This window comes from Aeromonas sp. 600774 (genome assembly GCF_049175075.1).
Lineage (GTDB): Bacteria > Pseudomonadota > Gammaproteobacteria > Enterobacterales > Aeromonadaceae > Aeromonas > Aeromonas veronii_A.
On record NZ_JAAKUJ010000005.1, the window covers coordinates 115,343 to 229,899 of the forward strand.

The 114,557-nt window shown below is 57.5% G+C and carries 106 protein-coding genes, 8 tRNA genes, 3 pseudogenes and 1 riboswitch (2 of these 118 running past the window's edge); of the genes and pseudogenes, 52 read left to right on the plus strand and 65 right to left on the minus strand.

All coding sequences use genetic code 11. The annotated features are described in order from the left end of the window. A protein-coding gene (locus G5171_RS07260) for an alpha-glucosidase (protein WP_421260012.1) crosses the window boundary here: on the minus strand, window positions 1-727 show its beginning. Its footprint begins 1,295 nt before the window's first position; 727 of the gene's 2,022 nt are visible here — the first part of the coding sequence; its start codon is at window positions 725-727; the stop codon falls past the left edge of the window. Between the two features lie 103 nt (window positions 728-830). After that, window positions 831-1,034, minus strand: coding sequence for a hypothetical protein (locus G5171_RS07265; protein ID WP_421251253.1), 204 nt, complete (start codon window positions 1,032-1,034; stop codon window positions 831-833). Between G5171_RS07265 and G5171_RS07270 the strand changes: the two genes are divergently transcribed. From G5171_RS07270 to G5171_RS07315, 10 genes and pseudogenes are all read left to right on the plus strand, one after another. Then, window positions 1,017-2,405, plus strand: coding sequence for a glycoside-pentoside-hexuronide (GPH):cation symporter (locus G5171_RS07270; protein WP_041234289.1), 1,389 nt, complete (start codon window positions 1,017-1,019; stop codon window positions 2,403-2,405). The two genes, G5171_RS07265 and G5171_RS07270, sit on opposite strands and share 18 nt — an antisense overlap. 62 nt (window positions 2,406-2,467) lie before the next feature. Beyond that, window positions 2,468-3,931, plus strand: coding sequence for a glycoside-pentoside-hexuronide (GPH):cation symporter (locus G5171_RS07275; protein ID WP_421244292.1), 1,464 nt, complete (start codon window positions 2,468-2,470; stop codon window positions 3,929-3,931). 58 nt (window positions 3,932-3,989) lie between these two features. After that, complete coding sequence (gene araD, locus G5171_RS07280; RefSeq protein ID WP_337072917.1) at window positions 3,990-5,744, plus strand: L-arabinonate dehydratase; 1,755 nt, start codon at window positions 3,990-3,992, stop codon at window positions 5,742-5,744. An 11-nt stretch (window positions 5,745-5,755) separates the two neighbouring features. Next, the gene (locus G5171_RS07285) at window positions 5,756-6,544 is read left to right on the plus strand and encodes an HpcH/HpaI aldolase family protein (RefSeq protein WP_069556388.1); all 789 of its coding nucleotides are present in this window, start codon (window positions 5,756-5,758) and stop codon (window positions 6,542-6,544) included. After that, on the plus strand, window positions 6,544-7,437 hold the full coding sequence (locus G5171_RS07290; RefSeq protein WP_005346308.1) for an aldose 1-epimerase: 894 nt from the start codon (window positions 6,544-6,546) through the stop codon (window positions 7,435-7,437). Before G5171_RS07285 ends, G5171_RS07290 begins: the two co-directional genes overlap by 1 nt. Continuing rightward, window positions 7,430-8,317 (plus strand): SMP-30/gluconolactonase/LRE family protein, encoded by an 888-nt coding sequence (locus G5171_RS07295; RefSeq protein WP_421260013.1) that lies wholly within the window; start codon window positions 7,430-7,432, stop codon window positions 8,315-8,317. The genes G5171_RS07290 and G5171_RS07295 overlap by 8 nt, the downstream gene beginning before the upstream one ends. Next, window positions 8,314-9,180: an NAD(P)-dependent oxidoreductase gene (locus G5171_RS07300; RefSeq protein WP_337072919.1), complete on the plus strand. Its 867-nt coding sequence runs from the start codon at window positions 8,314-8,316 to the stop codon at window positions 9,178-9,180. The genes G5171_RS07295 and G5171_RS07300 overlap by 4 nt, the downstream gene beginning before the upstream one ends. A 95-nt stretch (window positions 9,181-9,275) precedes the next feature. Continuing rightward, window positions 9,276-9,965, plus strand: a complete 690-nt coding sequence (gene ompL, locus G5171_RS07305; protein WP_421260014.1) for a porin OmpL — start codon at window positions 9,276-9,278, stop codon at window positions 9,963-9,965. A gap of 42 nt (window positions 9,966-10,007) precedes the next feature. Continuing rightward, a complete protein-coding gene (locus tag G5171_RS07310) occupies window positions 10,008-10,775 on the plus strand; it encodes an SDR family NAD(P)-dependent oxidoreductase (protein ID WP_421251251.1) in 768 nt (255 codons plus the stop codon). 191 nt (window positions 10,776-10,966) lie between these two features. Further along, a pseudogene (locus G5171_RS07315) lies at window positions 10,967-11,095 on the plus strand (IS481 family transposase); the annotation flags it as partial. Between the two features lie 126 nt (window positions 11,096-11,221). Here G5171_RS07315 and G5171_RS07320 read toward each other — a convergent pair. The 10 genes from G5171_RS07320 to dauA form a co-directional block, all read right to left on the minus strand. Next, window positions 11,222-11,920 carry a DUF2931 family protein gene (locus G5171_RS07320; protein WP_421251250.1) on the minus strand — a complete coding sequence of 233 codons (699 nt, stop codon included), beginning with the start codon at window positions 11,918-11,920 and terminating at the stop codon, window positions 11,222-11,224. Between the two features lie 8 nt (window positions 11,921-11,928). Beyond that, a complete protein-coding gene (locus tag G5171_RS07325) occupies window positions 11,929-12,627 on the minus strand; it encodes a DUF2931 family protein (protein ID WP_421251249.1) in 699 nt (232 codons plus the stop codon). Window positions 12,628-12,802: 175 nt separating this feature from the next. Further along, on the minus strand, window positions 12,803-13,501 hold the full coding sequence (locus G5171_RS07330; protein ID WP_216978952.1) for a DUF2931 family protein: 699 nt from the start codon (window positions 13,499-13,501) through the stop codon (window positions 12,803-12,805). Beyond that, entirely contained in the window at window positions 13,501-15,453 is a 1,953-nt protein-coding gene (locus tag G5171_RS07335; protein WP_421260015.1) for a phospholipase effector Tle1 domain-containing protein, read from the minus strand. The genes G5171_RS07330 and G5171_RS07335 overlap by 1 nt, the downstream gene beginning before the upstream one ends. Beyond that, window positions 15,453-16,247, minus strand: coding sequence for a DUF4123 domain-containing protein (locus tag G5171_RS07340; RefSeq protein WP_337072924.1), 795 nt, complete (start codon window positions 16,245-16,247; stop codon window positions 15,453-15,455). Before G5171_RS07340 ends, G5171_RS07335 begins: the two co-directional genes overlap by 1 nt. After that, window positions 16,244-18,286, minus strand: a complete 2,043-nt coding sequence (locus tag G5171_RS07345; protein ID WP_337072925.1) for a type VI secretion system tip protein VgrG — start codon at window positions 18,284-18,286, stop codon at window positions 16,244-16,246. Before G5171_RS07345 ends, G5171_RS07340 begins: the two co-directional genes overlap by 4 nt. Before the next feature lie 11 nt (window positions 18,287-18,297). Then, complete coding sequence (locus tag G5171_RS07350) at window positions 18,298-18,519, minus strand: hypothetical protein (RefSeq protein WP_421260016.1); 222 nt, start codon at window positions 18,517-18,519, stop codon at window positions 18,298-18,300. A 182-nt stretch (window positions 18,520-18,701) separates the two neighbouring features. Next, window positions 18,702-19,220 (minus strand): type VI secretion system effector Hcp1, encoded by a 519-nt coding sequence (hcp1, locus tag G5171_RS07355; protein WP_005332563.1) that lies wholly within the window; start codon window positions 19,218-19,220, stop codon window positions 18,702-18,704. A 398-nt stretch (window positions 19,221-19,618) separates the two neighbouring features. Then, window positions 19,619-19,706: transfer RNA gene (locus tag G5171_RS07360), tRNA-Ser, on the minus strand. Window positions 19,707-19,889: 183 nt separating this feature from the next. Beyond that, window positions 19,890-21,626, minus strand: a complete 1,737-nt coding sequence (gene dauA / locus G5171_RS07365) for a C4-dicarboxylic acid transporter DauA (protein WP_421260017.1) — start codon at window positions 21,624-21,626, stop codon at window positions 19,890-19,892. A 487-nt stretch (window positions 21,627-22,113) separates the two neighbouring features. Between dauA and G5171_RS07370 the strand changes: the two genes are divergently transcribed. Next, window positions 22,114-22,189 (plus strand) — tRNA-Asn (locus G5171_RS07370). 4 nt (window positions 22,190-22,193) lie between these two features. Continuing rightward, window positions 22,194-22,269, plus strand: a tRNA-Asn gene (locus tag G5171_RS07375). 234 nt (window positions 22,270-22,503) lie between these two features. On the opposite strand, the gene G5171_RS07380 is transcribed toward G5171_RS07375, so the two are convergent. Then, window positions 22,504-23,223: a hypothetical protein gene (locus G5171_RS07380; RefSeq protein WP_394374037.1), complete on the minus strand. Its 720-nt coding sequence runs from the start codon at window positions 23,221-23,223 to the stop codon at window positions 22,504-22,506. 281 nt (window positions 23,224-23,504) lie between these two features. Here G5171_RS07380 and G5171_RS07385 point away from each other — a divergent pair, with 281 nt between their 5' ends. After that, window positions 23,505-24,056, plus strand: a complete 552-nt coding sequence (locus tag G5171_RS07385; RefSeq protein ID WP_005337065.1) for a lipoprotein — start codon at window positions 23,505-23,507, stop codon at window positions 24,054-24,056. A 195-nt stretch (window positions 24,057-24,251) separates the two neighbouring features. Next, window positions 24,252-26,249: a hypothetical protein gene (locus G5171_RS07390; RefSeq protein ID WP_421260018.1), complete on the plus strand. Its 1,998-nt coding sequence runs from the start codon at window positions 24,252-24,254 to the stop codon at window positions 26,247-26,249. An 84-nt stretch (window positions 26,250-26,333) separates the two neighbouring features. Here the strand turns inward: G5171_RS07390 and glgC are convergent, their stop codons facing one another. Continuing rightward, the gene (glgC, locus tag G5171_RS07395; protein ID WP_005337070.1) at window positions 26,334-27,608 is read right to left on the minus strand and encodes a glucose-1-phosphate adenylyltransferase; all 1,275 of its coding nucleotides are present in this window, start codon (window positions 27,606-27,608) and stop codon (window positions 26,334-26,336) included. 189 nt (window positions 27,609-27,797) lie between these two features. On the opposite strand from glgC, the gene G5171_RS07400 reads away from it, so the two are divergent. Next, on the plus strand, window positions 27,798-29,438 hold the full coding sequence (locus tag G5171_RS07400) for an EAL domain-containing protein (protein ID WP_376902831.1): 1,641 nt from the start codon (window positions 27,798-27,800) through the stop codon (window positions 29,436-29,438). Here G5171_RS07400 and G5171_RS07405 read toward each other — a convergent pair. The 14 genes from G5171_RS07405 to lrp all read right to left on the minus strand — a co-directional run bounded on the left by G5171_RS07405 (window position 29,401) and on the right by lrp (window position 44,554). After that, the gene (locus G5171_RS07405) at window positions 29,401-29,895 is read right to left on the minus strand and encodes a hypothetical protein (RefSeq protein WP_265783649.1); all 495 of its coding nucleotides are present in this window, start codon (window positions 29,893-29,895) and stop codon (window positions 29,401-29,403) included. The two genes, G5171_RS07400 and G5171_RS07405, sit on opposite strands and share 38 nt — an antisense overlap. A gap of 175 nt (window positions 29,896-30,070) precedes the next feature. Continuing rightward, window positions 30,071-30,433 carry a DUF2750 domain-containing protein gene (locus G5171_RS07410; protein WP_005337077.1) on the minus strand — a complete coding sequence of 121 codons (363 nt, stop codon included), beginning with the start codon at window positions 30,431-30,433 and terminating at the stop codon, window positions 30,071-30,073. Between the two features lie 180 nt (window positions 30,434-30,613). Further along, a complete protein-coding gene (locus tag G5171_RS07415) occupies window positions 30,614-31,918 on the minus strand; it encodes an inosine/guanosine kinase (protein WP_005337079.1) in 1,305 nt (434 codons plus the stop codon). A 186-nt stretch (window positions 31,919-32,104) separates the two neighbouring features. Continuing rightward, window positions 32,105-32,497, minus strand: coding sequence for an MAPEG family protein (locus G5171_RS07420; RefSeq protein ID WP_108542670.1), 393 nt, complete (start codon window positions 32,495-32,497; stop codon window positions 32,105-32,107). Between the two features lie 34 nt (window positions 32,498-32,531). Further along, window positions 32,532-33,506, minus strand: a complete 975-nt coding sequence (gene hemH, locus G5171_RS07425; RefSeq protein WP_076494673.1) for a ferrochelatase — start codon at window positions 33,504-33,506, stop codon at window positions 32,532-32,534. Between the two features lie 98 nt (window positions 33,507-33,604). Then, complete coding sequence (gene adk / locus G5171_RS07430; RefSeq protein WP_005337083.1) at window positions 33,605-34,249, minus strand: adenylate kinase; 645 nt, start codon at window positions 34,247-34,249, stop codon at window positions 33,605-33,607. Between the two features lie 303 nt (window positions 34,250-34,552). Then, window positions 34,553-35,311, minus strand: coding sequence for a tRNA isopentenyl-2-thiomethyl-A-37 hydroxylase MiaE (gene miaE, locus G5171_RS07435; RefSeq protein WP_005346385.1), 759 nt, complete (start codon window positions 35,309-35,311; stop codon window positions 34,553-34,555). A gap of 205 nt (window positions 35,312-35,516) precedes the next feature. Further along, window positions 35,517-37,037 (minus strand): amidophosphoribosyltransferase, encoded by a 1,521-nt coding sequence (gene purF / locus G5171_RS07440; RefSeq protein WP_158113146.1) that lies wholly within the window; start codon window positions 37,035-37,037, stop codon window positions 35,517-35,519. A gap of 21 nt (window positions 37,038-37,058) precedes the next feature. After that, on the minus strand, window positions 37,059-37,547 hold the full coding sequence (locus tag G5171_RS07445; RefSeq protein WP_033115174.1) for a CvpA family protein: 489 nt from the start codon (window positions 37,545-37,547) through the stop codon (window positions 37,059-37,061). 187 nt (window positions 37,548-37,734) lie between these two features. Next, window positions 37,735-39,030, minus strand: a complete 1,296-nt coding sequence (gene serS / locus G5171_RS07450) for a serine--tRNA ligase (protein ID WP_216978961.1) — start codon at window positions 39,028-39,030, stop codon at window positions 37,735-37,737. 287 nt (window positions 39,031-39,317) lie between these two features. After that, window positions 39,318-40,655: a replication-associated recombination protein A gene (locus G5171_RS07455; RefSeq protein WP_421212135.1), complete on the minus strand. Its 1,338-nt coding sequence runs from the start codon at window positions 40,653-40,655 to the stop codon at window positions 39,318-39,320. After that, the gene (gene lolA, locus G5171_RS07460) at window positions 40,655-41,263 is read right to left on the minus strand and encodes an outer membrane lipoprotein chaperone LolA (protein WP_421212136.1); all 609 of its coding nucleotides are present in this window, start codon (window positions 41,261-41,263) and stop codon (window positions 40,655-40,657) included. Before lolA ends, G5171_RS07455 begins: the two co-directional genes overlap by 1 nt. A gap of 80 nt (window positions 41,264-41,343) precedes the next feature. Next, on the minus strand, window positions 41,344-43,860 hold the full coding sequence (locus G5171_RS07465) for a DNA translocase FtsK 4TM domain-containing protein (protein WP_421212137.1): 2,517 nt from the start codon (window positions 43,858-43,860) through the stop codon (window positions 41,344-41,346). 202 nt (window positions 43,861-44,062) lie between these two features. Further along, entirely contained in the window at window positions 44,063-44,554 is a 492-nt protein-coding gene (gene lrp, locus G5171_RS07470) for a leucine-responsive transcriptional regulator Lrp (RefSeq protein WP_005300047.1), read from the minus strand. A 150-nt stretch (window positions 44,555-44,704) separates the two neighbouring features. Between lrp and ald the strand changes: the two genes are divergently transcribed. From ald to G5171_RS07485, 3 genes are all read left to right on the plus strand, one after another. Beyond that, window positions 44,705-45,820: an alanine dehydrogenase gene (ald, locus tag G5171_RS07475; protein ID WP_216978964.1), complete on the plus strand. Its 1,116-nt coding sequence runs from the start codon at window positions 44,705-44,707 to the stop codon at window positions 45,818-45,820. Between the two features lie 186 nt (window positions 45,821-46,006). Beyond that, complete coding sequence (gene trxB, locus G5171_RS07480; RefSeq protein ID WP_005346409.1) at window positions 46,007-46,957, plus strand: thioredoxin-disulfide reductase; 951 nt, start codon at window positions 46,007-46,009, stop codon at window positions 46,955-46,957. Between the two features lie 62 nt (window positions 46,958-47,019). Further along, complete coding sequence (locus G5171_RS07485; protein WP_216978965.1) at window positions 47,020-48,267, plus strand: diguanylate cyclase domain-containing protein; 1,248 nt, start codon at window positions 47,020-47,022, stop codon at window positions 48,265-48,267. A gap of 107 nt (window positions 48,268-48,374) precedes the next feature. On the opposite strand, the gene G5171_RS07490 is transcribed toward G5171_RS07485, so the two are convergent. Next, window positions 48,375-48,845 (minus strand): glycine zipper 2TM domain-containing protein, encoded by a 471-nt coding sequence (locus G5171_RS07490; RefSeq protein WP_005337104.1) that lies wholly within the window; start codon window positions 48,843-48,845, stop codon window positions 48,375-48,377. Between the two features lie 19 nt (window positions 48,846-48,864). Here G5171_RS07490 and aat point away from each other — a divergent pair, with 19 nt between their 5' ends. The 3 genes from aat to infA all read left to right on the plus strand — a co-directional run bounded on the left by aat (window position 48,865) and on the right by infA (window position 50,572). Further along, window positions 48,865-49,572, plus strand: coding sequence for a leucyl/phenylalanyl-tRNA--protein transferase (gene aat / locus G5171_RS07495; protein ID WP_019445527.1), 708 nt, complete (start codon window positions 48,865-48,867; stop codon window positions 49,570-49,572). Next, the gene (locus G5171_RS07500; protein WP_421251417.1) at window positions 49,569-50,285 is read left to right on the plus strand and encodes an arginyltransferase; all 717 of its coding nucleotides are present in this window, start codon (window positions 49,569-49,571) and stop codon (window positions 50,283-50,285) included. The genes aat and G5171_RS07500 overlap by 4 nt, the downstream gene beginning before the upstream one ends. Before the next feature lie 68 nt (window positions 50,286-50,353). Continuing rightward, window positions 50,354-50,572 (plus strand): translation initiation factor IF-1, encoded by a 219-nt coding sequence (infA, locus tag G5171_RS07505; RefSeq protein ID WP_005300033.1) that lies wholly within the window; start codon window positions 50,354-50,356, stop codon window positions 50,570-50,572. A gap of 68 nt (window positions 50,573-50,640) precedes the next feature. Here infA and clpA read toward each other — a convergent pair whose 3' ends face one another. Then, a complete protein-coding gene (clpA, locus tag G5171_RS07510) occupies window positions 50,641-52,896 on the minus strand; it encodes an ATP-dependent Clp protease ATP-binding subunit ClpA (protein WP_216978969.1) in 2,256 nt (751 codons plus the stop codon). Between the two features lie 59 nt (window positions 52,897-52,955). Next, entirely contained in the window at window positions 52,956-53,273 is a 318-nt protein-coding gene (gene clpS / locus G5171_RS07515; protein ID WP_005337111.1) for an ATP-dependent Clp protease adapter ClpS, read from the minus strand. 229 nt (window positions 53,274-53,502) lie between these two features. Here clpS and cspD point away from each other — a divergent pair, with 229 nt between their 5' ends. Then, entirely contained in the window at window positions 53,503-53,721 is a 219-nt protein-coding gene (gene cspD / locus G5171_RS07520; RefSeq protein ID WP_005300025.1) for a cold shock-like protein CspD, read from the plus strand. Window positions 53,722-53,838: 117 nt separating this feature from the next. On the opposite strand, the gene folD is transcribed toward cspD, so the two are convergent. Further along, window positions 53,839-54,693: a bifunctional methylenetetrahydrofolate dehydrogenase/methenyltetrahydrofolate cyclohydrolase FolD gene (folD, locus tag G5171_RS07525; protein WP_064338144.1), complete on the minus strand. Its 855-nt coding sequence runs from the start codon at window positions 54,691-54,693 to the stop codon at window positions 53,839-53,841. 213 nt (window positions 54,694-54,906) lie between these two features. Between folD and G5171_RS07530 the strand changes: the two genes are divergently transcribed. The 8 genes from G5171_RS07530 (at window position 54,907) to G5171_RS07565 (ending at window position 61,270) form a co-directional block, all read left to right on the plus strand. Further along, window positions 54,907-54,983, plus strand: a tRNA-Pro gene (locus G5171_RS07530). A gap of 37 nt (window positions 54,984-55,020) precedes the next feature. Then, window positions 55,021-55,097 (plus strand) — tRNA-Arg (locus tag G5171_RS07535). Window positions 55,098-55,150: 53 nt separating this feature from the next. Next, a tRNA-His gene (locus tag G5171_RS07540) sits at window positions 55,151-55,226 on the plus strand. Between the two features lie 312 nt (window positions 55,227-55,538). Beyond that, window positions 55,539-56,249, plus strand: a complete 711-nt coding sequence (rstA, locus tag G5171_RS07545; protein WP_421251418.1) for a two-component system response regulator RstA — start codon at window positions 55,539-55,541, stop codon at window positions 56,247-56,249. A gap of 21 nt (window positions 56,250-56,270) precedes the next feature. Beyond that, window positions 56,271-57,596 (plus strand): two-component system sensor histidine kinase RstB, encoded by a 1,326-nt coding sequence (gene rstB / locus G5171_RS07550; protein ID WP_421251419.1) that lies wholly within the window; start codon window positions 56,271-56,273, stop codon window positions 57,594-57,596. 54 nt (window positions 57,597-57,650) lie between these two features. Further along, window positions 57,651-57,833, plus strand: a complete 183-nt coding sequence (locus tag G5171_RS07555) for a hypothetical protein (RefSeq protein WP_005337116.1) — start codon at window positions 57,651-57,653, stop codon at window positions 57,831-57,833. 153 nt (window positions 57,834-57,986) lie between these two features. Continuing rightward, entirely contained in the window at window positions 57,987-60,536 is a 2,550-nt protein-coding gene (mprF, locus tag G5171_RS07560) for a bifunctional lysylphosphatidylglycerol flippase/synthetase MprF (RefSeq protein ID WP_421251420.1), read from the plus strand. A gap of 11 nt (window positions 60,537-60,547) precedes the next feature. Continuing rightward, on the plus strand, window positions 60,548-61,270 hold the full coding sequence (locus G5171_RS07565; protein WP_421251421.1) for an AcvB/VirJ family lysyl-phosphatidylglycerol hydrolase: 723 nt from the start codon (window positions 60,548-60,550) through the stop codon (window positions 61,268-61,270). 270 nt (window positions 61,271-61,540) lie between these two features. Here G5171_RS07565 and G5171_RS07570 read toward each other — a convergent pair. Both G5171_RS07570 and G5171_RS07575 read right to left on the minus strand, forming a co-directional pair. Beyond that, window positions 61,541-61,628: transfer RNA gene (locus G5171_RS07570), tRNA-Ser, on the minus strand. 134 nt (window positions 61,629-61,762) lie between these two features. Then, window positions 61,763-62,218, minus strand: coding sequence for a YbjN domain-containing protein (locus G5171_RS07575; RefSeq protein ID WP_005337119.1), 456 nt, complete (start codon window positions 62,216-62,218; stop codon window positions 61,763-61,765). A gap of 158 nt (window positions 62,219-62,376) precedes the next feature. Here G5171_RS07575 and G5171_RS07580 point away from each other — a divergent pair, with 158 nt between their 5' ends. Continuing rightward, window positions 62,377-63,714, plus strand: a complete 1,338-nt coding sequence (locus G5171_RS07580; RefSeq protein ID WP_005337120.1) for a flavohemoglobin expression-modulating QEGLA motif protein — start codon at window positions 62,377-62,379, stop codon at window positions 63,712-63,714. A gap of 80 nt (window positions 63,715-63,794) precedes the next feature. On the opposite strand, the gene G5171_RS07585 is transcribed toward G5171_RS07580, so the two are convergent. Then, complete coding sequence (locus G5171_RS07585) at window positions 63,795-64,376, minus strand: thymidine kinase (protein ID WP_005337121.1); 582 nt, start codon at window positions 64,374-64,376, stop codon at window positions 63,795-63,797. 91 nt (window positions 64,377-64,467) lie between these two features. Continuing rightward, window positions 64,468-66,048, minus strand: a complete 1,581-nt coding sequence (locus G5171_RS07590; protein ID WP_069555733.1) for a Na+/H+ antiporter NhaC family protein — start codon at window positions 66,046-66,048, stop codon at window positions 64,468-64,470. 88 nt (window positions 66,049-66,136) lie between these two features. Continuing rightward, window positions 66,137-66,308: riboswitch (Lysine riboswitch) on the minus strand. 302 nt (window positions 66,309-66,610) lie between these two features. Between G5171_RS07590 and G5171_RS07595 the strand changes: the two genes are divergently transcribed. Beyond that, window positions 66,611-67,015, plus strand: a complete 405-nt coding sequence (locus G5171_RS07595) for an H-NS family nucleoid-associated regulatory protein (RefSeq protein WP_005346461.1) — start codon at window positions 66,611-66,613, stop codon at window positions 67,013-67,015. Window positions 67,016-67,084: 69 nt separating this feature from the next. Here G5171_RS07595 and G5171_RS07600 read toward each other — a convergent pair whose 3' ends face one another. The 5 genes from G5171_RS07600 to G5171_RS07620 form a co-directional block, all read right to left on the minus strand. Then, on the minus strand, window positions 67,085-67,660 hold the full coding sequence (locus G5171_RS07600; RefSeq protein WP_421251422.1) for a cob(I)yrinic acid a,c-diamide adenosyltransferase: 576 nt from the start codon (window positions 67,658-67,660) through the stop codon (window positions 67,085-67,087). Then, window positions 67,657-67,887 carry a DUF3820 family protein gene (locus G5171_RS07605; protein ID WP_005337126.1) on the minus strand — a complete coding sequence of 77 codons (231 nt, stop codon included), beginning with the start codon at window positions 67,885-67,887 and terminating at the stop codon, window positions 67,657-67,659. The genes G5171_RS07600 and G5171_RS07605 overlap by 4 nt, the downstream gene beginning before the upstream one ends. Before the next feature lies 1 nt (window position 67,888). Beyond that, the gene (queE, locus tag G5171_RS07610; RefSeq protein ID WP_021231395.1) at window positions 67,889-68,560 is read right to left on the minus strand and encodes a 7-carboxy-7-deazaguanine synthase QueE; all 672 of its coding nucleotides are present in this window, start codon (window positions 68,558-68,560) and stop codon (window positions 67,889-67,891) included. A gap of 61 nt (window positions 68,561-68,621) precedes the next feature. Beyond that, complete coding sequence (gene queC / locus G5171_RS07615) at window positions 68,622-69,329, minus strand: 7-cyano-7-deazaguanine synthase QueC (protein WP_421251423.1); 708 nt, start codon at window positions 69,327-69,329, stop codon at window positions 68,622-68,624. A 20-nt stretch (window positions 69,330-69,349) separates the two neighbouring features. Next, window positions 69,350-69,973, minus strand: a complete 624-nt coding sequence (locus G5171_RS07620; RefSeq protein WP_337072935.1) for a tRNA-uridine aminocarboxypropyltransferase — start codon at window positions 69,971-69,973, stop codon at window positions 69,350-69,352. On the opposite strand from G5171_RS07620, the gene rrtA reads away from it, so the two are divergent. Next, window positions 69,972-70,565, plus strand: coding sequence for a rhombosortase (rrtA, locus tag G5171_RS07625; RefSeq protein WP_421251425.1), 594 nt, complete (start codon window positions 69,972-69,974; stop codon window positions 70,563-70,565). The genes G5171_RS07620 and rrtA overlap by 2 nt on opposite strands. Here the strand turns inward: rrtA and pyrF are convergent. The 6 genes from pyrF to cmk all read right to left on the minus strand — a co-directional run bounded on the left by pyrF (window position 70,540) and on the right by cmk (window position 75,713). Then, on the minus strand, window positions 70,540-71,241 hold the full coding sequence (pyrF, locus tag G5171_RS07630) for an orotidine-5'-phosphate decarboxylase (RefSeq protein ID WP_421260019.1): 702 nt from the start codon (window positions 71,239-71,241) through the stop codon (window positions 70,540-70,542). The two genes, rrtA and pyrF, sit on opposite strands and share 26 nt — an antisense overlap. An 18-nt stretch (window positions 71,242-71,259) precedes the next feature. Then, the gene (gene lapB / locus G5171_RS07635) at window positions 71,260-72,426 is read right to left on the minus strand and encodes a lipopolysaccharide assembly protein LapB (RefSeq protein ID WP_337072938.1); all 1,167 of its coding nucleotides are present in this window, start codon (window positions 72,424-72,426) and stop codon (window positions 71,260-71,262) included. 9 nt (window positions 72,427-72,435) lie between these two features. After that, the gene (locus G5171_RS07640; protein WP_337072939.1) at window positions 72,436-72,720 is read right to left on the minus strand and encodes a LapA family protein; all 285 of its coding nucleotides are present in this window, start codon (window positions 72,718-72,720) and stop codon (window positions 72,436-72,438) included. 158 nt (window positions 72,721-72,878) lie between these two features. After that, on the minus strand, window positions 72,879-73,163 hold the full coding sequence (gene ihfB / locus G5171_RS07645) for an integration host factor subunit beta (protein ID WP_005299934.1): 285 nt from the start codon (window positions 73,161-73,163) through the stop codon (window positions 72,879-72,881). Window positions 73,164-73,255: 92 nt separating this feature from the next. Continuing rightward, entirely contained in the window at window positions 73,256-74,926 is a 1,671-nt protein-coding gene (gene rpsA / locus G5171_RS07650) for a 30S ribosomal protein S1 (protein WP_005346482.1), read from the minus strand. 94 nt (window positions 74,927-75,020) lie between these two features. Next, a complete protein-coding gene (gene cmk, locus G5171_RS07655; RefSeq protein WP_005351160.1) occupies window positions 75,021-75,713 on the minus strand; it encodes a (d)CMP kinase in 693 nt (230 codons plus the stop codon). 248 nt (window positions 75,714-75,961) lie between these two features. Between cmk and ribA the strand changes: the two genes are divergently transcribed. After that, window positions 75,962-76,555, plus strand: coding sequence for a GTP cyclohydrolase II (ribA, locus tag G5171_RS07660; protein WP_005337152.1), 594 nt, complete (start codon window positions 75,962-75,964; stop codon window positions 76,553-76,555). 81 nt (window positions 76,556-76,636) lie between these two features. Here the strand turns inward: ribA and G5171_RS07665 are convergent, their stop codons facing one another. Beyond that, a complete protein-coding gene (locus G5171_RS07665) occupies window positions 76,637-77,593 on the minus strand; it encodes a LysR substrate-binding domain-containing protein (RefSeq protein ID WP_421251427.1) in 957 nt (318 codons plus the stop codon). 63 nt (window positions 77,594-77,656) lie between these two features. Continuing rightward, a complete protein-coding gene (locus G5171_RS07670) occupies window positions 77,657-78,532 on the minus strand; it encodes a LysR family transcriptional regulator (protein WP_421260020.1) in 876 nt (291 codons plus the stop codon). Between the two features lie 95 nt (window positions 78,533-78,627). Between G5171_RS07670 and G5171_RS07675 the strand changes: the two genes are divergently transcribed. Then, window positions 78,628-79,851, plus strand: a complete 1,224-nt coding sequence (locus tag G5171_RS07675; RefSeq protein WP_421260021.1) for an MFS transporter — start codon at window positions 78,628-78,630, stop codon at window positions 79,849-79,851. A 106-nt stretch (window positions 79,852-79,957) separates the two neighbouring features. On the opposite strand, the gene G5171_RS07680 is transcribed toward G5171_RS07675, so the two are convergent. The 5 genes from G5171_RS07680 to G5171_RS07700 all read right to left on the minus strand — a co-directional run bounded on the left by G5171_RS07680 (window position 79,958) and on the right by G5171_RS07700 (window position 85,959). Further along, window positions 79,958-80,551, minus strand: coding sequence for a VOC family protein (locus G5171_RS07680; protein ID WP_421251429.1), 594 nt, complete (start codon window positions 80,549-80,551; stop codon window positions 79,958-79,960). After that, window positions 80,545-81,309, minus strand: coding sequence for a hypothetical protein (locus tag G5171_RS07685; RefSeq protein WP_005346503.1), 765 nt, complete (start codon window positions 81,307-81,309; stop codon window positions 80,545-80,547). Before G5171_RS07685 ends, G5171_RS07680 begins: the two co-directional genes overlap by 7 nt. A 191-nt stretch (window positions 81,310-81,500) precedes the next feature. Beyond that, on the minus strand, window positions 81,501-82,226 hold the full coding sequence (gene nfsA, locus G5171_RS07690) for an oxygen-insensitive NADPH nitroreductase (protein ID WP_421244262.1): 726 nt from the start codon (window positions 82,224-82,226) through the stop codon (window positions 81,501-81,503). A gap of 71 nt (window positions 82,227-82,297) precedes the next feature. Further along, window positions 82,298-83,863: an AbgT family transporter gene (locus G5171_RS07695; protein ID WP_337072944.1), complete on the minus strand. Its 1,566-nt coding sequence runs from the start codon at window positions 83,861-83,863 to the stop codon at window positions 82,298-82,300. A 143-nt stretch (window positions 83,864-84,006) separates the two neighbouring features. After that, window positions 84,007-85,959, minus strand: coding sequence for a putative bifunctional diguanylate cyclase/phosphodiesterase (locus tag G5171_RS07700; protein ID WP_337072963.1), 1,953 nt, complete (start codon window positions 85,957-85,959; stop codon window positions 84,007-84,009). A gap of 825 nt (window positions 85,960-86,784) precedes the next feature. Here G5171_RS07700 and G5171_RS07705 point away from each other — a divergent pair. From G5171_RS07705 to G5171_RS07715, 3 genes are read left to right on the plus strand one after another with little or no spacing between them, the layout of a single operon-like run. After that, complete coding sequence (locus G5171_RS07705) at window positions 86,785-87,723, plus strand: LysR family transcriptional regulator (RefSeq protein ID WP_337072945.1); 939 nt, start codon at window positions 86,785-86,787, stop codon at window positions 87,721-87,723. 54 nt (window positions 87,724-87,777) lie between these two features. Continuing rightward, window positions 87,778-88,800: a response regulator gene (locus G5171_RS07710; protein ID WP_216978987.1), complete on the plus strand. Its 1,023-nt coding sequence runs from the start codon at window positions 87,778-87,780 to the stop codon at window positions 88,798-88,800. A gap of 8 nt (window positions 88,801-88,808) precedes the next feature. Continuing rightward, window positions 88,809-89,240, plus strand: a complete 432-nt coding sequence (locus tag G5171_RS07715) for a PAS domain-containing protein (RefSeq protein WP_421251432.1) — start codon at window positions 88,809-88,811, stop codon at window positions 89,238-89,240. A gap of 90 nt (window positions 89,241-89,330) precedes the next feature. Here G5171_RS07715 and ltaE read toward each other — a convergent pair whose 3' ends face one another. The 3 genes from ltaE to G5171_RS07730 form a co-directional block, all read right to left on the minus strand. Further along, a complete protein-coding gene (gene ltaE / locus G5171_RS07720; RefSeq protein ID WP_304520826.1) occupies window positions 89,331-90,350 on the minus strand; it encodes a low-specificity L-threonine aldolase in 1,020 nt (339 codons plus the stop codon). A 112-nt stretch (window positions 90,351-90,462) separates the two neighbouring features. Then, complete coding sequence (locus G5171_RS07725) at window positions 90,463-91,164, minus strand: short-chain dehydrogenase (RefSeq protein WP_304520825.1); 702 nt, start codon at window positions 91,162-91,164, stop codon at window positions 90,463-90,465. A gap of 88 nt (window positions 91,165-91,252) precedes the next feature. Next, window positions 91,253-91,660: a helix-turn-helix domain-containing protein gene (locus G5171_RS07730; RefSeq protein ID WP_005351138.1), complete on the minus strand. Its 408-nt coding sequence runs from the start codon at window positions 91,658-91,660 to the stop codon at window positions 91,253-91,255. A gap of 147 nt (window positions 91,661-91,807) precedes the next feature. On the opposite strand from G5171_RS07730, the gene G5171_RS07735 reads away from it, so the two are divergent. Continuing rightward, window positions 91,808-92,707 carry an aldo/keto reductase gene (locus G5171_RS07735; protein WP_304520824.1) on the plus strand — a complete coding sequence of 300 codons (900 nt, stop codon included), beginning with the start codon at window positions 91,808-91,810 and terminating at the stop codon, window positions 92,705-92,707. Between the two features lie 71 nt (window positions 92,708-92,778). Here G5171_RS07735 and G5171_RS07740 read toward each other — a convergent pair whose 3' ends face one another. Then, window positions 92,779-93,060, minus strand: a complete 282-nt coding sequence (locus tag G5171_RS07740) for an RNA recognition motif domain-containing protein (protein WP_005337180.1) — start codon at window positions 93,058-93,060, stop codon at window positions 92,779-92,781. Window positions 93,061-93,276: 216 nt separating this feature from the next. Continuing rightward, the gene (locus G5171_RS07745) at window positions 93,277-93,819 is read right to left on the minus strand and encodes a hypothetical protein (protein WP_304520823.1); all 543 of its coding nucleotides are present in this window, start codon (window positions 93,817-93,819) and stop codon (window positions 93,277-93,279) included. A gap of 106 nt (window positions 93,820-93,925) precedes the next feature. Between G5171_RS07745 and G5171_RS07750 the strand changes: the two genes are divergently transcribed. The 10 genes and pseudogenes from G5171_RS07750 (at window position 93,926) to G5171_RS07795 (ending at window position 102,061) form a co-directional block, all read left to right on the plus strand. Next, on the plus strand, window positions 93,926-94,696 hold the full coding sequence (locus G5171_RS07750; protein ID WP_127006476.1) for an amino acid ABC transporter ATP-binding protein: 771 nt from the start codon (window positions 93,926-93,928) through the stop codon (window positions 94,694-94,696). Continuing rightward, entirely contained in the window at window positions 94,689-95,486 is a 798-nt protein-coding gene (locus G5171_RS07755) for an amino acid ABC transporter permease (protein WP_421260022.1), read from the plus strand. The genes G5171_RS07750 and G5171_RS07755 overlap by 8 nt, the downstream gene beginning before the upstream one ends. Window positions 95,487-95,488: 2 nt before the next feature. Further along, window positions 95,489-96,310, plus strand: a complete 822-nt coding sequence (locus G5171_RS07760) for a transporter substrate-binding domain-containing protein (RefSeq protein ID WP_421260023.1) — start codon at window positions 95,489-95,491, stop codon at window positions 96,308-96,310. Beyond that, the gene (locus G5171_RS07765; protein ID WP_164537054.1) at window positions 96,310-97,215 is read left to right on the plus strand and encodes an amino acid ABC transporter permease; all 906 of its coding nucleotides are present in this window, start codon (window positions 96,310-96,312) and stop codon (window positions 97,213-97,215) included. Before G5171_RS07760 ends, G5171_RS07765 begins: the two co-directional genes overlap by 1 nt. Next, window positions 97,209-97,946, plus strand: a complete 738-nt coding sequence (gene mepA / locus G5171_RS07770; RefSeq protein WP_005346561.1) for a penicillin-insensitive murein endopeptidase — start codon at window positions 97,209-97,211, stop codon at window positions 97,944-97,946. Before G5171_RS07765 ends, mepA begins: the two co-directional genes overlap by 7 nt. Before the next feature lie 76 nt (window positions 97,947-98,022). Beyond that, on the plus strand, window positions 98,023-98,613 hold the full coding sequence (locus G5171_RS07775) for a LemA family protein (RefSeq protein WP_164537055.1): 591 nt from the start codon (window positions 98,023-98,025) through the stop codon (window positions 98,611-98,613). After that, window positions 98,610-99,335, plus strand: a complete 726-nt coding sequence (locus G5171_RS07780; RefSeq protein WP_421260024.1) for a TPM domain-containing protein — start codon at window positions 98,610-98,612, stop codon at window positions 99,333-99,335. The genes G5171_RS07775 and G5171_RS07780 overlap by 4 nt, the downstream gene beginning before the upstream one ends. Before the next feature lie 20 nt (window positions 99,336-99,355). Next, window positions 99,356-99,973 carry a TPM domain-containing protein gene (locus tag G5171_RS07785; RefSeq protein ID WP_164537057.1) on the plus strand — a complete coding sequence of 206 codons (618 nt, stop codon included), beginning with the start codon at window positions 99,356-99,358 and terminating at the stop codon, window positions 99,971-99,973. A gap of 145 nt (window positions 99,974-100,118) precedes the next feature. Then, window positions 100,119-100,206, plus strand: a tRNA-Ser gene (locus G5171_RS07790). A gap of 565 nt (window positions 100,207-100,771) precedes the next feature. After that, a pseudogene (locus G5171_RS07795) lies at window positions 100,772-102,061 on the plus strand (IS4 family transposase). A 98-nt stretch (window positions 102,062-102,159) separates the two neighbouring features. On the opposite strand, the pseudogene G5171_RS07800 reads toward G5171_RS07795, so the two are convergent. The 6 genes and pseudogenes from G5171_RS07800 to G5171_RS07825 all read right to left on the minus strand — a co-directional run bounded on the left by G5171_RS07800 (window position 102,160) and on the right by G5171_RS07825 (window position 111,164). After that, window positions 102,160-104,076, minus strand: a pseudogene (locus tag G5171_RS07800) (putative bifunctional diguanylate cyclase/phosphodiesterase). Window position 104,077: 1 nt separating this feature from the next. Then, entirely contained in the window at window positions 104,078-104,560 is a 483-nt protein-coding gene (locus tag G5171_RS07805) for a molybdopterin-dependent oxidoreductase (protein WP_115520969.1), read from the minus strand. A gap of 332 nt (window positions 104,561-104,892) precedes the next feature. Continuing rightward, window positions 104,893-106,794, minus strand: coding sequence for a DEAD/DEAH box helicase (locus G5171_RS07810; protein WP_042080464.1), 1,902 nt, complete (start codon window positions 106,792-106,794; stop codon window positions 104,893-104,895). 180 nt (window positions 106,795-106,974) lie between these two features. Next, window positions 106,975-107,436: a hotdog fold thioesterase gene (locus tag G5171_RS07815; protein ID WP_421212157.1), complete on the minus strand. Its 462-nt coding sequence runs from the start codon at window positions 107,434-107,436 to the stop codon at window positions 106,975-106,977. A 168-nt stretch (window positions 107,437-107,604) separates the two neighbouring features. After that, window positions 107,605-108,093 (minus strand): hypothetical protein, encoded by a 489-nt coding sequence (locus G5171_RS07820; RefSeq protein WP_421260025.1) that lies wholly within the window; start codon window positions 108,091-108,093, stop codon window positions 107,605-107,607. Next, the gene (locus G5171_RS07825; protein WP_421260026.1) at window positions 108,093-111,164 is read right to left on the minus strand and encodes an FAD-binding and (Fe-S)-binding domain-containing protein; all 3,072 of its coding nucleotides are present in this window, start codon (window positions 111,162-111,164) and stop codon (window positions 108,093-108,095) included. Before G5171_RS07825 ends, G5171_RS07820 begins: the two co-directional genes overlap by 1 nt. Before the next feature lie 167 nt (window positions 111,165-111,331). Between G5171_RS07825 and G5171_RS07830 the strand changes: the two genes are divergently transcribed. From G5171_RS07830 to G5171_RS07840, 3 genes are all read left to right on the plus strand, one after another. Then, a complete protein-coding gene (locus tag G5171_RS07830; RefSeq protein ID WP_216979000.1) occupies window positions 111,332-112,258 on the plus strand; it encodes a cation diffusion facilitator family transporter in 927 nt (308 codons plus the stop codon). 301 nt (window positions 112,259-112,559) lie between these two features. After that, entirely contained in the window at window positions 112,560-114,095 is a 1,536-nt protein-coding gene (locus tag G5171_RS07835) for a TerC family protein (protein ID WP_421260027.1), read from the plus strand. A 196-nt stretch (window positions 114,096-114,291) separates the two neighbouring features. Then, window positions 114,292-114,557: the 5' end (the start) of an alkene reductase gene (locus G5171_RS07840; protein ID WP_421260028.1), read on the plus strand. The gene runs 856 nt beyond the window's last position; only the first 266 of its 1,122 coding nucleotides appear in the window; it begins with the start codon at window positions 114,292-114,294; its stop codon lies beyond the right edge, outside the window.

Below are 114,557 nucleotides of genomic sequence, written 5' to 3' on the forward strand. Positions count from 1 at the left end.
TGTAAACCCACTCCGGCAACCTGGGCTGGCGGCCAAACCGGGCGGACAGTTTTTCGATAATGCCCAGATAGCTCTCTGCGGTGCGCAACTCGATGGCCTGCGGGATCGCCCACACTTGCAGCTCATGAAACCCTTCGTGACGAAAATCGAAATCGGCATAAGCGGTGGTGTCGATATGGCAGCTGTATTTGCGAGAGGAGACAAACGTGGGTTGCGGATAGTTGGTGTGGTAGTAATCCCCACCGGCTTTGCCCATCACATCGGCTTTCCATTTGATCTCGCTGTGGGGATGGCGACCAACACCGGGCTCTGACGTCCACAACGGAAAGTGACGACCACGCAAATCGAAATAGGACATCTGCTCGCCACAACCCCAGACATGCTCTTTACGTTCGGCCGGCAATCTGACCCAAAAGCGGTTATATGCCTCGTCCAGTATGGTCGGATAAAGCATCACATCATCGCCATCACACACCACTGCCACCTGTAGCAAAGCAGGAGTAAAGGCATTCGGGGCAAAAACAAACAGGTTGTTGTCAACCTGTTCGATATGAGCCAATGCAACGCGAGACTCGATGTAGTCTTCGATGTCAAAGTTGCCGCGATAAATTTCCATTTTTTCCCGGCCCTTGCCTATATAAAACGCCGGGGCATCCGCTTGATGAGAAAATAACAACTGCTGCTGGTGCTGAATCGTTAACGCCTGTGACGAAAATTCGAGTTGCATTGCATAAGCTCCTGTTTAGTCGGGCCATCCCCGTTTGCTCGCCAACACAATAATAGCGCTACGATTTCATTTCAATCGCGTAAAACCCAAACAGCGATCTCGATCACCAATCAACACCCGCCACACGAAAACGCTTGGCCCGCTTGCAAACACCATTTGTAAGAGAATCCTTAACCACCAGCGCAATCTCTCGATCTGGATCCCACTTTTCAACAATCACCCTTGCGCCAGCAATCGCATCGCTACGATTATTGAGCTGCCGGATGGATTCCACACTATGGAGAATAAAATGGTTGTTCAGGCGCATATCGAAAGCAGACTGCCTTTTAGGGAAAAACTTGCCTATGGCGTCGGCGATTTTGGTTACAACTTTGTATTGAATATCACTACCCTCTACCTGCTTAAATTTCTGACCGATGTAGCAGGTATCAATGCGGCGTGGGCAGGCGTCATCTTTTTGGTGGCGAAAGTGTTCACCGGCTTCACCGACCTGGGCACCGGCATTTTCCTCGACACCCGCAAGAGCTTCGGACCTCGCGGCAAGTTTCGTCCGATGCTGCTCTGGACCATAGTGCCGCTGTTTGTCTGCAACATGTTGCTGTTTTGCAATTTTGAGCTCGACAGCGAGACCAAGACCACCCTGTTCATCGTCTGCTTTATGGCCTTTGGCCTGTTCTTTAGCCTGGGCAATGCCAGCTATGGCGCCATGGTGCCCTCTATGACCAAAAATGTTCAGGATCGCGCAGAGCTGGCAGCCTGGCGTCAGGGCGGAGCCAACACTGGCTTGTTGCTGGCCACCGTCGGTTTCATGCCCATCGCCATGTTGTTTGAATCCCAGGAGACCGGCTACATGGTGGCAGCCCTGGCCTACACCTCGGTCGGCTTGGCGGCGGTACTCTTTTGCTACCTCAACGTCAAAGAACACCACACCATCATAGGTAATGACCCTGACCAGATCGTCGAGAAGCCCACTATCAAGGAGGGGCTCAAGGCGGTACTCAAGAACAACCAGTTGCTGGTGCTGGCAGTAGCCAACCTGCTGACCCTCTCCGCATTCAACGTCAAACTCACCGTGCAGGTCTTCTACGCCCAGTACATTCTGGGTGATGTCTCCATGGTCTCTTACATGAGCTTTGTCAGCATGGGGTGCATCTACCTCGGGGTGTTGTCTGTGCCTGCGCTGGTACGCCGCTTCGGCAAAAAACCTGTCTATCTGGCCGGATTGTGCCTGTGGATCTCCGGCGACATTGCCAACTACCTGTTCGGTGGCACCGTCATGAGTTACGTGCTGTTCACCTCGCTGGCGTTCTTTGGCACCTCTTTCGTCAACAGCCTTAACTGGGCATTTGTCTCAGATACCGTTGAGTACGGTGAGTGGAAAACCGGTACCCGTACCGAAGGCTTGGTCTACTGCGGCATGACCTTCTTTAGAAAGTGTTCGCAAGCTATCGCAGGGTTCGTCCCCGGGTTCGCTCTGGCACTGGTTGGCTATATGCCCAATGTGGAGCAAACCGATGCCGCCAAAGCCGGGATCACCGGACTGATTTTCATCTACCCGGCAAGCCTGGCCATCGTAACGGCACTGGTGATGGCCCTCTTCTACACCCTCAACGAGCAGCGCTATCAAGAGATCATCGCCAGCCTTGGTGCCCGCCGTGTGGCGACCACCCAAAGCTGACTCTCATGCAACTGGCAGCGGCGTGCTGGCCACGCTGTTGCTCTCTTCAAGGATGTGATCCCATGACATATCGCAATGTGGCAAGTGACCGTCTGGCATGGCAGGAAAAGATGGCCTACGGAGTGGGTGATCTCGGCTATAACTTCCTGCTCAACTGCACAACTCTCTATTTGCTGATCTTCCTGACCGATGTGGCAGCCATTCCGGCAGCATGGGCCGGAGCAATCTTTCTGGTTTCGAAGTTCTTTACCGCCTGCACCGATCTGGTGACCGGCAGCGTGCTGGATAATCGTTCCGAGCTCGGCCCCAGAGGTAAATTTCGCCCCTTCCTGCTCTGGACCATAGTGCCACTGGCTCTTATCAACACCGCCCTGTTTACCAGCGTTGAGCTCCCGGTCATCGCTAAAACAGTGCTGTTTACCCTGCTGTTCATGATGTTTGGTGCCTTTTACAGTTTTGGCAATGCCTCCTATGGCGCCATGGTCCCGGCCCTCACCAAGCGACTCCAGGACCGAGCCGAGCTCGCCGCCTGGCGCCAGGGGGGAGCCAATACCGGATTACTGCTCTGCTCGGTAGGGTTCATGCCGCTGGTATTGCTGTTTGACAAGCCACAGGTCGGCTATAGCGTTGCGGTACTGATTTATTCGGTCATGGGGGCTGCAGCAGTACTCTTTTGCTACAGCAGAGTTCGTGAACGCCATGTGCTGCCATCGGTTGTCAACGAATCGGGGTTTTCGGCAGTACAAACCAACGCACGGGCCGTGCTGGCAAACCGTCCGCTGGGCATCCTGGCGCTGGCCAATCTGCTGACGCTGGCAGCGTTCAACACCAAGCTGATTGTTCAGGTTTTTTACGCCCAATATGTGATTGGCGACGTATCGATGATCGCCTACATGAGCTTCATCAGCATAGGGTGTATCTACCTGGGGGTATTGCTGGTTCCCTTTGCCGTGCACCGTTTTGGCAAACTACCTGTCTATCTGGCCGGTATTGGCGTGTGGATATGCGGTGACCTGCTCAACTACCTCTACAGCGAGAGCGCTCTCGATTACATCCTCTTTACCTCCCTGGCCCTGTGGGGATCCGCTTTCGTCAACAGTCTCAACTGGGCGTTCATCTCTGACACCGTCGAGTATGGGGAATGGAAAACCGGCATCCGCACCGAGGGGCTGGTCTACTGCAGTCTGACCTTCTGCCGCAAATGCTCGGCCGCGCTTGCGGGCCTCATTCCCGGGCTGGTGCTGGCATGGTCAGGCTATGTTCCCAACGCGACGCAAAGCACCGAGACCCAAAGCAGCATCGCTAATCTGATGTTTCTCTACCCGATCTGCGCCCTGATTTGCGCTGCAGCCTTGATGTTGCTGTTCTACCCGCTCACTGATGCCCGCTATCAACAGATCGTCCGGGAGCTGGCACAACGCCATGCCCTTGCTTCTCCCCGGAGACCCCATCACCGGATACATGAGCAATCTACTCCATCGCCTGACAGCCATCCTCTTCGCGCAGGTCAGAATGGGGGAATTTAACATGCTGTTTTTATTGAATTAATCCTTAATCAAATCAGACAAAGAGAGCGGTATTCCTATGTCATTCAACAGTGAAAACCTGGCCAAGCTCGATATCTCGGCGCTGCGTAGCCAACGCTGGTATGCCCCCGACACCATCCGTGCCTTCGCCCACCGTCAACGCAGTCAGCAAAGTGGCTTGAACCGCGACGAATTCATGGGCAAGCCCGTGATCGGGATCATCAATACCTGGAGTGAAATGAGCCCCTGCCATAGCCACCTGCGTGAGCGCGCCGAGGCCGTCAAACGAGCTGTCTGGGCCGCGGGGGGCTACCCCGTTGAATTGCCCGCGCTGTCGGTCGGGGAAGTATTGGTCAAGCCGACCACCATGCTCTATCGCAACTTTCTGGCGATGGAGGCAGAAGAGCTGCTGCGCCAGCATCCGATCGATGGGGCCGTGCTGCTCGGCGGTTGCGACAAATCCACGCCAGCCCTGCTGATGGGTGCCATTTCGATGGACTTGCCGGTGATCTTCTGCCCCGCCGGCCCCATGTCGAGCGGCAAATGGCGCGGCCATGTCACCGGTGCCGGTACCCATACCAAGAAGTTCTGGGACCAATTGCGCTTGGGGGCCATTACCCAGCATGACTGGATCGAGCTGGAGGGGGCGATGACTCGCTCCATCGGCACCTGCAATACCATGGGCACGGCATCCACCATGACCTCCATCGCCGATGCCATGGGCTTTATGTTGCCGGGGGCCAGCTCCATCCCCGCCGCTGACTCGCGACACGTCCAGATGGCAGCCCAATGCGGCCAAATCATCGTCGACATGGTGTGGCATGATCACAAACCTTCCCGCTGGCTGACCCGAGCCAACTTCCTCAATGGCGTAGTGGCCTACATGGCGCTCGGCGGCTCCACCAATGCCGCGATCCACATGATTGCGATGGCCAACCGGGCAGGCATCAACCTCACTCTGGAAGACATGGAGTCGGTAGCACGGGAAGTCCCTGTGCTGGCCAATCTGTTTCCCTCTGGTGATCAGTTGATGGAGGAGTTCTTCTTCGCCGGCGGTCTGATGGCCCAGCTGAAAAAGGTGGAGTCATTCCTCCACCTCGATGCGATCGGGGTCACCAATCGTCCCGTTGCACAGTGGATTGCCAACGCGACATGTTATGACGACAACGTGATCCGCTCGCTCGATAACCCTGTGGTACCGCTCTCCCGTGGATGTGCATTGACAGTATTGCGCGGCAATCTGTGTCCCAACGGAGCTGTGATGAAATCATCTGCCGCCAAACCCGAACTGCGTCACCACAAGGGCCCCGCCATCGTCTTTGACAGCCATCAAGAGCTCTCGGATCACATCGATGACCCAGCCCTTGAGGTAACCAAGGAGTCAGTGATTATCCTGCGCAATGCCGGCCCGGTCGGCGCGCCGGGCATGCCGGAGTGGGGCAACCTGCCAATCCCGAAAAAGCTGCTGCAACAAGGCGTCACCGACATGGTGCGGATCAGCGATGCCCGCATGTCCGGTACTCACTATGGCACCTGCATCCTGCACGTTGCCCCTGAAGCGGCAATTGGTGGCCCACTGGCACTGGTACGTACCGGTGACCTCATCGAGCTCGATATCGCCAATGGCCGTCTCAACATGCTGGTCAGTGATGAAGAGCTGGCCGAGCGCCGCCGCACGCTCAAACCGGTACACAAAGTTTATGAACGCTCTTATGCCGCACTCTATCAACAACATGTGACCCAGGCCGATCAGGGCTGTGACTTCGATTTCCTCCAGGCTGGCAGCAAAGTGCCCGAGCCCCCGATTTTTTAAAGGAGCAAACAATGAATCCGTTCAAACTTGCGATTACTCAAGGTCCACGCCCACTGGGCACCTGGATGATGACTGGCAGCGATACGGTGGCGGAAGCCATGGCGACTGTCGGTTTCGATTTTTTGGTGCTGGACCAGGAACATGTACCGGTCGATAGCCTGGATGCGATCCGCATCGATCGCGCCATTCGTGCCAGCAACCCGGCCACCACCCCACTCTACCGCCTGGCCTGGAACGACACAGTGTTGATCAAACGGGCGCTGGATGGCGGTGCAACATCGCTGATGGTGCCGTTTGTCAACAGTGCAGCAGAAGCCCGCAAAGCGGTAGAGGCGGCCTACTACCCTCCCCTAGGCAAACGCGGCTTTGCCGCGGTGCATCGTGCGTCCGGTTACGGTGCCGACCCCGAATTCGTGCGTAAAGCCCGGGAAGAGCTCTGCCTGATCCTGCAAATTGAGACCCCTGACGCCATTGATGCCATGGAAGAGATGGCCATTGAAGGAGTGACCGGCTTCTTTATCGGCCCCGGCGATATGAGCGCAGCCATGGGCCATATTGGCAATCCCTCTCACCCCGAGGTGCAAGCCAAGATCCGCGAAGGGCTGGAGAAGTGCCAGCGATTGGGATTGCCTTGCGGGATCGTCGGTGGCAACCCCGAGCTGGTGAACAAATATCAAGAGATGGGTTTTAGCTTCGTGGCGCTCGGCTCCGACATGAGTTACCTGCTGGCTCGCGCCCGTGAACAGCTCGCCGCGATCCGGGGGGAACGTCTGAGCATATCCGGTGGCGAGGTTTACTGATGAAGAGGCTTCACCGCCAAAGCGGCCCGCTTGATCTGGAGCTCATCCCCGAGCTCGGTGGCGCTATCGGCAAACTGACCTGGCATGGCAGGGAGATCTTGCGCTCTCTGCCCGATGGTCAGAACGTCACGGTCAACCAGGGGGGCTGTTTTCCCCTGGTACCTTACTCCAACCGTATCGCTCATGGACGGTTTCACTTCGCCGGATGTGATTACGCCCTGCTGCGTAACTTTGGCGATCATCCCCACTCAATTCATGGCAACGGCTGGCAGCAGCCATGGCAAGAAGGGGATGCAGATGATGACTCTGTCGTGCTGACCCTGCACCATGACGCACAGGGAGCATCCGCGGCGCAATGGCCCTGGCCTTATCGGGCAACTCAGCGCTTTACCCTGCAAGATAATGCGCTGCATATCGTACTCACTTACCACAATCTGGCCGATCACGCTGTCCCGGCTGGGCTGGGCTTTCACCCCTATTTTCCCCGTGCGGCGCACGCCGAGATCCAGTTCGACGCAGGCGGTGTGGTACTCAACGACCACAAGTCCCTGCCCACTGGTCTCGCGCCACTACCGGCCCAATGGAACTATCGCACCTGGCGCAAACCTGAACCCGCCAGTGTCGATAACTGCTTCCATCACTGGAGTGGCTGTGCACGGGTGCGCTGGCCAGATGAGAAGCTGATGGTGACCCTGAGCTCACCCGATGCGCCTCACGCCATCCTGTTTCTGCCGCCCGCCGATCGTGACTTCATCGCCATCGAGCCGGTTTCTCATATCAACGATGCCATCAACAACGGTGGCTTTGGTGATCCTGCGCTGGCCATGGCCACTGTGCCAGCCAATGGGCAGTTGCAGATCGCCATGCTGCTTGAGGTTTCTCACTATGCCTAATCCTGCTCTGCTACTGGCCGACTACCGCGGCCATCTGCCCGAGTGCCCGACCTGGAGCACTGCTGAACAGGCGCTCTACTGGACCGATATTCTCGAGCGTTGCCTGCACCGCTATCACCCCGAAAGCGGCGTCATGACGACGATCCCCTTCCCCGAAGAAGTGGGTTGTTTTGCCCTGCGCGAACAGGGTGGCTTTATCGCAGCGATGCGCACCGGGATCTATCTGTGCGATCAGCACGGCCAGATCGAGCGAAAAGTCGCCGATAACCCCAATAACCCAGCGCTGGCCCGTTTTAATGATGGCGGTACCGATCAGGCGGGTCGTTTCTATGCAGGCACTTACTGGAGCCCACGAGATTACAACGGCGCCCTGCTATGCCGGGTTGATGCCGAGCTGCAGATGTCGGTGATCCAGTGCGACATTCTGGGAGCCAATGGCTTGGCATTCAGCCCGGACATGCGCTGGATGTACACCACTGATACCCCCAACCGCCGCCTTTATCGCACTCCGCTGGCCCGCGACGGTTCACTCGGTCAACGGCAACTGCTGCGCGAGTTTGCAGCCCGCGCCGGCGAAGGGCGCCCGGATGGGGCTGCAATCGATGTCGAAGGATGCTACTGGAGCGCCCTGTTTGATGGCCATCGTATCGCCCGCTTCTCTGCAGAGGGGGTATTGCTGGCCGAATATCCCTTGCCGGTACGTTGCCCCACCATGGTCTGTTTTGGTGGTGAGGACATGAAGACCCTCTTCATCACCACCACTCGCGAAAATATGGACGCCGCCGAACTGGCAGCACGTCCGTTCTCAGGTGCGCTGTTCAGCATGCGTGTTGACATCGCCGGTCTTGCTAAACCCACATTTAAGGAAAACAACGGATGAAAACTATCGGCTTTATCGGTCTTGGTCTGATGGGTGAAGCGATGTCAAAGAACATCGTCAAAAAATTTGATGGCAATGTGTTGGTATTCGATATCAATCAGGAGGCTGTCGCCCGGGTGGTCGATGCAGGCGCCATCGCCTCCCCTTCCATTGCCAGGTTGACAGCCGATGCGGATGTGATCATCTCCATGGTACCGCGCTCCGAACACGTCAAAGCGGTCTATACCGAACTGCTGCCACACCTTGGCCCCGGCAAGATCACCATCGACATGTCCACCATTGACCCGGCCGTGTCAATCGCCTTATCCCGCCAGGTAGCAGAAACCGGTGCCGTGATGCTCGATGCGCCCGTGGTCAAATCGGTCCCTGCCGCCGTGGCTGCCGAGCTCGGGATCTACATAGGTGGCGACCTGTCCGCCTACAAAAAGGTCAAGCCGTTGCTGGCCATGATGGGCAGCAACCAGATCCACATGGGGGGTAATGGCCGTGGTTTGATCATGAAGGTGCTGCACAACACCTTGGTCGCCCAAATTCAGAACAGTGTCAACGAAATGCTGGCCACCGCCGATCATTTCGGCATCGATAAAGAGAGCTTCAACACCGCAGTCTCTTACGGTGGCGGCAGCAACTTCTATCTGACCAGCAAGATAGGTGCCCTGATCGCCGAGAACTACGACACAGTCTTCTCGCTGGAGAACATGGCCAAAGATATCGGCATCATGAAGAACCTCATGGGCGAAGAGGCGCTGACCCTGCCCGGAGTCGAATTGGTGAATAACATTTACCAGCAAGGCCTGAATAACGGTTTGGGCCGTGAGGATTTCTGTGCCACTTACAAGTTGGTAAAGCAAAACATTCAATAGCTGGCTGATAAAAACCATCGCATGAGGTAATTAATTTACCTCATGCCAATCGCTGCACGATTTAATATCAACTTACCATTGGCGAGTCAATCACTATGCGTATCCACCCCAAAATATGCTTAATCCCTCTTATATGCTGCAACGCAGCTTTCGCGGGCGGTTATTTTGAAAGCCGTGAGGCATTTAACTTTGCTACCGACCAACATGAGTTATTGTTGCGACTCGGCTATAACTGGGACTCTGGTGCCGGGATTATGGCCAGCAATGCGTATAACACCGAGAAACTAGACAAACTAAAGCACAGTTATAACGAAATTGAGGGATGGTATCCGCTATTAAATTTAACCACCAAACTCTCGGTCAATGCCGGTGGTTTGGTTAACGCCTCTAGCTCTGGCTCTGGTGGCTCTGCGTATCTGGATGGAAAGTACAACTTTACCGATAACTTTTCCGTTATTGCACGATACCGTTACAATCATCAAAATTATCTAACTACGGATCTTGATGGTTATGGCGATAATAACGACACCAATGAATATGCACTGTATATTGTCAATAAAATAACGTCAGCCTTGACCCATACTTTTGAATCGCACTATTTTTCTCGTGTTAACAATTTCAATAGTGCTAATGGGAAAGACCATCACTGGGAGCTAACCAGTCAAACCCGTTATCGAATCAATCCACAATGGATGCCTTATCTGGAATTACAGTGGTACGATAGAAATATTGCCTATGATGCAGAAGCATACCGGATCCGCATTGGTGTTAAATACTTTTTCTAATGTTGCCAGATGAATTCAATCTATGACTCACGGAGAGCAGTTATGAACTATTCCCAGCAAGTACAATATCACTCTATTGCCGGCAAGGTCGCCGTTATCACAGGTGGCGCCAGTGGCATTGGCGAAGAGTTGGTGCGCGCCTTTGTCAGCCAGGGTGCCAAAGTCGCCTTCCTCGATTTTGATAAATCAGCAGGCGAAGCACTCGCGCATGAGCTTGACTGCCTGTTTCTGTTTTGCGATGTCACCGACCTGACTCTGCTCAAAGCGTGTTTTACGACTATTGAACAACAGCTGGGCTGTGTCGATATCCTGATCAACAACGCGGGCAGCGATGATCACCACAAAATTGAGGATCTGACCGAGGAGTATTTCGAAAACCGCATCAATATCAATCTGCGTCACCAGTTGTTTGCGATCCAAGCCGTGCTGCCAGGCATGGAGCAAAAAGGGAGCGGCAGCATCATCAATATGGGATCCATCAACTGGATGAGGGGTCGCCCCGGGAGAGTCTGCTACTCCCTGTCAAAAGCCGCCATCCATGGTTTCACCCGTACCCTGGCGCAGGAGTTGGGCGCAAGAGGCATTCGGGTTAACAGCCTTGTACCAGGCGCCATACGCACCCCAAAACAGGATGCGATGTGGGCGCAACTCGACCCTGCCGCGGTGAACCAGTTTGTCGAACTGCAAGCACTCAAATTCCGTCTCGATGGCTCACATTGTGCTCGCATGGCCCTCTTCCTCGGTTCTGACGAGTCTAATGGCTGTACTGGCCAGGATTTCATTGTTGATGCCGGTCTTACTTTGAACTAAGGCTTTTCCCAAGGTAATAATGTTTGTCGATGATATCGCAGGGCGTCCAATGATGACGTTGAGACAATATCGGCTGGCGCTGCACGTGTAGAGATACTATTCATCTGACTATGGTTCAACAAGGGGGTGGTCATACGGCTTCTAACCGGATAATAAAATGGTACGCCTATCGTATTATCCGGAGCCAACGTATGACCACCAACGAGAATGTAGTACGTCGGAAACGCCGTCTGCTAGAGCTCGCCAAAGAGCTCAATAATGTCAGCAAAGTCTGCAAGCTCGTCGGCTACAACCGCCAGCAGTTCAACGAAATCCGCCGACTTATGTGCTGTGTAGTGGTCGACTAAATCCGGACACTATTTTAGGTAGGCGCCCGGAGTGAGTGGCTTGGCAGGCTGCGACTATCGGCAACAGCAGCAATAAGAGAATCCAGCGCGTACAAGTCATCATTGCACAGGGTCAGTATCCGTCTTGGGTTGCGCGGCACGATAGGCATCCATGATGGGAGCCCAAGCCATACCACTGGGAATAGGATATTGCTTGTAAGCATTACCGTATGCTTTGTCAAAATCGTCGAACCACTCTTTGTATACTTTGGTGACAGGATTTTCCCTGTCTTGCGAGGTTTGAATTTCCTTAGCAATCCCCCGAGCCAGCAAGATATCAGGCTTCACTTTAGCGTTGGTTAAAAATGCTTCCACATAACCGCCGGTGGCCATACCTAAGCCAATGTTATCTCGACGTTCTTCACGCCACTCATCTCTCACCTTGATGCGATAAGGTTGTGCAATCATGCTTTCCAGCTCTGCTGGCAATGCCAGGCTAATGCGATAGCGTTTTTTGTCGTGAAATGAAATCCACTCCAGTTCCACCCGATCTGGAATTGGTCGTGTGGTGTGGCTCCCTTTTGAAATACTCCAGCGATAGTCTTTTTCTTTTAACCCTTCAGCCCCAAAAAATCCGGCAGAACCATTCGTCGAAGCATCAACCAATTTACCCTGGCGATAAAAGAGTACCTCGGTCACCCATAGTTCATCTGAGTTGGAACCAACCATATGCCACCACTCCAAATTTTTGGGTGGGGTAGACGCGGCCTGACAAGCAGTGACTAGCGGCAACAACACCAGTAAGAGTATCCAGCGCATGGAGGTCATCATTGGACCGGGTCAGTATCTGTTTTGGGCTGTGCGGCGCGGTAGGCGTCCATGATCGGGGCCCAAGCCATGCCATTGGGAACTGGGTATTGCTTGAATAGCTCACCATATTTCTTATCAAAATCATCCATTCCATATTGGCGCGCAATCGGTACTCTCTGGTCATACCAATCATCGGTCACAACTTCGGCAATACCACGAGTAAGCAGAATATCTGGCTTAACATTTAGCCTATCTCCCTTGAGCAACACCTCAAAATAGCCGCCGGGCGCTAGGCCAAAATAGAGCCAGCTACGGCGGTCATAACGATCCTCAACAGAGTAGACCTGGCGCATCTGTTGCTCCAGATTGGCAGGCAAGTCCACCTTTATGCGGTAGCGCTTGCGATCATGGAAGGAAACCATCTCAATCACAGCTTTATCGGGGATGGGAATACCGTCGGTAGGCAGGCCACCACCGCCCGCCCAATAATAACGTTGCGTCTTGATTCTATCGGTAAGTAGACCTCCAGCTCCGCCACCGGCCAGACGGTCGGAATAAACTTGTTTCCCTCCAAGATAGAACTCTGTCTTGGTGTTCTTAGTAAGATCTATATTACTGCCTGTACCATAATCCCAATCAAATTTAGGCAAAGGTTGTGGCGCCGCGCAGGCAACTAATGACAGGCTGAACCACAACAATGCGACGATATATTTCATCTCTGTGTTGGTACATCCTGCTCTAGATGGGAGAGATCCATGGTTTCAAGCGCCTTCATATTATCAATGTGTCGGCGGCGCAGAGCTTCAATCTCCTCTGGCGTGAGCTGCCGCGGGAGGACATCTGGTGATGTTGGTTTGGTACCCTTAGCCGGCACTTTCAACCTCCATGGTATTACCTTACTGGGTCAGTATCTGTCTTGGGTTGAGTTGCGCGGTAGGCATCCATGATGGGAGCCCAAGCCATTCCGCTAGGAACTGGATATTGCTTGTAGGCATTACCGTATGCTTTGTCAAAATCGTCAAACCACTCTTTGTATACTTTGGTGACAGGATTTTCCTTGTCTTGCGAGGTTTGAATTTCCTTAGCAATCCCCCGAGCCAGCAAGATATCAGGCTTCACTTTAGCGTTGGTTAAAAATGCTTCCACATAACCGCCGGTGGCCATACCTAAGCCAATGTTATCTCGGCGTACTTCACGCCACTCATCCCTCACCTTGATTCGATAAGGTTGCGCAATCATGCTTTCCAACTCTGCTGGCAAGGCCAGGCTAATGCGATAGCGCTTTTTATCGTGGAATGAAATCCACTCCACTTCTACCCGATCGGGGGCGGGGTGAATATCTCTGCGACCCTTGCCTATGCTCCAGCGGTATTCTTTCTCTTTTAACGAGTTAGTGCTAACTGAGCGTAGAGCCCCATTGGTTGAGGCATCAACCAACTTGCCTTGACGATAAAAGAGCACCTCAGTCACCCATAATTCATCAGCATTGGTGCCCACCATATGGCGCCAGTTCAGTTGTTTTGGACCGGAGGGGGCTGCTTGGCAGGCTGCGACTAATGGCAACAGCAGCAGTAAGAGTATCCAGCGCATTAATAACCTCCCTTATCATTGCCCGTCAGCTTACGGATTTCTTTGTCACCAACTCTGTTGGGTTTGTTGACCAGTCCAGTGTCAGCGCTGTAGTGCAAATAACTTAGCCGCAACTTTTGGTACACATCGTCAGGTAAGCTGCGAGCCAGGTTGATCACCTCTCCGCGCCGTTTGGCCACATCAACCCATAGCTCATCGAGTTTGGCCAAGTTCACTGTGGGATACGAAAGTGTGCTATCCAAACGGTAAGCATTATCACCTTGTGATACCCACTTGTTCAAAGGCACTCCAGCATCACGCGCCGCTTCTACCATCATGTGCAGCGGTATGCGTGAATATTCCCCCTCCACCACCCGGTGCAGAACCACATCGACGCAGATATTTCTATGGCCCCCTGATTGACTGCCCGTGATCGGCCCCAGAGCCCTGGGACGCACATTCAGATAACCAAGCTGAGTGGCATCACTATGGCTAGCCAGAGACACAACGCCTTTGGCCCAGCCTTGTCCAGCCCGCATTTTGGCGTAAGTACTGGCATCGCGATATGCTTGGGCATCGATGGGATGAACATGTGGCATCGCATCGGTATTGAAGGTCGCGATCACGCAGTTTTCAGTGATCAGCGGTGATGCGTAGTTGGGATCACGCAAACTCCAGCGGCTGTAATAGCCGCCACCGATATCGGAGTGGGCGCCGGGAATAATCACTTCGGTAAAATTCTCCGCGAGTGTGGTGCCTGCTGCATCGTCGGTGATACGGGTCAAGTCAAAGTGATAGCGCCACTCATCGGCAGCAACGATATGCACCACCCGCTCGGCACAGTCAGGGGCCAGCGTCACATTACGTTTACCCCACAGATAGGAACTGACCACGGTATCAAACAACCCGACAAACTGGATTCGCACATCATCGCGACTGGCCCAGTCAAAGCCCGCCTTCAAGGGAATATCGGGGTCAGCAGCCATGGCCTCCACCAGTGGGTGGTCCCCTTTCTTATCGATACGGTTTACAAACTGGCGAGCGGCAGAGGCGCCCCGGCTAAAGCCAAACACATCGAACTCGACCTTATGAATGCACTCAATGGTGGGCAGTATGTTCTCCAGTTGTTCTTTTATTTCTGCAACAATCCGGGTACGACAAGCCTCTTCGACTCGGGAGGCGCTGGAGGTCTGGCCCTTATCTGCCCCTAAGCCTGCGGTGGCGTCATCCTCACCTTTGGTCGTGCCGATGCCTTCGATGTACACCGCGACACTTAACTCAGGAGCTTTGTCATTACGTAGATATAGGTCACTGGCCTTGCCAATATTGGTGATGTCGTTTTTCTCGCTGTTATTGAGGCCATCAGGTAACGCCCCTTCAAAACACTGCTCCAGCAATACCTGCTGCTCTTCTGGGCTGCATTGAGCCAATGCTGTCTCCAATGCACTTTTCCCTTCCCTGTGCTTGAAGGTGTTGTTGGCGGTGCCATCAAAGAACACGCCGATACGCAGGGTGGTGAGCTGATAGCCTTTCACCTCAATCACGTAGGAGTGCTTGGTGATAAAGCGCGGTGGTTGGGCCCCGGCTTTGTGCGCTTCCGGTAGCGGCTGTTCTGGGTCGCTGAGGCAGAGGTCGCCGGTGGTCACTTTGACATGCTCGCGCTTCACGTCACAGTGCCCCCAAAATTTCTCGGTGTAGGCGGGAACCTGGCTGGTTTCGCCCTCTTTCAGGGCTTCACGAGATTGAGCGGCTTTGAGCCAAGGCTGGGTCTCGAACTTGACCGTCACCGGCCCCACCGCAAAGCCTTCAACCAGGGTTGAGCCATCTTTCAGAGTCACGGTTTTGCTGGTGCCAGTGGCATCGGTCAAGGTGACCTTTTGCCCCTTGAACGAGCGGTTCTGTTCGTCGCGAACGTCTATCTCAATCCAGCAGTTGTACTTTTCACAGGGTATGCAGTGGGCACTGATAGCCATTACACTGCTCCTATCAAGTCAGGGTGTTTGTTCAGCCAGTTATTCACCTGAGCCATTTCGTCATCGGTCAGCATCAACGGCGCTCTGATGGCATCCAGCGCCATGCTTGCCTGTAGCGTGAGTGCACCTGCCACCACGCCATCAAGGACGTCACCTGCCAGCCCTGCTTGATTGGCCTGCTTGAGGACGGTGGTAATGGCGGCTTCCGGATTGGGATGACGCGCCATCATATCCTCCATCCGTTGCCAAAAGTGGCGAGAGAGGATGTAGGCGTGACGGTTTTCGTCATAGAGTGGCGCCAGATGGTGAGGCTGAATGCGAAACCAGGGGGCTTGGCGGGGAGTGAATTCGTTATCAGGCGTGCGTTGCCACACACTGTCGGTGGCCCACAGGCTTGAGCAGGGCCCCAGGACATCATCGAGTTCCTGCTGGCTCATGGTGGCCAGTATCTTGGGAAAGACCCGGTTATCGGCATAACGCAGCCACATCACCTCACCTTCACAAGCCACCTCTATCAGGCTTTGCCAGTGCTGCTGGACGACATCGATAGCTGCATCGCTTGTGACGTAGACGCCCCCCAGTTGCGGGTGAGCCGCAATAAACTCAGGAGCTGGGTCGGGCAGTAGCCAGGGGCCTTGTTCGGCTTGGTCCGCGAAGGCCGTACCGGCAAACAAGGGGATGGCATTGGCACCACCTTGGTTGCAGTAGTCCGCCACGGCGGTGGTATCGAGCGCGGCATCAACGATGGCAAACAGTTGGCCGGGGTGTTGGCTACGCCACTCTTGAAATGTCATGCCTTACCTCCCTGGGCAAAGGGGCAGGGCTTCACCAACGGGGCCATGGATTCCATGCTCTTTTGAATCGCGCTCGCCGGGATAGTGGCTGGTGGTGCGGGTGGTACCTTAACCGCCCCCGGCAAGCCGGGCATTTGACCCGCCCAACCGGAGCCCGAGCCGGGACTGCCGCCAGAATTCATCTTGATAGTGGGACCGACCAGGGTGACGCCACTGGGGTCAACCTTCACAAAGCTGCCGCCGACTTTGAGGGTCAGCTCGGAGCCTGCTTCCAGCACAATCTTGTTACCAGCTTTGATGTGAACCTCTTGGCCAGCCTCAACCAGCAGCGACTGGGCCAGCTTTTGGTGCAGGGAAGCATCGACCGTCAGCGAATAGTCCGCCTTGATCTGGTCACGCTTCTCACCCTCCACCGTCAGGTGGTCGTTGGCCTTGATGCGGGTCACCCGCTCGTTGTCGATATCGCGGTGCTCGTCGTGCTTGATATGCCAGGCGGCGTCGTTCTCTATCAGCACGTTCAGGTCTTTCTGACCGTGGATGTAAATCTCTTCCTGCCCCGCCTGGTCTTCAAAGCGCAGCTCGTTAAAGCCCTCGCCCTTGTGGGTTTCGGTGCGCAGCACGGTGCGAGTCTTGTTGGCAGGTAGCTCATACGGCGGCCGGTTGGTAGCGTGGTAGGTACGCCCCGTCACGATGGGCTGGTCGGGGTCACCCTCCAGAAACGAGACGATGACCTCGTGGCCGATACGCGGGATGGCCATCATGCCGTATTGGCCGCCGGCCCAGCCTTGGGATACTCGTACCCAGCAGGAGCTCTGGTCGTTGGAGCTGCCGTAACGGTCCCACGGGAACTGCAGCTTCACCCGGCCATGTTCGTCGCAGTAAATCTCCTCCCCCTCTGGCCCTACCACGATGGCGATTTGCGGGCCATCCACCATGGGCTTGTGGGGGGCCTCGGGGCTGCCGATGCGAGCGCGCCAGGTGGTGCTCGCCTTCACCACGCCAAATTCGTTGTGGTAGACGGTCGGGCCGCTGCCCCCCTCTTCCTCCAGCGCCTGCGGTTGTTCACCGGTATGGCAGATATGAACGATTTGCCAGTCGGTATTGAGGTTGCCATTGGGGTGTTCGGTCAGCGCGAAGCTTTGTCCCGGCAAGAGGGCTGCGCTGTTGGATTTGCCACTGCCCGCCACCGCGTCGTTGCGCAGGGCATCGAGCCGGTGCTGGGCAAAGGCCTTGCCGCTGCCGTCCTGCTTGTAGCGACCCGGGTAGTCAAAATGCTGATAGGTATCGCGCTGATGCTCGAGATCGCTACCCTGCTTTTTGTGGGAGAGGCCATAAGCCGGCGTCTTGAAGCTGTAGTCCTTGAGCTCTACATCGCTTGGCCGTACCGCCTCACGGTAGTGGAACTGACGGACATAGGGACCTTGTTCCAGCGAGCGGTTGCCGAGGTTGAAGAAGAGCTCGGGGCCAGCGGTCAGGGCGGCCGCGTCATCGGCAAAGACGATACGATGTTTGCCCGCTTCAAACTCGTGGAAGTAGAAGAGCCCCTCTTCGGCGGCAAGGCGATTCACAAAATCGAGGTCGGTTTCGCGGTACTGCACGCAGTATTCCCGCTGGGCATGCTCGTTCTTGAGAGCAAAGGCATGATCGGTGATGCCGTGCTCCTGCAACAGGATGCTGAGGATTTCATCAGGCTTTTGCGCCTGAAAGATGCGGGAGTTCTGGCGCAGCCCCAGTCGCCACAGGGCCGGTTTCACCTCAATGCTGTAACGGGTACGGCGAAAGCCGCTGTCACCCTGTGCGAAGTCACTGACCACCCCGCACACCCGGCGCTGCAGCTCGCCGTTGTACCACACCATCAACTCACAGGGCTGGTCCAGCACGGCGCCAAAGTCGATGTCCGGTTGCTGGCTGGCGACCTCAAGGTGGAGGTTAAAGGGACGGTTCAAGCCCTCATCCAGCTTGAAGCTTGCGACCGCAAAGGTGCTGTCAACCAGTGTGCCAACCTTGACGGTAAATTGTAATCCTGTGCTCTGTGCCATGACCTTGTTCCTTATCCTGCCTGTCCGCTACCGGAACCAATCACCACACCACCGCAATCCACCGCAGTGCCAGTGACGGCGATGGGCTTGTCGTGGGGTGCTAACGGGTCACCCTGGCGGGCAACAGGCTTACCATCGAGGAACACGTCAGGACTGGCTGCTATCACCGGGGTCGGTGGAAAGCCGTCGTGGTCGGTGCCGATATCACCGAGCAGTGCAATGGAGGGACACATAATTCAAACCTCTTGTGTGCTTTGCCATCACTCAGCACCGAACGTCAGAACAGGGGGATGGCAAAACATAAAAGCCCCAGCCTGCGGGATTAATCAGGCTGGGGAAACATCTACGTGCTACGGAAACGGACCACGTGGACAGCACTTCTAGAGAACTAAAACAAAGAAAGGAAAACGAGCCGTTACGCCTCGATAGGCGCACGCCAGTCGTCAGCACCAGAGGTACCGGCAACGGTGTGCTCCCAGTCAATCTTGCGGTAAGCCATGGAGACCTGGATAAGCTGGGTGAAGTCAGACTTCGCCGGGTCCTGGCAGTGCGGCATCTGGCAGTCGATGTCAACGATGGTGGCATCGGTCAGAACGGTGGAGAAGAAGTGCTCCTGCTTGCCCTCAACGGAGGTGCGGTACCACTTCAGGGTCACTTTCGGCAGCATCTCGCCGGAAGCCAGAGAGTTGTACATCAGCGGTACGGCTTTGTTCAGGGCAACGGTGAACTTGAACGGCTTGTGGACACGCTGACCGGCAGGCTGACCGGATTGCGGGTCGGTCGGGACGGTGACAACGTGCTGGAACTCTTGTACCAGCATCTCGTCTTCGTGACCTTGCACGAAGATGTTGCCGACAGAATCGGAAGTGAAGGCACCGGCGGTGATATTGCCCTGGGTTTTACCTTCGATGCTGATATAACATGGAGTTGGCATGTGTATGCTCCTAAATAAGTTGGTTAAACGAGATAGCACTCGACCAACCTTTAGCAGCGACCATGCCATTATTTTTATTCATTTATTATCAATAGGTTATAACCAAAACAATCAAACACCAAGGTTCACTCACGCAAAAAGTTGCGCAAATAAAAATTATTGGTGGCTAATGATTGCAAATGAAGTGGATAAAACTAGGTGCTGCGCAATATTTTGCACAAAAAAGAGATTATCACTATCACAACGCACGTTGGCATCAATGCCAATCGCAAACGGGTACATCGCAACAAGAATCTGATTACTCAAGTAATGGATTGCATGAGAGATGATGAGCAGAGGACGTATCAAAAATCGCATATAAAGAAAAGCCCTGATGTTTCCATCAAGGCTTTTCAATTTGGCGGTGAGGGAGGGATTCGAACCCTCGATACGTTGCCGTATACACACTTTCCAGGCGTGCTCCTTCAGCCACTCGGACACCTCACCAAATTTTTGCTCACTGCTTTGTGTGCTTGAGCTGCACATTCGCTGGCGGACCATGCCGCGGCGACGGGGCGTAATGTAAGGGATACGATGGCTTTTGGTCAATGCAATTTTTTACTTTTTGCGTTCATTTGCTCAATATCCGAACCAAATGACCAAAAATATGCCGTTTCGTATCCCTTTCAATCAATTTACTGCCGCTTCGTGCAAATGTTCACCTTTGAGCGCCTCTTCCAGCGAACCGTAGAATTCCAGCTTGCCGGGCTGCGGTCGCACCTTGGCGCGAGCCAGGGTCTTGAGCGGTTGGAACTGCAACTCGGCCACCCGCAACTCGACACCGGCTTTGGCCATCTGCTTGCCAAAGTGTAGGAAGGCAGACAGGCCGCCCGCATCGAGGATGGAAACCGCCTCCATCTGCAACACCAGCACCTTGTGCCCCTTCACTTGCGCTTCCAGCTCGGCAAAGACCCGTTCGGCCGCAGCGAAGAAGAGCGGGCCGTTGATCTTGTAGAGCAAGCCATTGTCCGGCAACTCATGGGCATAGCGCTTGTGCTCGGCCAAATCGTGCAGTTTGGTCATCTTGGCGATTTCGCGCATAAAGAGCAGGGAGGCCAGAATCACCCCGAAGGTGATGGCGATAACCATGTCGAAAATGACGGTGAGTGACAGGCAGACCAGCAGCACCAGCACATCGGATTTGGGGGCACGACGGATCAACTCCACCACCTTGTGCGCTTCACTCATATTCCAGGCCACGATGAGCAGCAAGGCAGCCATGGCCGAGAGCGGCAACCAGGAGAGCCAGGGGGCCAGCACCAGAATGGCGGCCAGCACCACCAGCGCATGCACGATCCCCGAGATGGGGGACGTAGCGCCGGCACGCACGTTGGCGGCAGAGCGGGCGATGGCGGCGGTAGCGGTAATGCCGCCAAAGAAGGGGGCGAAGATATTGCCAAGCCCCTGCCCCACCAGCTCGGCGTTGGAGCTGTGTTTGCGACCGGTCATCCCATCGAGCACCACGGCGCAGAGCAGCGACTCGATCGCCCCCAGCATCGCCATGGAGAAGGCGGCAGGCAGCAGCCGCTCAATAGCCGCCAGGTTCCATTCGACCGGCAAGCCATCCGGCCCGGGCAAGGCCCAAGGCATCACCAGAGTTGGTGCGATGGGCGGGATCCCCATCCCTTGAGTGCCATCGGCCAGGGTATAGCTGAACTTGCTGCCGATGGTGGCCACATCCACCCCGAAGTAATGGAGGCCAAAACCCAGACCTACCCCGACCAGCACCGCGGGCAAGTGGCCGGGCACAGGAAGACGCAAGCGCGGCCAGAGCAGCAGCACGGCCAGCGTTGCGACCCCCACCAGGGTATCGCCCCACTGCCAGCTTGGCAGGGCGGCGGCCAGCGCCTCGACCTTGCCCAGATAGGTTTCCGGCATCTCGGGCACGCTCAGGCCGAAGAAGTCCTTGATCTGCAAGGTGGCGATCACGATGGCGATACCACCGGTAAAGCCCAGCGTCACTGACGGGGGAATGTACTCGATAAGGCGGCCAAGACGGGCCATCCCCATCGCCACCAGAAAGAGGCCGGAGATGAGCGTCGCCATCAACAGACCACCGACCCCGAACTGCTGGGCGACCGGATAGAGGATCACCACAAAGGCAGCGGTCGGGCCGGAGATGGAGTAACGGGAGCCACCGGTCACGGCGATCACGATACCGGCGATGATGGCGGTATAGAGACCGTGTTGCGGCGGTACACCGCTGGCGATGGCCAGCGCCATGGCGAGCGGGATGGCGATGATGCCCACCGTCACACCGGCGATAAGATCACGGCCGAAGCGGGCCATGCTATAGGGTTCATCAATACAGGACTGGCGTAAGGCTATGGCGAGCTTCACGCTATTTAAAGAGGCTTGCTTGTGCATGTATATCGTAATACCAGAAGAGGGAGATAAAGGCCGGAGAGATCCGGCGCCCGATCATCATCAAGGGCCGGCAGAGCTGTCGACGCGGCGATGGTATCCTGCGTAACCTTACTCCAGACGGGCCATTTTTTCGATGGGCAGGATCAATGAAAAGCACTCTGCCCCATGATTTGGCCCATTTACCGCCAAATCGCCGATCTTGACTCCAGCTCTCCCCCTTTTAGCCACAAAGATTACCATTTGAGCCTCGCCTGGTTACCAGCACGTTCGCGACATCATGCTGGCATCATCAGGTTGATGCGAACCGAGCCAATAACCCCTGGGCCGGTTGGGGGCGGTGATGGCAAGGGACTGATTGTGCTGAAAATAAACCGCAAAGCGCAACTTTTGGGCAAACAGTCCGAAAATCCGGTTTTCGGTAAATTCGCGGGTTGACACCCGTCGCCCTGGTCATTAATATTCGCCCCGTCTTGACGAGACAGGCAATTCCTCCTTAGTTCAGTCGGTAGAACGGCGGACTGTTAATCCGTATGTCACTGGTTCAAGTCCAGTAGGAGGAGCCACTTTTCCCTCGTAGTTCAGTCGGTAGAACGGCGGACTGTTAATCCGTATGTCACAGGTTCAAGTCCTGTCGAGGGAGCCAAATTCTAAAGCCCAGCCTTTTGGCTGGGCTTTTTCGTATCTGCTGTTGTTTGCCTCAAACGTATCTCGCTTTCCCATCATCCTTGGCTGCTCGCAATCCAGATTCCCTGTTTTCGCTCAGTCTCAACCCGACTCGATGATGACTCTGATTCCTACCCGGCCAGCTCAGTTGACTACATGCTTACGAGCAGGCTGTTTCCCAGAAAGTCGGGCATGACAAAACAGGGTGAATTACTTATTGGCGGGTGACCCGGATCTGCAGGGTCTGGCGCTCGCTCTGGCTGCCTCGCGCTCCCTGTAGCTGGGTACCGAGGCGGCTCCCTTGATCTGCCGAGCTGGTCGAGAGCTCCCCCACCGTCAGCCACTGGCCAGGGGCTCCACTGACCTCGGTGGCACTCTGCCCACGATTGATGGTGCCCTGATCCAGCCTCGCCTGTTCGCTGCTGAGCGCAATCTGCACCCGATCGCCAATCAAGGTGGCCGTAGCATAGAGGCCATTCACCAGCGGCATCATCCCCACCACGGCGCCCCCGTTCCACTGATAGAAGGTCACCGGCTGATAGGAGCCCATCTGCAGCAGCACGGGACGACCCGACAGCCCGCGCACCTGCCAACTGTCGTTCTGGCTGCGCTGATACTGCTGGGCATTGCCATCGAGCAGCCACTGCCGCTTGGCCTCGTCGCGACTGATTGAGCCCCCCAGTTGCTGACCGCTGGCAGCCCCATCCACCCGCCACTCGATAAGCAGGCTTTGCGGCGGCTGGTTGATCTGCGCCAACGTGGCTTCGGCCTCCTGCAGCTGGGCTGGCGTTCCGCTCAGCACCAGCTGGTTACCCATGGCGCTTACCCCAAGCTGGGGATAGATCTCCTTGAGGGTCTGCACCGCCGCCTGCGCCTCGAAGACCGGGATCACTTTCACCTCGGCCCACAGCGATGGGCTCCAGAGTCCCATCATGCAGCCAAGCCACAGCAGCGCCCTGCGGCCAACCTTGCCCATCAGAACCATTGCGATCTCCTTGTTCTCTGTGCTCTTCTCGCTCTCTGTTATCGCGTAGACCCACACCCGCAGCCAACTGATCGGCCCTATTCCGCTCACCCGTCGATGATGAACCCGGCGGTTACCAAAAAACAATCGGGAATGCAGCAACTCCGTGATTTCCCACGGTATGAGGCTCTCATTCCACGCCCGTTATCGCGTAAGATAGCGCCATCATAGTTGCCCAAGCGGAATCCATCATGTTGAAACAGCTGTTGTTACTCCCTCTCGCCCTATTGCTGGGGGCCTGCTCCCTGACCCAGTACAACGTCAGCGAGGCCGAAATCAACCAGTACCTCAAAGATCAGGTCTCTTTTGAAAAACAGCTGGGGATCCCCGGCATCATGTCGAGCAAGATCCGTCTGGATGAGATGCAGAGCCGTATCGGCCGCAAACAAGCAGATCGCATCGAGCTGGACGCCGCTGGCGACCTGCAGGTGAGCAGCCCCCTTGGCAGCCAGCAGATGAAGATCCGCTTTGCTTTGAGCGCCCGTCCGGACTATGTAGCCGATCAGGGCGCTATCTATCTGCGCGACCTTGAGCTGGTCTCGGTCAAGACTGAGCCGGCCGATATCGGGGCCGCCCTCACCCCGCTGCTGCCCACCTTCAATCAGTCGCTCTCCCTGTTCCTGTCGCAGACCCCGGTCTATCGCCTCGACAGCAGCCGCAAGAACGAAGCCAGGATCAAGGAGAAAGTCGAAGCCCTCAAGGTGGAGCCTGGCCGTCTGGTCATCCCGTTCAAGCTGCTCTGATCCCCGCAGCGCTGGCACTTTCAGCGCGTTCAACAGATAACCGTCCTCTTCGACAGCGCACATCCGGTTTAACGTGCAGCCGATCGGGACGGTTTTTTACTTCTCAAGTCACCCTCAACACAGCATAATGCAGACCATTCTCATTTAGATTCGTCATGAGAAGCGTCAATAATAAAACCAATGGTGAGAAGGGACATGAGAAAAACCGTACTGGTTCAGGCGATCGCCTGCGCATTGATCAGCGGCGCCGCACACGCTGCCGTCAAGGTCGAAGACAAGACATTCAATACCGCCGCCAACATGCTGGCCTATACCGAATTCGAGCTCTCTGGCGAGCCGCTAGCCGAAGCACTGGGGCTGGATCTGGATGTGCTGGATGCCAACCGTGCCGATGAACCAACTCCGTTCGACTTCGCTGCCGGCATCGAATCCTACGAATACTCCGAAGAGGCGATGTACGCCCTCAACTACCAATCCGGCATGGGCCCACATCTGGTGAACGGGCCGCAAAACCTGGCCCGTGGTGGCACCATGGCCTCTCTGGGGCAACGGGTGCTGGCCATGGCCGATGCGGTTGGCTTCCCGGCTGATGAAGTGCCGCAAGGCATGTATCCCCTCTCCCTGCCCTACGCCTCCGCCAATCCAGAGTTTGCCCAGGCCGTCAACGCCACTCCGGTCAATGGCGATCAGATCACCATCAAGACCGCCAAAGGGACCGAGAAGACCGTCAAGACCCAGGTGCCCGCCTACTTCCGTGACTACAGCACCCTGCGCTGGAGCGGCAGTGACAACCTGCTGGTACCCGCAGCCGTGGGCGGCATCCTGCTCAAAGAGGTGATGTGGTCGCAAGACTTCCTCGGCGGCATGCACGTGGCCGAGACCGATGAAGAGGTAGAAGCCGCCTCCGCCACCATGGATCAGGATGGCAAGCACAAGCTGGGCGTCTCTGCCGCCGACGGCTTCAACGGCATGATGCTGACCGAGCAATCCATCGACAAGCTGGCCATCATGCAGAACCAGCTTGGCTTCGACGGCAAGCAACTGGGCGCCAAGATCACCCCGCAGTACGATCCGGCCAAGGGCGTGATTTACTTCCCCCATCAGGTGAAAGTGACCGAAACCAGCAACAACGATGCCGGCGCCATCGGTAAGCTGGAGGTGGTGGATGGTTCCGCCCAGCTGCGCGATGCCTGGATGATGCTGTGGCCGCTCTCCGAGTTCTATGCCTTCAGCGATCAGCGCAGCGCTAACACCAACCAGAACCCGGCCTTCCACGCCGTGTTTGACGGTGCGCCGTTTGCCGCCGCACCGGCTGCCAACAAGACCAATGACCTGGGCAAAGCCGTTGCGGGCAGCGATGCCTTTTCGCTGGCGATCAATCTCTCCAACCTCACCTTCAAGAACCTGGCGGCCCTGCACTTTGATGCCAAGGCTGGCACCCTGGTCGACAGCTGGCAGGCAGGCAAACAGGGCAAACACGTCACCACCTTTGACGCCGCTTACGCACTGGTCGCCCTGCAGATCTTCCAGCGCGCTCAGGACGCGCTGCCGGTCGGTTACGCCGCCGGTGACAATGGCGAGCTGAACCTCAAGACCAAGCAGGGTCAAGAGGCGCTCGACTTGATCCGCAAGCAGGCCGATTTCATCCTTGCCAACCTCAAGGGCAAAAATGGTCTGGTGCATGACGGCATAACCCTGGGTGGCAAGCTCGATGCCGGCTACTCCATCGATGCGCAGTTCGCCGCCATCCGTGGTCTGACGGCTGCGTTCCTCGCTACCTCCGATGCCAAGTACCGCACTGCCGCCCGCGAGCTGTTTATCGCTGCCGACAAGGCCTACTTCAATGCCAAAGCGGGCACCTGGCTGGCGGGTAAACAGGGTGAATACACCCCCTGGACCCAGGCTGCCATCTCCGGCGCCCTGCGCTCTGCCATGCTGAACCTGCGCAACGAAGGGGCCGAGAAGGCGCCCGAGCTGGAGCTGGCCAAGCTGACCGGTCAGTACGTCAGCTGGTTCCGTGGCACCGTCAACGGTGGCATGCAGATGGCCGAGTGGATTGGTGACTCCGGCGAGAACATCATCGAAGGTGCCGGCAGCGACACCGATGAAGATGGCGTACCGCAAGTGACCGCTGCCGGTGGCAAGCACGGCACCGCCATGGTGATGGCCGCTAAAGCAGTGGTTAGCGAGTAATCCTCGCCATTCACCAGCATGAAAAAGGGAGCCAAATTGGCTCCCTTTTCATTACAGCGTCTGACACAGTTTCAAGGGTCTCCCTCAAACCAGCTTGTCCAGCATCTCCTTGGTCACCAGCACAATCCCCTGCTCGGAGCGGTAGAAGCGGCGGCTATCCTCATCGGCATTCTCGCCCACCACCAGCCCATCGGGCAGCACACATCCCTTGTCCACCACCACCCGGCGCAGACGGCAACCGGCGCCAATCTCGACCCCGGGGAAGATGATGGCTTGATCCAGGGTGCAGAAGGAGTGCACCCGCACATTGGTAAAGAGTACCGAATTGAGCACAAACGATCCGCTGACAATGGTACCGCCCGAGAACATGGAGTTGATGGTCATGCCGTGCTGGCCATTTCTGTCCTGCACAAACTTGGCCGGTGGCGTCAGGGTCTGGCTGGTCCAGATAGGCCAGTTCTGATCGTAGATATCGAGCTCGGGCAGCACGGAGGCGAGATCCATGTTCGCTTCCCAGAAGGAGTCCAGCGTGCCCACGTCACGCCAATAGGGCTTTTGCCCCTCGCGCGCCCCGACACAGGACATGTTGAAGGGGTGAGCAAATGCCATCCCCTCCTCCACGATGCGGGGGATCACATCCATCCCGAAGTCGTGTTTGGAGTCCTGATTGTGAATATCCTCCTCCAGCAGTTGGTAGAGGTACTCCGCCTCGAAGATATAGATCCCCATGGAGGCCAGCGAGCGATCTTCACAACCCGGCATGGCGGGCGGATTGGCCGGTTTTTCGACGAAGGCGCGGATCTTGCGCTGCTCGTCGATATCCATGATCCCGAAGGCGGATGCCTCGGCCCGCGGCACCTCGATACAAGCGACCGTCACCTTGGCACCGAGGCGCACATGGTCGAGCAGCATGGCGGCGTAATCCATCTTGTAGATGTGATCCCCCGCCAGCACCACCAGGTATTTGGGGCCGTAGTCACGGATGATATCGACGTTCTGATAGATGGCATCGGCGGTGCCGCGATACCAGTGCACCTCGTCCACCCGTTGCTGGGCAGGGAGCAAGTCGATGAATTCGTTCATCTGGTAACGCAGGAAGGACCAGCCCGATTGCAGGTGACGCAGCAGGCTGTGAGACTTGTATTGGGTGACTACACCAACGCGGCGGATCCCCGAGTTGATACAGTTGGAGAGCACAAAATCAATGATCCGGAATTTGCCACCGAAATGGACGGCAGGCTTGGCGCGGTTGTCAGTCAACTGCTTCAGGCGACTACCACGTCCACCCGCCAGCACCAGTGCCATACTCTGGTTCAATAATTGTCGTGCTTTGGCACTATTTTCGGGCTCTAACAACATGATTTACCTCTGCCTTGTTTGATCTATTTTCAACTCATCTTCGCCTGTTTCGGCACCTGTGAAAGTGGTTTCACTCACATTTAACCGATCTCAATTGACCCTTTTCACCGAGTTGCGAGGAATAGCATGCTTTGCTCCGCCAGCTTGGTTAAAATTCCCCCACAAAGCAGCCACTTCAAGGATGACAAGATGGTTCACAAGCTCGGACGTACCCTCTTTCTGATCGCCACCATAGTGACCATACCCCTGCTGCTCCTGCAAGCAGTTTGGTTGGCCCTTCAGAGCACACCGCTCACTTTGGTGATTATTCTGGCCACCACACTGCTTGGCATGATCCTGCTGTTGATGCTGGCCATCCGCACCATGGATGGCATGATCCAGCATCAGGAGCTCACCTGGGTCAAGGCGATCAGAGGGCGGGATCCCTCACAACTCGATGAGCCCGCCTCCCGGGAGGTGCTGCAACAGCTGCTGGAGCAGTTCGAAAGCGCCGAGCAGAGCGCCCATCGCCAGCTGACCGAGCTCAGCAACCTGGCCACCACCGACGAGCTGACCCAGCTACTCAACCGCCACGCGTTTCGCCGCGACATGACCGAGTTGCTGCAGCGGGATCAGGACACCCAGACCGCGACCCTGGTGCTGATCCGTGCCACCGAGCTTGGCAAGATCAACGCCCAGCGCGGCTTCCAGTCTGGTGATGCCTACATCAAGGACATGGCGGCCCTTATCAAGCGGGTGGTAAGCCGCTTCCCGGGCAATCAGGTCTATCGCATTTCGGGGGCCGATTTCGCCGTGCTGGTACAACCGGTGGCCAATATTCCCCCCCATCTGCTGGGGCAGGATTTGAAGGTGGCCTTCGATCACTATCAGGATCAGCACGAGCTGGAGAGCACCGGTTACTCGGGGCTGACCAAGCTCAGCAGCGGCCAGAAAATCGAAGCCGTACTGGCCAGAGCGGATCTGGCGCTGGCTCGCGCCCAGACCGAAACCATCAACGGCTGGGCCATCCAGCAGGATGACAGCGCCTCCGATCTGCAGGGCCAACACCACTGGCGCGACGTGTTGACCGAAGTGCTGGCGCAGGAGCGCCTCAGCTTTACCTACCAGCCGATCCAGCCCCTGCACCGCAGCATGCTGGCTTACAACGAGATCTACACCCGCTTCAGCGGCAATGACGGCACCGCCCTGCCCACCGACACCCTGTTTGCCATGGCCCAGCGGCTGGATATGGTGATGCGGCTGGAGCAGCTGGTCATTACCCACATCATGCGCCAGTACCGGGCCTTTGGTGCCAACCAGAGTCGCTGGGGGATCAACCTCTCCCCCAACCTGCTGCAAAACAGCGCCTTCCTGATCTGGCTTGACCGTCAGCTGCTCAAAGATCCCAATACCAGCGCCAATCTGGTGTTCGAACTGGATGAAGAGCATCTGGAACGCAACTTGACCGGCGCCAAGCGGGTGTTTGAACTGCTGCGCCGTAACGGCAGCCGCTCGGCGATCGCCAATTTCGGCAAGGGGATCGGCTCCTTTACCCTGTTTCGCGAGCTCAAGCCCGACTACATCAAGCTGGACCCTGCCCTGATCACCGGGCTGGAGCAGGATCAGACCAACCAGCAGTTCGTGCGGATGATCGTCGATGTATCACATCGGATGGGATGTCAGGTGATTGCAGAGGGGGTGGAACAGCTTGGCCAGAAACAGCTGCTGCAGGGGATGTACGTGGATGGTTTGCAGGGCTATCTGATCGCCCGGCCGCAACCGCTGCGACCGGATATCAGCCAGCTGGGACTCTTTACTGAGGATGCTTCAGCTTCAAAAGGGTCAGAATGATGTCATTGAGCTGGCGATAGCGCTCCAGCTCTTTCTGATCGTAACGGGTCGCCAGTGTGGTAGGGTTGTGGCGGTTCTTGAGGTAACGGTTGATTTGCAGGCGATTGAACCCCGCCACCTGATAGACCAGGCCAAGCAGGGAATTGAGCTCATCGTGCTCCAGACCGGCTCTGGCCAGATAGTCCCCATCGGCGGGACTCTCGGTCTGGTGACTCCACTTGCCAATGCGACCGCTCTCTTGCAGATAGCTGAGCCACTGCTCGATATAGAGGGGTTTGCACCCCGCCAACAGATTGAAAAAGCCCACCGCATCGCAACGACAACCGCTCAGGAGCACGACCGCCAGCTGATCATCATCGCACTGGAAGGTCACAGGTCCGGCTTGCGCCCAATCCAGCGCCTGCACCCGAATGCTGGCCTTCTCACCCGCAGCTCCCGTTACGTCGAATACAAACATGGCGCTCCTCCCTTGGCAAAAGGTTGATGATGGACCATCCCCCTGACAGGTGCAAAGGCAAATCGGCTTTTAACTCATCAATCGGGCCATTCGACCATAAAAAAGACCGGCACCCTCACGGGTGCCGGTCTTTGTCCCGATGGCCTGTGCATTCAGGCCATCAATGGAGGCGCTTTCAGGCGTCCAGTTCAACCAGTGCCTTGGCCAGCTCGATGGGTTCGAGCTCCTGACCTTCCAGATCGGCGTTCCAGTTCGGGCCGACCAGCACATCGTCTTCATCCAGATCGTTGATCCAGATATCGAGAAACTCTTCCAGATCGATCACTTCCGGCTCGTAATCGGCCCACTCGTCGACGCAGTGCAGACGGGCGTCCTCTTCGGCAGACCAGAGCGGCATCACGTCGGCATCTTCAAATTCGGCGGAGCGGCAGACGACCCAGTCTTCCCCATAGCGCAGACCCCACACCTGACCCGACTCGCGGACTTGTTCGATAAACAGTTGGAAATTGGCGTCAAGGTTGTCGTTAAGCATGCTCATGGGATTCTCTCTTTCTTTCGGGTGCTGCGGCATTGTCGGGCGACAATACGATGGCCAAATGGTGTCGCAAAAGTGACATGGACTCAAGCATATTGGGGTTATTCTGGGAAAAAAGCCGGGATAACCCCCATTTGCCTGCAAAAACGCCTCCCGATGGAGGCGTCTTGCAGATTCAGGAGATCAACGCTCCCAGTAAACCTCTTCCAGGCTGTCCTCTTTCTCCGGCAAACCGCGGGAGAGACGGGGACTGCTCTGGGCCAACACCTCGTAGCTGACGCGGTTGGCGTATTTGCACACCTGGGCCAGTGAGGAGTAAGTCAGGAACTCGGAGATGTGCTTGGCGGAATTGGGCACATTCATCCGGTGATAGGAGTTGGCCACCATGTCGTGCAGCACGGCGGAAAGGGCGCCATCCCCTGCCCCGTTGGTGTTCTTGATCTTCTCCGGGCCACCCATATACGGGGAGATGTGGGAGTAGATACGGGCCGGTTTGCGGCACTTGGCACGGGCCATCGGGCGGCTGAACTCATACATGTTGAACTCGGGGATAACGCCCGGCAGCAGGGTATGAGTGGTCTCGCGCTTGTAGTCCTCGTCGGTGTAGCTCGCCATGTAGAGGCCGATGGGGCCAGCAGTACAGAGCACCATGTCGGCCCAGTCGAGCGCCTTGTCGGCCGCACCGAGCGGATCAGCGATACCGGTCAGGGCTTCACCTTCGTCTTCGTTCATCGCCAGCACGGTCACGTTCTCGGCAATGAAGTCGCGCCACCACTGGGGGTTTTCGTCGATGACGAAACGGGTGCCCAGGGTCAGCACCACGGGAATACCGGCCTCACGGGCATAACGCACCGCAGTCATGGCCGCCTCTTTCATCGGATCACCATCGTCACCGCGTACCAGATAGGCGGTGATCACCAGTGCAGACGCCCCTTTGATCACATCCTCCGGAATGTGCTGCACATCCAGCTGGTTCATCTTGCCGGCGTTGATGCCGAAGCTGCGCTCGCCGCACTCGGTGATGAAGGTGAAGCAACGGCCGATGGGGCCATCAACCGGCTGCAGATAGTCCAGATTGACGCGGGAAGAGGTGTTGCACAGATAACGGTAGGCGTAGCAACCGATGCGAATGTCCTGACTCATCACACCCAGCAGGATGGAGTGGGAGTCGGCCAGTACCGAGTAGTTATGTACCGTGTTGCCGATGGTGCCACCGGCAAACTCGCTCACCACCATGTTGTTGGCCTTGAGCTCGTCATAAATGCGTTCTGCCACGTCGTCATTAATGACGACGGAGTGCCCCTTGCTCAGACCATAACGGGTCAGAAAGTCTTCATCCACATGGGCTTCAATATCAACCAGGGTCTGATCAATCCCGACCACGTAGGCTTTGCCCAGCTCGGTTAACAGGGGATTTTGCGGAACCAGGGGATCGCGTCTGTCGACAGGGAAGTAGTGTTTGGACTTGCGCTGACCGGGAAATTTCATGGCAATGTTCTGTGCTCTGGGGGAAAGAGGGGCGGGATTTTAACACAATCCGCCGCCCCGAAAAGTCGCCCTGTTTAAATAATGGAGTCAGTATAGACAAGGCCCGCAAGGAAAAACGTTTGCCTTTTCGCCATAAAAAAACCACCCCGTCCGGGGTGGTTCAGTAGCATAAAAAAGCGCCTGTTTTCAGGCGGCCGCCATGCCCTGCAACAGAGCCAGCACCGAGAAGAGGCCGAGGGCGAGCCAGAACAGCAAGGTGCCCAGAAAACGGGGCACATTGGGGGCTTTGGGGATCTGGATGCCGATGGCATGCAGGATGCGGCCAACCAGTAGCATGGCGCCACCCACATGCAGCCAAAGCGCACCGGCACCGGATAGCTCGCACAGCGCCATCAGCAGCAGGGTCAGCGGCACATACTCGGCAAAATTGCCGTGGGCCCGGATCGCCGCCAGCAGCTCGGGGGCTTCCCCCTGCCCTATCATCACCCCGAACTGGGCGCGGCGTTTGACAACCCAGAAGGAGAGCCCCAGAAACAGCAGTCCAAGCAGGCCTGCGTAGATCAGCGTGATATGTACCATGACTCGACTCCTTGTTTGACTGACTGCCGGTCACTCATGCCAATTCGCGGCAGATGAGCGAGACCATCATCCTGATGTGGGCCTGATCGCTGTTGAGGGCCGGAATATATTCAAACCGCTCGCCACCGGCCTCCATGAAGATCTCCCGATTCTGTACCTGAATTTCCTCAAGGGTTTCGAGGCAGTCGGCGGCAAAGGCAGGGCAAATCACATCGAGTCGCTTGACCCCGGCGGCCGGCAGGCCAGCAATGGTCACGTCTGTGTAGGGCTTGAGCCACTCCTCCTTGCCAAAGCGGGACTGGAAGCTGGCCGTCCACTGCCCGGCCTCCAGCCCGAGCGCCTCGGCCAGCAAGCTGGCGGTATGGCGACACTGGTGACCATAGGGGTCCCCTTCGTTCTCGTAGCGCTCGGGAATACCGTGGAACGACATCAGCAGGTGATCACCCTGACCGTGCTGCTCCCAGTGACGGCGCACGCTCATGGCCAGCGCCTGAATGTATTCGGGATGGGCGTGATAATCACGAATAAGCCGCACCACCGGCAGATTGCGTTCTCTCTTCATTGCCTTGCCCCAGGCATCGAAGACCGAGGCAGTGGTACTGACCGAATATTGCGGATAGAGCGGCAACAGGATCACCCGGTTGACCCCTTTGGCCTTGAGCGCCTGCCAGCCATCATTCACTGACGGGGAACCATAGGTCATCGCCAGCTCCACCGGCACCTCGACCCCCTCCCGCTTGAGCTCCTGCTCCAGCGCGGCGCGCTGCTGCTTGCTTATCACCATCAGCGGCGAGCCCTGCTCGGTCCACACCTGCTGATAGAGCTTGGCCACTTTGGGCGAGCGCGTCGGCAAGATGATGAAGTGGAGCAGCGGGCACCAGAGGTAGCGGGGCAGGTCCACCACACGGGGATCGTGCAGGAACTGGCTGAGGAACGCTTTGACGGCAGCGGTGGTCGGTGCGGCTGGGGTACCCAGATTGACCAGCAATATTCCGGTTTTCGTGGTCACGTTGGCTTCCTGTCTATCTGTCATTATGCAAAAAGGGCCCGACAGGGCCCTTCTCTTTATTTATCTGATGGCACGGGAAACAGTGCCGGCAGCAAAGATCAGCCCAGAATGGTGGCAAGCTGCTTGCTGACCAGATCAACCGGCTGGGTGCCGTCGATCTTGACGTAACGGGTGTGGCCCGCTTCCGCCTCTTTGCCGTAGAAACCGATCAGCGGCGCGGTCTGCTGATGATATACATCCAGACGCTTGCGTACTGTGGTCTCTTCGTCGTCGGCGCGGATCACCAGATCTTCACCGGTCACGTCATCCTTGCCTTCCACTTTCGGCGGGTTGAACACCACGTGGTAGGTACGGCCGGAGCCGGAGTGAACGCGACGGCCGCTCATGCGCTTGACGATCTCTTCGTCCGGCACATCGAACTCCAGCACGAAATCAACCACAACACCGGCGTCCTTCATGGCTTGCGCCTGGGGAATGGTGCGCGGGAAACCGTCCAACAGGAAGCCTTTGGCGCAGTCCGGCTGAGCGATGCGCTCTTTCACCAGACCGATGATGATGTCGTCAGAGACCAGCTGACCTGCGTCCATCACAGCTTTGGCTTTCAGACCGAGCTCGGTGCCCGCTTTGATCGCCGCACGCAGCATGTCGCCGGTGGAGATCTGGGGAATACCGTGTTTTTCCATGATGAACTGAGCCTGGGTACCTTTGCCGGCGCCCGGAGCCCCCAACAGAACAATGCGCATACACGCTCCTATTGATTGGTTATTCAAATCTTGCGAAGGCAAAAAAGTACACGGTTTCGCCCATTTCTACAAGGGTGAGCCACCTGAATGAGCACTTTATCACCACAATAACCGGCTGATCGAACAGGATTTCATCGCAAGGGGAAGACGCAAAAATAGCCAGGGATTCAGCATAGAGCGCCAAAAGCAGGAAGGAGGTACGACAGAAAAAAAGATCCCGGCTCAGGGCCGGGAATTGCGCTCAAAAGTAACTACTTGTCGCTCGTAGTAGGAACAGGGCAATAGTAGTTTGCCCCCTGTGCGTCAACAACTGTCAGATGTGACAGGCAGGCCGCTATGAAACCGGAACTGCGGATCCGGCGAGCAGATTAGCTCGGCTTCCAACTTGCCAAAGAAGGCCACCCGCTCGCTGATATCCTCCCCTGCGTACTGTTCGGCCAGGCTCAGGTAATCCTGATAGTGGCGCGCTTCGGAGCGCAGCAAAGAGACATAGAAGCGGCTCAGCTCTTCGTCCAGATGGGGCGCCAGCTTGGCAAAACGCTCGCAGGAGCGGGCCTCGATATAGGCGCCGATGATCATCTTGTCGACTATGGTGGCCGGCTCATGGGTGCGCACATGCTGCATCAACTGGCGGGCATAGCGGGAGGCCGTCACCGGCCCGTATTCGATGCCGCGGGCCTGCATGATCTCCAGCACCTGCTCGAAGTGATGCAGCTCCTCCTGAATGAGACGCACCATGGGAAACAGCAGCGGATTGCGCTCCAGCTCGGCAAAGACGGTGCGATCAGACTCCCCCATGCTGCGTTTGCCCAGGATCTCGGCCTTCTCCGGAATGGCGTCCAGCTCGCGATAGAACTCCAGCTTGGGCAGCAGATGACGCTTGCCCTTGGGCAGGCAGTAGCGGCGCACCAGACTGTGTGCAGTGAGTGCAGCCTTGGTCTCGCAGTTGGCGTGATCGATGAGCAGGGTTGGCAAACGGGCAGGATCCCGCGCCATCTCCACCCACTCGTCAGGGGTTTCGCACTGCAAGAACTGGCGCACGGGGGCTAGCAGATCATCCATCTGAACTCTCGTCTCTTAAAAGCGTATCGATCATATATGTTGCCGCCTATGCTAGCGGATCCCGCTGGCCATGCCCATATCCGGCAAGATAAACGGATGTTTTTCAAACAGATACCCCCTACCCCTTCTGCCGGTGTGAGGCAAAAACGACAATGGGGGCCACTGGCCCCCATCTCGCTATCTCATCCGGCAAAACCGCAAACGTTTAACTGCCTTCGTTAAAAATTTCCAGATTGCTGGTGCCTTCCTGCCACTCACGCACCGCTTTGGTGTCATCGTTGCGCAGGGCGTTGAGGTGATCCAGATAGGACTGGTCCACGTCGGAGGTGACGTAGTGGCCATTGAAGACCGAGGTCTCGAAGTGACGCAGATCCGGGTTGATCTCCCGCACAGCCGATTCCAGATCTTCCAGATCCTGGAAAATCAGACCGTCAGCGCCAATCAGCTTGCACACCTCTTCCACTTCACGGCCGTGGGCGATCAGCTCGTTGGCGGTGGGCATATCGATGCCATAGACGTTGGGGAAGCGAATTTCCGGCGCCGCCGAGGCGAAGTAGACCTTGGCTGCCCCTGCTTCACGGGCCATCTGGATGATCTGCTCGGATGTGGTACCACGCACGATGGAATCATCCACCAGCAACACCTTCTTGCCCTTGAATTCGGAGCTGATGGCGTTGAGTTTGCGACGCACCGACTTCTTGCGCTGGGTCTGGCCCGGCATGATGAAGGTACGGCCGATGTAGCGGTTCTTCACGAAGCCCTGACGGTAAGGCAGATCCAGGGTGTGGGCGATCTCCAGCGCCACGTCACAGGAGGTCTCGGGGATGGGGATAACCACATCGACGTCGAGATCCTCCCACTCACGGGCAATCTTCTGACCCAGCTTGCGACCCATGTTGAGGCGGGCGGCGTAGACCGAGACCTTGTCGATGCACGAATCGGGACGAGCGAAGTAGACATATTCGAAGATGCAGGAGCTCATCTGCGGGTTCTCCGCACACTGCTCGGAGAAGAGCTGGCCCTGCTCGGTGATGTAGATGGCTTCACCCGGCGCAATATCCCGCACCGTCTCGAAACCGATGGCGTCGAGCGCCACGCTCTCGGAGGCGAGCATGTACTCCACCTGGCCCTGCTCGTCCTGACGACGACCGAGGATCAGTGGGCGAATGCCGTTGGGATCACGAAAACCGATGAGACCATGGCCAATCACCAGCGAGACCACGGCATATGCACCGCGGATCTGCTGATGGGTTCTGCGCACCGCGGCGAAGATATCTTCGGGGCGCAGGGCCATCTTGTCACATCGATCCAGCTCGTGGGCCAGCACGTTCAGCAACACTTCCGAGTCGGAGGTGGTGTTGATGTGGCGGCGGGCGACCTTGAACTGCTGCTCCTTGAGTTCCTTGGCGTTGGTGAGGTTGCCGTTATGGGCCAGCACCATGCCGTAGGGTGAGTTCACATAAAAAGGTTGGGCTTCAGCGGCACTTGAGCTGCCTGCGGTGGGGTATCTGACATGACCTATGCCGATGTTCCCTTGCAGACGCTGCATGTGGCGCACTTCAAACACGTCCTTCACCAGGCCATTGGCCTTGCGTTGCCGGAAGTTTCCACTATCAATGGTCACGATCCCGGCGGCATCCTGTCCCCTGTGCTGCAACACCGTCAAGGCGTCGTAGAGGGCCTGATTGACGGGGGTGGTGCCAACTATACCGACAATACCACACATGTCTTTGCTACCTCGAAGTCACTATACCTGTTTAAGAAAACTGGATGAGTTCAGCATGAACCCGAAAAACCACTGGATCACCGGCTTGAACTCCGGCACCAGCTTGGATGCCGCCCACCAGTCGCTCTGGGAGAGGCTGGTGAAGGTATCCATGAAAAAAAGCAGGGCACTGACGATCAGTACCCCGCGAATTGCGCCGAAGCAGACTCCAAGCACCCGATCGGTACCGGAGAGCCCCGTCTTGTCCACCAGCAGACCCACCACGTAGTTCACCACGCTGCCCAGGATCAGGGTTGCCACGAACAGGGCCGCGATGGCCAGACCGTTGCGCACCAGCGCATCGGAGAAAGAGGTAAAATAGGCGGCGAGATCAGGATAGAAGTGGCTGGCAATAAAGAAGGCAACGAACCAGGTGACGAGAGACATGGCCTCTTTGACGAAGCCGCGCACCAGGCTGATGAGTGCAGAAAAACCGACGATGCCGATGATGGCGTAATCAATCCAGACCATAGAAAAAGATGTCCTGCGAAATTGCGGCGCAGTCTAACAAAAACGATTGCGCAATGCTTGATAAAATTGTGTTACATGTTCAAAGAGGCGCCGGAAACGCAGATTTATTCACGATAAAAACGGTTGAGCGGCGCCAGAATGCACAACGCCATGGCATGGCCATGGCGTTGTCGTCTGCAACGAGCGCTTACCCGATGTGGGTCAGGCCGCCCATGTAGGATTGCAGCGCAGCCGGGATGGCGATACGGCCATCTGCCTGCTGGTAGTTCTCGATCACGGCGACCAGAGTACGGCCTACAGCCAGACCGGAGCCATTCAGGGTGTGAATGAGCTGCGGCTTGCCATCGACACGCACGCGAGCCTGCATGCGGCGCGCCTGGAAGTCGGTGCAGTTGGAGACGGAAGAGATCTCGCGGTAAGTGTTCTGGGCCGGCAGCCACACTTCCAGATCGTAAGTCTTGGCCGCGCAGAAGCCCATGTCACCGGTAGAGAGCGCCATCACGCGATATGGCAGCTCCAGCAGTTGCAGCACCTTCTCGGCGTGACCCACCATCTCTTCAAGCGCTTCCCAGGATTTCTCCGGGTGAACCAGCTGCACCATTTCGACCTTGTCGAACTGGTGCATACGGATGAGGCCACGGGTATCGCGACCGTAAGAGCCCGCTTCGGAACGGAAGCAGGGGCTGTGAGCGGTCATCTTGATCGGCAGCTCCTGCTCGTCGAAGATCTCGTCGCGCGCCATGTTGGTAAGCGGTACTTCGGAAGTCGGGATCAGGGAGAACTTGCGCACCTTGCCCTCTTCTTCCCCTTCGCCGTCAATACCGGTATTGAACAGATCCTGGGAAAACTTCGGCAGCTGGCCGGTACCGTACAGGCTGTCCGGGTTGACCAGATAAGGTACGTAGCACTCGGTGTAACCGTGTTGCAGGGTGTGCAGATCCAGCATGAACTGGGCCAGGGCGCGGTGCAGACGGGCAATCTGGCCCTTCATCACCACGAAACGGGAACCGGAGAGCTTGACGCCGTTCTTGAAATCGACGCCCTTGGCCGCTTCACCCAGATCGATGTGATCGCGTACCGGGAAGTCGAAGTGACGCGGGGTACCCCAGCGACGCACTTCCACGTTGTCGTTTTCGTCACGACCAACAGGGGTAGTTTCGCTCGGCAGGTTGGGGATGGCATCGGCAATGGTTTTCAGCTGGGCCAGCAGGGCATCCAGCTCAACCTTGCTGGTCTCCAGCTCGTCGTTGATCTTGGTCACTTCAGCCTTGAGCGGGGCAACATCTTCACCGCGACGGGCAGCCTCACCGATGGACTTGGAGCGGGCGTTGCGCTCGGCCTGCAGCTCCTGGGTACGGGACTGCAGATCCTTGCGCTTCTCTTCCAGAGCATTGACAGCCGCTACGTCCAGAACGTAGCCACGTGTCGCCAGACGAGCGGCAGCTTCATCGATGTCGCTGCGCAGATATTTGGGATCCAGCATGGGTTACCTACTTTTTTAATAAGGGATCTGGGCCTGAGTCATCATGACGGGCTAAAAAACAGATCCGGAAGTTAACATCGGTTGGCCCCCGTCGCCTTGAGAGTCAGGCCTTCGAAATCAAGAAGATGGTATCAGGCCGAAACCAACGGGGTCAGAGGGGCAGTGTAGCAGACCGCCCCCCTGCCCGAACAGGGACTATTTGGGTCGTTTTTGCCGACTTGTGGGGTCAAACACCCCAATTATTCCGGTACCTGACCAATTTTCATTCTGCTGACAAACAAGCGGGGCTATCGGCCCCGTTTTTGCGGGCTCTGTCGATCCAGCTCGTGGAGATAATCGAGCTTCTGGCCGATCTGCTTTTCAAGGCCACGATCGGTAGGCTGATAGTACTGCTTGCCTGCAAGCTCGGGGGGAAAATACTCCTCGCCCGCGGCATAGGCGCCCGGCTCGTCATGGGCATAGCGATACTCGGCGCCATAGCCCAGATCACTCATCAACCGGGTCGGCGCATTGCGCAGGTGTACCGGCACCTCGAAGTCAGGGAGGTTTTTGGCATCATTGAGCGCTGCCTTCCAGGCGGTGTAAACCGCGTTGCTCTTGGGCGCACAGGCGAGATAGACGATCGCCTGGGCGATAGCCCGCTCCCCTTCCGCTGGCCCGATGCGGTGGAAACAATCCCAGGCAGATAGCGCCACCTGCATGGCCCGCGGATCGGCATTGCCCACATCTTCCGAGGCAATCGCCAGCAAGCGGCGTGCAATGTAGAGCGGATCGCAACCGGCACTCACCATGCGGGCATACCAGTAGAGTGCCGCATCCGGCGCCGAGCCGCGAATGGACTTGTGTACCGCCGAGATGAGGTCGTAGAAGTGATCCCCCCCCTTGTCGAAGCGGGCCACGTGCTCCCCCACCACGGCAGCGAGCAGGGCACTGTCGATCACCCGCATCCCACTGCTGTCGGTTTCGGCCATGTCGGCCAACAGCTCCAGATAGTTTAGGGATTTACGCCCGTCCCCATCCACTGCCTTGGCCAACGCCTCTTTGACGCCGGGGGCGAAGGTGAGTGCCGAATCATTGAGACCACGGGGATCGGTCATCGCCTGATCGAGCATGGCGAGGATATCCTCCTCCTCCAGTCGCTTGAGCAGATAGACCCGAGCTCGTGAGAGCAGTGCGTTGTTGAGTTCGAACGAGGGGTTTTCGGTGGTGGCACCGATAAAGGTGATGGTGCCATCTTCGATGTGAGGCAGGAACACATCCTGCTGGCTCTTGTTGAAGCGGTGCACCTCATCCACGAAGAGGATAGTGCGCACTCCGCGCCAGCTGTTCTCTTTGGCCTTGTCGATGGCGGCGCGGATCTCCTTGATGCCGGAGGTGACCGCCGAGAGCCGCTCCACTTCCGCCTGGCAGTAGTGAGCCATCAGCTCCGCCAGCGTGGTCTTGCCGGTACCGGGTGGTCCCCACAGGATCATCGAGTGACAGTGACCGGCCAGGATCGCTTTGCGCAGGGGCTTGTCAGGCCCCAGGATATGCAGCTGACCGATATACTGGTCGAGGTTTTGCGGCCGCATCCGGGCCGCCAACGGACGAAAGTCCGACGAGAAATCCAGCGAGAGATTGCTCATCAGCGCTGATCATCCAGCTCGACCCCCTTCGGGATCTTGAAGACAAATTCGTTACCCTTGAGCACCGGCTTGCGGTTGAAGCTATTGAGGGTAAATTCGGTCCACTGCCCCTGCGCCTCTTTTACATCAAAACGACTGATATTGTTGTCGCGATCGAAGGTGACACGGAAGGAGGCTATAAGCTCGCTCGGATCCCTGCTGGTGACGGTGTAGACATCCCCCTGCTGGGTCACGTCGTAGCGCTTCCACAGCTTTTCGTCATTGCCAGTGATCAGCACGAAGGGGGTATTGAGCACCGCATCCTTCAATTTAAGGGCTGTCACCTGCTCGACGAAGGGGTCATATACCCAGACATCCTTGCCATCAGCCACGATAAGGTTCTCGTCAGGCGAGGTGGTATGCCAGTTGAAATGGTTGGGGCGCTGCACCAGCAGATCGCCGCTGGCGCGCTGCAACTCCTTGCCCTTGCTGTCGTAGACAGTCTGGGAAAACTTGGCAGAGAAGAGGCTGACACTAGCCAGCTTCTGCTTGAGATCGCTGGCCGCATCGGCCCACACCTGGCTGCTGGCTATCAGCAGCACGGTACCCATCAACAGTTGTTTTTTCATCACGCTCTTCATAAAGACGCTCTCGATAAAAGGCCACGCCCGCGGAGGACATGGCCAGGGATAGAATGAAACGGTGAGTCTTAGTCCCGCACTGGCGGCGGTGCCAACACGTCGCGTTGACCATTGCCACCCGGGGCGCTGACGATGCCCTGATTCTCCATTTGCTCGATAAGACGAGCCGCCCGGTTGTAACCAATCTTGAACTTGCGCTGCACGCTGGAGGTAGAACCACGACGGGACTCCACCACGAAGGCGACCGCTTCGTCGAACAGGGGATCGAGCTCTTCATCGTCACTACCGCCATATTCGCCGCTGCCGCCGTCACCACCAGATTCGCCGGAGAGGATCTCCTCGATGTAGTTCGGCTCGCCACGCAGTTTCCAGTCCGCCACCACCTTGTGTACCTCGTGGTCATCGACGAACGCACCGTGTACCCGGGTCGGGTTGGAGGTACCGGCCGGCATGTAGAGCATGTCGCCCATGCCGAGCAGAGATTCAGCACCGCCCTGATCGATGATGGTGCGCGAGTCGATCTTGCTCGATACCTGGAACGAGATCCGGGTCGGAATGTTGGCCTTGATAAGACCGGTAATGACATCCACCGACGGACGCTGGGTCGCCAGAATGAGGTGAATACCGGCGGCCCGCGCCTTCTGGGCGATACGGGCGATCAGCTCTTCCACCTTCTTGCCGACGATCATCATCATGTCGGCAAATTCATCCACCACCACCACGATGTGGGGCAGTTTCTCCAGCTCCGGTGGCATCTGATCCATGGAGTCACCCGGTCGCCACAACGGATCCAGCAGGGGTTCCCCCTCCTCGATGGCGGCCAATACCTTGTCGTTGTAGCCCTTGAGGTTGCGCACCCCGACTGCCGACATCAGCTTGTAACGGCGTTCCATCTCGCCCACACACCAGCGCAGGGCGTTGGCGGCGTCCTTCATGTCGGTCACCACCTCGGTCAGCAGATGGGGGATCCCTTCGTAAACCGAGAGTTCCAGCATCTTGGGGTCGATCATGATGAAGCGCAGGTCGTCCGGCGTCGACTTGTAGAGCATCGAGATGATCATGGTGTTGACCCCTACCGACTTACCGGACCCCGTAGTACCGGCCACCAGCAGGTGCGGCATCTTGGCCAGGTTCACCACCACCGGCTCACCGGCGATGTCCTGACCCAGGCCCATAGTGAGCGGGTTGCGGCTATCGCGGAACGCATCGCAGTCGAGGGTTTCGCGCAAGTAAACGGTCTGGCGCACCCGGTTGGGCAGCTCAATGCCGACATAGGTCTTGCCCGGGATCACCTCGACCACCCGCACGCTGCTGGCCGACAGAGAGCGGGCCAGATCGCGCGAGAGATTGGTGATCTTGCTCGCCTTCATGCCCGGCGCCAGATCAAGCTCGAAACGGGTGATGACAGGGCCCGGATAGACACCGACCACCTTGGCCTGCACGTTGTAGTCGGCAAGTTTGGCTTCCACCAGACGGCCCATACGCTCCAGCTCATCCTTGCTCATCATCTGGGTCTTGGCCGGTGGACGGTCGAGCAGCTCGATACTCGGCAACGGCGGCAGCGTAGATTGCGGACGACGCTTGGGCTTGGTCGGTGCGACTGCAACAGGTGCGGCGACCTCGTCGTCCCCTTCGGCCCACGGCAGATCCAGATCGTCATCATCATCGTCATCGGCCACAGCCAATACCGGCTGACGACGCCCATTGGCAGTCGACACCGCACGTTTCGGTTTGGCAGCCGGAGCTGGCTCATCATCTTCATCATCAAACTTGGGATCGAACTCGAAGGTATCGTCGTCGAGTTCCGGCAGCCACTCTTCGGCGGCAGCCTTCTGGTTCTTGGCCTTGGGCTTGCGAGTCCAGCTGGTGTGCGGCTCATCTTCCTCGTCATCAAACGCGATGGCCCCTACCCCGCCTTCCAGCAAGGGATCCGGCCCCTCGTTGCGGGGTTGACGCCAGCCACCGGTGAGCCAGCGGCCTAGGGTGGTCGGGAAGTGGTAAACAGCGCTGACCGAACCGGTACAGGCCGCGCCGATCTGCTCCACGATGGTGAGCCAGGACCAGCCGGTAAACAGGGTGATGCCGGTTGCCACGAAGCAGAGCAGCATCAGGTTGGCCCCGACGCCGCCAAACAGCGGCACCACTGCAGAAGCGATCACATCCCCCACCAGACCTCCGGCGGAGAAGTTCTGCATATCGTTGAAGTTCATGCTGGCAATGGCCGACATGCCGAGCACGGTCAGGATAAAGCCAATGATCCGTACCCCCAGGGTGAGGTAATCCACATCAAGCAGGCGGCTCGGGCGCCAGAAGAGGCTCCAGCCCAGCAGAACCACCAGTGGTGGAACCAGATAGGAGAAGGCACCAAAGGTAAACATAGTGATATCGGCGAGCCAGGCCCCGGCACTACCGGCGAGGTTCTTGACCTCCCCTTGCCAGGAGGTCTGGGACCAGCCGGGATCGGCGGGATGATAGGACAACAGGGCGAGCAGAAGATAAGCAGCCATCAGGGTGATGGCGATCAAGACGGCTTCGAAGATCCGTTGTATACCTGATAAAGGAGTAAACAGCTTTTTATCGGCCAAACTCCGGCTCCTTTCTGAAAACATATAATGCAGGAAAATAGGGGGCCCAGTATCCCTGAAAAGCCCATCGATTGTCAGCCTGTGTCTGCTGGGGCGGGGCCAAATTTGCACTCTTCTTTACAAGAAGAAACGAGCGGACTGGCCGCTCGTTTCTGACAGTCATGGTGTCTCGTATGGAAAAGATACCACGGCATAATCTGCGTTATCGGGTACTGATCACCAGACGGCTGCTCTGCTTGACCTCTTCCATCACCACGTAGGTGCGGGTGTCATTCACCCCAGGCAGACGCAAAAGGGTCTCCCCCAGCAAGCGACGATAAGCTGACATGTCGCTTACCCGGGTCTTGAGCAGATAGTCAAAATCACCCGAGACCAGATGGCACTCCTGGATCTCTTCGAGCACCTGAACAGCCTTGTTGAACTGTTCAAACACATCGGGAGCACCGCGGTTGAGGGTAATTTCTACAAAAACCAGCAGCGACGCATCCAGATAATGAGGGTTCAGAATCGCAGCATACCCTTCGATATACCCTTGTCGCTCGAGGCGACGAACCCGTTCCAGACACGGTGTGGGACTCAGGCCAACTCGTTTGGACAACTCAACATTCGAGATCCTGCCATCCTTTTGCAGTTCATTGAGAATGTTGCGGTCAATCCTGTCCAAATCCTTTAGCCGACTCTTAGCTTCCATCATTTAATTCCATCCTTTGGCTATTTTTTGGTAAGAATCACCATTCATTTTATAATTATGGTCACAAATCCTGTCAATACCTGAATATACTAGGCGCAAATGTTGGTTAACATTTTGGCAACATAAACCACCAATCGATAGACGAGGGATAGCATGATTATCGGTGTACCTAAAGAGATAAAAAACCATGAGTATCGCGTAGGCATGGTTCCGGCCAGTGTACGTGAACTGACAGCACGAAACCATACTGTTTTCGTCCAAAGCGGTGCCGGAAACGGCATTGGCTTTAGCGATGCAGATTATACCGCTGCCGGAGCCGAAATTTTGGCCTCTGCAGCAGAGGTTTTCGCCAAAGCCGAGATGATCGTCAAGGTCAAGGAGCCTCAGCCTGTCGAGTGTGCCATGTTGCGTCCGGGTCAAACCCTGTTCACCTATCTGCATCTGGCGCCAGATTTGCCCCAGACCGAAGCCCTGCTGAAAAGCGGTGCCATCTGCATCGCCTATGAGACCGTCACCGACGGCCGTGGTGGCCTCCCCCTGCTGGCTCCCATGTCAGAAGTGGCCGGACGCATGTCTATTCAGGCGGGTGCCCAGGCGCTTGAAAAATCGCGTGGCGGGAGTGGGGTGTTGCTCGGCGGGGTACCCGGTGTCGAACCGGCCAAGGTGGTGATCATCGGCGGTGGCGTAGTAGGCTCTAATGCAGCGCGCATGGCCATCGGTATGCGCGCAGATGTGACCATCCTCGACAACAACGTCGATACCCTGCGTCGCCTTGATAACGAGTTTCAGGGGGCCGCCAAGGTGGTCTACTCCAATAGCGAAACACTGGAACGCCATCTGCTAGCGGCCGATCTGGTCATCGGTGGCGTGCTGGTACCGGGTGCCACTGCGCCAAAACTTGTCAGCCGTGACCACATTGCGCGCATGAAGCCGGGTTCTGCCATTGTCGATGTGGCCATCGATCAGGGTGGCTGTGTGGAAACCTCCCACGCCACCACCCATGAAGATCCGACATTTATCGTCGATGAGGTAGTGCACTACTGCGTTGCCAACATGCCGGGGGCCGTTGCCCGCACCTCGACCGTGGCGCTCAACAATGCCACCCTCCCCTTTATCATCAAGCTGGCCCAGCAAGGGTATCGCCAGGCACTGCTGAGCGATCCCCACCTGTTGCACGGGCTCAACGTGATGGAGGGCAAGCTCACCTGCAAAGAAGTGGCCGTGGCACATGACCTTGCCTACACGGATCCCCTGACCCTGCTGAACTGATCTGCGCTGGCCTGCGCCAACTGAAGATGAGTGAAAATCCGCCCGCGATGGGCGGTTTTTTTTATCCCTTTATTTTGCATGTCACCCCTTGTGAACACGATTAGTGCAATCGACTCACCAGCCTTTGACCCCGGATCACGAATTACCTACAATCGCGCAAACTCATCACATCCCGGAAATGACATCATGAGCCAAGTCACTCACAGCAAATTGCTGATCTTAGGGTCAGGCCCGGCCGGTTACACCGCGGCCGTCTACGCCGCCCGCGCCAACCTCAATCCCCTGCTCATCACCGGCATGCAGCAAGGGGGTCAGCTGACCACCACTACCGAAGTGGAGAACTGGCCGGGTGATCCGGAAGGTCTGACCGGCCCAGCGCTGATGGAACGCATGAAAGCCCATGCAGAGAAGTTCGATACCCGCATCCTGTTTGATCATATCAACAGTGTCGAACTGACACAGCGCCCGTTCCGCCTCAAGGGCGACAACGGCGAATACACCTGCGATGCCCTGATCATCGCGACCGGCGCCTCCGCCAAGTATCTGGGCCTGCCCTCCGAAGAGGCCTTCAAGGGTCGCGGCGTCTCCGCCTGTGCCACCTGTGACGGTTTCTTCTACCGCAATCAGGAAGTGGCCGTGATCGGCGGCGGCAACACCGCCGTGGAAGAAGCCTTGTATCTGGCCAACATCGCCAAAAAGGTGCACCTCATCCACCGCCGCGACGAGTTTCGTGCAGAGAAGATCCTGATCAAGCGTCTGCACGACAAGGTCGAAAGCGGCAACATCGTGCTGCACACCCACCAGACTCTGGACGAAGTGCTGGGCGATCAGATGGGGGTCACTGGTGTGCGCCTGCGCAACACCCAGGACAACAGCACCAGCGAGCTACCGCTGATGGGCGTCTTCATTGCCATCGGCCATCAGCCCAATACCCAGATCTTCGATGGCCAGCTGGAGATGCAAAACGGCTATCTGAAGGTACGTGGCGGTCTCGACGGTTTTGCCACCCAGACCAGTATTGAAGGTGTCTTCGCTGCCGGCGACGTGGCCGACCACAACTACCGTCAGGCGATCACCTCGGCCGGTACCGGCTGCATGGCAGCCCTCGATGCCGAACGCTACCTCGACGCGCAATAAACAAGCGCAGTTGTGATATAAGGCATACCAGTCGGTATGCCTTTTTTCATTTAAGGAGTCTAATGAAACAGAAGATATTGATTGTCGAAGATAGCCTGACCATTCGGCGTATGCTGACTCAGGCCATTGCCCAGCAAACTGGCCTCGAGATTGACGCCTTCGATACCCTGGAAGGCGCCCGTCACTGTCAGGGCGAGGAGTATGTGGTCGCGCTGGTGGACTTGACCTTGCCGGATGCGCCCCGTGGAGAAGCGGTCAACGAGCTGCTGGCTCGCGGATTGCCGGTTGTGATCCTCACTGCCGACATCAGTGAGGATAAACGTGCCGCCTGGCTGGAAACCGGCGTGCTGGACTATGTGATGAAGGATTCACGCCACTCGCTGCAATATGCCGTCAGTCTGGTGCACCGTCTCTATCTCAACCAGTCCATCGAAGTGCTGGTGGTCGATGATTCACGCACCTCCCGTCACCGCACCATGGCTCAGTTGCGCAAACAGCTGTTGCAGGTGCATGAGGCAAGTCATGCCAGTGAAGCGATGGCGATACTGGAGCAACACCCGGGCATCCGGCTGGCACTGGTCGACTACTACATGCCGGATATTGATGGCATCAGTCTGGTGCGCATGCTGAGAGAGCGTTACAGCAAGCAGCAGCTGGCGATTATCGGGATCTCGGTCTCGGACAAACGCGGTCTCTCTGCTCGCTACCTCAAGCAGGGCGCCAACGACTTTCTCAACCAGCCTTTCGAGCCGGAAGAGCTGCAGTGTCGGGTCAGCCACAATCTGGAGGCGCTCGAGCAGTTCAACAGCATTCAGGAGTCAGCCAATCGTGACTATCTGACCGGTCTTTACAACCGTCGCTACTGGTTCAATGAAGGGCAAAAATGGTTTGAAGAACATCTGCATCAGCAGACGCCTCTCGCACTCTGTGTGCTCGATGTGGATCACTTCAAGCAGGTCAACGATCACTGGGGCCATGCCATCGGCGATCAGCTGCTCTGCCATCTGACCCGCCAGCTGACCCAGTTCTTCCCCGATGCCATGATCGCACGGTTTGGCGGAGAGGAATTTGCCATGATGGTACCCCACTGTACCGTCCCCGTGTTGATCAAGCGTCTTGAAGGGCTGCGTCAGCAGCTGCGCCAGCAACCCTTGTCACCGGAAACCCCGCTCTTCGTTCGCGCCAGTTACGGCGTGATCAGCGTCGGGCGGATATCCATGGACGAGGCGCTGAGCGTAGCGGATCGGCTGCTCTATCAGGCAAAGAACACCGGCCGCGACAAGATAGTCTCTCAAGAGACAGCTATCTGAACCCTCAGGGCATCAGTCCCGTGTATTACCGCCCGACAGACTTTCCAGCAAGAGAGTCTGCGGGTTTCTTTCCTGCCACAATCCCCCATCATCATGACTATCGAAAGTCAGTAAGTCTTGTCGACCCGCACCCCATCATCGAAATAGAGAATGCGCACCTTGTCCCCATTGGCAAAGACCATGGCGGGATCATAATCCTGGATCACGTTGATAAGGGCATTTTGCTCGTTGCGGATCAGCAGCTCCACCAACTTGTTTTCCACCACGGTTCCCCCGGACTGGTATTGCTGCGCAGCTGCAGCACCTGCGAGCGCGCCGACGGCGGTGGCGATTTCACGGCCATGACCGCCGCCAAACTGGTTGCCCAGCAGACCGCCCAACACGGCACCACCCAGCGTCTTCCAGCCAGAGTGCTCGGACTCCAGGATCTGGCGCTGGGTAATATTACGCACCGTTTCGACCTGACCAAACACCACCTGATTGACCGGCCGCGCGGTATTGCGCTGGTAGACCTCCGCCCCGGCGGGCGCCGTGACAAAGCAGAGCAAGCTGGATACTATCAGGATAATGGCCTTCATCTATGAACCTCGTTGCCTTATGTCTCGCTATCTTACCCAACTGGATGATGAGCTTTGCTGGTTTCCCGACCCCAGCCATGCGCTGGAAGAGCCCAACGGCTTGCTGGCGATCGGCGGGGATCTCTCCCCTGCCAGATTGCTGGCAGCTTACCACAAGGGGATCTTCCCGTGGAATGAACCCCACCAACCGACCCTGTGGTGGTCACCGGATCCCCGCGGGGTGATCCGTCCCGACCAACTCCATGTGGGGCGGACACTGCAGAAGATTATCCGCCGTACCCCATTCGATATTTCCGTCAATCGCGCCTTTAATGAAGTCATTACCGCCTGCGCCGCCCCTCGTCGCACTGCCGATGGCACCTGGATCAGCCAACCCATGATCGAGGCCTACCAGCAGTTGCACCGGCTGGGTCATGCCCACTCTATCGAGATCTGGCAGGAGGGAGAGCTGCAAGCGGGACTGTATGGCCTATCTATCGGCCGACTGTTTTGCGGTGAATCCATGTTCAGCCGGATTGATAACGGAGCCAAACTTGCCATGGTGGCACTCTGTCGCCACTTCGCCCGCCATCGCGGCGCCCTCATCGATTGCCAGATGCAAAACCCGTTTCTGGCGACCCTGGGTATCGAGGAGTGGCCAAGGGCCCGTTTTCTGGCCGAACTGGCACGCCTTGGCCATCAACCACTATTGGCTTCCTGCTGGCAAGAGGGGGAAATCAGCCTATGACTGAAGAAGTGATCCTAAAAGTAGGGCTGACTCCCAAGCATCCCTGCAGTTATCTGGACCATGAACAGGAGCAGTTGCTGGTGCTGATGGATCACAATCTGCTCAACGCCAACGGTTACGAGCGATTGTTGACTGCCGGTTTTCGCCGCAGTGGCAACGACATCTATCGCCCCCACTGCCCGGCGTGCCATGCCTGCCAGTCCCTTCGTATTCACAGCGAGCGCTTTCGCCCCAGCCGCGGCCAGAAACGGATCCGCCAGCTTAACAAAGATATCGAGATTGTCCTGAGCTACGATGACAAGCCCGAGTATTACCTGCTCTACGAACGCTATATCTGCGAACGCCATCACGATGGCAGCATGTATCCCCCCAACCGCAGCCAGTATCGCGGGTTTCTCCATTGTGACTGGATGCCGCCGCTATACTTGGAGATGCGCAAGGAGGGACGCCTGATCGGTGTCGCCACCACAGACCTGCTACCCCACTCACTCAGCGCCATGTATACCTTTTTTGACCCCGATTATGCCGACCGCTCTCTGGGGACCTTTGCCATATTGAGCCAACTTGATCTGGCCAGGAGAACCGGGCGAAGCTGGCTCTATCTCGGCTATCTGGTAGAGGAGTGCCGCAAGATGAATTACAAGCGCAATTACCTCCCTCACGAGGTTCTCATCCATGGAGAATGGAAAAATATCGATAGCAAGCCCGAGTAAACTTTACACATAGCCTTAAATCCGGCATGATCCAGCGGTTTTTTGTTGTGGCTTATCAAGAGGATTCAATGGCTAAAGAAGACAGTATTGAGATGCAGGGCACTATTCTCGAAACCCTGCCCAATACCATGTTCCGTGTGGAACTGGAGAATGGTCACGTGGTTATCGCTCATATTTCAGGCAAGATGCGCAAAAACTACATTCGTATCCTGACTGGAGACAAAGTAACGGTAGCACTGACTCCCTACGATCTCTCCAAGGGACGTATTGTTTTCCGCTCTCGCTAAGCCAGGAATTCAGCAAAAAACCCCAACCTTTCGGTTGGGGTTTTTTGTCGTTTTCTGATCGCTGACGCTTAGTGGGAAACAGCTTCAACATTGACCTGAAAATCAAAGCTGAGGCTGTCATTTACCAACTCAACCTTCACAATTCCCCCGTCAACCAGTGAACCGAACAGGATCTCGTTGGCCAGGGGTTTCTTGAGGTGCTCCTGGATCACCCGACCCATCGGTCTGGCGCCCATGGCTCTGTCATATCCCTTCTCTGCCAACCAGTGGCGAGCACGCTCGGACACCTCGAGAGAGACCCCTTTAGCATCCAGTTGAACCTGCAACTCGACAATGAACTTGTCGACAACCTGATGAATCACCGTCATATCGAGATGGTTGAACCAGATGGTGTGATCAAGCCTGTTACGAAACTCCGGGCTGAAGGTCTTGTTGATCACCGCCATGGCATCGTGGCTCAAATCCTGTTGCTGGAAGCCAATCGATTTACGCTGGGTCTCCTGCACACCGGCGTTGGTAGTCATCACCAAGATGACGTTACGGAAATCCGCCTTACGCCCGTTGTTATCGGTCAAGGTACCGTTGTCCATCACCTGCAACAGCAGGTTGAACACATCCGGATGTGCCTTCTCAATCTCGTCGAGCAACACCACCGAGTGAGGATGCTTGATCACCGAATCAGTCAGCAAACCGCCCTGTTCAAAGCCAACATAACCGGGAGGTGCCCCGATCAGACGAGAAACGGTGTGGCGCTCCATATACTCGGACATATCAAAGCGCAACACCTCGACTCCCAACGCCTTGCCCAACTGCTGAGTTACCTCTGTTTTACCGACACCGGTGGGACCGGCAAACAGGAAGCAACCAACTGGACGACGCTCATTACCCAAACCTGAGCGTGAGAGGCGAATAGCATCCGTCAGCACCTCAATGGCCTTGTCCTGACCAAAGACCACCATCTTGAGGTTGCGCTCCAGATTCTTAAGCACCTCTTTATCGGAGGAGGAGACCGATTTTTCCGGAATACGGGCAATCTTGGCAACGATGGTTTCTATCTCCTGCACATTGATCACTTTCTTGCGCTTGCTCGCCGGCAACAATCGCTGGCCAGCCCCTGCCTCATCAATCACATCAATCGCCTTATCTGGCAAGTGACGATCGTTGATGTACTTGGCGGATAACTCCACCGCGGCACGGATTGCCTTGACGGTGTAACGTACTCCATGGTGAGCCTCGTAGCGGCTCTTGAGCCCCATCAGGATACGGGTCGTGTCATCGATAGTTGGCTCGACAATATCGATCTTCTGGAAGCGACGGGCTAGTGCACGGTCTTTCTCGAAAATCTGTGCGTACTCCTGATAGGTGGTGGAGCCGACACAGCGGAGCAAACCATTGGAGAGCAGCGGCTTGATCAGGTTGGCCGCATCCAGCTGACCACCGGAAGCAGCACCGGCACCGATGATGGTATGGATCTCGTCGATAAAGAGGATCGCCCCTTCCTGACGCTCAATCTGCTTGAGCAGAACCTTGAGGCGCTTCTCGAAATCACCGCGGTATTTGGTGCCCGCCAGCAGAGAACCCATATCCAGCGAATAGATGGTACTGCCCGCAATCACCTCGGGGACATCACCCTTGACGATGCGATAGGCCAGCCCTTCGGCAATGGCTGTTTTCCCCACGCCCGCTTCACCCACCAGCAACGGGTTGTTCTTGCGACGGCGGCAGAGCACCTGAATGGTACGATTGAGCTCCTGATCACGGCCGATGAGCGGATCGATACGCCCTTCCAGCACCAGCTGGTTCAGGTTGGTGGCAAAGCTCTCAATCTGTGCGGCCGAGACATCATCATCAGACTCGGGATTGTTATTGCTGCCGAGATCCGGCTTGCTGTCCTTGCGCACACCGTGGGAGAGGAAATTGACGACGTCGAGACGGCTGATCTCGGCTTTTTTCAGGAAATAGGCAGCTTGTGACTCCTGCTCACTGAAGATAGCGACCAGCACGTTGGCGCCGCTGACTTCGGTATTGCCGGAGGATTGCACATGGAAGACGGCACGCTGCAACACGCGCTGGAAGCCCAGTGTCGGCTGGGTTTCACGATCTTCATCATCGCGCGGTATGAGCGGAGTAGTTTGGGTGATGAATGCGCGGATCTCCTTGCGCATCTGCTCGACATCGGCACCACAGGAGCTCAGCGCCTCATGGGCTGAACTGTTATCCAGAAGGGCTAACAACAGGTGCTCGACGGTCATGAATTCGTGGCGCTCGTCACGGGCCAGTTTGAAAGCCTCGTTCAGCGTCTTTTCTAGATCTTTATTCAACATAGGCACCTCCCCTAGTACAGCTACAATGTGGTGTCACACTCGCCATCAAGTCATCAGATTCAAGCCTTTTCCATAGTACAGAGCAGTGGATGTTCGTTGTTACGTGCATAGGTGTTGACTTGGACAACCTTGGTTTCGGCGATCTCTGCGGTAAACATGCCGCAGACACCCTTACCACTATAATGCACACTCAGCATGACCTGAGTCGCCTTGTCCAAATCCATACCAAAGAACTTTTGCAGCACCTCCACCACAAACTCCATGGGCGTGTAGTCATCGTTGTTCAACACAACCTTATACATGGGTGGCGGCTGCAGCTTTGTTTTCTCTGCTTCTGCAATCTCTTCATTAGCAAAGAGTTCTTTCTGCTTGCTCATAATCGCGCTTCGGTACCTCTAGATTACTACCGTCTAACACAAGGTTGTCAATAGACTTGTTAACCAGATCACATCAGCTGTTAACAACTTCTTGACTCGCTCAAAAGTTAGACTAGATTGGTTACTTGCTAATCTGTGCCCGTCTGCTATGGGCCCATGTCCCTAGTTATAAAGGGCTGGCGCAGGTTACTCAACGACTTCTGGGTAATCAATAAAAGGATGTAGAAGTATGGCAACCGGCACAGTTAAGTGGTTTAACAACGCAAAAGGATTTGGGTTTATCTGTCCGGAAGGGGGCGGTGAGGATATCTTCGCTCACTACTCCACGATTCAAATGGAGGGCTACAAGACCCTGAAAGCGGGTCAGGCTGTCAATTTTGAACTGCAACAGGGGCCGAAAGGAAATCACGCCTCTGTGATTGTGCCAAACGAAGCACAAAATATGTAAATAACGCCCGTTGGATAAATAAAAAACCGGTTCCTCTCTGAGCAACCGGTTTTTTATTGTCAGATTTCTGGCGAATCCTGCCTCCTCACGGGATCACAGGGTTATCACCAGCCATGATCAGTCGTGATATTCACTACAGGCGATCAGGGTATTTTCCATCAGGCTGGCGACCGTCATCGGGCCCACGCCACCGGGTACCGGGGTAATGAAGGCGGCATGGCTGCGCGCCGTCTCAAACTCTACATCCCCGACCAGCGAGCCATCAGCCAGACGGTTGATGCCCACATCGATCACCAGTGCCCCCGGTTTGATCCACTCCCCAGGAATGAAGTTGGGCTTGCCAACCGCAACAACCAACAGATCGGCACGGCGTACCTGCTCTTCCAGATCCCGCGTAAAACGATGGCAGGTCGTGGTTGTGCAGCCCGCCAGCAACAATTCGAGGGTCATGGGACGCCCCACTATGTTGGACGCTCCCACCACGACAGCATGCAGACCGTGCGTCTTCACGCCGGTGGTCTCGATCAGCGTCATGATCCCTTTCGGAGTGCAGGGGCGCAGCGCCGGAATACGTTGGGCCAGACGGCCGACGTTATACGGGTGGAATCCATCTACATCCTTGTCAGGCTGGATCCGCTCCAACACCTGAGTGGTATCAAAGTGATCCGGCAACGGCAGCTGAACCAGAATGCCATCTACGTGGCTATCCGCATTCAACTGGTCGATCAGCGCCAGCAGCTCTTCCTGACTGGCGGTTGCACTCAGATCATAGGAGCGGGAGAGAAAACCCACCTCCTCGCACGCCCGACGTTTGCTGCCGACATAAACCTGAGAGGCGGGATCCGCCCCCACCAGAATGACTGCCAGCCCTGGAGCCCGTTTCCCTGCCGCCAACCGCTGTTGGACTTGCGCCGCGACCTGGCTGCGAATCGTTTGCGCAACCTGTTTTCCATCTATGATTTTGGCAGACATCGTTCTCCACTCACCATGTGTTCAACTGCCGCGCATTGTCGCATTTTTTTAGCCGGGATGTTAGCGGCAGACGCACGCCATACCTGTAGCGGGCAATAAGTAGGCACTTGAATTTACTGGGGGAAAAAGTCGTTGACGCTGGCCCTTACGCTTGGCTATGATGCCCGCCCGTTGCCCAGTACGACTCATGTCGATATGCTGGTCAGGGATTTTCGGTGATTAGCGCAGCCCGGTAGCGCATCTGGTTTGGGACCAGAGGGTCAAAGGTTCGAATCCTTTATCACCGACCATGTTCATCAACTTGTCGTCAAGACGTGTTGATACAAAGCGCCCTTAGCTCAGTTGGATAGAGCAACGGCCTTCTAAGCCGTGGGTCGCAGGTTCGAATCCTGCAGGGCGCGCCATTGATGCTCTCCTTATTCTTCTGGATTGGCGAGTGTTGATGAAAATTTCAGTGGTGGCTGTAGCTCAGTTGGTAGAGTCCCGGATTGTGATTCCGGTTGTCGTGGGTTCGAGCCCCATCAGCCACCCCATTATTCTGTCGATAATCGCCGCAAGGTGATGTCCATCGACTTGGTGCAGTGACATTCTGGTCTGCTCCGCGAAAAACCGGCCTTGGCCGGTTTTTTGTTTTGCGCTCGGCTGTGCCATGCCTTGTCTACAAGGCCATCCTCCAGACCGATAAACGCGGCTATGCCCATTTGTCACGATTCGCGCCTCCCCATCGATACACACAGCCACACTCCCCCACGCACCAGCCTGCCCGGTTCTTTTTCTGTATTTCCCAAGCGCCATTGATATGCTGATCGCTCTTCCTCTCTCCTGCTTCCCGTTGGAGCTTTTCTATGCAACGCATTCTTTTTGTCGAAGATGATCCCGAGATTGGCCAGCTCATCAGCAGCTGGCTCGGCCGCCACGATATGGACGTGATCCTTGAGCCCAGAGGGGACATGGCGCTGGCCCGGATCGAGGCCGAACAGCCCGATCTGGTGCTGCTCGATATCATGTTGCCGGGGCAAGATGGCATGTCCCTCTGTCGGAATCTTCGGCCACGCTTCGACGGCCCCATCGTAATGCTCACCTCGCTGGATAGCGACATGAACCAGATCCTGAGTCTGGAGCTGGGCGCCAACGACTACATCCTCAAAACGACACCACCGCCGGTGCTGCTGGCCCGACTTCGGGTGCAATTTCGCCAGCACCAGCAAACACCAACCCAACCGGCAGCCACCAGCAGCGTTCCCCAGCAGCTGCAATTTGGTCGGCTGCGGGTGGATGGTCCGGGACGAGATGTGCGGCTCGATGGCGAGAGCATTGCCCTCTCGACCGCCGACTTTGATCTGCTGTGGGAGCTCGCCTGCCACGCGGGCCAAATCTTGAGTCGGGAAGCCCTCTTTCGCAGCTTGCGCGGCCGGGAGTACGACGGTCAAGATCGCAGCATGGATGTGGCCATCTCCCGCCTGCGCCGCAAACTGGGTGATAACCCCGACAACCCGACCCGGATCAAGACGGTGCGCCAGAAAGGCTACCTCTTCGTCCCCCACGCCTGGGAATAACCCTCTTTCGGGAGCACCGCCATGCGCCGTCTCTTTATCCAATTCTATCTGTTGCTGATCGGCTGCTTCACCCTGGCCGTCCTGCTGGTTGGCGTGGTCTATCAGGTGACCGCCGAACGGGCGGGTGATCGCTATCTCGAACGCATGATGCAGGGCTCTCTTGGCCTGTTAACCGGCGAGTTGGCAAGAACCCCGCCAGAGCGCTGGCCCGATCGACTGGCCGAGCAGAGCAGTCAGTTTACCCTCCCCCTCAAGATCGGCGAGCTGGTGCGCCAGCCCTTGGCCAGCGAGGATCAGGCCTTTCTGGCTGCTGGCAACATTGTCATCGTCGAGGAAGATGACACCTTCCTGCAGCGCATCCCCGATACCGACCGGGTGCTGATTGTCGGCCCTGTACCCTACCTCTCCTACCTGCACGAGCTGCACTGGGTCGATGTGGGGCTGCTGCTGGTGATCGGCCTCTCTCTCGGCCTGCCCATCCTTCTGTGGCTGCGTCCCCACTGGCGCGGCTTGCAACAGTTGGAGCAAACCGCACGTCGCGTAGGCGATGGGGATCTCTCCTGCCGAACCAATCTGCCACCGGGCAGCAGTCTGGCCCGGGTGGGACACACCTTCGATCAAATGGCGACCCAATTGCAGGCCATGATTGCCAGCCGCAAGCAACTGACCGATGCCATCGCCCACGAGTTGCGCACCCCGCTGGTCCGGTTGCGCTATCGGCTTGCCATGCTCGATCCTGCCCCGGCCGAGCAGGAGCAGCAGGCGCTGGAGCGAGATCTGGGAGCGCTGGACGCCCTGATCGAAGAGATGCTCACCTACGCCAAGCTGGATAGACCCGAACTGCCGTTGCAGCGCGACGAGCTGGAGCTCAGCAACTGGGCACAAGCGCATCTCGGCGACTGGCAAGCGCTGGCCCCCGAAAAGAAGCTCACCCTCGATCTGCCGCCACGTCACATGCCCTGGTGCGGCGATCAGCGTCTGCTGACGCGCGCGGTGGAGAACCTCATCGGCAATGCCCTGCGCTACGCCGAGAGCGAGGTTACCCTCTCCATCTCGCGGCTGCAGGAGAACTATCTGCTGGAGGTGAGCGACGATGGACCGGGGATCAATCCGGCGCTGGCGCCCCAGATCTTCGAACCATTCGTGCGCCTTGATCAGAGCCGGGATCGTCGCACCGGCGGCACCGGGTTGGGACTGGCAATCGTGCGCAGCATTGCCCGTCATCACGGGGGGGATGTGGCGTTGCTGGCCAGTGACCACGGCGCCCGCTTCTGCCTCACCCTGCCTGTACATTTGGATACAAACCGTCACCAAGTGCTCACTGAAGGGTCGCCGCAACCGTCATAGGATGACTGTCATGGAGAACGCTCCATAACATCAAACCGAATAAGGAAATTGAACATGAAAAAGATCATTCCTCTGACCCTGGCAGCCGTTTTCGCCCTCACTTCCGGTTTCACCATGGCGGCCACCCCGACCAAGACAGCCACACCGCAGGCGACCCAGACCAAGGTGGTGAAAAAACACCATAAAGCCACCCACGCCAAGACCCCTGCCGTCAAAGTCGCGCCGAAAACCAAGTGATCCAGCTGGTCACTTGATAGCACCAAGGGAGGCTGACGCCTCCCTTTCCATCTCTTCCCGAAATTTTCCTGACGAGCGCCTCCCTCGTCCAAACCGGATCCACGACCCGGCTCCCCCTTTGCGGGAAACGGTCAATGACCACAGGAACATGGCATGTGGCGTCATCTGCTTAAATGGCTAGGCCCCTTGTGCAGCTTGCTGCTGCTCGGCACCGCACTGACCGTGCTGTATCACCTGACTCAGGCATGGCACTGGCACGATATTCGTGCGGCCATCTGGTCCCAACCCCTACAGAGACTGGCAGGCGCCCTGTTGCTGACCCTGCTCAGTTATGGTTGCCTCTGCAGCTATGACATGCTGGCGCTCCATGCGCTGGGCAAGCGCCTTCCCTGGCAACAGGTCAGCATCACCTCCTTTATCGCCTACACCTTCTCCAACACCCTGGGATTTGCCCTGCTGACCGGCACCTCGGTACGCTATCGCCTCTACTCCGCACTGGGGCTCACCACCGGAGAAGTGGCCCGCGTGGTGCTGTTCTGCTCCATCACCTTTTTCCTCGGCCTGCTGGCGTGGGGAGGTGGCGCCCTACTGACCTGCGATGTATCACAGTTGCTGCCTGACTGGCCGCAATGGGCAGATACTCTGCTCAGGCTGGCGGGCGTCATGGCTCTGCTGTTAGTGGCCTGCTACCTCTGCTGGCCCGCCCCACGTCTCTCCTGGCGCGAACACAGCCTGATCCTGCCCGGCGTCAAGGTTCGTCTGTTGCAGCTGTTGGTCGCGCTGGCTGACTGGATGGCCGCCGCCGCCGTACTGTTCGTGCTGTTACCCGCAGATAGCGTCCCCTACCCTGTGCTGCTCAGTGCCTTCGTGCTGGCAAGCTTCCTCGGGGTACTGGCCCACGTGCCGGGTGGGATCGGCGTGTTCGAAGCGAGCATGAGCCTGCTGCTGGCTCACTACCTGCCAGCCGACAAGCTGCTCGCCTCGCTGCTGCTCTACCGCTGCATCTATTATCTGCTTCCCTTTCTCTGTGCCCTGCTGCTCTTTGCGAGTCAGGAGATGCTGCAACAAAAAGCGCGCTGGCAGCGGCTACAGGGGCTGATGAGCGCAGTACGCGAATTTCTGCCCGCCCTTATCAGCATGGGAACCTTCGCCGCCGGTAGCCTGCTGCTCTGCTCGGGGATGATCCCGACCATGCGCAGCCACATTGAAGTCTGGCTGCAGGTGTTGCCGCTCCATCTGCTGGAGCTCTCCCACGTGCTCGGCAGCGTGAGCGGTATCCTCCTGATCCTGCTGGCTCGCAGCCTCTATCGCCGTCACGACGCCGCGTTTCGCACCACCCAGCTGCTGCTGGCTCTGGGTATCGCCTTCTCCCTGCTCAAGGGTGGAGACTGGGAGTCAGCCCTGCTGCTCGGCAGCTTACTGCTCATCATGACCCCCTGCCGCGCCCTCTTCTATCGCAAGGGGTCGCTGCTCTATCCCCAGTACACCCCGAGCTGGCTCATTTCGGTCGGCGCCGTGCTGCTGGGGGCGCTGTGGCTGCTGCTCTTCTCCTATCGTCAGGTGGAGTATGACCACGCCCTCTGGTTCCACTTCTCGCCCCACGGTGGGGCGGCCCGCGGCCTGCGCGCCATGGGGAGCGTGGTGGCCGTGCTGGCCGTTGCCGGGGTTGCCCAGCTGCTTGCGCCGCTGCGCATGGTCGGCGAAAAGCCGGACAAGGAGACGCTGGCGCGCGCTCACGAGCTGGTGGTGCGCGAAGGGGGGATCCACGGCTATCTGGCCCAGTTGCAGGACAAGTCCCTGCTGTTCCACCCCGCCGGTGACGCCTTCCTGATGTATGGCATCGAGGGCAACAGCTGGATTGTGATGGGGGATCCGGTCGGTCGCCCCGAGCAGATCGAAGAGCTGCTCTGGCAATTTCGCGAGCGATGCGATGAACACGACGCCAATCCGGTCTTTTATCAGGTCTCGGCCCGCTATCTGCCGCTCTATCTGGAGCTGGGGCTGATCCCCTTCAAGCTTGGTGAAGAGGCGATGGTCGATCTGGCTACCTTCGATCTGGCGGGCAGCCGCCTGCGCGGCCTGCGCCAGAGCCACGCCAAGGGCAAGCGGGAAGGGTTGACCTTCGAGGTAGTCGAGGCAGGTGCCGTGGCCCCCCTGCTGCCCAGATTGCAGACCGTCTCAGATACCTGGCTGCAGAGCAAGATGGGCAAGGAGAAGGGCTTCTCGGTCGGCCGCTTCGAGCCTGACTACCTGACCTTGAGCCCGGCTGCGCTGGTATGGCACGAGGGGCAGATTGTCGGCTTTGCCAACCTCTGGGTGAGCGATAACAAGGAGATGCTCTCCATCGATCTGATGCGCTACAGCCTGGATACCGGCACCGCCCCCATCATGGATTTTCTCTTTGTCGAGCTGCTGCTGTGGGGTAAGGCGCAAGGGTACGCCAGCTTCAATCTGGGGATGGCCCCCATGTCCGGCTTCAACGATCACCCGCTCAACAGCTACTGGGCCCGCCTTGGCAATACCCTGTTTGTGCGTGGCAGCCGTTTTTACAACTTTCAGGGGCTCAGACGCTACAAGGAGAAATTTTCGCCCCGCTGGGAACCCCGCTACCTGCTCTGCAGCAGCAAGCTGGTACTGCCCAGAACCCTGACTCACCTGATCACCCTGATTAGCCGCGGCCCGCTAGGGCTGATCAAGAAATAGGAGGATGGCCAATGAGATCCCTGATATTGCTGTTACTCAGTCTCGTACTGCCCGTTTCATCTTTTGCGGCGCACGCCGCCCCGGTCAAGGATGACCTGAGCCTGATTGAGCTGCCGGTCAAGCAGCCATCCGACGCCCCCATGGTGATCTTTCTCAGCGGCGATGGTGGCTGGGCAGCCCTCGACAAGGGGTTGAGCGCCCAGTTTCAGCTGCACGGCATGCCGGTCGTGGGCTGGAGCTCCCTCACCTACTACTGGAAGAAGAAAACCCCGGAGCAGGTGACCGCCGATCTGGAGCGGATCCTCAATGATTACCAGACTCGCTGGCAGCGCCCTCACTGGCTGCTGGTAGGCTTCTCGTTTGGTGCCGAAATTGTCCCCTTCGTCATCAACCGGTTGCCGGAGCACTATCGTCAGGGGCTGGTCGGGGCCGTGATGCTCTCCCCCTCCACCAGCTCGGACTTCGAGATCCACGTCAGCGATATGCTGACCCACAAGGTGCGCAGCTACCCGACCGAACCGCAGGTGAAAACCATCCGCGACCTGCCGATGCTCTGCCTGCAAGGAGCCGATGACGATAACGGCGACCGCCTCTGCCCCCGTCTCAACCAACCCAACGTCACCACCGTCACCCTGCCGGGAGGACACCATTTTGACGATAACTACCCCCAGCTCTATCAGGCCATCACCAAGCATCTGAACCTGCCCCCGGATCCGCTGACTGTGGAGCATTAACCCGTATCACCACGGAATGCCTTTCAAGTACCGAGCAGGGCCTCTCTTGCGAGAGGCCCTTTTACTGAATTGGGCGGAAACTTTAAAAGGATCGACCAATGGGTTGGCCGTGGCGTCAAAGTCACCGAGGCTTTTCACTACGATTGCCCAAGAGGTTCAGCCAGATGCTGGGCTATCAACAATGAGGATTTGCATTCCTATGCCAGCAACCACGCGGGGATTGCGCCAGAAAGCAAAAAGCCCTGATGTTTCCATCAGGGCTTTGCAATGTGGCGGTGAGGGAGGGATTCGAACCCTCGATACGTTGCCGTATACACACTTTCCAGGCGTGCTCCTTCAGCCACTCGGACACCTCACCAAATTTTGGTCTGTGGTTTAACGTGTTCAGCCAACACGGTGTTCGCTACGCTGTTGCGCTGGAACGGGGCGTAATTTAGGGGAAAGCCCCGCCCGCGTCAACGGCTTTTTTCACCTGGCGAACCGTTCGAACACTTAATGCACAGATTCCGGTGCAACCTGAATTTCCGGCAGGTTGAGGAAGCCGGAACGTTCGCATTCGGCAACCAATTCGTGGGTGGCGGCGATGGTGCTTTGCACGAACAGCAGGAACTGCTCGACGCTGAGTCCGGCCTTGGTAAAGACGGTGTGGCCGACCACCAGCCGCGGCAGGTTGTCATCGATGATATCGAGGAACACCTTGAGGGAGGGGTACTGCATATTGAGTCGGCCCAGTTCGGCAACCAGCGGCAGCATTGCGGAGGGGCGCACTTCCAGCTCGGAGGAGAACAGCAGGCCTTCCTCTTCCACGAAGATCCGGCTCTCCTGAATACCATCGACCGACTGCAAAGAGACAATGTGGATACCGTGACACTGGTCGCAGACATAGTGCTCGATACGAGCCTGTTGCAACCAACGCATTATCATTTCGGAGCTGGGGATATTCATCATTTCCACGACAAGATTGGGATCAAGGGGCGCAGTCTAAACCAATTTGCTATCAACAAAAAGCACGCCAACCCGATAACCCTGCGGCTCGCTTCTTTTTGGCAAGCGCTATGCATATACTCAGCCAAATCCACGACGACGCTTGCCCCACAGGGGGCCCCATGACTATCCAAGAAAAGTATCGCCTTCATCTGAAATCACTCTCGGATGAGCTGCTCACCCTGCAAAAACCCATCCGCATTCTGGATGCCATCAAATGGCCACGCCATCTGCAGGATCGCTTTCTGGCAAGCGGTGGCAGGGAGCTGCCCGCTATCGACAGGCACTTCTATGATGCCCTCCCCCTCGGCTTCGATCCGCGCAACAAGTATCTGGAGCTCAAGGAGCTGCGGGACCGGATCCGCAGAAAGCTGGGGCCACAGGACGATCTTGGCCGGATCCTGCAAGAGACGGTCGATCAGTACATGGTGGTGATCGAGATGCTGCGCCAGCGCGGCCAACCCGATTTTCAGCGTTACAGCCAGCTGCTTTATGGCTCTGCCAGCGATCACCTGCGTGGGGATCGCAAGACCCTCAAGGAGCTGGGCGCCCGCCTGTGCGATATCTTCTCCCTGCCCGGCGCGCGCCATCTGGTGCGCCCCTACCCCAAGGAGTTCGAAGGAGAAGCCGCGGTCGCCAAACTGCAGGGCAAGCTGTCGAGCTACTTCAGTGACGGCACTGTGCAGGTGAAGCTGAGCGATGGCATCGTCTCCGATGCCGCTGCCGGTGGCGACTACATCAAGCTCAACTCCCACGCCCGTTTCTCCGAGCTGGACTTGCAGGTGCTGGAGGTACACGAGGGCTGGGTCCATGTCGGCACCACCCTCAACGGTCGCCAGCAGCCCTATGCCACCTGGCTGAGCGCAGGTTCACCGCGGATCACCGCCTGTCAGGAGGGGCTGGCTGTCCTGATAGAGACCCTCACCTTCAGCTCCTTTCCGGATCGGGCCAAGCGCATCTCCGATCGGGTGATGGCCATCGACATGGCCGAGCGCGGCGCCGATTTTATCGAGGTGTTTCAGCATTTCGTGCAGCAGGGCACCAGCGAGCACGACGCCTACAAGATCACCCAGCGGGTCTTTCGTGGCGGCATGGTGGGCGGCGGTGCCTGCTTTACTAAGGATCTCTCCTACGTGCGTGGCTATGTGGAGACGGTCAACTTCATCCGCAGCGCCGTGCTGGAAGGGGTGCCCGAGATCCTGCCGATGCTGTTTGTCGGCAAGGTGACACTGGATGACATTCCGGTGCTCTATCAGCACTATCTGGAGGGGCTGATCGCCGCTCCCCGCTATTTGCCGCCGATGTTTCGCGATCTCACCGGCCTCTATGTCTGGTTCGGCTTTGCCTCCGGCATGTCACTGGTCGATATAGGCCGGGTACAGCACCATTTTCGCCAGCTGTTTCAACGCCTGCCGGTGGCCGACCCCATCATTGCGCCGGTGGATATCGAGATCGACTGAACCACAGCGATAGAAGTTGGGGAATATAAAAAGGGCGCCAGATTGGCGCCCTTCTCGACGATTCAAATATCGCAGCCGAATTACTTGTAGGCCCGACCTTCGAGATAGTGTTTGCGACAGAGCGACACATAGCGATCGTTGCCGCCGATCTCCACCTGTTCGCCATCACGCATCACCTGCCCCGCTTCATTGACCCGGGAGTTCATGTGAGCCTTGTTGCCACACCAGCAGATGCTCTTCAGCTCTTCAAACTTGTCGGCAAGACAGAGCAGATGGTAGGAACCGGGGAACAGCTCGCCGCGAAAATCGGTCTTGAGGCCATAGGCCATCACCGGAATATCCTGCTCATCGACGATGCGGGCCAGCTGGTAGACCTGCTCACGGGTCAGGAACTGGGCCTCGTCCACGATGAAAACATCGATATGTTTCTTCGCATGGCGCTCTTTCACCATTTCAAACAGATCGCAGCTGTCGCTGAACACGTCAACCTTCAGTTCAAGGCCAACCCGGGCACTGATCACCCCGACCCCGAAACGGTCATCGATGGCTGGCGTCATCGCCAGAGGATGCATGCCCCGCTCCAGATAGTTGAAGTGCGCCTGAATGAGCTGGGTGGATTTGCCTGAATTCATGGTGGCAAATTTGTAGTGCAGTGAAGCCATGATACTGTTCCGAAACTGAATTTATGGGGCGCATGCTAACCAAAGCCCCTGACAAAACCAAGGGGCCCGCGGGCCCCTTGCTCTATAAATGTTACGCGGTGGCCAGCTCTGGCCGCGCTTTGGCCTTTTTCAGGTGATAGCTGGTAAAGAGCACGAACCAGAGGGCGCTGACGCTGAAACCGGCCAGGCTGGAGTGCATCAAGCCCATTGCCAGGTAACCGATGGCCGCACCGAAGGCGATGGCCAGTGCATAGGGCAGCTGGGTCATCACGTGATCGATGTGATGGCAACCGGCACCGGTGGCAGAGAGGATGCTGGTGCTGGAGATGGGTGAGCTGTGATCCCCGAACACCGAGCCAGCCAGTACCGCCGCCAGCATCGGCAGCATCAGGCTGATGTCGCTGGCGGCAGCCATGTCGCCGGCCAGCGGCAGCATGATGCCGAAGGTACCCCAGCTGGTACCGGTAGCAAACGCCATGGCACAGGAGAGGATAAAGACCACGGCAGGTAGCACTTCGATCGGCAGGTTACCGTTAGCCAGCGAAGCCAGGTACTTGCCGGTCTCAACGTCGCGCACCACGGCACCGATAGTCCAGGCAAACAGCAGGATGTTGATGGCTGGCAGCATGGCCATGACGCCTTGCGGAGCGGCCTTGATCCAGTTCTTGGCACCCAGCTTCAGGCGCATCGCCAGACCGATGGAGACCACCAGACTGCACAGGGCACCGTAGACCAGCGAAGAGCCGACGTTGGTATTTTCGAACGAACCGAGCACGCTGAACGGCAGCCCTTTCTCGCTCAGCACCGCAGCACCGGAATCGATCATGAAATAGATGGTGGCGGCGGTCAGGGTCAGGATCGGCAGTACCATGTCGATCATGCCGCCGTTGCTCTCCTCCGGGCTCTCCATATCCAGACCGATGGGGCGGCCCTTGGACTCATCCCACAGCTTGCCTTCCAGCGCCCACGCTTCGTGTTGACGCATCGGGCCGATATCGAGTTGGAATGCAATCACCACCAGCACCATGATCAGGGTGAAGACGGCGTAGAGGTTCATCGGGATCATCTCGACAAATGCCGCGATGGGGCTCTGTTCGGTCAGACCGTGGGCCGCCATGATGCCGCCCACCAGGGCGATGATATAGGCGCCCCAAGAGGAGATGGGCATCAGCACGCAGACCGGCGCCGCGGTGGAGTCCAGCAGATAGGCCAGTTTGGCACGGGAGATCTGGAAGCGGTCGGTGACCGGACGGCAGATTGCCCCCACCGACAGGCTGTGGAAGAAGTCATCGATAAAGAAGGCAAACACCATCATGCCAGTCAGGGCTTTGGCGCCCTTGCGGGTCTTGGCACGACGCTCGGCCCACTCGGCAAAGGCACGGGTCGCCCCGGAGACGCTCATCAGACTGATGAGGCCGCCCAGCAGCAGCATAAACAGGATCATGTTGACGTTGTCACGATTGAGCGCACCATCGACCCAGAAGATCTTGAGCACGGTATTCAACATGTAATGCAGGGATTCGAGGGGCGAAAACTGATTGAGCAGCAAACTGCCGGTGACGATGCCCACACCAAGGGACAACAGTACGCGGCGGGTCAGGATCGCCAGCGCGACAGCCAACAGGGGGGGAAGAACGGACCAACCGGAGTCGGCGAAATGACTAATGTCCATGATCTCTTTGCACCTAAAGATTACAGGTGGAGATCTACCGAGAGGATCTAAAGAAACAAAACCTATGGGGAGGTTATACTCCTCAGCCCCTTCAGGTAGCGCTCCATAGTGGATGACTATGGCAGTCCTGCACCTATTAGATGCAGAACCAGCAGCCCGGTATGATGGCCTGGCCACTTCGGCGCTGACTCCTTTCCTTGTGCATCACAGGCATCACCCTCCGCACAAATACTCATAGGCAGCGCGCCTCTACTTAAAGGTATTCGATGCACATTTTATCGAGATGGTAGCTTATAGCAAGTTTTTTGATTAAATAGTCATGATAAACAGACCAAGGTCGTAAAATGGTAGTCAAATGATGCAACAACGCCAGCTTTGACGCTATTTTCACCTACTGCGGCTTCATTGGCATCCAATCACCAAGCCTATTGCTGGCCATATTAAATCTCTGTATTGATGTTCCCCACGGATATTATATTTAACCCGGCTTGACTTATTTAAATCACCAAGCAAGAATCAGCTGGAACATAATATTTTTCTCTGACTCGACGTGGTAACTCCTATGAATGAATTTTTAAAGGTACTGCTTAATATCCGCAGTCTGCGTGCTACCTGCCGCGAACTTTCTCTGGAACAACTGGAAGAGGCGCTGGATAAATTCTCCACTATCGTAGCCGAGCGCCAGCAAGACGAAGCTGCCGCCCGTCAAGCTCGCGAAGAACATCAGCGAAAAATCAACGAATATAGCGAAATGCTGAAAGCTGCCGGCATAGACCCAGCCGAGCTGGTCAATGCCGTTGCAACAACATCTGGCAAGACCGAAAAAACAAAGCGAGCACCACGGCCAGCCAAATACCGCTATCAGGATAATGGCGTAGAGAAAACCTGGACGGGCCAAGGCCGTATGCCTTCGGCTATTGCCAGCGCAGTGGCAGCAGGCAAATCACTGGAAGACTTTGCTATCTGATCTCAATCTCGTTGCTAATAAAAAACCTCGCCAAGGCGAGGTTTTTTATTAGCGCTTAAATGTGAAATGTCAGATAGCCGATTGCGGTCGATCTGCAGCCTTGACCCACAGCACTTCACGCCCCCCTGCCATGCAGATGAGATAGCGGGCAACGGTAAAGAACCAGTCACTCATCCGGTTCAGATAGGGCAGGACCTCGGGATTGACACGCTCTTCCCGGCTCAATGTCAGCAGCAAGCGCTCGCAATGACGCACCAGAGTACGCACCACATGCGCTTGCGCCGCGGCACGGGAACCACCCGGCAATATAAATTGGCGCAGCGGTGGCAATGACTCGCTATAACGATCTATCTGCTGTTCAAGGCGAGTGGTCCAGGCGGCATTAACTTGCCAAATTGCTTCATTCTGGGCATCGCTGGAGAATGCCAACTCCCCCCCCAGATCAAACAACTCTTGTTGCAACAGCTGTAAATCAGCCAATAAGCCGACCTCTTGCGACGGGATGTCACAAATTAGCAAGCCAATATGGGAGTTGAGCTCATCGATATAACCGTAGGTCTCGACCCGCAAATGATCCTTGGGCAATGGGATACCATCGGCCAGCCGGGTCATGCCTTTGTCGCCCTGCCTCGTATATATTCTCATACCGACATCCTGTTAATAATGGGAATAATCATGGACTCGAGCCCATTGAGTTTGATTTCGTAAGCCAGCGCCAGTGTCTGGCCCAATTTGCCCGCCGGAAAACCGCTGCGCGCCATCCACACCAGATAGGGCTCGGGAATATCTATGATACGCCGCCCCTGATATTTACCGTAAGGCATCTTGTTGGTCAGGGTCAGCAGTACCTGTTCGTCGGATAGCCAATCCATATTAATCGATATCCAGATATTTATGAGTCTGGATTGAGAGTCGCCAGTTACGCGCGATACAGGTATCCATCGCCAATTGAGTGGCCCGTGGTTTCTGGCTGATCGGCTGCAAGGCAATGACCACGTCCGGGCGCAGAGTTGCGGTCGCGAGCAGCGCATCCAGCTCTTCAATATGGTGCTCGGTCGCCACCGGATGCTTGATCTCGTTGGCCCGCTCCAACGCAGAAACCAGTACAGGCAGCCCTCCTTTCATGCCGATTTTGGGGGAGACGGTCACCCAAGTCTGCTCATGGGTCTTGATCTCGCTGGTGCCACTGGTTTCAATCTGCACCTGATAACCCGCCGCCAGCAGGGCTGACGAGAGTTCGTACAGATCGTAGAGGCAGGGCTCGCCACCGGTGATCACCACATGGCGAGCCTGATAACCCAGATCGGCAAAGCTCTTGATAATCTGCGCGGTGCTGAGTTGGCTCCAGCAATCGGATTCGTTGGAACGATCAAGTACCGCCTCCTTACCCACTTCACGAGCCGGATCAACAACCCAGGTATGACGGGTATCGCACCAGGGGCAGCCCACCGGGCAACCCTGCAGGCGAACAAAGATGGCGGGCAGGCCGGTAAAGATGCCCTCCCCCTGGATGGTCTGGAAAATCTCGTTGATTGGGTAGTGCATCTCGATCACGGCTTGTTGCAAAAGTCGCGGATTATACCCCAAGCCACGGCAAGACGCAGGCTCACTCTGCGCTTTTCTCGCCCAGCCCGGTTTTCTCAAACAGTCTGGCCATGATGCCCGCCTTGTCGGCCAGATAGTTGTTCAGGCCGCGACTGCGCAGTTCACACGCAGGACACGTGCCGCAACCGTCACCGGCAATGCCGTTGTAGCAGGTCAGAGTCTGCTGGCGTACCGTGTCGAGGTGACCATAGTGATCCGCCAGCGCCCAGGTTTCAGCCTTGTCGAGCCACATCAAGGGAGTTTCAAAACGGATGCCGCGATCCAGCCCGAGCGACACCGCCTGATTGAGGGCCTTGACGAACTCGTCACGGCAATCGGGATAGCCGGAGAAATCGGTCTCGCAGACACCGGTGATCACCGCTTTGGCACCCACCTGATAGGCATAGATGGAGGCAAGCGTCAGGAACAGGATATTGCGGCCCGGCACGAAGGTGTTGGGCAGCCCGTTATCCTGCAGCGCGCAGCTGACAGGAATGTCGTCACGGGTCAGGGCAGAGACCGCCAGCTCATTGAGCAGCGTTACATCCATCACCTTGTGGGCGGCAATCCCCAGTGCACTGCCCAGACGACGCGCGATGTCGATCTCTTCCCGATGGCGCTGGCCATAGTCGAAGGTGATGGCGTGCACTTCATCATACCGGGCTAATGCCTGCACCAGACAAGTAGTGCTGTCCTGACCGCCGCTGAAAACCACGACTGCTTTTTTCATCTTGATAACTCCTTGAATTGTCACGCGCGGCGGCCTTCGGCAAAGTCCTGCCACTGGGTATTCAACCGATTGAACAGGGTCAGCAAGGGCGCATAGCGCTCCAGCCTCCCCTCCCATCGGGACAAAAGGTGATAGCCCGCCTCTATGGTAGAGAGGGCATCGGGAAAGGGTTTCTTGCGAATGGCATATTGACCGGCAATGGCACCAATGCCGATGCGGGGCAAGCGGGCCAGTGTCGGGTTGCTCTGCAACATGCGATAGGCTTTACGCCAGGTGCCGTCAAGCAAGATAAAGGCGATGGACGTTTTGCCAGAGGGTTCACTCTCCAGCTGTTGGCGAAGATCGGTCAGCGAAATGGCATCCTCATCCGGCCAGAGTAGATAGCAGCGACGGGAAGGATCTGCAAGCAACCCATCAAGCCACTCATCGCGGGAAAAGTCCTCACCCACATGGATCTCGCACTGTTGCAAAGAGGCTGCCAGCAGCGCCGCAGTCCCCTTGGGATGTGCCACCTCGTTGGGGTGCTGCAAGATATAGAGGGGCGTGTGATTGTCAACCGGCACAATATAATCGCACAGGCAGGCTTTGAGGGCTCGGGTGCAACGTGTACAGTATCGACTGTTCTTGTCGTTGGACTGTTTCATGTTGTCAGACAAATCTGGATTTCTCTGGGTTATCACGCTCTCTCTCACCAGCTTGCTACTCTTCTTTACCGTACCCAATCTTCAGCTCTCCTTCGATCGGCCCTTGATCGCCGGGGGCGAAGGGTGGCGGATCATAACAGGCAATCTGGCTCATACCAATCTGTGGCACCTGCTGCTCAATCTGGGGGGCCTCGCCATCCTCTATAGCCTGTTTCGCGACTATCTGGGTGGGGCTCGCCTGCCGCTGCTGATGTTGCTGCTCTGGCTGGCAGTGGGCTTGGGGATCTGGTGGTGGTGCCCGCAGACCCAGTGGTACATGGGACTATCCGGCTCGCTGCATGGTCTGTTTGTCTGGGGGGCAATGCAGGATATCCGCCACGGACGCCGCACGTCGGGCTGGCTACTGTTGGCAGGGATGGGGCTCAAGCTGGCGATGGACTTCTACAACGCAGGAGAGAGCCCGATATCCACCCTGATCAATGCCAGGGTACACATCGGCTCTCATCTTATCGGGGCCGGTGCAGGCCTGTTGCTCGGCCTGCACCGTGTATCACTGAGTGAGCCTGTTACGCACCAACCAGCTCGGCATTGATGCTGGCCAGCATGGCGGCCGGATCGGCAGCCTGCGTAATGGGGCGACCGATAACCAGATAATCGGCTCCCGCCTCGACCGCCGCTTTGGGTGTCATCACCCGGCGCTGATCCCCCACCGCTGAACCGGTCGGGCGAATACCCGGGGTCACCAGTTTGAAATCGGCGCCCAGCAAGGCTTTCAGCTCATGGGCCTCGTTGGCAGAGCAGACCACCCCATCCAGACCGGATGTTTTGGTCAGGGTGGCCAGCCGGATCACCTGCTCGGCTGGGCTCACATCCAGACCAAGGGGGATCATGTCGGACTGTTCCATGCTGGTCAGCACGGTCACACCGATAAGCAGGGGCGCTTTGTCACCATAAGGCAGTAACGCCTCTTTGGCGGCACGCATCATCCGCTCACCACCACTGGCATGCACGTTGACCATCCAGACACCGAGCTCGGCACTGGCTGCCACGGCTTTGGCAACGGTATTGGGAATATCGTGAAACTTCAGATCCAGAAAGACATCGAATCCCTTGGCCACCAGCTGGCGTACATACTGCGGGCCAAACAGGGTAAACATCTCCTTGCCTACCTTGAGACGGCACAGTGCCGGAGAGATACGTTCAACGAACGCTAAGGCATCTGCCTCGTGCTGATAATCCAGCGCTACCAGTACTTTGGGATCTTGCATCTCACATCCTATTGCTTGTTATTCACCGTCCAGACCACGGATCGGCTTGATGGAACCCCACTGGCGACAAGACGGGCACTGCCAGAACAGCGAGTGAGTGGCAAAGCCGCACTGCCGACACTTGTGGGTTGACTTGATTTTGATCTGCTCGCCGACCAGCTGTTGCAGCAGCTCGAGGCTCTCCTTGGCGGGTCCCTCTTCCGCACTGGCCAGCTGAAAACCCACCAGCTGGTAAAAACCTTTCATTGACGGATGACGACGCAGCTGACGCAGCACCAGCGAACGGGCCTGGCTCAGGCCATCACGCTCTTCAACCAGCTTGGCAAGGGCCAATGTCACGCTGACGCCGGCATGATCCTCCACTGCCTTTTCAAGCAGCGGGATCAAGGCGGGCGTGCGACCCAACTGCTGATAGCACTCGAGCAATTTGGGCATTGCCTCGGAGGCAAAGTCGATATCCTGCTCGAACACCCGCAGTAACTCCTTGCTGGCCTGCTCATACAGCCCCTCAGCCATGGCGAGCTCAGCGAGGCGCAAACTGGCCCGGGCACACGCCGGATTGATACTGAGCGCCCGTTTGAGCTTGGCCAGCCCCTCCCCTTTCTTGTCCTCGCGCAACGCGATCTCGGCTTGTTCGCAATAGAAATGGGAAATGGGATCGGCCAGCTTCTTGCCTTGGAATTTTTGCAGACGAACCGCCACATCAATGGCCTTGTCCCAATCCCGCAGCTGCTGATGAATAATCAGTAGCTGGGCCAACGCCGTCTCTTCAAAATCGCTGTCATCACACAGCTCGTTCCAGAGCGCTTCTGCCCGATCGAGCAAACCCGCAGCCAGAAAATCGCGCGCAAGCTCCTGCAAGGCAAGCTGACGCTGCTCCCGGGTCAGTTGGCGGGTCACCAGATTCTGGTGGATCTTGATAGCACGATCGACCTCACCCCGCTGGCGAAACAGGTTGCCGAGAGAGAGGTGGGTTTCGATGGTTTCACTGTCCACCTCGAGCAGTTGGATAAAAAGATCCACCGCCTTGTCGGATTCATCGGACAACAAATAGTTGAGGCCCGCCACATACTGGCGGGAAAACTGGTTGCTCTGTTTCTGGGTGTCCTGGCGAACACTCCTGCGCCCCATGTACCAGCCATAACCAGCGGCGATGGGTAACAGCAGGAAAAGCAGTTCAAGCATTGAGGAACATTATTCCTTACCCGAAGACCGGACCAGCTCCAACTCGCGGGATTGACGACGCATGGTGCGGTTGAGGGTGCGATTTTGCATTTTCAGGCGCAGGAACAGCAGGCCGAATACCAACCAGCCCAATAAAAAACCGCCAGCGAAGAAGAAACCCAACAACATAGCAAGTGAGAACTCACCTTGAGCGATCAGGTAATTGAACTGAACCAGCTGGCCATTTTGCGAGCCGAGCGCCAAGGTCAGAACAAACATCAGCACCAGCGGAATGAGGGCCAAAATACGCTTCATAAGAGCTCCCTGTCAGTATCTAATGAGAGGCTGATTATCCTTAAAATCGCAGGCAGACTCTAGAGTGAATGGGAAAAGAGTTTAAGAAACAAGACGATTGGCACAGGAATCGGCGCCAAAAACAAAAAAGGCATACCCGAAGTATGCCCATTTCTGCATTATTCAATAATGTTGACGCGCTCGCGCAACTCTTTACCTGGTTTGAAGTGCGGGACATATTTCCCGGTCAGTTCAACCTTGTCCCCAGTTTTGGGGTTGCGACCCACGCGGGGCGCACGATAGTGCAGTGAAAAACTGCCAAATCCACGGATTTCAATCCGGTCGCCGTTTTGCAAGGTCGACGCCATCTGTTCAAGGATCTCCTTGATGGCAGCTTCGACATCCTTGGCCGGCATATGCATGCGGCTGGCTGCCAGTTGTTCGATGAGATCTGATTTGGTCATAACGTTAAATCTCCTTCCCCGATCACATGCAATATTCATTTTGCCAGGATAAAAAAGGGCGGCGCAATGCCGCCCTTTTCATGCATCAAGGATTACTCACCCTTGGCGGCTTTGAACGCTTCAGCCATAGCATTGCTGAACACAACTTCTTCTTGCTGGTTCAGGCTATCGATAGCAACACGCTCGTCAGCTTCGTCCTTAGCACGGACAGACAGGCTTACGGTGCGGTTCTTACGATCAACGCCCATGAATTTAGCTTCAACTTCGTCACCAACAGACAGCACCAGAGTGGCGTCTTCTACGCGGTCACGAGCAGCATCGGAGGCACGCAGGTAGCCTTCTACGCCGTCAGCCAGTTCGATAACGGCACCTTTGGCATCAACCTCGGTAACCTTACCCTTCACAATAGCACCTTTCTTGTTGTCAGCCAGGTACTTGTTGAACGGGTCTTCTTCGATCTGCTTGACCCCCAGGGAGATACGCTCACGCTCCGGATCCACTTGCAGAACAACGGCTTCGATCTCGTCGCCTTTCTTGAATTCACGCACGGCTTCTTCGCCCTGGTTGTTCCAGGAGATGTCAGACAGGTGAACCAGGCCGTCGATGCCGCCATCCAGACCGATGAAGATACCGAAGTCAGTGATGGACTTGATCTTGCCGGAAACACGGTCGCCTTTGGCGTGAGTTTCGGCAAACAGCTGCCACGGGTTGGATTTGCACTGCTTCAGACCCAGAGAGATACGACGACGCTCTTCGTCGATGTCCAGAACCATCACGTCAACCACGTCGCCAACGTTAACAACTTTGGACGGGTGGATGTTCTTGTTGGTCCAATCCATCTCGGATACGTGTACCAGGCCTTCAACGCCTTCTTCGATTTCAACGAAGCAGCCGTAGTCGGTCAGGTTGGTCACGCGGCCAGACAGACGGGTGGTCTCCGGGTAACGCTTGGCGATAGCAACCCAGGGATCTTCGCCCAGCTGCTTCAGACCCAGGGATACACGGGTACGCTCGCGGTCGAACTTCAGAACCTTGACAGCGATCTCGTCGCCAACGTTGACGATTTCGGAAGGATGCTTAACGCGCTTCCACGCCATGTCGGTGATGTGCAGCAGGCCGTCAACACCGCCCAGATCTACGAATGCACCGTAGTCGGTCAGGTTCTTGACGATACCCTTAACTTCTTGACCTTCTTGCAGGTTAGCCAGCAGGCTTTCACGCTCGGAGGTGTTCTCGGTCTCGATCACGGCACGACGGGAAACAACAACGTTGTTGCGCTTCTGGTCCAGCTTGATGACTTTGAACTCGAGTTCTTTGTTTTCCAGGTGAGCGGTGTCACGGATCGGACGCACGTCAACCAGAGAACCCGGCAGGAAGGCACGGATGCCGTTCAGTTCAACGGTGAAACCACCCTTGACCTTGCCGTTGATGATACCGATAACGGTAGCTTGCTCTTCGTAAGCCTTCTCAAGCTGCAGCCAGGCTTCGTGGCGCTTGGCTTTTTCGCGGGACAGCTTGGTTTCGCCGAAACCATCTTCGATAGAGTCCAGAGCCACATCAACGGTGTCGCCGACATTGATTTCCAGCTCGCCCATGGCGTTCTTGAATTCTTCAGCCGGGATAGCAGACTCGGATTTCAGACCGGCATCAACCAGTACGAAACCGTTCTCGATAGCAACGACAGTACCCTTGACGATGGAACCTTGACGGGTTTCAACGGCGTTCAGGGACTCTTCAAAGAGTTGAGCAAAAGATTCGATCATTGTTTATGTCACAAATGAAACATCCACTTGCAATCCGGCACAAGCGGGGCTGTTTTAAATAATCTGCGCCATCCTTGGTGCAGACGACCGGATGTCAGCTTGCACTGGCATCACCAAGTTGTTGCTCTGCATAGGCGAGCACTGTTGCCAGCACTTCATCTATGGTCATGGCGGTAGAGTCTACCACCAGAGCATCTTCTGCCGGTTTCAGGGGTGCAGTAGCGCGATTTCTGTCGCGATCATCACGTTCCCGAATCTCGGTTAAAAGACGCTCAAAGTTAACATCAAAGCCCTTATCTTGCAACTGCTTATAGCGACGCTGGGCCCGTTCTTCGGCACTGGCGTCGAGGAAAATCTTCACCTCGGCCTCGGGGAAAACAACTGTACCCATGTCACGACCATCGGCAATCAGACCCGGAGCCTGACGAAATGCCCGCTGACGGCGCAGCAAGGCTTCGCGCACCCGGGGGAAGGCGGCGATTTTACTGGCAGCATTACCCACTTCTTCGGTGCGGATGGTGCGTGAGACATCTTCCCCTTCCAGGATCACCCTGACCAGATCGCCTTCTACCTGAAATTGCACATCCAGATTGGCAGCCAGAGGCACCAGTGAGGCTTCACTGTCCAGCTCTACATCGTGATGCAGGGCGGCCAAGGACAACACCCGATAGATGGCGCCCGAGTCCAGCAAGTGCCAACCCAGCTTCTCAGCAAGCAGCTGACACAAGGTGCCTTTACCTGCACCACTGGGGCCATCAATTGTCATTACGGGGGCCATCTGAGGCATAACTTCTCTCCTGCACTGTGTTGCTCCCATCCCGAAGGGGTGGGTTAATGGGCGCCGATTATACCCGAATGTGGTGAGCCTGGCAGTCATCAATCCGCACAAAGGGCCAAAACCCCGACGGACAGCTGTGCTTGTATCTCATTTGGACATTTCATTAAGCAATGCAGGGACTTGTTCTTATGGTCGTTCCTGACAAGGCGCGCTAAACTGGCCCCCTTTTTTGAGCCGTTAGTAGTAAGGAGCAACCTATGAGCAGCGTTACCCTCGTGGCCAAATCCAAATTGCCAACCCCTTGGGGCACCTTCACGCTGGTAGGTTTTCAGGAAACCGGCACAGGCAAAGATCACGCCGCACTGGTGATGGGCGACATTACCGGTGAAGAGCCCGTGCTGGGCCGGATCCACTCAGAGTGCCTGACCGGCGACGCCCTGTTCAGCCTGCGTTGTGACTGCGGTTTCCAGTTGCAGGCGGCCATGGAGAATATCGCCAAAGCCGGTCGTGGCGTGTTGCTGTATGTGCGTCAAGAGGGCCGAGGCATCGGCTTGCTCAACAAAATCCGCGCCTATCACCTGCAGGATCAGGGAGCCGATACCGTGGAAGCCAACGTGGCCCTTGGTTTCGCCGCCGATATGCGCGACTACACCATCTGCGCCGATATGCTCAAGCAGCTTGAGGTCAAGTCTCTCAAACTGATGACCAACAACCCGCGCAAGATGAAAGCGATGGAATCCTTCGGTATTCCGGTGGCCGAACGGGTACCGTTGCAGGAAGGGCGCAATCCCCACAACGAGTTCTATCTGTCGACCAAGGCCAACAAGCTGGATCATATGCTGAAGAAGTGAGCCTGAATTGACCAATGTCAGATTGTCAAACGCCTCCCATTGGGAGGCGTTTTTCTTGGGATGACCACACATCAACCCAAGCTATCTAAGTGGCACGGTCAAATTGGCCAGCATAGCTTCAAGCTCTTCGCCAGTGCGGGCAGCACAGTATTGTTCAACCCGCTCCCGGGTCAATTGCGGCGCGAGACGTCCAATCAGGTCATACAGATAGCCGCACAAAAACGCCCCTCTGCGCAACCCGATAGCGGCAACGCCACTAGGTAGCCAAGGCACCTGTTTGAGCAGCAGATCACCATCGCGCTGGGGCTCCCAGGCAAAAGTTGCCATCACTCCGATGCCCATTCCTTGTCTGACATAGGTCTTGAGCACATCGCTGTCGCTCGCACAGCAGGCGATCCGGCTCTCGGCATGAGCGCAATCAGTGCCATGTGCAGCAGAGAGCGCCCTTCCATCGGTCACCAATGCAAACTCCACCAGCTCGGCCGGGGTCAGCGATGTTGCTTTGGCCAACGGATGATCCTTGGGCAGCACCAAGCCCCGTTGCCACTGAAAAGAGGGGAGCATGAGCAGATCGCTCCCCTCCTCCGGTTCATCCGCCAGCAGCAGATCAGCAGCGCCATCATGCACGGCTGCGCGGCACTGCGCCGCACTCCCTTGCATCACAGTTACTGCAACTTTGGGGAAGCGGGCCATGAATCCCTTGAGGATGGCGGGCAGAATATAACGGGCTTGTAGATGAGTAGCGGCAATAGTGAGGGTTCCCTGCTCCGGATGCACATGCTGCCTGGCCATCACCTTGATGGTGGCCACCTTGTCCAGCACCTCGGCGGCCACTTTGATCACATCCCGACCTATGGGGGTGATCTGGGTCAGGTGTTTACCGCTGCGCTCGAAGATCTGGATCCCCAGCTCATCCTCCAGCATCCGCACCTGTTTGCTGATCCCGGGCTGGGAGGTAAAGAGGCTCTCGGCGGTGGCCGACAGATTCAGCCTGTGGTTGGCCACCTCGACGATATAGCGCAATTGCTGCAGTTTCATGGTGTAGCCCTCAAGCGAACCCACTGTTAATAGTAACAAACTTTCAGCAATGACCCGCCGCCATCAGGCTGGGCGATCATTGAGTAGGAAATCGCGCAAGGCACGGTTGGCCATAGAGAGCGGATCACCACGCCGCCACGCCACACAGAGGTCTAGGTAGATGGGCGGGTCGAAGGGTACGCCACTCAGATCCGGCTCCTCTTCCAGCACCATCCGCAAGAAGGTGGTCACCGCAAAGCCTTGCCGCACCACCGCCTTGAGCAGAGGGATAAGATTGCTCTCGAAGGCGATATCGGGTTCAACGCACAGGCTCTGGGCCAGCGCCTCCATATGCTCCCGGTGGTAGAAACCACGGCGAAACAAAGCCAACTCCTGAGCGAAAAACTGCGAGAGGGTGACGGCCGGTTCGCCGCGCAAGGGGTGATCGTCCCCCACCACCATCAACATCTCTTCGCTCAGCAGATGTGCCCCCTCAATGGCGGGGGGGAGATCACTGGTGATGAGAATGGCCAGATCGAGGGAGCCATCCACCATCCGGCTGAGCAGCTCACGGGTGCCGGCCTCTTCGACCCGGATCTTGAGGCCGGGATAGCGATGCTTGAAGGCCATCAGACGAGGGGGGAAATAGTAGGAGCCCATCATGTAGGGGATCCCGATCCGCACTTCCCCCCGCTCCAGCCCCTTGAGCTCGGCCATCTCGGCCTCGGCCTGATGCATCTGCAACAACAAGCGCTCGGCATGGCGACAGAGCACCTCTCCCTCCGGGGTGAGCCGTACCGCCCGATCCTGTCGATCAAACAGGCGCAATTCGAGCTGCTGCTCCAGCTTGGCGATGGCCATGCTGATGGCCGGTTGTGCCACATGCAGACTGTTGGCTGCCTTGGTAAATGAGCCGGCATCCCTGACCGCCAGCAGATAGGTGAGCTGTTTCAGATCCATGTATCAATTCATCTTATGAGATAGATAACTTAAATATATTATATTTATAACCGCAAGGACTCTACCCTGACCAAAAGTAGTCAGGACAATACGCAATGATTGAAGTTGGAAGTCGCGAGTGGATACGTGCAACCCTGGCCCTCAGCCTGGGCTCTTTTCTGGTGTTTCTGAACCTCTACCAGACCCATCCCCTGTTACCCCTGATTGCCGAAGTCTTCTCGGTCAACTCCCTCTCGGCCAGCTGGACCCTGGCAGGATGCACTGCAGGCCTCGCCGCCTCCCTGCTGATCTGCGCCAGACTGGCGGATCGCCATGGCCGTCGGCAAGTCATGCTGGGGACACTCACCCTGGCGATCCTGCTCTCACTGTTAATCCCGCTGGTTGAGCAGTTTGGTTCCCTGCTGTTGCTGCGCATCCTGCAGGGCGCGCTGCTGGCAGGGCTGCCCGCGACCGCGATTGCCTATATGGGGGAAGAGTTCAGCAAACGGGCGCTGCTCTCGGCGGTGGGGGTCTATATTGCCGCCAACTCCCTCGGTGGCATTGCCGGTCGGGTGGTAGGCGGCCTATTGGCAGGCTGGTTTGGCGACTGGCAGCATACCTTTCTGGGGATTGGAGTGATCAGCCTGTCACTGCTGCCGCTGGTCTTCTGGCTGCTGCCCCATCAGACCCGCTTTGTGGCGAGCGCCCCCGTTCGCGGCCAATTTGCTCGCGCCTTGCAACAACACCTGACCAATCCCTTGCTGGTAGGGGCCTATCTGATTGGCGGCCTCAACTTTATGGTGTTTCTGAACCAGTTCAGCTACCTCACCTTCCTGCTGGCCAAGCCCCCCTTCTCCCTGCCCACCCAATGGCTCGGCATGCTGTTTCTCACCTATCTCTCGGGGACTGTAGCCTCCTCCTTGAGCGGCCGCTTTGCCAACCGCTGGGGGGCACAACGGATGCTGCTAGTGGGGATCGCGCTGATGGCTATCGGCAGTCTGTGGCTGCTGCAGGGCAGTCTGCTCGGGATCCTGAGCGGCTTGCTGGTCTCCAGCTTCGGTTTTTTCCTGGCTCACGCCTGTGCCAGTGCCTGGGTGGGTCATCATGTCGAACACAACCGGGCCCTCGCCTCCTCCCTCTATCTGGTGGCCTACTATCTGGGGGCGAGTCTGGGGGGACTTTACCTGCACCCCTTCTGGGAGCAAGGCGAGCTGGGCGGTCTGGTCATGGGAATTGAACTGGTCCTCATCCTGACGGCAGGCTTGAGCCTCTGGCTCGGCCGTCTCAAGCAGCGAAGCCAATCGCCACAGCCCGCCCAGCCCCCCCACCGACACGGGTAACAGGCTCAGCGCAAACAGGGTCACCCACGAGCAGATGGCGATCTCGCAACCCAGCACCGCCAGATAACAAAAGGGGTCACACCGGTGACCCCTTTTGCTGCGTTATTCAAGAGCCTGTCAGGCTCGCACCGCATTTAGAGCAGGAGCACTCCTGATCGAAATAATCCGCAGGCACCGCGACCACAGCACCGGTCGCCACCTCTTCGGCGATCACCTCAGCCAGCGGGCGCAGATGAAACTTGATCTGGCCGGAAGGCAACATCAGGCCAATATCGGGGTTGCGGGTATCCTGCATGTTGCCGGTTTTGAATGGCAGCTCGGGATAGCGCGCTACCAGATCTTGCAGTGAAGTAACCACCAGCTCGATATGTTCCAGCCCCGCCTGATGGACGCGACCCGGTTTCGGTGCAGCCAGCTCGATACAGGGTACCTGTACCTCACCAGCCAACAGCAGCTGATGCAACTGATAAGTGGCGATGGGACGTCCGCCAATCATACCCTCCACCAGCAAGGTGCCCGCCTCAGCCAACACAGCACATAGCGCGCGGTACTCCTGCAGGGTTGCCGCCCGATAACAGAGGTGATCGACCGTTGGCTGTGAAATTGTGACGCCAGTGGCGGCCAGTTCGGCCAACAGCTGAGAAACAAATGGGGCCATTGGCCCCAGTGTGGAATCGAGTGGGTGGGACATGCTTACCATTTCTTCTTGGGTTGAAACAGGACATCGAGCTCGTCGGCTTCCTTGTCCTTGATGTTTTGCAGATCCTGCGCGCTGTTTTGCTGCTGCAGCTCTTCAAGCTCCTTGAGCCCCTGACGCATATCCTCTTCACGAGCCAGCAGATAGGGATCCTTGTCGCCCACGCTCGCCATGGCCGACAGACCCTTGGTATAGAGCTGGCGGCAAGTACCATATTGGCCCTGAATGCGGGCATCCATCGCCCGCTTGACCAGATTGGAGATGTTGATCTTGAGCTGCATCAGCTCGAGGCGACGCTCTTCCTGGGCGAACCCCTGAGGGTCAATCTTGCCCTTGTTGTGCTCGACACGCAGCACGGCCCGCATCTTCTTGACTAGTTGCAGCATCTGGATCGCCTGACGATCGGACTCCGGGGTCTTGAACTGCCCCTCATCCTGAACGCTATAGTTCTCCTGCACATTCTTGATCTGGGTCTGCACATCGGCGATACGCTGCTTGATCTGGTTGTTGGGCATCACCTGGGCGATGGCGCGATAAGCATCGAGGATCCGGTGCTGCAACAGCAACACCATATTCTTGGAGAAAGGCACCAGATTGACGTTCAGCAGCACCTCTTCGGTCTCATCGGCCACAGTCTTGTGTCTGGCAACGGCGTGACGCTTGTCCGCCTCCGCCTTCTGCTTATATTGCTGCACCACGTTATAGGCGATAACCAAAAACAGGAGTGCGCCGATAGACAGCAATACCAAAGTTAAAATCATAGGATGTCCAAACCCCTGTTCCTATTCAATTGCGTGATCCTACAACAGCTTACCCACTTAAGGTAGCCTGCAGATCCCCCCCTTGCCCACGTTTGTCACCAAGCTGTGCCCCCGGTCTCAGGGAGAGATTGCAGACTCAGGGGATGATGACCATGTTGATTATCTCTCCATAGTATCGCCTATTAGCGCCATTACTTGAGGTTAAAGCCCCGTGATTGCAGGAAGCCCAGCATGAAAGGACGGGACTCTTTGCCCAGAATGGCGCGGATCTGGCCACTCCAGGTCTGCTGTTTGTTGTTGCTGCTGCGGGCCTGATAGTAGTCCGCGATCTGCTGATCGTACCGGGCCAGCAGGTCGCGATCCAGCTCGTGCTGGTAGCGCTCCTGATGCACCACCAATCCCCTGGGCAGACGGGGTTTCTGCTCCGGCTGCTGGGCAGGATGACCAAGGCAGAGACCAAACAGCGGGATCACCTGATGGGGCAAGCCCAGCAGCTCGCTCACCTCGGCCGGATGGTTGCGAATGCCGCCAATATAGACCCCGCCCAGCCCCAGCGACTGAGCTGCCAGCAGGGCATTTTGCGCCATCAGGGCGCCGTCGATGGCCCCGATCAGCAACTGCTCCGCATAACCGGTCTGGGCCTCGGGCACGATCTGGCTGTGACGATGGTAATCGGCGCAGAAGACCAGAAACTCGGCCGCCTGCACCACATACGGCTGATTGCCCGCCAGCATGGCCAGCTGCTCACGCGCCTCGGGTTCGCTGACTCGCACAATACTGGTCACCTGCAAAAAGCTAGAGGTCGAGGCGGACTGGGCGGCGGCGAGAATGGCATCCAGCTGCTGCGGGGCGATCGGCTCGGCAGTGAACTGACGAATGGAGCGATGGGAAAGGATAAGATCGATGGTCTGATTCATGGCACCTCCAAAATGAGGTAACACCATAGCGAAAAAAACGAGGGAGCCCAAGGCTCCCTCGCACACCCGGCTTAAGGGGCCGGATAGACGTAAGGGGCTTGCAACCCGAGCGGGAAGCCGAGCGCCCAGTAGAGCAGCAGAAAGATGGTCCAGCTCACCAGAAAGGCCAGTGAGTAGGGCAGCATCATGGAGACCAGTGTGCCAATCCCGGTGCTCTTCACATACTGCTGGCAATAGACCACCACCAGCGGGAAGAAGACCATCAACGGAGTGATGATATTGGAAGCAGAATCACCGACCCGATAGGCCGCCTGGGTCAGCTCGGGAGAGATCCCCACCGCCATCAGCATGGGCACCAGGATCGGGCTGATCAGCGCCCACTTGGCCGAGGCCGACCCCACCACCAGATTGACGGTGGCGGTGAGCAGGATCATCCCGACGATGGTCACCTCACCGGGCAGCGCCAGCGCATGGAGCACTTCTGCGCCGGAGAGGGCCAGCAGGGTGCCCAGATTGGAGTCACCGAACGCCTTGATAAAGAGCGCGCAGAAGAATGCCATCACCATGTAGGAGCCCATCTTGTTCATGGTGGCCGACATGGCGTCGATCACATCCTTGCCACTCTTGAAGCTGCCTGCGACAAAGCCGTAGACAATCCCGGGCAGGATAAAGAGCAGGAAGATGAGCGGCACAATGGATTTCATCACGGGAGCGGCGAAGGTGGTCAGGGAACCATCGGCAGCACGCAGCGGTGAATCGCTCGGTGACAGGGCCAACGCCAGCAGTACGATGGCCGCCAGCATGGCAAACCCGGCCCAGTTGAAGGCCCGGCTCTCTTGCGCGCTGTAGCGCCCCATCTCATCGGCACTTTCCAGATCCTCGTTGAGTGCTACGCGCTTGAGGCGCGGTTCAACCACCTTTTCGGTGATGAACCAGCCGACACAGATGATCAACAGCGAAGAGGCGCCGGTAAAGATGATGTTGCACAGGGTGTTGACCATGTAGTCAGGATCGAGCAACTGAGCGGCGGACTGGGTAAAGCCCTGCAGCAAGGCATCCCCGCCGGATGGCAGGAAGTTGGCGGCAAAACCGCCGGAGACACCGGCAAATGCAGCGGCGATCCCCGCCAGCGGATGGCGTCCGGCAGCGTGGAAGATGATGCCACCGATGGGGATCACCAGCACATAACCCGCATCTGCAGCGGTATGGCTGACGATCGCTACCAGGATCAGCATGGGGGTGAGAAAACGGGCAGGCGTCACTTTCAGCAACTTTTTCAGACCGGTATTGATAAAACCGGACTGCTCGGCCACCCCGACCCCGAGCATGGCCACCAGTACGATCCCCAGCGGGGCAAAACCGGTGAAGGTGGTCACCATGGTGGAGAGAAACTCGGCCAGACCGGCACCGGTCAGCAGGTTGTTGACCACTACCGCCTCCCCGGTACGGGGGTTGACCAGATCAAACTGGAATTGTGACAACACCCAGGAGCCGACCCAGACGATCAGCAAGGCATAAAGGAACAGCATGGCGGGGTCGGGTAATTTGTTCCCGGCTTTCTCGACGCCATTGAGGAAACGGTTCAGCCACCCCTTGGGAGGGCTGGCCGGACGGTCATTGACAGCAGCATGACTCATTATTGCGATACTCCTTTCCCTAGAAACGAGGTCGCATGCTAGCAATTTCTGCCAATCCGTCTCATGACCGATCGCAAAAGAGTGATTAATTTTGATTAAATATTGCGGGATAAAATCCCAAGTTGTGGCCTAACGCACACTTGTTACTCTGCCATTACAGCATTGAGCAGTGGATAACGCCCAACCTGACACTCCACCACGAAACCACTCGCCTCGACTTGCACCACCGTCAGCGGCTTGCTGAACAGATACCCCTGGAACACATGGCACCCCTGGGTCTGCAGTGCAGCCAGCTCGTGAGGCTCCTCTACTCCTTCTGCCATGATCCCCAACCCCAGATTGGTAGCCATGGCGGCGGTCGCCCGGATCACCGGCAGGTTGAGGCCTGTGACGAAAGAACGATCCAGCTTGATTGTATCGATGGGCAGACGATTGAGATAGGCAAGGGATGAGTAGCCGGTACCAAAATCGTCGATGGCAATCTTGATCCCCAGTTCACTCAAGTCATCGAGAATATCGAGGCACCCCTTCATATCGAGCATCAGCACGGTTTCGGTCAGCTCCAGCGTCAACAGGGAGGCATCCACTCCGTGCAGCTCCAGCTGCTCGCGCACTTGCCCGGGCAGCGCTGACGAGAGCTGGAAACCGGAGAGGTTGACGGAGACTGGCACCCGCTGATGGAAGCGCTTCTTCCAACTGGCCATCTGTGCCAGCGCGGTAGAGAGCACCCAACTGCCGATCTCGCGGATCAGCCCCATCTCTTCGGCCAATGGGATAAATTCCACTGGCGAGACATGGCCGAGCACCGGGTTGTACCAGCGCAGCAACGCTTCGTAGCCGATCAGGCGCTGTTTGGCGGCATCAACCTGTGGCTGATAACAGAGGCTCAGCTCCTGACGGCCGATGGCCTTGGCCAGAAATTGCTTGAGATTGAGCTTGCGCTGCAGAGTCTGCTGCATGCTGGGGGTGAAACGCTGCCAGCGCAGCCGCCCCATCTGCTTGGCCTGATACATGGCCATGTCGGCACGGGTGATGAGGTTGTCACCATCGTCCGCATCATCGGGATAGATGGCGATGCCGATACTGCCGCCGATGGTCACCTCAGGCAGCCCGCTCAGTTGCAGTGGCTTGGTCATCTGGGAGAGCATCTGATCGGCCACATCCTGGGCGCGTTCACTCTGGTTTCCCAAGGGAACCAACGCGGTAAACTCGTCCCCACCAAGACGTGCCAGCTCAACATCCCGCGGGCATATCTGTTTGAGGCGGCCGGCGACCCGCTCCAGCAGTCGATCTCCTGCCTTGTGGCCGTAGTTGTCGTTGACCAGCTTGAAGTTGTCGAGATCCATGAACACCAGCGCGAAACGCTCCCCCAGCCCGCAATAGGCCTCAAGGGATTTCATCAAACCATAACGATTGAGCAGGCCGGTCAGAGAGTCGTGCCAAGCGAGGTGGCGATGCTCCAGCTCCTCGAGTTTGCGATCGGTAATGTCCCGCATGGTAAGCAGAATGCGGGCACCCTGCTGGATATAGCGGAACTGATACTGGAACCAGCGCATCCCCTTGAGGGTACGGCACTCACCCTCGGTGACCACCTCATCGAGACGGGAGAGCTTCTGGTAGAAGCTGTCGTCATTGCCGGAAAATACCTGGGAGAGCTTGGCGATCTGGTGGCCGAAACACATTTCGAAGTGGTAGTTGCCGCTCTCAAATACACCGTGGCTATCGAACAGGCAGGCAAGAGTATCACCGGTCGCCAAAGAGGACTCCTGATAGAGGGTATCTGAGTCGACAACAGCTTCGGTCATCATCATCAAACGGCCTGCCAGCTGAATGCCGGAGAGACGTAGATAGATCTGCTTTTTGACCCCCTTTGGGGAGATAGTCCACCATTCGTTATAGCTACGCCCCTGCTGAAAATCACCGAGGTAGCGTTGCAACAACAGCGCTATCGCTGTCGCCATATCAGCCGAAAAGTCCCTGGAACAGAGCTCTTCAAGGGAGGTGGCCTCCCAGAGGGGGAGTGCTGCGCGGTTTGCCCAGAAAATATGGTGATGTTCGATGTCATAGACCCAGATAGGGGTATGCAGAACATCCATTGTCTTCAGTAACCCTTCGTCAAGCGTATTCATCTGGTCAAAGTCGTTCATGCTGGATGGTCACTGGTGAACCGGAAACAAACGGGCAAACCGCCGTATGCAGAATGCAAGGTGAAAACACCTCTCGGCCACTATTTCTCGCGATGGCCAAAAGCAGAAAACTGATTTCAGAAATCAATAGCAGGAGAGCCAATACAACCACAGAAAAAAGGACTCAGCCAATACTCTTGCCAATCAAAACAAATCACCTGCTCGTTTTTAACTTTTTTTCCCAGCAAAAACAAGCACTAAGAATTGCACTCTGGATACTTCAAAAACATTTTTACGATTTATAACAAACACCTGCCTACTGACAAGAAAGTCAACTGAGGGGCGTAGCGGCATTTCCCTCTTAAAAATTTCATTTATTAACCAGAGCGTTGAATAAACAAACAAAAAATCGCTACGCAGCTTAAAATAGCGACTTAACAAAGAACTTAAATACCTCAAAAACATTATCTATTCGCACGAGACCGACATGATGCATGCGCGACTCTCATCACATTCACATCGCAGAGAAAAAATTCGTCCTGACCAGCGTACTCGTCATTTTCCAACAAGATGATCCACGCCAGGTCGCCTCTCTCACTTGAGCGATCCGATAGTCCTCGTCGCAGTGAGAGTGACAACGAAAGTGCAGCAGAAAGCGTTCTCGTTCGAAGACAAAAAAGAGGTGGACTGGTATCAATAGAAATCGAATCCAGATCAATTAAACGCTGAATTACGCTTGCCAACCCGGGATGCTCTTTTTATGGTTGCCCCCTTGTTACACCCAGAACAGCGTTTATGAAGCACATCGAAGAGTTCTACCTGTTCGTCAAGGTGGTGCAAGAGGGAGGATTCTCCCACGCTGCTGCCGCACTGGGCATGCCAACAGGCACCATCAGTCGACGCATTTCACAGCTGGAAGAGCAACTGGGTTGTTCCCTGTTACATCGCTCTACCCGCAAACTCCGTCTTACCGATGAGGGGCTCAGATACTATGAGCGTCTCTGTACACCGCTTGCACAAATTGAACAAGCCACCAGCGAAATCCGGGGTAAAGAAGCTGATATCACCGGGCTTATCCGGATAGCCGCACCGATCGCGCTCTCCAACACAATCCTCATCGATATGCTGGCAGAATTCGGACTGCACTATCCCGAGGTACAGTTCGATATCACCCAAACCAATGATCATCAACACCTGTTCGACAATGATCGGGATCTGGTGTTCTTCAACGGTGAGCTGCCCCAGTCACTGCCCAATGCTATCTGTCTCGGTCATATCGAATACGGCCTGTTTGCCTCACCGCTCTATCTGACCAAAAAGGGCACGCCTTCCCACCCCAACCAGCTGGAAGAGCACGATCTCATCTACTGCTGGCCACACCAGCACTGGCAGCTGACAGACAAAGATGGCCAGAGCGTCTGCATCAAACGCAGCGCCAAACTGATCGTCAACCAGACCCAGGCCGCCGTGCGCGCAGCTCGACGTCATCTGGGGATCGTTAACGCCCCGCTGCACTACCTGAGCAGCTTCCTCCATGACGAGCAGCTGGTGCCGGTACTGACCGACTGGCAAACCGGTAATCGTCCCTTCTACATGTTGTGTTGCCAACACCAGTTCGCCCCGTTGCGTGTTAAGATGTTCGCTGAATTTGTTGAGAAATACTCCGCACGCTATCGTAACCGGCAATGGGATAACCAATTTTCACAGGGTGATAACCTCCCACATTGCATCTGACTGTTAGCGGGCCACACTTATAGCAATCCTTGCCAACAGAGCCTGCCTAACACCATGAATGTATTGATATGTGATGACTCCGGGTTCGCCCGCAAACAGCTGGCACGAGCGCTCCCGGCTGACTGGAAAGTCGATTTGCACTATGCGGCCAATGGCCTTGAAGGGATCGAACAGGTGCTGATGGGCCATGGCGATCTCATCTTTCTCGATCTCACCATGCCGGAGATGGACGGTTACGGTGTGCTGGAGACCCTGAAACGGGAAGGGCTGCGCAGCAAGGTGATCGTGGTCTCCGGGGATATCCAGCCAGAGGCCTATCAGCGGGTCATGGGGCTGGGGGCGCTCGATTTCATTAAGAAACCCGCCGCCCCCGATACCCTGCTTGCCCTGCTTAAACAACATGGTTTCTGGAGTGCTGTTCCAAGCGGTCAGCCAAGTGCCGCCGAGGCGCTGCCAAGCGGCGTGGTCGCTGATGCGGGCGTCAAAATTACCCCCGAAATTCGCGATGTCTATCAGGAGCTGGCCAACGTCTCCATGGGTCAGGCGGCCGACTTGCTGGCCCGTCTGCTCAACGCCTTCGTGGTGCTACCCATCCCCAACGTCAACGTGCTGGAGGTTTCCGAGCTGCACATGGCCCTCTCGGCAGCCGCCGATTCGGATACCCTATCTGCCGTTTGTCAGGGCTTTATCGGGGCGGGGATCGCTGGTGAAGCGTTGATCCTGTTCCATGACTCCAGCTTCAAAGATTTGGCCAAGCTGATGAACCATCAGGGAACGCTGGATCGCACCGCCGAACTGGAGCTGCTGATGGATACCGCCAACGTGCTGATCGGCGCCTTCCTGCGTGGCTACGCCAACCAGCTCGATACCCCCTTCAGTCAGGGTCATCCAGTGGTACTCGGTCAGCACAGACCCATCAACGAGCTGATCAACACCAACAAGAGTCGCTGGCGCCGCACCCTCGCTATCGAGATCAACTACCGGATCCAGGATTACGCGGTACAGTGTGATCTGCTGCTGCTGTTTACCGAAGATTCCATCGCTACCATGAACAATAAAATCATGCACATGCTCTAGGAGTGACTATGGAAATCCGTGAATTTCATTGGCTGATGAACATAGTCCAGAACCTGGACGTAGGCCTGGTGGTGCTCGACAAGGAGTACAAGGTTCAGGTGTGGAACGGCTTTATGGAGAGCCACAGCGGCCGACTGGCCGGTGAAGTACGCGATGGCATGCTGTTCGAGCTCTTTCCCGATGTGGACAGAGCCTGGTTCGAGCGCAAGGCCAACATGGTCTTCAAGCTCAACAACCGCGCCTTCAGCACCTGGGAGCAGAAGCCCTATCTGCTGCGCTTCTCCAACTATCGCCCCATTACCGGCTCGGCCCCCCACATGTTTCAGAACCTGACGCTAGTGCCACTGGCCGATTTCGGTGGTCAGGTAACCCACATTGCGGTGATGATCTACGATGCCACCGATGAGGCCATGCTGATGAGCGGTCAGCGGCAGGCGTGAGCTTGCTGCAAATAACAGAGGGCGCCGCGGCGTCCTCTGTTATTTCGGTATAAACAGGTCTCGGTATAACCTCTACCTCACCAAGCCGTCTCAACGCGCCCCGAGATACTCGGTGAAGGCGTCGATCACCTCTTCAATATCGTCATCGTTGATCTGCAGATGGGTCACCAACCGCAGCTCGCCGTAACCGGAGAAGAGGATCCCCCGCTCTTTCATAAAAGCGAGCAGAGGGGCGGACTCCCCCTCACACAGCCGCAGAAACACCATGTTGCTCTGTACCAGCGAGAGGTCGAGCTCGATGCCCGGCAGTGCAGCCAACCCTTCGGCCAGCCGTTTGGCACGGCGGTGATCATCGGCCAGGCGGGTCACATGCTGCTCGAGGGCAAACAGACCGGCTTGCGCCAGAATGCCCGCCTGACGCATGCCGCCCCCCAGCATCTTGCGCAGTCGGCGCGCACGGGCGATGAAATCATGGCTGCCCACCAGCAGCGAGCCCACCGGAGCCCCCAACCCCTTGGAGAGACAAATCGAGATGCTGTCAAACGGTGCGGCGATCACCGCGACCGGGATCTCGCTGGCCACGGCAGCGTTAAAGAGCCGGGCACCATCAAGATGAAGCTTCAAGCCGCGTTCGGCAACGAATGTCCCCATCTCCTGCAGATAGGAGAGCGGCAGCACCTTGCCATTGTGGGTGTTCTCAAGGCAGATCAGGCGAGTCTGAACGAAGTGGGCATCATCAGGTGCCAGCGCGGCCTTGATATCATCGAAGGCCAGCGTGCCGTCACGCTGCATCGGCAAGGGTTGCAGGGCCACAGAGCCCAGCACGGCACTCCCCTGCGCTTCATAGCGATAGATGTGAGCGGCGTTGCCGAGGATGGCCCCCTCCCCACGCTGACAGTGGCTCATCACCGCCAGCAGGTTAGACATGGTGCCCGATGGCACAAACAGCGCCGCCTGTTTGCCCAGCAATCTGGCCCCATGGGCCTCCAGCGCGTTGACGCCCGGATCTTCACCATAGACATCGTCACCCACTTCGGCGTGGAGCATGGCCTGACGCATGGCATCAGTAGGCTGGGTGACGGTGTCACTTCGTAAATCGATATAGCGCATGAGATCCCTCCTGAAACAGGAGAGTGACGTTAGCCATGCGCCCCTCGCTTGGCAAGGGGCGCATGAGCAGAATGTGAAGCCAATAGGCGTCCGGGGAACCCGCAGGGGGGATTTACCAGGGCAGCGGCTGACCGTTCAGATCCAATAGCTGTCCCGATTGAGTCAATGATAACCCCTTGACGAGATTGAGCAGTTTCACCGCCACCTCGGCAGGATCCAGCAATTGATCCGCAGGCAACTCGCTCAGAAAGGGGGTATTCATTGGGGAGTCCATCAAACCGGGGGCCACCGCCACCACCCCCGCGTGCGGGAAACGCTGCGTCCACTCAAGGGCAAGGGTTTTAACCCCCATGTCGAGGGCCGCCTTGCTCATCCGGTAGCTGTAACGCCCCCCCTCCCGGTTGGCGGTAATGGAGCCAGCCAGATCGGAGATGGCGCAGAGCCACAGCGGATGGTCATTGCCCATCAACCGGCTGAAACGGGCAGCCAGCGCCAGTGTTGGCCAGGCATTGGCCAGCAGGCTGTCGCACAGCCACTTGGGGTGCACCTCTTCGACCCGCCGCTCCGGCATAAAGCTGACATCGTGCAACACGCCGATGGTATTGATCACAACGGTGGGAAGCGGATCGCTATCGTAGAGGGTAAACAAGGCATCGAACGAGATGGCATCGACATCTGGCAGCGGGAAGAAGTCCTCCATCTCGATCCCTTTGGGATAGTTGCGCCCGGCCAGAAGGAAGGACTCCTCCCTTGCCATCAGCTCTCTTGCCAGCGCCGAGCCCAGCGCACCGCTTCCGAGGATCAAGTAGCTCATCGCCCGTTCCATGGATAATTTATCTTGCTTAGAGCGTATCAGAATAATCAACCGGCCGTGACACGACCAAAGGGTAATATGCCCCTCATCACGCTTCCCCCAGATGGCGACCAAACTCCCGCGCCAGCGCCAAGTCGAGAAAACCGTCCGCTTTCTTGTGGGTGCGCAAAAACTGGTAATAGGCGAGCAGGGTGACCAGTGCCTCCTCATCGGGCAGCCCCACCCCGGGTTGCTGCTCGCCCAGCAGTAGCTGCGCCGCTGCCAACGCCTCCCTGTCTACCACTTCCGCCTGACGGTAGAGATAACCGCAGCCGGTTGCCAGCCACTCCAGCGAGCAGTTGGCCCCCATGGCGATCTGGTTGGCCCGCGCCAGGCCAGGCTCGGCTCCCTTCAAATATTTGCGGATCAGCGCTTCACTGAGCCCCACCTTGCGGGCAAACGCGCTCACGCTCATCTCTCCGATCAGGCTCTGCAAGCGCTCGGCAAATCCTTCCATCCAACTCTCTCTCCTACTCTGCGATCAGAACCAAAGTTCGAATCATGCCACTGCCCATTATTGCTTTGCCAGCCACATGAGGCCAAGATGCCCGCAGTCATCTATGTTGCACATCGTTTTCGCATCGTATTTTTCAAGGAGTCAACCATGTCTGTATCCCGTGTCGCCTTGCATCCGCAAGGCCCCACCTTCTCTCGCCTCATCATGGGTTACTGGCGCCTGATGGAGTGGCAGCTCTCTCCGGCCGCTCTGCTCGATCTGATGAAATATCATCTGGATCTGGGGGTCACCACCATCGATCACGCCGATATCTATGGTGGCTACCAGTGCGAAGAGGCCTTTGGTCACGCCCTGCGCCTCGAGCCTTCCATGCGCAGCCGGATGGAGATCGTCACCAAGTGCGGTATCGCCCTCACCGCCAAGCCGGAGCATGCTCTCAACCACTACAACACCGGCAAGGACCATATCATCGCCAGCGCCGAGGCCTCGCTGCGCAAGCTCGGCACCGACCATCTGGACCTGCTGCTGATCCATCGCCCGGATCCCCTGATGAACGCCGATGAAGTGGCCGACGCCTTTATCACCCTGAAACTGGCGGGCAAGATCAAGCACGCCGGGGTATCCAACTTCACCGCCCGTCAGTTCGAGCTACTGCAATCGCGCCTCCCCTTCCCGCTGGTCACCAACCAGCTGGAGATCTCGCCGCTTCATCAGGAAGGGACCCTCGATGGTACCCTGGATCAGTGCCAGCAGCTTGGCATCAAGCCGATGGCCTGGTCATGTCTCGGCGGCGGCCGACTGTTCAGCGATGACGCCTATGCCCCGCTGCGTGCCGAACTGGAGCAGATCCGTCAGGAAGTGGGCGCCCAGACTATCGAGCAGGTGGTCTACGCTTGGGTAATGATGCTGCCAAGCCAGCCGCTGCCATTGATTGGCTCCGGCAAGCGGGAGCGGATTGCTGCCGCCGTAGCCGCCGAATCTGTCGAGCTGAACCGCCAGCAGTGGTTCCGCATCCGCAAGGCGGCGCTCGGTTACGACGTCCCCTGATAACAGCAAAACGTCCAGAAACAAAAACGGCATGGGGGAAACCCATGCCGTTTTTTTATTGCCGAGGCACCTTAGCGGTGGCGCTGTTGCGGGCGACCACGGGGAGCATCTGTCTTCGGTTTGGCCTGGTTGACGGTGATGGTACGGCCACCTACTTCTGTGCCATGCAGACCAGCGATGGCCTTTTCGGCATCACCATTGACCGGCATTTCAATAAAACCAAACCCCTTTGACTGGCCGGTATCGCGGTCGATGATGATATCAACCTTGTCGACCTGTCCAAACTGGCTGAACAGGGTTTTCAGTTCGTCGGCCGTCATCCGGTACGACAGATTTCCTACGTAAATCTTCATGCCATCCACTCTCGATTCAAGGTGCCTTCTCTATGCAATTCCCAGCATAACGGTAAGGGCACAACCCCTATGCCGGACCTGCCATGGCTTCATGCCGTGGCCTTCTCCACACTGTCGTCAAGTGATTGATCTCTTGGGTTAACAGTGCAGACAAGATCAATTCGAGTCACTGGCAGTATCTGAGCTTTGCCGAGAATTGTCGAGAAAATAGTCGACTCAGGCCGATTGCAGATCTGACAACCGTTGCGCCAGCCTCCGGCGACCGTGCCAGGCCCGTTTAAAGCCGAAGCGATAGACCGACGGGCTCACCAGATGGAGCTCCCCCGCCTTGAGATCCAGTAAGGCTATGGCCGCCGCCAGCTCCTCTTCACTCAGTTGCAGATCGAGGCTGAAGTCGAGCCACTGGCCGTCGTGACCCACTCGCCGCTCCCGTTCGAGCGCCACCAGCTGGCTGCGGGGCAGCGCCAGCGCCTCATCCTTGTTGCCATTGAGCAGATAGATATGCTGTTCATCCCACCCCAGCTCCGCCAGTCGCCAGGGCTGCCAGCTGCGGGGCAGCGACACCATGATCCCGGTGATACCACCAAAGACCACGCCCACCCAGTTGAGCAGCGCCATGGCGCCCCAGCCATCCCACAAGGAGGCTGCCACCACGCCCCAACTCACCAGCAACAACAGAAAAATGACGCAGCGATAGCGAACCGCTGGCGGCATCAACAGCTGCACCTGCGAATCGGCAAGCAAGGATGTAATACGCATGAAAAGCTCCTGTCATCACGAAATGGCGCCATTGTGAATAGCCATCAGGATGCTGACAAGGGGGTTTTCTTTGTCATCCCCCTATAAAATCAATACCATGGCGTAAATGATTCTCAGTGGAACCCGCTTCTTGACCAGCTCGCAACCCTGTGTGCGCTTTTGTGGCGTCGACAAATTCTATGGCGACTTTCAGGCTCTTCATCACATCGATCTCACCATTGAACGGGGAGAGAAGTGGGTTATCTGTGGCCCGTCAGGCTCGGGAAAATCGACCCTGATCCGCACCATCAACGGGCTGGAGGGGATCGATGGCGGCCAGCTGTTCCTGTTTGGCGAGCCGGTGACCCCTTCCTACCTGCGCCGCCTGCAAGGTCGGGTTGGCATGGTGTTTCAGCAGTTCAACCTCTTCCCCCATATGACGGTGCTGGAGAACCTGATGGTGGCGCCGGTGCATACCTTGGGGTTGCGCCCTCAGGAGGCCAAAGCCCGGGCGCTCGGGCTGCTCGAGCGGGTGCGCATTCAGGCACAGGCCGACAAGTACCCACACCAGCTCTCCGGCGGCCAGCAGCAGCGGGTCGCCATCGCCCGCTCCCTCTGCATGCAACCCGAGCTGATGCTGTTTGACGAGCCCACCTCCGCCCTCGACCCCGAGATGATCCGCGAAGTGCTCGATGTGATCCGCGAGCTGGCTGACGAGGGGATGACCCTGATCTGCGTTACTCACGAGATGGGCTTTGCCCGTCAGGTGGCGGATCGGGTGCTCTTTATGGATGAGGGGAAGATCATCGAGTCAGCCCCGCCCGCCCAGCTGTTCAACGCCCCCCGGCATCCGCGCACCCGGGCCTTCCTCGAACAGGTGCTCAGCTATCATGGCTAGGCTCATACGCCCCCGCCTGCTCGGCTGGTTGTCAGGCACTGTGATGCTCTCTGCGCTACTGGGCTGGGCGCTCTATAGCGGCGCTCGCCAGATGGGCTATGAATGGCAGTGGCCGCGGGTGTTGCCTTTTCTCGGCGAATGGGATGAGGGAACCTTTTATTCCGGCCCCTTGCTAAACGGCCTGCTGGTCACTTTGCAGGTGGCGCTGCTCAGTCTGTTGGGCACGATGGCGGTCGGTGTGTGCGTGGTCAGCCTGCGGTTGCTTCCCTCCCGGCTCGGCCCCTGGCTCGCCATCGCCTATCTGGCGCTGGTGCGCACCACGCCCCAGCTGGTGCAGCTCTATATTCTCTATTTCTTGCTGGGCCCCATGCTGGGATTGGCCCCCCTTGCCTGCGCCGTGTTGAGCCTCTCCCTCTATCAGGGGGCCTTCACCGCCGAAGTGCTGCGTGCAGGTGTACAGGCCATTCCCAAAGGACAGTGGGAGGCAGCCCAGTCGCTTGGCTTGTCACGGGCCATCACCCTGCGTAAGGTGATCCTGCCCCAGCTGGTGCGCATCACCTTGCCGCCGCTGACCAACGAGCTGGTCTCCCTTATCAAACATTCGGCGCTGGTGAGTGTGATCGCCATCTTCGATCTGACCAACGAAGGGCGTACTCTGGTTGCCGATACGTTTCTGACCTTTGAGGTGTGGTTTACCGTGGCCGCCCTCTATTTGCTGTTAACCCTGACGCTGTCAGCCTGTTCGCGGGCGCTGGCCCTTCACCTGAATCCGGATCAACAAGGACGCTAACCATGAATCTGTCATTCAAGACCACCCTGTCGGGCGCAGCCCTGCTGCTGGCAAGCCTGCTCACTCCGGCACTGGCAGAAACAACCCCATCCGACACCCATGCGCAGATCGAGCAGAGCGGTACCCTGCGGGTCGGCATGTCCACCTTCGCCCCCTGGGCGATGCGCGACAAGCAGGGGGCGCTAATCGGTTTTGAGATTGACGTGGCCCGTCGCCTCGCCACAGATAACGGCTGGCAGGTAGAGTTCGTGCCTACCGCCTGGGATGGCATCATCCCCTCCCTGTTGGCGAAAAAATATGACGTCATCATCGGCGGCCTCACCATCACCCCCGAGCGGGAGAAGAGCGTGCGCTTCACCCAGGCCTACTCCCATTCGGGGGTGCAGCTGGCCGCCTCCAGCACCATGGCCAAAGAGAAGAAAACCGTGGAGGACTTCAACCAGCGCGGGGTGATCCTGGCGGTACGTCGTGGCGCCTCACCGGTACAGGTGGCAAAAGAACACTTCCCCAAGGCCACCCTGCGCCAGTTTGATGACGAGTCACAGGTATTTCAGGAGGTGCTGAACGGCCGCGCCCACGGCGCCCTCTCCTCTTCCCCGAAACCCGAGCAAGAGGCACTACGTCACCCGGATGCCCTCTTTATGCCGTTTGCCGAGCCGTTGGCACAAGGCGATGAAGGCTTTGCCCTGCGCAAGGGGGATGATGCCCTGGCTGAACAGTTCAACGAGTGGATCGCCGCCCGCCAGGCCGATGGCTGGCTCAAGGCGCGTCATGACTACTGGTTCAAGTCGCTGGCGTGGGAAGCACAGGTCGCTAAACCCTGATGCTGATTGCTCTAAAAGAGACCATCCGGCGCATCGTCCGTGGGGCATGTCGGAACATCAACTGGCTGGATGGGGCGATCGCCCTGATCCTGCTGCAGGCAGGCCTCTGGCTGGCCAGCCGCCTGCACATCGGGGTGGCCTATCAGTGGCGCTGGCATGAAGCCTTCGACCTGCTGTTCACCCCAGGCCCTCACGGCGAGTTGCCCTACTTTTTCAGCGGTCTGCTCACCACCTTGCGCATTGCCCTGCTCGGCATGGTACTGGCGCTGCTGCTCGGCACTGCGCTGGGGGTAGCCGCCTTCAGCCGCCGCCCCTGGCTGGTGATGCCCGCGACCCTGTTTATCCAGCTGATCCGCAATCTGCCGCCGCTGGTCTTTATCTTCATCTTCTACTTCTTTATCGCCAACCAGCTGCTGCCTGCGAGCGGCCTCTCCCGCTGGCTCGGCACCGTATCGCTCTCCCCGTGGCAAGAGGCGCTGTTTGGCCCACCAGCCCGCTGGGAGAACCTCATCTCAGGCACCCTCTGCGTTGGCATGATCAGCGCAGCCTTCGTCGCCGAGATCGTCCGCGCCGGGCTGGCTGCCATCCCCCGTGGCCAGTGGGAGGCGGCGCAGAGCCTCGGGCTCTCCCCCTGGGTGCGGCTGCGCCATGTGATCCTGCCGCAGGCCATGCTGCTGATGTTGCCCCCCCTCACCGGTCAGCTCATCGCGCTGGTGAAGGATACCGCCATCGTTTCCCTTATCTCGGTGCAGGAGCTCACCTTCGTCGGCACCGAGATGGCCAACTCCAGCGGACTGGTCTACGAGATCTGGCTGCTGGTGGCCGCGGCCTATTTATTGATATGTTTGAGTCTGTTCGTATTGCTGAGCCGACTCGAAGCAAGACAAGGAGCACGCAGATGCTGACGTCCCTGTTGCTGGCGACCGTATTGCAAGCGGAAGCCATCGGCGGTTATGCCGCCGGTTGCCTGAAAAACGGTGTATCTCTGCCCCTCGAAGGGCCGGGTTATCAGGTGATCCGCACCAAGCGGCTACGCTACTACGGCCACCCCGACCTTATCCACTACCTGCAAGCGCTGGCCAACCAGACCCGCATGGCCGGGCTGCCGGATCTCTACATCGCCGATCTGGCGATGGCCCGAGGCGGCCCCTTTACCTCCGGCCATCGAAGCCATCAGACCGGACTCGATGCCGATATCTGGTTTCGCATGGCCAACCGCCCCATCAGCAAGTGGGAGCAGGATGCCCCCAAGGAGTGGGCGCTGATCGACGAACCCAGCTACAAGATGTTGCCGGGCCGCTTTGGCCCACAGCAACTCACCCTGCTGCGGCTGGCGGCCAGCAAACCCGAGGTCGCCCGCATCTTTGTCAATCCGGTGATCAAATCCGCGGTCTGCCAGCAGGCTGGTAACGAGCCCTGGGTCGCCAAACTGCGCCCCTGGGTGGGCCACTTCAGCCACTTCCACGTACGGCTGCGCTGCCCGGTAGGCAGCCCCGATTGCGAACCACAGGCCCCCATTCCGCCCGGCAACGGCTGCGGGGAAGAGCTGTCCTCCTGGCTCAAGGACAAGCCCCAACTGCCCAAGGTCTCCGGCATTAACAAACCACCAATACTTCCTGCGCGTTGTCGCAACTGACCCCAAGCTGGTATGGTGATGCACTATTCGCAAGGCGCTATACGTTCCATTCAAAATTGCATAGGAGAACAACAAGATGGCCACATCACTCTGGCGCAGAACCGCGCAGAGCCTGTTGACCCTGACCCTGCTGCTCAGCCTGACCGGCTGCGGCATGAACAACATTCCGACCCTGGATGAGCAGGTCAAGGCGAGCTGGGGACAGGTGGAGAACCAGTATCAGCGCCGCGCCGATCTCATCCCCAATCTGGTCGCCACAGTCAAGGGCTACGCCAGCCATGAGCAGGAGACCCTAAAGGCGGTCACCGATGCCCGTGCCCGGGTCGGCAGCGTGCAGGTGAGCGATCCTGCCCAGCTCAAGGAGTTTGAAGCGGCGCAGAACCAGCTCTCCAGCGCCCTCTCCCGCCTGATGGTGGTGGTAGAGCGCTACCCCGAGCTGAAAGCGGATCAGCAGTTCCTTGCCCTGCAGGCCCAACTGGAAGGAACCGAGAACCGCATCTCGGTGGCTCGTCGCGACTATATCGAGGCGGTACGCCAGTTCAATACCGAGATCCGCACTTTCCCCGGCGTTATCTGGTCCAAGCTGCTCTACTCGGATCTGGAGGCCAAACCCAGTTTCAGTGCCAAACCCGGTGCCGATGAGGCGCCCAAGGTCAGCTTCCAATGAAGATGATGCTGCGCTGGTTTCTTCCCTGTCTGCTGCTCTGGGCCAGTGCCCTGCAAGCGGCACCGGACTTCCCGACGCTGAGCGGACGGGTAGTGGATGAAGCCAGTCTGATGTCCCGCAAACAGGCCCATCAACTGACCCAACAGCTGGCCGCCTTTGAAAAGCGCAGTGGTATCCAGCTGGTGGTGGTCTCTGTCGATAGCCTCGATGGGGAGACTATCGAGGAGTACGGCTACCAGCTCGGTCGCCACTGGGGGATCGGCCAGAAAGGCAAAAACAATGGCGTGTTGTTGCTGATCGCCCAGGATGAGCGCAAGGTGCGGATCGAGGTGGGATATGGGCTGGAAGGCGCCCTGCCCGACGCCATCGCCGCCAACATCATCCATGGCCGCATCCTGCCCGCCTTCAAGCGCGGCGATATGGTGGCCGGGATCATGGCGGGCAGCCAGAGCATCATGAAGGCACTCGCCGGAGAATATCAGCCGGTCGAGCAGCCAAAGAGTGACAACGGTGGCGGCCCCTGGCTGTTTATTCTGGTGGTGATTGCGATGATCGTGCTCCACAACCTGCGCGGCGGTGGTGGCGGTGGGCCAGGAGGACGACGTCGGTCGGCCTATATGGCTGGTGGATTGGGTGTCGGCTCCTTTGGTGGTCGCTCCGGCGGCGGATTCAGCGGTAGCGGCGGCAGTTTTGGCGGCGGCGGAGCCTCCGGTGGCTGGTAACAGGAGTAAAGAGACAAATCATGATATCTAAACAGTTCTTCCACACGCTTCAGGCAAAGGTGCGCGAAGCGGAGCTAGAGACTGATGCTGAACTGGTCACCGTGCTGGCCCCGGCCAGCGATGGCTATCGCTACATTCCCACCCTCTGGGCGGCGCTGCTGGCGATGCTCACGCCGCTGCTGGTGTTCCAGCTCGGCTTCTGGCTAGGCTGGTACGAAATCCTGCTGGTGCAGTGGTCGGTCTGGCTGCTGCTGAGCCTGCTGTTCCACTGGACCCCCATCAAGATGCGGCTCATCCCGAAGAAGGTTTGCCAGCACCGGGCTGCGCTGATGGCTCGCCTGCAATTTGTCGAGCAGGGGCTGCACCGCACCCGCGACCGGCTCGGGGTGCTGATCTTCGTCTCGGCCGCCGAGCACTATGTAGAAATACTGGTGGATGACGGCATCGCCCAGCATATCGACAACGGCCAGTGGCAGGAGATCATCGACGACTTCGTGGCGCGCGTGCGCAACAAGGAGATCGAACAGGGTTTTCTGGAGTGCGTGGAGCGCGTTAGCGCCATTCTGACCGACGCCTTCCCGGCCACCCGGGATCAAAACGAGCTGCCGGACAGTCTGATCATCCTCGATAAGCCCTGATCCGGTTTAAAAAACCGGCATTCTGCGCAAGGGTTAAGCATTCGGAAAAGATTATGAAAAATAAGGGGAAAAGAGGTTGACCCACACAGTCCTTTCCCCTAAATTACGCCCCGTTCCAGCGTAACAGCGCAGCGAACGAAAATTTGGTGAGGTGTCCGAGTGGCTGAAGGAGCACGCCTGGAAAGTGTGTATACGGCAACGTATCGAGGGTTCGAATCCCTCCCTCACCGCCAAATTTAAAAAAACCGACCTCATGGTCGGTTTTTTGCTTTCCGGAAAAACAAATACCGGACAAGTATTGCAGCGACAAGAACAGGTGGACGCTCTCGCCAGGCCCTCGCCTCTATGAGCAACACCACTCCAACTCGACGGCTCAATCCAATAGACCCCGGCACATCCCATTCAACAACGGGTGGGAGATGAACTTGCTCATCGCCGCCAGTATCATTCGTCGGCATTCGCCCTTCTTCTGCTGAAGGGAGAAACCTCATCCAGAACGCCCCTTAGAGCAACAGTAGGGCACTACAAGTCGCGTCGGTGGCCACACCCACACTTCTTCTTATCACTCCATATGACCACGGCCAGGCTGTCACCGCGTATCGCGCCGTTATGACAGCAGGAAGGATAACTAAAAGGCGTGGTACCTTTTTACTCTCATCTACGGCTCACTGCGTCCTTACAACCTGGCGTGCTTACAAAAAAAGGCCGCTCAATGAGCTAATGCCGATCAGTTAAGGATCTGATCGATCATTCTGCTGTGTAAAAATCCAGAACATGTTGATTGGTTTCGGATTTTTTATGCATATAGCTCAAGTTTCCGACTTCCTCTACGCCAGCAATGCCGCTCAGTTCGAGTCACTCTCAGACCTCATTCCTCCCGAGCTCATCACAACGCAGCTCGCCGAAGAGGATGTCGCCACCCTGCGTCATCGCCGTATGCCAATGGAGCGTCTGGTACGGATCATCATCGGCATGGCGATCTTCCGCCGCATCCCCATGACCCAGCTAGTCAATCAGCTCGATATCCTTTTGCCCGGCAACCGCCCTTTCGTTGCCCCCAGCGCTTTCCTGCAAGCTCGCCAAAAACTGGGGGACAAGATTATCGAACGGCTGTTTCACGAAACCGCATCGCGCTGGCACCAGCAGACCCCCCGCTTGGGCCACTCGCCGTCGATGGTGTGGTGCTACCCCGAACAATGCCGCTGTCTTTACCAAACCTGGCACGCGGCATGGCGAGACTGCCTATCCGCAAGTAGGCATGCTCTGCCAGATGGGGCTCACCAGCCACCTGCTTGTACAAGCGGTCATAGAGAGCTGCGGCGTCAACGAGATAGTACTGGCCAAGCAACTCATCGCGCACACCGGACCACTCGCTCACCCTGTTCGACAAGGGGTTCTGCGCCCTCGACTGCTCCACGCATGGCAAACAACCGGCAGCGAACAGCACTTGGTTGCTGCCACTCAAAAAGGGCTCCCAATAAGCGGTGGTACGCAAGCAGGAGGTCAGAATGCTCTGGTGCATCTCAAAACCAGTCCACAGGCGAGGAGGAAGTGCCCGCAACTGGCTGGCATGGTGGCAGCGTGCTTGCTGACCCGCCACATCAATGGCAAGGAGCGGCAAGTGCTGACCTCGATGGTCGACCCGATGCGTTTCCCGGGCGCCGACATTGTCGAGCTCTATAGCCAGCGTAGGGAAATCGAGTTGGGCTGTCGGGAGATGAAGCACAGCCTGCAACAACATCGGCTGACCCTGCCTGGCAAAAAGGCGGCGGGGATACAGCAATAACGGTGGGGCGTGTTGCTGGCGTACAACCTGCTGCGCACCAGATGGTGATGATGGCGGCGAGTTTGAACGAATACACGGCGAACCAGCGGAGTTTTCACATGGCGTCGATGTCACTCATCCATGAACTGAGCTGCATACCGTACCTGTCACCGGGGCGTCTCCCGAAGCGGATGACAGAGCTGGAGAAGCAGGCAGTTTGTGCTGCAGGCATGACGGGAGCGGAGTTACCCCGCAGTGTGAAGCCAAGACCAGAGAAGTATGGAGTTAAAAAATCCAATAAAAACAATGTCACTCAGGCTTAACTGACTGGCATTAGCGACCACATGGTCGCCTTCTTTATTGATTCGGCTAGAGGAACAACATCAGATAGCTTGTGGTGAAGATGAAAAGATACAGCTCTCTAACCCAGTGCGACCTCCTGCATGATGCTCCGATTGATAAAGTAGCGATGGCAGAACAGCAAAAAGTCCTGCACCGGCAAGGGTCTCGAGTAGAAGTAGCCCTGAATTTCGTCCACCCCGATACTCAACACCGCATTCAGCTCATCGTTGTTCTCCACTCCTTCCGCCACCACCCGCACACCGAGCTGATGAGAAAGACTGGTAATCGCCTCGACGAACAGGGCCTGTCGGGTGTCATTGTCGATGGCTGTGATAAATGAGCGGTCGATCTTGAGCTTGTCGAAATAGAGTTCCCGCAAGTAGGAGAACGATGACCAGCCAGTGCCGAAATCATCGAGAGCCACGCGCACTCCGATCTAACGCAGGGTGTCGATGATCTGCTTGCTCAGCTCTATATCATCCAGAGCAATAGTTTCGGTCAGCTCGACGATCAGCTGTTGCAGGCTTAGTGGTCCATCTTTCATGTTCTCTTCCAGCTGGGCTGCCAACCCCATATTGAACATGGAGCTGGAAAGGTTAACCGAGATCTCCAGCGGCTCAATCAAGTCGCCAGGGAAAGTGGCAAGATCATGTTGCAAGCGCCGGAAGACCCATAATCCCAGCGCCTCACCCAAGCCGTTCTCCTCAGCGAGCGAGATGATGTCCAGGGGCGGTATAAAACCGTACTCAGGATGATTCCAGCGGATCAGCACCTCAGCCCCCAGTCGCACCCTACCTTGACCACGGACAATGGGCTGATAGTAGAGGCTCAACTGCAAATTACTGTGGTGCTGGATCAGCTCGCGCAACTCGGTCGACAAACGGCGGTTACGCAGATAGTGCTGATACATGCTGCTGGAGAAAACCACGTAACGATTCAGCCGCTTGCGCTTGGCACTGTCGAGAGCGATATCGGCAAACAGCAGCATCTCCTCCGGCGTGTGTACCGGTCGCACGTACTGGCTGATCCCCATAAAGACCCGTACCCTGTGGGCGGGGTCGGTCGCCAAGGCGAGCCCGGCAAGCTCATTACGCAGCTGTTCCAGAAATGGAAAGCGCAGATAGGTGGGCATGACACCGGAAATAATGATGGCAAACTCATCGCTACCTGTGCGGGCGGCAAAGATACCGTCAACCGATACCGCGCGGATCCGCCCGGCCAGTTGCGTCAGCAATGCATCCCCCGCCTCGTAGCCCAAGCTGTCATTCACCTCCCTGAAATGACCAAGATCCACCAGACAGACAGTCACACTACTGGGACGCCCTTTATGTCCCGTCAGCTGTTTGAGGTGTTTGATCAGGGAGGCCCGATTTGGCAAACAGGTTAACGCATCATTCCACGCCAGAAAGTGCTGGTGGCGCACTTCGCGAAACAACATCAGCAGCATCACCACGGTCGCCAACATCAGGAAGGCCAGAATGAAAAAGTTCTGGGTACGCGACGAATTGAGCACCTCCCGCTGGGCAATGGCGGATGGGCCGGTGAAATTTTTCACCATCACATCGCGGATCGCGGCCAGATCCCGCGCCAACTCCTCGGCGAAGCGAGCAAGTTCTTTTGAATCTCGCCCTCCACTGATCACGTCCTGCTCATACTTCTCGAACAGGGCCATGATATTGCCTGCTGCCTGTTCAGCCCCAAAACGCGTTCTCACTGGCCTGGCTTCATCCCCGTGCAGGAAGACATCGAGCCGGTTCCAGGCAATATCAAAGCGCTTGTTCATCTCCTCCTGACTGGTCGAACCGGTACGATAGAGAGAAAGAGCCTCATCAAAGCCACGGATTTCCAGCTCCAGCTGCGCCAACGCCCAGGCGGAGAGTTGGGTATAGCGGGTCACAGCATTAAAAGCACGGTCATAGTTCCAGACCGACCAGATGGCGACCCCCAAAAAGGTAGTCACCATCAGGATCAAGCTCAGAAACTTGCCGCGCAGCATCTTATTTGCTCTCAATCGCCGTCAGTTGCCACACCATCCGGCTGTGATAGAGCTCCTTGTTCAGCTCCGGGTGATCAGAGAGGGGATAGATGATCCAGAGCGGCCCCTTGTTGCGCAGGGTCAACGCCTTGCCATCCTGCTTCTCGGCCAGCAGTACCGCATATTTATCTCCATCTTCCAGCGGCACAGCCGCCCAGTAATCATTGATGGCGACCGCCTTGACCTCCCCACTCTTGAGACCATACATCTTGACCAGATCTCGCAGCAGCACGCCACGATAGGTGTGGTCCCCCTCGGTCCAGGGGGTCTCGGTCTTGACCTCTGTCTGAGGTAAGGCCTCAAACTCGGCCCGGGTCAACACGACCTCTCCTTTACCATGGCAGCAGCCATCCCCCTTGATCTTGAGGAAGGGATCATCAGCCAACACCATGCCAGAAACGAGACAGCCGGATAACAGCAGCATCCTGCCAAGCCATCCACCCATGATAGACCTCCGTATCGTACTGTTTGTTTTATTGGTTTCACTCAGCCCACCCACATGACAACGGCAGAGTCACAATGCAAAACAATGTTGCTGCAACCAGCTCACCACAACAGGCAACCAGCATCAGGCTGTACCCGAATGCCACCAAAAGCATGGCATCCTGGCTCCGAATGTCACAACTGCATCGGAAAATATTCATCTCCCTTTGGCTCTCGACCTGGCTTGTGGAACAGAAATATGACCCCACACAGGCAAACTGACGGTACAGTCCCTATCGCAGATACAAAAAAAGGCCGCTCAATGAGCGGCCTTCTTCATAACGGGATCAGCAATCAGCTTTCGCGACGCTTGCCACCGAATTTGCGATCTTTGTTGAAGCCACCTTCACGGCGCTCCCCGCTCTTGTTGAACGGACGGTCACCCTGGGGACGGCGATCCTTGTTGAAAGGACGGTCGCCACGGAACGGACGATCACCACGGGGCGGACGGCTGCTGGTGTTGCCACCGGCCGGCACCTCGGTGTAGCGAGTGATCTGCAGCGGACGCTGGCAAACACGGGCTTTCTTGATCACTTCCAGCACATCGGCGCTAATGCCCTTGGGCAGGTCAACGGTGGAGAAGTCGTCAGCGATGTCGATGTTGCCGATGAAGCGGCTCTCGATGTTCGCTTCGTTGGCGATGGCGCCCACGATCTGGCCCGGCTTGACACCGTGATGGGCACCCACGTCTACGCGGTAACGCTCCATCTCCACATCCGGGTTGTCTTTCAGCGGACGCGGCTCCAGGGACGGCATGCGACGGGCCGGACGATCGCCACGGTCACCGAAGTCACGACCGCCGCGATCGTTGAAGTCACGACGCTCGAAGCCACCACGATCGTTGCTGTTGTTGAACAGCGGATCCGGGATGGAGTCATCCAGCAGCAGCGGTTGGTCGCCCTGTACCAGCTTGGCCAGTGCGGCAGCCAGCTCCAGCGGATCGGCAGAATCTTCTTCGATCAGCTCGTTTACCAGGTTGTGGTAGATCTCGAGCTCTTCGCCCATCATGGTTTCGCGGATGCGCTCCTTGAACTTGGCCAGACGGTGCTGGTTGATGTCCTCGGTGCTCGGCATCTTCATCGGCTCGATGGCCTGACGGGTTGCGTGCTCGATGGCGCGCAGCATGCGGCGCTCGCGCGGAGCCACGAACAGGATGGCCTCGCCCTTGCGACCGGCACGACCGGTACGGCCGATACGGTGAACGTAGGATTCGGTGTCGTACGGAATGTCGTAGTTCACTACGTGGGTGATACGCTCAACGTCCAGACCACGGGCAACTACGTCGGTGGCGATCAGGATGTCCAGCTGGCCCTGACGCAGTTTGTCAACGGTACGCTCACGCAGCTTCTGCGGGATGTCGCCGTGCAGCGCTTCACAGGCGTGGCCACGGGCGGCCAGCTTGCCAGCCAGCTCTTCGGCAGCGTTCTTGGTACGTACGAATACCAGCAGGGCTTCGTAGGATTCCACTTCCAGCAGACGGGTCATGGCGTCCAGCTTGTGCAGACCGGTTACCTGCCAGTAACGCTGGCGAATAGTGGTAGCGGTAGCAGTCTTGGAGGCGATCTTGATCTCTTTGGGCTGCTTCAGGTGCTTCTGGGCCACGCGACGGATCTGCTCCGGCATGGTGGCAGAGAACAGAGCAACCTGACGAGAGCTCGGGCACTGCTCCATGATCCAGTCCACGTCGTCGATGAAGCCCATACGCAGCATTTCGTCCGCTTCGTCCAGCACCAGAGCTTTCAGGCCGGAGAGATCCAAGTTCTTGCGACGGATCAGATCCATCACGCGGCCCGGAGTACCGACGACAACCTGGGCACCACGACGCAGGGCGCGGGTCTGGGTTTCGTAGGAGGCACCACCGTAGATCGGCAGCACGTGGAAATCAGGCATGTGGTGGGCATAGCGTTGGCACGCTTCAGCCACCTGCAGCGCCAGTTCGCGGGTAGGCGCCAGCACCAGGATCTGGGTGTTGCGGTTACCAGCTTCCAGACGAGACAACAGAGGCAAGGCAAAAGCAGCGGTCTTCCCTGTACCGGTTTGCGCCTGCCCCAGCAGATCGTGTCCCGCCATCAGGTGGGGAATTGCTGCGGCCTGGATCGGTGACGGGCGCTCATAGCCCACGTCCTGCAGCGCTTTCAATACAGGCGCGGCCAGTCCAAGCTCACTAAAAAGGGGCAGTTGTTCGGTATCAGACATAGATTCTTCCAGATTAAGGCAGGCGGCTAACACCGCGGAATAGCAAAAAGGCGGCGATTATAGCGCCACTTTGTTCTGCTGTCTTGAAAAATGTGATAAGCCTCTCAAGACGTTGGCAATTATAGAGGGATCTGGCGAGTATGGCTTGCTTATTTTGCACTCATAGTGCGTTATTGCAGATCACTCCTCGCTGGAGTCCTTGCCCCGCTTGTGTTTGAGCACCGCCATGGTCAGTCGGCTGGTGCACAATAAACGCTCACGTTCGTCCCGAATTTCAATCTGCCACACCTGGGTTGTTGCCCCCAGATGGAGCGGCGAGCAACGCCCGGTCACCATCCCTTCCCGCTTGGCCCGCAGATGGTTGGCATTAACCTCCAGCCCCACACAATAACTATCTGGCCCCACTGCCATGTTGGCGGCAATCGATCCCAAGGTTTCTGCCAGCACCACAGACGCGCCGCCATGGAGCATGCCAAGAGGCTGGTGAGTGCGATGATCCACCGGCATAGTCGCTTCCAGCCAGTCTGGGCCAAAGGCGGTGTAGAGGATATCAAGATGGGCCATCAGGGTGTTGCGAGAGGTGGCGTTGAGCCCCTCAAGGCTCATAGGCTTACGCCAGATGGGCGCAATATCGTGACTCATTGCGAGCAGACTCCTTATGTAAGCGATGAATGCGTAGCGATATGAGTGAAACGCCCTCCATCGGCAAAATGTTTCAGTTATTTGAGTGGTTGGTTACCGGGTGACGTGGTAACAACGCAGCCCCGACCCGGAGCTGCATGTTACACAATCATGCCCTTAAGCGGGATGTCACCAAGGGTAGGTAACGCCGGGCCACTCAGCCCAGGGCACATCTCGTCCCGGTAGGCGGGGTTCTGGCCACTGCCACACACTGGCGAGCCACTCGCGCAACTGCGTCTCCAGCTCCTCATCAGCGATGGGCGCCTCGGCCACCTTCCAGAAGAAGAGTTCGACCTCCACCTCCGGCAGCACCGATGGATAGAGGTAGACGCCTCCCCAAAACTCAGGCTCCCGATCCGGACTCCAGAGGCCATAGGCAAAGGAGCGCTTGGCCAGAAATTCCGACTGCTGCCACTCCAGATCCCCTTCGTGCTGGCTCAAGCTGAAATTGGCAGAGGGCCAGACATCATTCAGACGAAACAGTTGATGCAGTTGCTCACGCTCGCGCAACATGGCGACAAACTCTACCACCGCCTGAGCAGGGGTAGCGGGCAGTAGCAAGAAGAATGGGTGCCGATAGGCCTTCGGCACCCGAAACCGCTTGGGGAAACGCAGCATCAGAGCAGCTCCAACAGGGCTTGCAATGGATGTTTTAGCTTCTCCCCCTCCATCCGCTTGACCTGACTGCGGCACGAATAACCGGTCGCCAGACAGCGTCCCTTGGGCAGACGAGCGAGTGGCTCGGCCCAGCTCAACCCATAAATTCCCTTGGAATTCTCCACCTGTTTGACGTCGTGGCCATAGGTGCCCGCCATACCGCAGCAACCCACAGAGACCGGCTGCAAGCTGGCCCCGAAACGGCCAAACAGGGTACTCCAGTCGCCGTGAGTGGAGGGCTTGGCGGTCTTCTCGGTGCAGTGGGCAAAGAGATACCAGGGCTCGCTCCCCTCCTCGCTCTTTGCCTTGTTGGCACTAGCAGGCAGTTGATCAGCCGGCAGCGAGAGCAGCCACTCCTGAGGCAGCATCACCTGAAAATCACCGCGGGCCGACCCCAACGCCTTGGCATATTCGTCGCGATAGCAGAGCACCATGGCCGGATCCACCCCCACCATGGGAATGCCAAGCGCCGCCACCTTGTTGAGGAACTGGGCGCTGTTGGCAGCTGTGCGGGCAAAGGCACGCAGGAACCCCTTGATATGCTGGGGTTTTCCGTTGGGTTTAAAGGGCAGCAGGTAGGGCTGGAATCCGAGCTTGCTGGCGAGTTTCACCAGGTCGCGCACCACGGGGGCATCATAATAGCTGGTGAAGGGATCCTGCACGATGAGCACCACCTGCTTGCGCTGCTCGGCACTCATCCGCTCCAGTCCCGGCAGATCAAAATAGCGGGCGCGGTTATCGTGCAGGCTCTCGGCAAGGGTAGGCACCGAGAGCAGCGGCACATCGACCATGCCGATACTCTTCTCGGTCGCCTTCTGGGCCCACTCTTTTTCGAGGAAGAAGTTGACCAGCTTCGGCGCCTTGGCAAGCAGCGGCGCATAGCTCTCCACCGTGCCGACGAAGTAATCCTTGGGGGCGCGCAGGTAGCGGCCGTGGTAGAGCTGCATAAAGCGGGCGCGAAAATCGGGGACATCCACCTTGATCGGGCACTGGCTGGTACATGCCTTGCAGGCAAGGCAGCCGGCCATCGCCTCCATCACCTCGTGGGAGAAGTCATACTCGCCGCGCTGTTTGGCCCAGCTGTTGCGCACCTTGTCCACCAGCTGTTTGAAGCGCACACCACCGGATTGCAGCGCCACCTCTTCCGCCAGCGGGTCGAAGCCCTGCTCCGCCAACTGACGCAACCATTCACGCATCAGGCCCGCCCGCCCCTTGGGGGAGTGGCGGCGATCGCGGCTGATCTTGACCGAGGGGCACATGGGGGAGTCGGTCTCGAAGGTGAAACAGAGGCCGTTGCCGTTGCAATCCATAGCGCGGGTGTAGCTGGTGCGCACCGCGAGCGGGATCTGGCGGTCATACTTGCCACGCTTGGGGCCATCCACCGACACCAGCTCGGCGCCGCTACCGTAGGGGATACAGATCTTGCCCGGGTTGATGCGGTTGGCCGGGTCGAACGCCCCCTTGACCCGCTGCAGCTCTTCCCACAGCTCGCCAAAGAAGGCGGGGCTGTATTCGGAGCGAAAGCCCTTGCCATGCTCGCCCCACATCAGACCGCCATATTTGGCGGTAAGGGCCACCACCTGATCGGAGATGCGGCGCAGCAGCACCTCCTGCTCGGGATCGCACAAATCCAGCGCCGGGCGCACATGCAGCACACCGGCATCGACGTGGCCAAACATGCCGTAGTCGAGGCCGTGAGCGTCCAGCAGGGCGCGAAACTCCATGATGAAATCAGCCAGCGACTCTGGCGGCACCGCGGTATCTTCGGTGAAGGCCACAGGCTTCTTGCGCCCTTCGGCGTTGCCCAGCAGCCCCACCGACTTCTTGCGCATGGCGTAGATGGTCTCGATGCTCGGCAGGTGATCACACACCTGATAGCCGATGATCCCAGCTTCACCCTTGGCCAGCAGCGCGTCGATACGGCGGCATAGCTCAGCTACCTTGACCTTGTGCGCAGCTTCGTCGGTGTCGGCAAACTCGACAATGTTGAGCCCCTGCAGATCCTTGCCGGGCACATCCTGAATAAGTTCTTTCACCGAATGCCAGATGATGTCGGCGCGGGCCAACCCGAGCACCCGGGAATCCACCGTCTCCACCGACAGCGCTTGGGCCTCAACCATAAAGGGGGCGTTGCGCAGGGCGGAGGGGAAACTGTCGTACTTGACGTTGACCAGGGTGCGGTAGCGCGGGATTGGCGTGATATTGAGTTTGGCTTCGGTGATAAAGCCGAGAGACCCTTCAGATCCGCACAGTACCCGGCTCACATCCAGCGTGTCGGTATCGGGTTGATAGAGGTGCTTGAGATCGTAGCCGGTCAGAAAGCGGTTGAGCTTGGGGAAGGTCGCCTCGATGTCGGCTCGGCGCTCCTTGCCGATACGATAGAGGGTGCGATAGATCTCCCCTTCCCGATTCTCCAGCGCCAGCTTGTCGGCCAGTCGCTCGCCGGTCAGCGGTTCGGTCGCCATCAGGTCGCCATTCTCCAGCACGGCTTTGAGGCCGAGCACGTGATCCGAGGTTTTGCCGTATACCAGCGAGCCCTGCCCCGAGGCATCGGTGTTGATCATGCCACCCAGAGTGGCGCGGTTGGAGGTGGAGAGATCCGGCGAGAAGAAGTAGCCGTGAGGCTTCAAATAGGCATTGAGCTGGTCTTTCACCACCCCGGCCTGGGCGCGTACCCACCCCTCTTCCAGATTAATTTCCATGATCTGGTTCATATGACGGGAGAGATCGACGATAATGCCGCCGCCCAATGACTGACCGTTGGTGCCGGTACCGCCACCGCGAGGGAAAAAACTCAGAGTGTGGTACGCCGGCTCAGCCGCCAGCTTGAGCATCACTGCTATGTCATCCGCACTGCGCGGATAGAGAACCGCTTGAGGTACTACCTGATAGACACTGTTGTCCGTCGCCATCGCCAACCGGCTTGCATAAGACTTTTCGATATCACCACGAAAGGCGCTGCGCCCTAGCAACTCTAGGAACGACAGGGTTGTGGGTGACAAACTGTCCTGGTAATCGAGTCTCGGGATCATGAATCCTTGTTCCCTTATTTTGCTTGATGCCGGCACCCCGGCGACTACGACTGGCCCCTCGCCTATCAATGGCAATCAGGCCAGTCCGCTCACATGTGAGCGGGCAGTATATCAGCTAGAAAACCCCTTGCGCGTAGCAATATTAACCATTTGAAAGGAGGACTTTTATGGCTCACCACAGCCATGTTATCAGTACGCTGGTCACCACAGAGAAGCAGGCACTCACCCTGTCGCTGTTTGGCTGCATCACTTTCGCCATCTTCGGCATCAGCTACGGCCTGTTCGTCGGCTCCAATGCCATCATGCTCGATGGTATTTTCACCCTGTTCAGCATGGGCATGACGGGCCTTGGCCTCATCACAGCCTATCTTGTTACCCGCCCCTCCGATGACCGCTTCCAGTATGGCTACGCTCATTTCGAGCCCATCGCCAACGTCATCAACGGCTCCATTATTCTGCTGCTCTGTCTGGCGGCACTCTACAACGGCGTCACCACCCTGCTTGCTGGCGGACGGGAGATCGATCTCGGCCACGCCCTTATCTATGCCGTTGTCTCCACCTTCTTCTGCGCCATCCTCTACCGGATTGAAGCCCAGGTCGCCGAGCAGGTTGACTCCGAACTGGTGAGGGTCGACTCGAAGGAGTGGCTGGTGGATACCCTGCTCAGCGCCACTCTGCTGATTGGCTTTGTGGTTGCCATCGGCCTCGATGCCATCGGCTACGGCCAATACAACCGCTACATAGACCCGGTGCTGGTCTCGCTGCTGGCCCTCTGTGCCACCCTCATTCCCATCAAGGTGCTCGGTCGCAACCTGCGGGAAGTGCTGAAAATTGCCCCCAGAGGGGATGTCTCCCAACTGGTCGAGAGCGAAGTCGAGGCGCTGCGCCAGCGCCATGGCGTCGAGTGCTACAGCCATCTGGCCAAGAGCGGGCGCCGCTTCGATCTGGAATTGAACATTCTGGTGGCACCGGGCCAGGAGTGGCCGGTCGAACGGCAGGATGCCCTGCGCCAGGAGCTCTGGTCCCGCCTCGGCGATAGCCTTGGCGATGCCTGGCTGTCGGTCTGTTTCACCCGCGAAAAGCGCTGGTTGTAACGACCGCACGGGGGAGCGCGACGCGGCCGCCTCCCCCTGTCGCATCACAACCCCCGATGACGCCCACTGACGCGGCTCTTGCCAAATCGGCGCCAGCCGCTATCATCAGGGCTCATTTTTCACCCGAGGTTTTATTGCCCATCATGGACAATCCCCGAAGTTGCCCTTCGTCTCTCTCTGTCAAAGCCTATCTTTTTCTGCTTCATCAGCGCCTCTGAATAACACCTTTGCCTTGCTGTTACTGCGGCCATCGTGCGCCGTGATCACTCTCTGCTCTGTCTGTTTTTATTGAGGTCATACAATGGAATTGCTGCTGGATCCCCACATCTGGATTGGTCTGTTTACCCTGATCGTCCTGGAAATCGTGCTGGGGATCGACAACCTGGTCTTTATCGCCATCCTGGTGAAAAAACTGCCCCCCGCCCAACGGGACAAGGCGCGCATTATCGGCCTGTCGCTGGCCCTGCTGATGCGACTTGGGCTCTTGAGCATCATGTCATGGCTGGTTACCCTTACCACCCCGATTTTGCACCTGTGGGATCACCCCTTCTCCGGTCGGGATCTGATCCTGATGGGGGGCGGCCTGTTCCTGCTATTCAAGGCTACCTCCGAGCTGCATGAGCGACTGGAAGCCAAACCCCAGGATGACGGCCCGGTCGGCGCCTACGCCAGTTTTGGCGTGGTGATCGCCCAAATTCTGGTGCTCGATGCGGTCTTCTCGCTCGACTCCATCATCACTGCCGTCGGCATGGTGGAACACCTTGGCGTGATGATGGCCGCCGTGACCATCGCCATGGTGGTGATGGTGCTCGCCTCCAAGCCGCTGACCCGCTTCGTCAACGCCCACCCCACCGTGGTGGTGCTCTGTCTGAGCTTCCTGCTGATGATCGGCTTCAGCCTGGTGGCGGAAGGATTTGGCTTCCATATTCCGAAGGGCTACCTCTACGCGGCCATCGGCTTCTCGGTGCTGATCGAGTTTTTCAACCAGCTGGCCCAGCGCAGCGCCATGCGTCACGAATCCAAGCTGCCCCTGCGTGAGCGCACCACCGCCGCCATCTTCAAATTGATGGGGAGCAAGGCGTATCAGGACAGACCGGATGACGATCTGGATGCCGCACCTGCCGAACCGCTCAGCTTTGGCGAGGAGGAGCGCTATATGGTGACCGGCGTGCTGTCGCTGGCCGAGCGCTCCATTCGCACCATCATGACCCCGCGCTCGGAGATGGCCTGGATCGATATCAACGACTCCAGCGACGAGATCCGCGCCCTGCTGCAGCGCGAGCCCCACAGCCTGTTCCCTATCTGTGACGGGGATCTGGACGAGGTGATCGGAGTGGTCAAGGCGCGCGATCTGCTGTTTGCCTTGAACGAAGGGCAATCCTTGAGCGAACTGGCCAAGCAGAACGATCCCATAATCGTGCCGCAGACCATCAACGTGATCCGCCTGCTGGCGGAGCTGCGCAAAGCCAAGGGGAGCCTTATTCTGGTCTCCGACGAGTTTGGCGTCATTCAGGGGCTGGTCACCACCCACGACCTGCTGGAGGCCATCGTCGGCGAACTGCCGGACGAGGACGAAACCCCGGATATCGTGCGCGATGGCGAAGGGTGGCTGATCAACGGCAGCACCAACATCCACCATGTGGAGCAGGTGCTGGAGTACGAGGGGCTGGTGAGCGAGAGCGATGAATACGTGACCCTGGCGGGCATGCTGCTCTCCCACTTCGGCACCCTGCCCACCCCGGGTCAGCAGTTGCAACTGCAGCAGCTCAACTTCGAGGTGATCGAGGTGAGCGAGCGGCGCATCGAGCGGGTGAAAGTGATGCCCGCCGCGGCTTGAGCCTGCCACCAGCAGAAAATAGAAGAGGGCCAGACGGCCCTCTTTTTTATGCTTCAACTTTATGCCTCAACGCCTTCTTTCCCGGCGGTTTGTGCTGATTGCTGCATCAAGCACAATTCTCTTGTGCAATTACCCCTCTTTTTCACAACAAGATGGCGGCATAAAGTGGCCTCACTTCCACCATGAGGAACTCAAGATGAGCCACGATCACCTGTTCTGCCCGCTGCGCCTTGGCCAGCTGCACCTTGCCAACCGCATCGTCATGCCCCCCATGACCCGCTCCCGTGCCAGTCAGCCGGGTGATGTGGCCAACACCATGATTGCGAGCTACTACGCCCAGCGCGCCGAGGCGGGCCTGATCATCAGCGAAGGCACCCAAATCGACCCCATGGGCAAGGGCTATGCCTGGACGCCGGGCATCTACAGCGCCGAGCAGATCGCTGGCTGGAAAGGGGTGACCGA

Bases quoted from the DNA above. Each gene is read 5' to 3' on its own strand.
- cspD (WP_005300025.1), top strand. From the start codon at position 53,503: ATGGCAACCGGCACAGTTAAGTGGTTTAACAACGCAAAAGGATTTGGG.
- serS (WP_216978961.1), bottom strand. From the start codon at position 39,030: ATGCTGGATCCCAAATATCTGCGCAGCGACATCGATGAAGCTGCCGCT.
- mprF (WP_421251420.1), top strand. From the start codon at position 57,987: ATGTGGCGTCATCTGCTTAAATGGCTAGGCCCCTTGTGCAGCTTGCTG.
- G5171_RS07380 (WP_394374037.1), bottom strand. From the start codon at position 23,223: ATGATGGGACTCTGGAGCCCATCGCTGTGGGCCGAGGTGAAAGTGATC.
- G5171_RS07490 (WP_005337104.1), bottom strand. From the start codon at position 48,845: ATGAAGGCCATTATCCTGATAGTATCCAGCTTGCTCTGCTTTGTCACG.
- G5171_RS07320 (WP_421251250.1), bottom strand. From the start codon at position 11,920: ATGCGCTGGATACTCTTACTGGTGTTGTTGCCGCTAGTCACTGCTTGT.
- G5171_RS07815 (WP_421212157.1), bottom strand. From the start codon at position 107,436: ATGAGTCACGATATTGCGCCCATCTGGCGTAAGCCTATGAGCCTTGAG.
- rstB (WP_421251419.1), top strand. From the start codon at position 56,271: ATGCGCCGTCTCTTTATCCAATTCTATCTGTTGCTGATCGGCTGCTTC.
- G5171_RS07340 (WP_337072924.1), bottom strand. From the start codon at position 16,247: ATGACATTTCAAGAGTGGCGTAGCCAACACCCCGGCCAACTGTTTGCC.
- G5171_RS07415 (WP_005337079.1), bottom strand. From the start codon at position 31,918: ATGAAATTTCCCGGTCAGCGCAAGTCCAAACACTACTTCCCTGTCGAC.
- clpA (WP_216978969.1), bottom strand. From the start codon at position 52,896: ATGTTGAATAAAGATCTAGAAAAGACGCTGAACGAGGCTTTCAAACTG.
- G5171_RS07730 (WP_005351138.1), bottom strand. From the start codon at position 91,660: ATGGAAGGATTTGCCGAGCGCTTGCAGAGCCTGATCGGAGAGATGAGC.
- lapB (WP_337072938.1), bottom strand. From the start codon at position 72,426: ATGCTTGAACTGCTTTTCCTGCTGTTACCCATCGCCGCTGGTTATGGC.
- G5171_RS07705 (WP_337072945.1), top strand. From the start codon at position 86,785: ATGAAGCACATCGAAGAGTTCTACCTGTTCGTCAAGGTGGTGCAAGAG.
- purF (WP_158113146.1), bottom strand. From the start codon at position 37,037: ATGTGTGGTATTGTCGGTATAGTTGGCACCACCCCCGTCAATCAGGCC.
- dauA (WP_421260017.1), bottom strand. From the start codon at position 21,626: ATGCACAAGCAAGCCTCTTTAAATAGCGTGAAGCTCGCCATAGCCTTA.
- G5171_RS07485 (WP_216978965.1), top strand. From the start codon at position 47,020: ATGAAACAGAAGATATTGATTGTCGAAGATAGCCTGACCATTCGGCGT.
- G5171_RS07715 (WP_421251432.1), top strand. From the start codon at position 88,809: ATGGAAATCCGTGAATTTCATTGGCTGATGAACATAGTCCAGAACCTG.
- folD (WP_064338144.1), bottom strand. From the start codon at position 54,693: ATGTCTGCCAAAATCATAGATGGAAAACAGGTTGCGCAAACGATTCGC.
- G5171_RS07400 (WP_376902831.1), top strand. From the start codon at position 27,798: ATGGTTCACAAGCTCGGACGTACCCTCTTTCTGATCGCCACCATAGTG.
- G5171_RS07680 (WP_421251429.1), bottom strand. From the start codon at position 80,551: ATGGTAAGCATGTCCCACCCACTCGATTCCACACTGGGGCCAATGGCC.
- infA (WP_005300033.1), top strand. From the start codon at position 50,354: ATGGCTAAAGAAGACAGTATTGAGATGCAGGGCACTATTCTCGAAACC.
- cmk (WP_005351160.1), bottom strand. From the start codon at position 75,713: ATGCCTCAGATGGCCCCCGTAATGACAATTGATGGCCCCAGTGGTGCA.
- G5171_RS07335 (WP_421260015.1), bottom strand. From the start codon at position 15,453: ATGGCTATCAGTGCCCACTGCATACCCTGTGAAAAGTACAACTGCTGG.
- ompL (WP_421260014.1), top strand. From the start codon at position 9,276: ATGCGTATCCACCCCAAAATATGCTTAATCCCTCTTATATGCTGCAAC.
- G5171_RS07445 (WP_033115174.1), bottom strand. From the start codon at position 37,547: ATGGTCTGGATTGATTACGCCATCATCGGCATCGTCGGTTTTTCTGCA.
- mepA (WP_005346561.1), top strand. From the start codon at position 97,209: ATGCTGACGTCCCTGTTGCTGGCGACCGTATTGCAAGCGGAAGCCATC.
- G5171_RS07500 (WP_421251417.1), top strand. From the start codon at position 49,569: ATGACTGAAGAAGTGATCCTAAAAGTAGGGCTGACTCCCAAGCATCCC.
- G5171_RS07735 (WP_304520824.1), top strand. From the start codon at position 91,808: ATGTCTGTATCCCGTGTCGCCTTGCATCCGCAAGGCCCCACCTTCTCT.
- G5171_RS07410 (WP_005337077.1), bottom strand. From the start codon at position 30,433: ATGAGCATGCTTAACGACAACCTTGACGCCAATTTCCAACTGTTTATC.
- G5171_RS07740 (WP_005337180.1), bottom strand. From the start codon at position 93,060: ATGAAGATTTACGTAGGAAATCTGTCGTACCGGATGACGGCCGACGAA.
- trxB (WP_005346409.1), top strand. From the start codon at position 46,007: ATGAGCCAAGTCACTCACAGCAAATTGCTGATCTTAGGGTCAGGCCCG.
- rpsA (WP_005346482.1), bottom strand. From the start codon at position 74,926: ATGATCGAATCTTTTGCTCAACTCTTTGAAGAGTCCCTGAACGCCGTT.
- G5171_RS07575 (WP_005337119.1), bottom strand. From the start codon at position 62,218: ATGATGAATATCCCCAGCTCCGAAATGATAATGCGTTGGTTGCAACAG.
- G5171_RS07455 (WP_421212135.1), bottom strand. From the start codon at position 40,655: ATGAGCAATCTCTCGCTGGATTTCTCGTCGGACTTTCGTCCGTTGGCG.
- G5171_RS07565 (WP_421251421.1), top strand. From the start codon at position 60,548: ATGAGATCCCTGATATTGCTGTTACTCAGTCTCGTACTGCCCGTTTCA.
- G5171_RS07675 (WP_421260021.1), top strand. From the start codon at position 78,628: ATGATTGAAGTTGGAAGTCGCGAGTGGATACGTGCAACCCTGGCCCTC.
- G5171_RS07830 (WP_216979000.1), top strand. From the start codon at position 111,332: ATGGCTCACCACAGCCATGTTATCAGTACGCTGGTCACCACAGAGAAG.
- queE (WP_021231395.1), bottom strand. From the start codon at position 68,560: ATGCACTACCCAATCAACGAGATTTTCCAGACCATCCAGGGGGAGGGC.
- ihfB (WP_005299934.1), bottom strand. From the start codon at position 73,163: ATGACCAAATCAGATCTCATCGAACAACTGGCAGCCAGCCGCATGCAT.
- queC (WP_421251423.1), bottom strand. From the start codon at position 69,329: ATGAAAAAAGCAGTCGTGGTTTTCAGCGGCGGTCAGGACAGCACTACT.
- G5171_RS07805 (WP_115520969.1), bottom strand. From the start codon at position 104,560: ATGGGTGGATGGCTTGGCAGGATGCTGCTGTTATCCGGCTGTCTCGTT.
- G5171_RS07295 (WP_421260013.1), top strand. From the start codon at position 7,430: ATGCCTAATCCTGCTCTGCTACTGGCCGACTACCGCGGCCATCTGCCC.
- G5171_RS07310 (WP_421251251.1), top strand. From the start codon at position 10,008: ATGAACTATTCCCAGCAAGTACAATATCACTCTATTGCCGGCAAGGTC.
- G5171_RS07750 (WP_127006476.1), top strand. From the start codon at position 93,926: ATGATTCTCAGTGGAACCCGCTTCTTGACCAGCTCGCAACCCTGTGTG.
- G5171_RS07775 (WP_164537055.1), top strand. From the start codon at position 98,023: ATGGCCACATCACTCTGGCGCAGAACCGCGCAGAGCCTGTTGACCCTG.
- G5171_RS07580 (WP_005337120.1), top strand. From the start codon at position 62,377: ATGACTATCCAAGAAAAGTATCGCCTTCATCTGAAATCACTCTCGGAT.
- glgC (WP_005337070.1), bottom strand. From the start codon at position 27,608: ATGTTGTTAGAGCCCGAAAATAGTGCCAAAGCACGACAATTATTGAAC.
- G5171_RS07695 (WP_337072944.1), bottom strand. From the start codon at position 83,863: ATGAGTCATGCTGCTGTCAATGACCGTCCGGCCAGCCCTCCCAAGGGG.
- G5171_RS07620 (WP_337072935.1), bottom strand. From the start codon at position 69,973: ATGAAACAGTCCAACGACAAGAACAGTCGATACTGTACACGTTGCACC.
- G5171_RS07420 (WP_108542670.1), bottom strand. From the start codon at position 32,497: ATGGTACATATCACGCTGATCTACGCAGGCCTGCTTGGACTGCTGTTT.
- G5171_RS07600 (WP_421251422.1), bottom strand. From the start codon at position 67,660: ATGAGAATATATACGAGGCAGGGCGACAAAGGCATGACCCGGCTGGCC.
- G5171_RS07350 (WP_421260016.1), bottom strand. From the start codon at position 18,519: ATGTGTCCCTCCATTGCACTGCTCGGTGATATCGGCACCGACCACGAC.
- G5171_RS07640 (WP_337072939.1), bottom strand. From the start codon at position 72,720: ATGAAGCGTATTTTGGCCCTCATTCCGCTGGTGCTGATGTTTGTTCTG.
- G5171_RS07325 (WP_421251249.1), bottom strand. From the start codon at position 12,627: ATGAAATATATCGTCGCATTGTTGTGGTTCAGCCTGTCATTAGTTGCC.
- G5171_RS07300 (WP_337072919.1), top strand. From the start codon at position 8,314: ATGAAAACTATCGGCTTTATCGGTCTTGGTCTGATGGGTGAAGCGATG.
- G5171_RS07665 (WP_421251427.1), bottom strand. From the start codon at position 77,593: ATGAAACTGCAGCAATTGCGCTATATCGTCGAGGTGGCCAACCACAGG.
- G5171_RS07700 (WP_337072963.1), bottom strand. From the start codon at position 85,959: ATGGATGTTCTGCATACCCCTATCTGGGTCTATGACATCGAACATCAC.
- lrp (WP_005300047.1), bottom strand. From the start codon at position 44,554: ATGATGGAAGCTAAGAGTCGGCTAAAGGATTTGGACAGGATTGACCGC.
- rrtA (WP_421251425.1), top strand. From the start codon at position 69,972: ATGTTGTCAGACAAATCTGGATTTCTCTGGGTTATCACGCTCTCTCTC.
- G5171_RS07810 (WP_042080464.1), bottom strand. From the start codon at position 106,794: ATGTCTGATACCGAACAACTGCCCCTTTTTAGTGAGCTTGGACTGGCC.
- G5171_RS07585 (WP_005337121.1), bottom strand. From the start codon at position 64,376: ATGGCTTCACTGCACTACAAATTTGCCACCATGAATTCAGGCAAATCC.
- clpS (WP_005337111.1), bottom strand. From the start codon at position 53,273: ATGAGCAAGCAGAAAGAACTCTTTGCTAATGAAGAGATTGCAGAAGCA.
- G5171_RS07825 (WP_421260026.1), bottom strand. From the start codon at position 111,164: ATGATCCCGAGACTCGATTACCAGGACAGTTTGTCACCCACAACCCTG.
- G5171_RS07590 (WP_069555733.1), bottom strand. From the start codon at position 66,048: ATGGACATTAGTCATTTCGCCGACTCCGGTTGGTCCGTTCTTCCCCCC.
- rstA (WP_421251418.1), top strand. From the start codon at position 55,539: ATGCAACGCATTCTTTTTGTCGAAGATGATCCCGAGATTGGCCAGCTC.
- G5171_RS07330 (WP_216978952.1), bottom strand. From the start codon at position 13,501: ATGCGCTGGATACTCTTACTGCTGCTGTTGCCATTAGTCGCAGCCTGC.
- G5171_RS07285 (WP_069556388.1), top strand. From the start codon at position 5,756: ATGAATCCGTTCAAACTTGCGATTACTCAAGGTCCACGCCCACTGGGC.
- G5171_RS07760 (WP_421260023.1), top strand. From the start codon at position 95,489: ATGAATCTGTCATTCAAGACCACCCTGTCGGGCGCAGCCCTGCTGCTG.
- ltaE (WP_304520826.1), bottom strand. From the start codon at position 90,350: ATGCGCTATATCGATTTACGAAGTGACACCGTCACCCAGCCTACTGAT.
- G5171_RS07555 (WP_005337116.1), top strand. From the start codon at position 57,651: ATGAAAAAGATCATTCCTCTGACCCTGGCAGCCGTTTTCGCCCTCACT.
- G5171_RS07820 (WP_421260025.1), bottom strand. From the start codon at position 108,093: ATGCTGCGTTTCCCCAAGCGGTTTCGGGTGCCGAAGGCCTATCGGCAC.
- G5171_RS07345 (WP_337072925.1), bottom strand. From the start codon at position 18,286: ATGGCACAGAGCACAGGATTACAATTTACCGTCAAGGTTGGCACACTG.
- nfsA (WP_421244262.1), bottom strand. From the start codon at position 82,226: ATGAATCAGACCATCGATCTTATCCTTTCCCATCGCTCCATTCGTCAG.
- G5171_RS07605 (WP_005337126.1), bottom strand. From the start codon at position 67,887: ATGGATTGGCTATCCGACGAACAGGTACTGCTGACCCTGACCAACAAG.
- adk (WP_005337083.1), bottom strand. From the start codon at position 34,249: ATGCGCATTGTTCTGTTGGGGGCTCCGGGCGCCGGCAAAGGTACCCAG.
- G5171_RS07275 (WP_421244292.1), top strand. From the start codon at position 2,468: ATGACATATCGCAATGTGGCAAGTGACCGTCTGGCATGGCAGGAAAAG.
- G5171_RS07390 (WP_421260018.1), top strand. From the start codon at position 24,252: ATGAGAAAAACCGTACTGGTTCAGGCGATCGCCTGCGCATTGATCAGC.
- G5171_RS07755 (WP_421260022.1), top strand. From the start codon at position 94,689: ATGGCTAGGCTCATACGCCCCCGCCTGCTCGGCTGGTTGTCAGGCACT.
- lolA (WP_421212136.1), bottom strand. From the start codon at position 41,263: ATGAAAAAACAACTGTTGATGGGTACCGTGCTGCTGATAGCCAGCAGC.
- G5171_RS07385 (WP_005337065.1), top strand. From the start codon at position 23,505: ATGTTGAAACAGCTGTTGTTACTCCCTCTCGCCCTATTGCTGGGGGCC.
- G5171_RS07265 (WP_421251253.1), bottom strand. From the start codon at position 1,034: ATGCGCCTGAACAACCATTTTATTCTCCATAGTGTGGAATCCATCCGG.
- G5171_RS07835 (WP_421260027.1), top strand. From the start codon at position 112,560: ATGGAATTGCTGCTGGATCCCCACATCTGGATTGGTCTGTTTACCCTG.
- G5171_RS07780 (WP_421260024.1), top strand. From the start codon at position 98,610: ATGAAGATGATGCTGCGCTGGTTTCTTCCCTGTCTGCTGCTCTGGGCC.
- G5171_RS07725 (WP_304520825.1), bottom strand. From the start codon at position 91,164: ATGAGCTACTTGATCCTCGGAAGCGGTGCGCTGGGCTCGGCGCTGGCA.
- aat (WP_019445527.1), top strand. From the start codon at position 48,865: ATGTCTCGCTATCTTACCCAACTGGATGATGAGCTTTGCTGGTTTCCC.
- G5171_RS07710 (WP_216978987.1), top strand. From the start codon at position 87,778: ATGAATGTATTGATATGTGATGACTCCGGGTTCGCCCGCAAACAGCTG.
- G5171_RS07595 (WP_005346461.1), top strand. From the start codon at position 66,611: ATGAATGAATTTTTAAAGGTACTGCTTAATATCCGCAGTCTGCGTGCT.
- ald (WP_216978964.1), top strand. From the start codon at position 44,705: ATGATTATCGGTGTACCTAAAGAGATAAAAAACCATGAGTATCGCGTA.
- miaE (WP_005346385.1), bottom strand. From the start codon at position 35,311: ATGGATGATCTGCTAGCCCCCGTGCGCCAGTTCTTGCAGTGCGAAACC.
- araD (WP_337072917.1), top strand. From the start codon at position 3,990: ATGTCATTCAACAGTGAAAACCTGGCCAAGCTCGATATCTCGGCGCTG.
- pyrF (WP_421260019.1), bottom strand. From the start codon at position 71,241: ATGCAAGATCCCAAAGTACTGGTAGCGCTGGATTATCAGCACGAGGCA.
- G5171_RS07785 (WP_164537057.1), top strand. From the start codon at position 99,356: ATGATATCTAAACAGTTCTTCCACACGCTTCAGGCAAAGGTGCGCGAA.
- G5171_RS07405 (WP_265783649.1), bottom strand. From the start codon at position 29,895: ATGTTTGTATTCGACGTAACGGGAGCTGCGGGTGAGAAGGCCAGCATT.
- ribA (WP_005337152.1), top strand. From the start codon at position 75,962: ATGAGCAGCGTTACCCTCGTGGCCAAATCCAAATTGCCAACCCCTTGG.
- G5171_RS07670 (WP_421260020.1), bottom strand. From the start codon at position 78,532: ATGGATCTGAAACAGCTCACCTATCTGCTGGCGGTCAGGGATGCCGGC.
- G5171_RS07685 (WP_005346503.1), bottom strand. From the start codon at position 81,309: ATGATTTTAACTTTGGTATTGCTGTCTATCGGCGCACTCCTGTTTTTG.
- G5171_RS07270 (WP_041234289.1), top strand. From the start codon at position 1,017: ATGGTTGTTCAGGCGCATATCGAAAGCAGACTGCCTTTTAGGGAAAAA.
- G5171_RS07290 (WP_005346308.1), top strand. From the start codon at position 6,544: ATGAAGAGGCTTCACCGCCAAAGCGGCCCGCTTGATCTGGAGCTCATC.
- G5171_RS07765 (WP_164537054.1), top strand. From the start codon at position 96,310: ATGCTGATTGCTCTAAAAGAGACCATCCGGCGCATCGTCCGTGGGGCA.
- hcp1 (WP_005332563.1), bottom strand. From the start codon at position 19,220: ATGCCAACTCCATGTTATATCAGCATCGAAGGTAAAACCCAGGGCAAT.
- G5171_RS07745 (WP_304520823.1), bottom strand. From the start codon at position 93,819: ATGCGTATTACATCCTTGCTTGCCGATTCGCAGGTGCAGCTGTTGATG.